Origin of the sequence: Mycolicibacterium mageritense, from assembly GCF_010727475.1 — a bacterium.
GTDB lineage: Bacteria > Actinomycetota > Actinomycetes > Mycobacteriales > Mycobacteriaceae > Mycobacterium > Mycobacterium mageritense.
The window spans coordinates 1,141,364-1,249,911 of sequence record NZ_AP022567.1; the positions used below are offsets into that span (position 1 = coordinate 1,141,364).

Annotated in this window: 124 protein-coding genes, 2 pseudogenes and 1 riboswitch (2 of these 127 running past the window's edge); of the genes and pseudogenes, 57 read left to right on the forward strand and 69 right to left on the reverse strand. The window is 67.9% G+C overall.

What is annotated here, in order from left to right:
* From G6N67_RS05485 to pdxH, 3 genes are all read right to left on the reverse strand, one after another.
* Positions 1-544: the 5' portion of a TetR family transcriptional regulator gene (locus G6N67_RS05485; protein WP_081812557.1), read on the reverse strand. Its footprint begins 38 nt before the window's first position; 544 of the gene's 582 nt are visible here — the first part of the coding sequence; the start codon lies at positions 542-544; its stop codon lies beyond the left edge, outside the window.
* Between the two features lie 144 nt (positions 545-688).
* Positions 689-1,993 carry an MFS transporter gene (locus tag G6N67_RS05490; RefSeq protein ID WP_036433680.1) on the reverse strand — a complete coding sequence of 435 codons (1,305 nt, stop codon included), beginning with the start codon at positions 1,991-1,993 and terminating at the stop codon, positions 689-691.
* Entirely contained in the window at positions 1,993-2,706 is a 714-nt protein-coding gene (pdxH, locus tag G6N67_RS05495) for a pyridoxamine 5'-phosphate oxidase (RefSeq protein ID WP_051578798.1), read from the reverse strand. Before pdxH ends, G6N67_RS05490 begins: the two co-directional genes overlap by 1 nt.
* On the opposite strand from pdxH, the gene G6N67_RS05500 reads away from it, so the two are divergent.
* A complete protein-coding gene (locus G6N67_RS05500; protein WP_036433679.1) occupies positions 2,705-3,823 on the forward strand; it encodes a citrate synthase 2 in 1,119 nt (372 codons plus the stop codon). The two genes, pdxH and G6N67_RS05500, sit on opposite strands and share 2 nt — an antisense overlap.
* A gap of 169 nt (positions 3,824-3,992) precedes the next feature.
* Positions 3,993-4,460: a VOC family protein gene (locus G6N67_RS05505; protein WP_036435783.1), complete on the forward strand. Its 468-nt coding sequence runs from the start codon at positions 3,993-3,995 to the stop codon at positions 4,458-4,460.
* A gap of 11 nt (positions 4,461-4,471) precedes the next feature.
* On the opposite strand, the gene G6N67_RS05510 is transcribed toward G6N67_RS05505, so the two are convergent.
* The 3 genes from G6N67_RS05510 to G6N67_RS05520 form a co-directional block, all read right to left on the reverse strand.
* Positions 4,472-4,864, reverse strand: a complete 393-nt coding sequence (locus G6N67_RS05510; RefSeq protein ID WP_036433678.1) for a GNAT family N-acetyltransferase — start codon at positions 4,862-4,864, stop codon at positions 4,472-4,474.
* 72 nt (positions 4,865-4,936) lie between these two features.
* On the reverse strand, positions 4,937-6,598 hold the full coding sequence (locus G6N67_RS05515; protein ID WP_036433677.1) for an FAD-dependent oxidoreductase: 1,662 nt from the start codon (positions 6,596-6,598) through the stop codon (positions 4,937-4,939).
* A 17-nt stretch (positions 6,599-6,615) separates the two neighbouring features.
* The gene (locus G6N67_RS05520; protein ID WP_036433676.1) at positions 6,616-7,632 is read right to left on the reverse strand and encodes an AurF N-oxygenase family protein; all 1,017 of its coding nucleotides are present in this window, start codon (positions 7,630-7,632) and stop codon (positions 6,616-6,618) included.
* Between the two features lie 107 nt (positions 7,633-7,739).
* Between G6N67_RS05520 and map the strand changes: the two genes are divergently transcribed.
* From map to G6N67_RS05540, 4 genes are all read left to right on the forward strand, one after another.
* Positions 7,740-8,504: a type I methionyl aminopeptidase gene (gene map, locus G6N67_RS05525; protein WP_036435782.1), complete on the forward strand. Its 765-nt coding sequence runs from the start codon at positions 7,740-7,742 to the stop codon at positions 8,502-8,504.
* A 92-nt stretch (positions 8,505-8,596) separates the two neighbouring features.
* Positions 8,597-9,709, forward strand: coding sequence for a phosphoserine transaminase (gene serC, locus G6N67_RS05530; RefSeq protein ID WP_036433675.1), 1,113 nt, complete (start codon positions 8,597-8,599; stop codon positions 9,707-9,709).
* A gap of 90 nt (positions 9,710-9,799) precedes the next feature.
* On the forward strand, positions 9,800-10,597 hold the full coding sequence (sepH, locus tag G6N67_RS05535) for a septation protein SepH (protein ID WP_036433674.1): 798 nt from the start codon (positions 9,800-9,802) through the stop codon (positions 10,595-10,597).
* 41 nt (positions 10,598-10,638) lie between these two features.
* A complete protein-coding gene (locus G6N67_RS05540; protein ID WP_036433673.1) occupies positions 10,639-11,445 on the forward strand; it encodes a TIGR03620 family F420-dependent LLM class oxidoreductase in 807 nt (268 codons plus the stop codon).
* A 7-nt stretch (positions 11,446-11,452) separates the two neighbouring features.
* Here G6N67_RS05540 and G6N67_RS05545 read toward each other — a convergent pair whose 3' ends face one another.
* Genes G6N67_RS05545 through G6N67_RS05555 form a run of 3 tightly spaced genes read right to left on the reverse strand, consistent with a single transcriptional unit; the run spans position 11,453 to position 13,005 of the window.
* Positions 11,453-11,725 (reverse strand): DUF2537 domain-containing protein, encoded by a 273-nt coding sequence (locus tag G6N67_RS05545; RefSeq protein WP_036433672.1) that lies wholly within the window; start codon positions 11,723-11,725, stop codon positions 11,453-11,455.
* Positions 11,726-11,734: 9 nt separating this feature from the next.
* Positions 11,735-12,556, reverse strand: a complete 822-nt coding sequence (locus G6N67_RS05550; RefSeq protein ID WP_036433671.1) for a TrmH family RNA methyltransferase — start codon at positions 12,554-12,556, stop codon at positions 11,735-11,737.
* Between the two features lie 5 nt (positions 12,557-12,561).
* On the reverse strand, positions 12,562-13,005 hold the full coding sequence (locus G6N67_RS05555) for an Rv0880 family HTH-type transcriptional regulator (protein WP_235749858.1): 444 nt from the start codon (positions 13,003-13,005) through the stop codon (positions 12,562-12,564).
* Between the two features lie 63 nt (positions 13,006-13,068).
* Here G6N67_RS05555 and G6N67_RS05560 point away from each other — a divergent pair, with 63 nt between their 5' ends.
* Both G6N67_RS05560 and G6N67_RS05565 read left to right on the forward strand, forming a co-directional pair.
* Complete coding sequence (locus tag G6N67_RS05560) at positions 13,069-13,323, forward strand: DUF2530 domain-containing protein (protein ID WP_036433669.1); 255 nt, start codon at positions 13,069-13,071, stop codon at positions 13,321-13,323.
* A gap of 9 nt (positions 13,324-13,332) precedes the next feature.
* Complete coding sequence (locus tag G6N67_RS05565) at positions 13,333-13,785, forward strand: SRPBCC family protein (RefSeq protein ID WP_036433668.1); 453 nt, start codon at positions 13,333-13,335, stop codon at positions 13,783-13,785.
* On the opposite strand, the gene G6N67_RS05570 is transcribed toward G6N67_RS05565, so the two are convergent.
* Positions 13,782-14,588 carry a DUF3027 domain-containing protein gene (locus G6N67_RS05570; RefSeq protein ID WP_081812556.1) on the reverse strand — a complete coding sequence of 269 codons (807 nt, stop codon included), beginning with the start codon at positions 14,586-14,588 and terminating at the stop codon, positions 13,782-13,784. The genes G6N67_RS05565 and G6N67_RS05570 overlap by 4 nt on opposite strands.
* A gap of 15 nt (positions 14,589-14,603) precedes the next feature.
* On the opposite strand from G6N67_RS05570, the gene G6N67_RS05575 reads away from it, so the two are divergent.
* Together G6N67_RS05575 and G6N67_RS05580 are read left to right on the forward strand one after the other, a co-directional pair.
* Positions 14,604-16,319, forward strand: a complete 1,716-nt coding sequence (locus tag G6N67_RS05575; protein ID WP_163642501.1) for an MFS transporter — start codon at positions 14,604-14,606, stop codon at positions 16,317-16,319.
* On the forward strand, positions 16,316-16,804 hold the full coding sequence (locus tag G6N67_RS05580; RefSeq protein ID WP_036433665.1) for a DUF2771 domain-containing protein: 489 nt from the start codon (positions 16,316-16,318) through the stop codon (positions 16,802-16,804). The genes G6N67_RS05575 and G6N67_RS05580 overlap by 4 nt, the downstream gene beginning before the upstream one ends.
* Here G6N67_RS05580 and G6N67_RS05585 read toward each other — a convergent pair.
* Together G6N67_RS05585 and G6N67_RS05590 are read right to left on the reverse strand one after the other, a co-directional pair.
* Positions 16,801-17,814 (reverse strand): glutathione S-transferase family protein, encoded by a 1,014-nt coding sequence (locus G6N67_RS05585; RefSeq protein ID WP_036433664.1) that lies wholly within the window; start codon positions 17,812-17,814, stop codon positions 16,801-16,803. The genes G6N67_RS05580 and G6N67_RS05585 overlap by 4 nt on opposite strands.
* Positions 17,815-17,864: 50 nt before the next feature.
* Positions 17,865-18,275: a cold-shock protein gene (locus G6N67_RS05590; protein ID WP_036433663.1), complete on the reverse strand. Its 411-nt coding sequence runs from the start codon at positions 18,273-18,275 to the stop codon at positions 17,865-17,867.
* A gap of 143 nt (positions 18,276-18,418) precedes the next feature.
* Here G6N67_RS05590 and G6N67_RS05595 point away from each other — a divergent pair, with 143 nt between their 5' ends.
* From G6N67_RS05595 to G6N67_RS05610, 4 genes are all read left to right on the forward strand, one after another.
* A complete protein-coding gene (locus tag G6N67_RS05595) occupies positions 18,419-18,820 on the forward strand; it encodes a YccF domain-containing protein (protein WP_036433662.1) in 402 nt (133 codons plus the stop codon).
* A complete protein-coding gene (gene moaA / locus G6N67_RS05600) occupies positions 18,817-19,881 on the forward strand; it encodes a GTP 3',8-cyclase MoaA (protein ID WP_036433661.1) in 1,065 nt (354 codons plus the stop codon). Before G6N67_RS05595 ends, moaA begins: the two co-directional genes overlap by 4 nt.
* A gap of 2 nt (positions 19,882-19,883) precedes the next feature.
* Positions 19,884-20,150, forward strand: coding sequence for a MoaD/ThiS family protein (locus tag G6N67_RS05605; RefSeq protein ID WP_036433660.1), 267 nt, complete (start codon positions 19,884-19,886; stop codon positions 20,148-20,150).
* Positions 20,151-20,397: 247 nt separating this feature from the next.
* A riboswitch (cyclic di-AMP (ydaO/yuaA leader) is annotated at positions 20,398-20,580 on the forward strand.
* A gap of 8 nt (positions 20,581-20,588) precedes the next feature.
* Positions 20,589-21,323 (forward strand): transglycosylase family protein, encoded by a 735-nt coding sequence (locus G6N67_RS05610; RefSeq protein WP_036433659.1) that lies wholly within the window; start codon positions 20,589-20,591, stop codon positions 21,321-21,323.
* A gap of 17 nt (positions 21,324-21,340) precedes the next feature.
* Here G6N67_RS05610 and G6N67_RS05615 read toward each other — a convergent pair whose 3' ends face one another.
* From G6N67_RS05615 to G6N67_RS05630, 4 genes are read right to left on the reverse strand one after another with little or no spacing between them, the layout of a single operon-like run.
* Positions 21,341-21,769 carry a molybdenum cofactor biosynthesis protein MoaE gene (locus tag G6N67_RS05615; RefSeq protein ID WP_036433658.1) on the reverse strand — a complete coding sequence of 143 codons (429 nt, stop codon included), beginning with the start codon at positions 21,767-21,769 and terminating at the stop codon, positions 21,341-21,343.
* Positions 21,766-22,245: a MogA/MoaB family molybdenum cofactor biosynthesis protein gene (locus G6N67_RS05620; RefSeq protein WP_036433657.1), complete on the reverse strand. Its 480-nt coding sequence runs from the start codon at positions 22,243-22,245 to the stop codon at positions 21,766-21,768. The genes G6N67_RS05615 and G6N67_RS05620 overlap by 4 nt, the downstream gene beginning before the upstream one ends.
* A complete protein-coding gene (gene moaC / locus G6N67_RS05625) occupies positions 22,242-22,715 on the reverse strand; it encodes a cyclic pyranopterin monophosphate synthase MoaC (RefSeq protein WP_036433656.1) in 474 nt (157 codons plus the stop codon). Before moaC ends, G6N67_RS05620 begins: the two co-directional genes overlap by 4 nt.
* Positions 22,716-22,717: 2 nt before the next feature.
* Positions 22,718-22,915: a hypothetical protein gene (locus G6N67_RS05630; protein WP_036433655.1), complete on the reverse strand. Its 198-nt coding sequence runs from the start codon at positions 22,913-22,915 to the stop codon at positions 22,718-22,720.
* A gap of 58 nt (positions 22,916-22,973) precedes the next feature.
* On the opposite strand from G6N67_RS05630, the gene G6N67_RS05635 reads away from it, so the two are divergent.
* From G6N67_RS05635 to G6N67_RS05645, 3 genes are all read left to right on the forward strand, one after another.
* Positions 22,974-25,229, forward strand: a complete 2,256-nt coding sequence (locus G6N67_RS05635) for a helicase-associated domain-containing protein (RefSeq protein WP_036435779.1) — start codon at positions 22,974-22,976, stop codon at positions 25,227-25,229.
* 139 nt (positions 25,230-25,368) lie between these two features.
* The gene (locus tag G6N67_RS05640) at positions 25,369-27,018 is read left to right on the forward strand and encodes a DNA repair helicase XPB (protein ID WP_036433654.1); all 1,650 of its coding nucleotides are present in this window, start codon (positions 25,369-25,371) and stop codon (positions 27,016-27,018) included.
* The gene (locus tag G6N67_RS05645; protein ID WP_036433653.1) at positions 27,015-27,362 is read left to right on the forward strand and encodes a VOC family protein; all 348 of its coding nucleotides are present in this window, start codon (positions 27,015-27,017) and stop codon (positions 27,360-27,362) included. Before G6N67_RS05640 ends, G6N67_RS05645 begins: the two co-directional genes overlap by 4 nt.
* On the opposite strand, the gene G6N67_RS05650 is transcribed toward G6N67_RS05645, so the two are convergent.
* The 10 genes from G6N67_RS05650 to G6N67_RS05695 form a co-directional block, all read right to left on the reverse strand.
* Entirely contained in the window at positions 27,359-27,703 is a 345-nt protein-coding gene (locus G6N67_RS05650; RefSeq protein WP_036433652.1) for a cupin domain-containing protein, read from the reverse strand. The genes G6N67_RS05645 and G6N67_RS05650 overlap by 4 nt on opposite strands.
* 54 nt (positions 27,704-27,757) lie before the next feature.
* The gene (locus G6N67_RS05655) at positions 27,758-32,401 is read right to left on the reverse strand and encodes an RHS repeat-associated core domain-containing protein (protein WP_163642120.1); all 4,644 of its coding nucleotides are present in this window, start codon (positions 32,399-32,401) and stop codon (positions 27,758-27,760) included.
* A gap of 218 nt (positions 32,402-32,619) precedes the next feature.
* Positions 32,620-32,928 (reverse strand): hypothetical protein, encoded by a 309-nt coding sequence (locus G6N67_RS05660; protein WP_036433650.1) that lies wholly within the window; start codon positions 32,926-32,928, stop codon positions 32,620-32,622.
* Between the two features lie 183 nt (positions 32,929-33,111).
* The gene (locus tag G6N67_RS05665; RefSeq protein ID WP_036435777.1) at positions 33,112-33,324 is read right to left on the reverse strand and encodes a CsbD family protein; all 213 of its coding nucleotides are present in this window, start codon (positions 33,322-33,324) and stop codon (positions 33,112-33,114) included.
* Between the two features lie 107 nt (positions 33,325-33,431).
* Positions 33,432-33,977 carry a hypothetical protein gene (locus G6N67_RS05670; protein WP_036433649.1) on the reverse strand — a complete coding sequence of 182 codons (546 nt, stop codon included), beginning with the start codon at positions 33,975-33,977 and terminating at the stop codon, positions 33,432-33,434.
* Positions 33,974-34,726: a hypothetical protein gene (locus G6N67_RS05675; protein WP_051578796.1), complete on the reverse strand. Its 753-nt coding sequence runs from the start codon at positions 34,724-34,726 to the stop codon at positions 33,974-33,976. The genes G6N67_RS05670 and G6N67_RS05675 overlap by 4 nt, the downstream gene beginning before the upstream one ends.
* 2 nt (positions 34,727-34,728) lie before the next feature.
* Entirely contained in the window at positions 34,729-34,911 is a 183-nt protein-coding gene (locus tag G6N67_RS05680) for a hypothetical protein (protein ID WP_036433648.1), read from the reverse strand.
* The gene (locus tag G6N67_RS05685; protein WP_036433647.1) at positions 34,908-35,132 is read right to left on the reverse strand and encodes a hypothetical protein; all 225 of its coding nucleotides are present in this window, start codon (positions 35,130-35,132) and stop codon (positions 34,908-34,910) included. The genes G6N67_RS05680 and G6N67_RS05685 overlap by 4 nt, the downstream gene beginning before the upstream one ends.
* Positions 35,129-35,434 carry a hypothetical protein gene (locus tag G6N67_RS05690; protein ID WP_073904035.1) on the reverse strand — a complete coding sequence of 102 codons (306 nt, stop codon included), beginning with the start codon at positions 35,432-35,434 and terminating at the stop codon, positions 35,129-35,131. Before G6N67_RS05690 ends, G6N67_RS05685 begins: the two co-directional genes overlap by 4 nt.
* A complete protein-coding gene (locus G6N67_RS05695) occupies positions 35,431-35,901 on the reverse strand; it encodes an Asp23/Gls24 family envelope stress response protein (protein ID WP_036433646.1) in 471 nt (156 codons plus the stop codon). The genes G6N67_RS05690 and G6N67_RS05695 overlap by 4 nt, the downstream gene beginning before the upstream one ends.
* A 117-nt stretch (positions 35,902-36,018) precedes the next feature.
* Here G6N67_RS05695 and G6N67_RS05700 point away from each other — a divergent pair, with 117 nt between their 5' ends.
* Both G6N67_RS05700 and G6N67_RS05705 read left to right on the forward strand, forming a co-directional pair.
* Positions 36,019-36,597, forward strand: coding sequence for an RNA polymerase sigma factor (locus tag G6N67_RS05700; protein ID WP_036433645.1), 579 nt, complete (start codon positions 36,019-36,021; stop codon positions 36,595-36,597).
* A 71-nt stretch (positions 36,598-36,668) separates the two neighbouring features.
* Positions 36,669-37,196 carry a hypothetical protein gene (locus G6N67_RS05705; RefSeq protein WP_036433644.1) on the forward strand — a complete coding sequence of 176 codons (528 nt, stop codon included), beginning with the start codon at positions 36,669-36,671 and terminating at the stop codon, positions 37,194-37,196.
* 50 nt (positions 37,197-37,246) lie between these two features.
* Here G6N67_RS05705 and G6N67_RS05710 read toward each other — a convergent pair whose 3' ends face one another.
* Complete coding sequence (locus tag G6N67_RS05710; protein WP_036433643.1) at positions 37,247-38,053, reverse strand: helix-turn-helix domain-containing protein; 807 nt, start codon at positions 38,051-38,053, stop codon at positions 37,247-37,249.
* Between the two features lie 83 nt (positions 38,054-38,136).
* Between G6N67_RS05710 and G6N67_RS05715 the strand changes: the two genes are divergently transcribed.
* From G6N67_RS05715 to G6N67_RS05745, 7 genes and pseudogenes are all read left to right on the forward strand, one after another.
* On the forward strand, positions 38,137-39,045 hold the full coding sequence (locus G6N67_RS05715) for an alpha/beta hydrolase (protein WP_036433642.1): 909 nt from the start codon (positions 38,137-38,139) through the stop codon (positions 39,043-39,045).
* Positions 39,046-39,056: 11 nt separating this feature from the next.
* On the forward strand, positions 39,057-39,896 hold the full coding sequence (locus tag G6N67_RS05720) for an MBL fold metallo-hydrolase (protein ID WP_179976805.1): 840 nt from the start codon (positions 39,057-39,059) through the stop codon (positions 39,894-39,896).
* Positions 39,897-39,908: 12 nt separating this feature from the next.
* Complete coding sequence (locus G6N67_RS05725; RefSeq protein ID WP_036433641.1) at positions 39,909-40,631, forward strand: flavin reductase family protein; 723 nt, start codon at positions 39,909-39,911, stop codon at positions 40,629-40,631.
* Positions 40,628-41,758: an alpha/beta fold hydrolase gene (locus tag G6N67_RS39075; RefSeq protein ID WP_229478047.1), complete on the forward strand. Its 1,131-nt coding sequence runs from the start codon at positions 40,628-40,630 to the stop codon at positions 41,756-41,758. Before G6N67_RS05725 ends, G6N67_RS39075 begins: the two co-directional genes overlap by 4 nt.
* Before the next feature lie 57 nt (positions 41,759-41,815).
* Positions 41,816-42,535, forward strand: coding sequence for a hypothetical protein (locus tag G6N67_RS05735; RefSeq protein ID WP_036433640.1), 720 nt, complete (start codon positions 41,816-41,818; stop codon positions 42,533-42,535).
* A 197-nt stretch (positions 42,536-42,732) separates the two neighbouring features.
* Positions 42,733-43,755 carry a nitronate monooxygenase gene (locus G6N67_RS05740; RefSeq protein ID WP_036435769.1) on the forward strand — a complete coding sequence of 341 codons (1,023 nt, stop codon included), beginning with the start codon at positions 42,733-42,735 and terminating at the stop codon, positions 43,753-43,755.
* Positions 43,756-43,834: 79 nt separating this feature from the next.
* A pseudogene (locus tag G6N67_RS05745) lies at positions 43,835-44,869 on the forward strand (YbfB/YjiJ family MFS transporter); the annotation flags it as partial.
* 42 nt (positions 44,870-44,911) lie between these two features.
* On the opposite strand, the gene G6N67_RS39080 reads toward G6N67_RS05745, so the two are convergent.
* Positions 44,912-45,844, reverse strand: a complete 933-nt coding sequence (locus G6N67_RS39080; protein ID WP_036435765.1) for a LysR family transcriptional regulator — start codon at positions 45,842-45,844, stop codon at positions 44,912-44,914.
* Positions 45,845-45,967: 123 nt separating this feature from the next.
* On the opposite strand from G6N67_RS39080, the gene G6N67_RS05755 reads away from it, so the two are divergent.
* Together G6N67_RS05755 and G6N67_RS05760 are read left to right on the forward strand one after the other, a co-directional pair.
* Positions 45,968-46,681: an SDR family NAD(P)-dependent oxidoreductase gene (locus G6N67_RS05755; RefSeq protein WP_036433639.1), complete on the forward strand. Its 714-nt coding sequence runs from the start codon at positions 45,968-45,970 to the stop codon at positions 46,679-46,681.
* On the forward strand, positions 46,668-47,042 hold the full coding sequence (locus G6N67_RS05760) for an SgcJ/EcaC family oxidoreductase (protein ID WP_036433638.1): 375 nt from the start codon (positions 46,668-46,670) through the stop codon (positions 47,040-47,042). Before G6N67_RS05755 ends, G6N67_RS05760 begins: the two co-directional genes overlap by 14 nt.
* Here G6N67_RS05760 and G6N67_RS05765 read toward each other — a convergent pair.
* Complete coding sequence (locus tag G6N67_RS05765) at positions 47,023-48,012, reverse strand: LLM class F420-dependent oxidoreductase (RefSeq protein ID WP_036433637.1); 990 nt, start codon at positions 48,010-48,012, stop codon at positions 47,023-47,025. The genes G6N67_RS05760 and G6N67_RS05765 overlap by 20 nt on opposite strands.
* A gap of 154 nt (positions 48,013-48,166) precedes the next feature.
* Here G6N67_RS05765 and G6N67_RS05770 point away from each other — a divergent pair, with 154 nt between their 5' ends.
* A complete protein-coding gene (locus G6N67_RS05770; protein WP_036433636.1) occupies positions 48,167-48,592 on the forward strand; it encodes a pyridoxamine 5'-phosphate oxidase family protein in 426 nt (141 codons plus the stop codon).
* A 4-nt stretch (positions 48,593-48,596) separates the two neighbouring features.
* Positions 48,597-49,199 (forward strand): class I SAM-dependent methyltransferase, encoded by a 603-nt coding sequence (locus tag G6N67_RS05775; protein ID WP_036433635.1) that lies wholly within the window; start codon positions 48,597-48,599, stop codon positions 49,197-49,199.
* Between the two features lie 55 nt (positions 49,200-49,254).
* On the opposite strand, the gene G6N67_RS05780 is transcribed toward G6N67_RS05775, so the two are convergent.
* Positions 49,255-49,428 (reverse strand): hypothetical protein, encoded by a 174-nt coding sequence (locus tag G6N67_RS05780; protein ID WP_163642122.1) that lies wholly within the window; start codon positions 49,426-49,428, stop codon positions 49,255-49,257.
* A gap of 174 nt (positions 49,429-49,602) precedes the next feature.
* On the opposite strand from G6N67_RS05780, the gene G6N67_RS05785 reads away from it, so the two are divergent.
* Genes G6N67_RS05785 through G6N67_RS05795 form a run of 3 tightly spaced genes read left to right on the forward strand, consistent with a single transcriptional unit; the run spans position 49,603 to position 50,734 of the window.
* Positions 49,603-49,815: a three-helix bundle dimerization domain-containing protein gene (locus tag G6N67_RS05785; RefSeq protein WP_036433634.1), complete on the forward strand. Its 213-nt coding sequence runs from the start codon at positions 49,603-49,605 to the stop codon at positions 49,813-49,815.
* 39 nt (positions 49,816-49,854) lie between these two features.
* The gene (locus G6N67_RS05790; RefSeq protein ID WP_036433633.1) at positions 49,855-50,277 is read left to right on the forward strand and encodes a PPOX class F420-dependent oxidoreductase; all 423 of its coding nucleotides are present in this window, start codon (positions 49,855-49,857) and stop codon (positions 50,275-50,277) included.
* A gap of 10 nt (positions 50,278-50,287) precedes the next feature.
* Positions 50,288-50,734, forward strand: a complete 447-nt coding sequence (locus G6N67_RS05795) for a TIGR03618 family F420-dependent PPOX class oxidoreductase (protein ID WP_036435763.1) — start codon at positions 50,288-50,290, stop codon at positions 50,732-50,734.
* 7 nt (positions 50,735-50,741) lie between these two features.
* Here the strand turns inward: G6N67_RS05795 and G6N67_RS05800 are convergent, their stop codons facing one another.
* On the reverse strand, positions 50,742-51,287 hold the full coding sequence (locus G6N67_RS05800; protein WP_036433632.1) for a TetR/AcrR family transcriptional regulator: 546 nt from the start codon (positions 51,285-51,287) through the stop codon (positions 50,742-50,744).
* A 78-nt stretch (positions 51,288-51,365) separates the two neighbouring features.
* On the opposite strand from G6N67_RS05800, the gene G6N67_RS05805 reads away from it, so the two are divergent.
* Complete coding sequence (locus tag G6N67_RS05805) at positions 51,366-52,550, forward strand: FAD-dependent monooxygenase (RefSeq protein WP_036433631.1); 1,185 nt, start codon at positions 51,366-51,368, stop codon at positions 52,548-52,550.
* A 71-nt stretch (positions 52,551-52,621) separates the two neighbouring features.
* Here the strand turns inward: G6N67_RS05805 and G6N67_RS05810 are convergent, their stop codons facing one another.
* The 4 genes from G6N67_RS05810 to G6N67_RS05825 all read right to left on the reverse strand — a co-directional run bounded on the left by G6N67_RS05810 (position 52,622) and on the right by G6N67_RS05825 (position 58,326).
* On the reverse strand, positions 52,622-54,769 hold the full coding sequence (locus G6N67_RS05810; protein WP_036433630.1) for a 3-hydroxyacyl-CoA dehydrogenase NAD-binding domain-containing protein: 2,148 nt from the start codon (positions 54,767-54,769) through the stop codon (positions 52,622-52,624).
* Positions 54,770-54,784: 15 nt separating this feature from the next.
* Positions 54,785-55,996: an acetyl-CoA C-acetyltransferase gene (locus G6N67_RS05815; RefSeq protein WP_036433629.1), complete on the reverse strand. Its 1,212-nt coding sequence runs from the start codon at positions 55,994-55,996 to the stop codon at positions 54,785-54,787.
* Positions 55,997-56,179: 183 nt separating this feature from the next.
* Positions 56,180-57,286 carry an alkene reductase gene (locus G6N67_RS05820; protein ID WP_036433628.1) on the reverse strand — a complete coding sequence of 369 codons (1,107 nt, stop codon included), beginning with the start codon at positions 57,284-57,286 and terminating at the stop codon, positions 56,180-56,182.
* Positions 57,287-57,315: 29 nt separating this feature from the next.
* The gene (locus tag G6N67_RS05825) at positions 57,316-58,326 is read right to left on the reverse strand and encodes a helix-turn-helix transcriptional regulator (protein ID WP_036433627.1); all 1,011 of its coding nucleotides are present in this window, start codon (positions 58,324-58,326) and stop codon (positions 57,316-57,318) included.
* Positions 58,327-58,518: 192 nt separating this feature from the next.
* Here G6N67_RS05825 and urtA point away from each other — a divergent pair, with 192 nt between their 5' ends.
* From urtA to G6N67_RS05860, 7 genes are read left to right on the forward strand one after another with little or no spacing between them, the layout of a single operon-like run.
* Positions 58,519-59,766, forward strand: coding sequence for an urea ABC transporter substrate-binding protein (gene urtA, locus G6N67_RS05830; protein ID WP_036433626.1), 1,248 nt, complete (start codon positions 58,519-58,521; stop codon positions 59,764-59,766).
* Between the two features lie 4 nt (positions 59,767-59,770).
* Entirely contained in the window at positions 59,771-60,472 is a 702-nt protein-coding gene (locus G6N67_RS05835; protein ID WP_051578792.1) for an urease subunit beta, read from the forward strand.
* A gap of 1 nt (position 60,473) precedes the next feature.
* The gene (gene ureC / locus G6N67_RS05840) at positions 60,474-62,189 is read left to right on the forward strand and encodes an urease subunit alpha (protein ID WP_036433625.1); all 1,716 of its coding nucleotides are present in this window, start codon (positions 60,474-60,476) and stop codon (positions 62,187-62,189) included.
* 12 nt (positions 62,190-62,201) lie between these two features.
* Positions 62,202-62,819, forward strand: coding sequence for an urease accessory protein UreG (ureG, locus tag G6N67_RS05845; RefSeq protein ID WP_036433624.1), 618 nt, complete (start codon positions 62,202-62,204; stop codon positions 62,817-62,819).
* Positions 62,816-63,619 (forward strand): urease accessory protein UreD, encoded by an 804-nt coding sequence (locus G6N67_RS05850; RefSeq protein ID WP_036433623.1) that lies wholly within the window; start codon positions 62,816-62,818, stop codon positions 63,617-63,619. Before ureG ends, G6N67_RS05850 begins: the two co-directional genes overlap by 4 nt.
* A 2-nt stretch (positions 63,620-63,621) precedes the next feature.
* On the forward strand, positions 63,622-64,101 hold the full coding sequence (locus G6N67_RS05855) for an urease accessory protein UreE (RefSeq protein WP_179976849.1): 480 nt from the start codon (positions 63,622-63,624) through the stop codon (positions 64,099-64,101).
* Positions 64,082-64,780, forward strand: coding sequence for an urease accessory protein UreF (locus G6N67_RS05860; RefSeq protein WP_036433621.1), 699 nt, complete (start codon positions 64,082-64,084; stop codon positions 64,778-64,780). The genes G6N67_RS05855 and G6N67_RS05860 overlap by 20 nt, the downstream gene beginning before the upstream one ends.
* A 13-nt stretch (positions 64,781-64,793) precedes the next feature.
* Here the strand turns inward: G6N67_RS05860 and G6N67_RS05865 are convergent, their stop codons facing one another.
* The gene (locus G6N67_RS05865; protein WP_036435759.1) at positions 64,794-65,210 is read right to left on the reverse strand and encodes a Rid family hydrolase; all 417 of its coding nucleotides are present in this window, start codon (positions 65,208-65,210) and stop codon (positions 64,794-64,796) included.
* Between the two features lie 94 nt (positions 65,211-65,304).
* Between G6N67_RS05865 and G6N67_RS05870 the strand changes: the two genes are divergently transcribed.
* From G6N67_RS05870 to G6N67_RS05880, 3 genes are read left to right on the forward strand one after another with little or no spacing between them, the layout of a single operon-like run.
* Positions 65,305-65,772: a MarR family winged helix-turn-helix transcriptional regulator gene (locus G6N67_RS05870; RefSeq protein WP_036433620.1), complete on the forward strand. Its 468-nt coding sequence runs from the start codon at positions 65,305-65,307 to the stop codon at positions 65,770-65,772.
* A 58-nt stretch (positions 65,773-65,830) separates the two neighbouring features.
* On the forward strand, positions 65,831-67,000 hold the full coding sequence (locus G6N67_RS05875; RefSeq protein WP_036433619.1) for a pyridoxal phosphate-dependent aminotransferase: 1,170 nt from the start codon (positions 65,831-65,833) through the stop codon (positions 66,998-67,000).
* A 20-nt stretch (positions 67,001-67,020) separates the two neighbouring features.
* Positions 67,021-68,232, forward strand: coding sequence for a DUF6986 family protein (locus G6N67_RS05880; RefSeq protein ID WP_036435758.1), 1,212 nt, complete (start codon positions 67,021-67,023; stop codon positions 68,230-68,232).
* Positions 68,233-68,306: 74 nt separating this feature from the next.
* Here G6N67_RS05880 and G6N67_RS05885 read toward each other — a convergent pair whose 3' ends face one another.
* From G6N67_RS05885 to G6N67_RS05940, 12 genes are all read right to left on the reverse strand, one after another.
* Positions 68,307-69,818 (reverse strand): NCS1 family nucleobase:cation symporter-1, encoded by a 1,512-nt coding sequence (locus tag G6N67_RS05885; RefSeq protein WP_036433618.1) that lies wholly within the window; start codon positions 69,816-69,818, stop codon positions 68,307-68,309.
* 78 nt (positions 69,819-69,896) lie between these two features.
* Positions 69,897-70,598 carry a GntR family transcriptional regulator gene (locus G6N67_RS05890; protein WP_036433617.1) on the reverse strand — a complete coding sequence of 234 codons (702 nt, stop codon included), beginning with the start codon at positions 70,596-70,598 and terminating at the stop codon, positions 69,897-69,899.
* Between the two features lie 58 nt (positions 70,599-70,656).
* Positions 70,657-71,565, reverse strand: a complete 909-nt coding sequence (locus tag G6N67_RS05895) for an LLM class F420-dependent oxidoreductase (protein ID WP_036433616.1) — start codon at positions 71,563-71,565, stop codon at positions 70,657-70,659.
* A gap of 39 nt (positions 71,566-71,604) precedes the next feature.
* A complete protein-coding gene (locus G6N67_RS05900; RefSeq protein ID WP_036433615.1) occupies positions 71,605-72,048 on the reverse strand; it encodes an SRPBCC family protein in 444 nt (147 codons plus the stop codon).
* Positions 72,049-72,077: 29 nt separating this feature from the next.
* Positions 72,078-72,971 carry a universal stress protein gene (locus tag G6N67_RS05905; protein WP_036433614.1) on the reverse strand — a complete coding sequence of 298 codons (894 nt, stop codon included), beginning with the start codon at positions 72,969-72,971 and terminating at the stop codon, positions 72,078-72,080.
* 25 nt (positions 72,972-72,996) lie between these two features.
* Positions 72,997-73,890: a universal stress protein gene (locus G6N67_RS05910; RefSeq protein ID WP_036433613.1), complete on the reverse strand. Its 894-nt coding sequence runs from the start codon at positions 73,888-73,890 to the stop codon at positions 72,997-72,999.
* A gap of 29 nt (positions 73,891-73,919) precedes the next feature.
* A complete protein-coding gene (locus G6N67_RS05915; protein WP_036433612.1) occupies positions 73,920-74,966 on the reverse strand; it encodes a zinc-dependent alcohol dehydrogenase family protein in 1,047 nt (348 codons plus the stop codon).
* Positions 74,967-75,308: 342 nt separating this feature from the next.
* Entirely contained in the window at positions 75,309-75,449 is a 141-nt protein-coding gene (locus tag G6N67_RS05920; RefSeq protein ID WP_163642124.1) for a hypothetical protein, read from the reverse strand.
* Between the two features lie 153 nt (positions 75,450-75,602).
* Positions 75,603-76,178 carry a hypothetical protein gene (locus G6N67_RS05925; RefSeq protein ID WP_083612763.1) on the reverse strand — a complete coding sequence of 192 codons (576 nt, stop codon included), beginning with the start codon at positions 76,176-76,178 and terminating at the stop codon, positions 75,603-75,605.
* Positions 76,175-78,007, reverse strand: a complete 1,833-nt coding sequence (locus tag G6N67_RS39085) for a hypothetical protein (RefSeq protein ID WP_063835124.1) — start codon at positions 78,005-78,007, stop codon at positions 76,175-76,177. The genes G6N67_RS05925 and G6N67_RS39085 overlap by 4 nt, the downstream gene beginning before the upstream one ends.
* The gene (locus tag G6N67_RS05935; protein ID WP_036433609.1) at positions 78,004-78,282 is read right to left on the reverse strand and encodes a hypothetical protein; all 279 of its coding nucleotides are present in this window, start codon (positions 78,280-78,282) and stop codon (positions 78,004-78,006) included. Before G6N67_RS05935 ends, G6N67_RS39085 begins: the two co-directional genes overlap by 4 nt.
* 218 nt (positions 78,283-78,500) lie before the next feature.
* Positions 78,501-79,583 (reverse strand): CaiB/BaiF CoA transferase family protein, encoded by a 1,083-nt coding sequence (locus tag G6N67_RS05940; protein ID WP_036433608.1) that lies wholly within the window; start codon positions 79,581-79,583, stop codon positions 78,501-78,503.
* 18 nt (positions 79,584-79,601) lie between these two features.
* Between G6N67_RS05940 and G6N67_RS05945 the strand changes: the two genes are divergently transcribed.
* Complete coding sequence (locus G6N67_RS05945) at positions 79,602-81,269, forward strand: alpha-keto acid decarboxylase family protein (RefSeq protein ID WP_036433607.1); 1,668 nt, start codon at positions 79,602-79,604, stop codon at positions 81,267-81,269.
* A 7-nt stretch (positions 81,270-81,276) separates the two neighbouring features.
* Here the strand turns inward: G6N67_RS05945 and G6N67_RS05950 are convergent, their stop codons facing one another.
* The 3 genes and pseudogenes from G6N67_RS05950 to G6N67_RS05960 all read right to left on the reverse strand — a co-directional run bounded on the left by G6N67_RS05950 (position 81,277) and on the right by G6N67_RS05960 (position 84,444).
* Positions 81,277-82,689, reverse strand: a complete 1,413-nt coding sequence (locus tag G6N67_RS05950; RefSeq protein ID WP_036433606.1) for an FAD-dependent oxidoreductase — start codon at positions 82,687-82,689, stop codon at positions 81,277-81,279.
* 64 nt (positions 82,690-82,753) lie between these two features.
* A pseudogene (locus G6N67_RS05955) lies at positions 82,754-83,842 on the reverse strand (IS630 family transposase).
* 158 nt (positions 83,843-84,000) lie between these two features.
* On the reverse strand, positions 84,001-84,444 hold the full coding sequence (locus G6N67_RS05960; protein ID WP_036433605.1) for an SRPBCC family protein: 444 nt from the start codon (positions 84,442-84,444) through the stop codon (positions 84,001-84,003).
* A 32-nt stretch (positions 84,445-84,476) separates the two neighbouring features.
* Between G6N67_RS05960 and G6N67_RS05965 the strand changes: the two genes are divergently transcribed.
* A complete protein-coding gene (locus tag G6N67_RS05965; protein WP_036433604.1) occupies positions 84,477-84,821 on the forward strand; it encodes a UBP-type zinc finger domain-containing protein in 345 nt (114 codons plus the stop codon).
* Here G6N67_RS05965 and G6N67_RS05970 read toward each other — a convergent pair.
* Both G6N67_RS05970 and G6N67_RS05975 read right to left on the reverse strand, forming a co-directional pair.
* Positions 84,818-86,374, reverse strand: coding sequence for a phytoene desaturase family protein (locus G6N67_RS05970; protein WP_036433603.1), 1,557 nt, complete (start codon positions 86,372-86,374; stop codon positions 84,818-84,820). The genes G6N67_RS05965 and G6N67_RS05970 overlap by 4 nt on opposite strands.
* Before the next feature lie 98 nt (positions 86,375-86,472).
* A complete protein-coding gene (locus G6N67_RS05975) occupies positions 86,473-87,078 on the reverse strand; it encodes a TetR/AcrR family transcriptional regulator (protein ID WP_036433602.1) in 606 nt (201 codons plus the stop codon).
* Positions 87,079-87,147: 69 nt separating this feature from the next.
* Here G6N67_RS05975 and G6N67_RS05980 point away from each other — a divergent pair, with 69 nt between their 5' ends.
* Positions 87,148-87,624: a DUF2834 domain-containing protein gene (locus tag G6N67_RS05980; RefSeq protein ID WP_036433601.1), complete on the forward strand. Its 477-nt coding sequence runs from the start codon at positions 87,148-87,150 to the stop codon at positions 87,622-87,624.
* Here the strand turns inward: G6N67_RS05980 and G6N67_RS05985 are convergent.
* The 4 genes from G6N67_RS05985 to G6N67_RS06000 all read right to left on the reverse strand — a co-directional run bounded on the left by G6N67_RS05985 (position 87,621) and on the right by G6N67_RS06000 (position 91,612).
* The gene (locus tag G6N67_RS05985) at positions 87,621-88,484 is read right to left on the reverse strand and encodes an SDR family NAD(P)-dependent oxidoreductase (protein ID WP_036433600.1); all 864 of its coding nucleotides are present in this window, start codon (positions 88,482-88,484) and stop codon (positions 87,621-87,623) included. The two genes, G6N67_RS05980 and G6N67_RS05985, sit on opposite strands and share 4 nt — an antisense overlap.
* Entirely contained in the window at positions 88,481-89,398 is a 918-nt protein-coding gene (locus G6N67_RS05990; protein WP_036433599.1) for an alpha/beta fold hydrolase, read from the reverse strand. The genes G6N67_RS05985 and G6N67_RS05990 overlap by 4 nt, the downstream gene beginning before the upstream one ends.
* Positions 89,395-90,753 (reverse strand): cytochrome P450, encoded by a 1,359-nt coding sequence (locus tag G6N67_RS05995; protein ID WP_036433598.1) that lies wholly within the window; start codon positions 90,751-90,753, stop codon positions 89,395-89,397. The genes G6N67_RS05990 and G6N67_RS05995 overlap by 4 nt, the downstream gene beginning before the upstream one ends.
* A gap of 73 nt (positions 90,754-90,826) precedes the next feature.
* Complete coding sequence (locus G6N67_RS06000) at positions 90,827-91,612, reverse strand: IclR family transcriptional regulator (RefSeq protein WP_036433597.1); 786 nt, start codon at positions 91,610-91,612, stop codon at positions 90,827-90,829.
* 155 nt (positions 91,613-91,767) lie between these two features.
* On the opposite strand from G6N67_RS06000, the gene G6N67_RS06005 reads away from it, so the two are divergent.
* Genes G6N67_RS06005 through hxlB form a run of 5 tightly spaced genes read left to right on the forward strand, consistent with a single transcriptional unit; the run spans position 91,768 to position 96,014 of the window.
* Complete coding sequence (locus tag G6N67_RS06005) at positions 91,768-93,075, forward strand: MFS transporter (RefSeq protein ID WP_051578791.1); 1,308 nt, start codon at positions 91,768-91,770, stop codon at positions 93,073-93,075.
* Complete coding sequence (locus G6N67_RS06010) at positions 93,072-93,842, forward strand: fumarylacetoacetate hydrolase family protein (RefSeq protein ID WP_036433596.1); 771 nt, start codon at positions 93,072-93,074, stop codon at positions 93,840-93,842. The genes G6N67_RS06005 and G6N67_RS06010 overlap by 4 nt, the downstream gene beginning before the upstream one ends.
* Positions 93,842-94,846: a sugar kinase gene (locus tag G6N67_RS06015; protein WP_036433595.1), complete on the forward strand. Its 1,005-nt coding sequence runs from the start codon at positions 93,842-93,844 to the stop codon at positions 94,844-94,846. Before G6N67_RS06010 ends, G6N67_RS06015 begins: the two co-directional genes overlap by 1 nt.
* Positions 94,831-95,460, forward strand: coding sequence for an orotidine 5'-phosphate decarboxylase / HUMPS family protein (locus G6N67_RS06020; RefSeq protein ID WP_036433594.1), 630 nt, complete (start codon positions 94,831-94,833; stop codon positions 95,458-95,460). Before G6N67_RS06015 ends, G6N67_RS06020 begins: the two co-directional genes overlap by 16 nt.
* Positions 95,457-96,014: a 6-phospho-3-hexuloisomerase gene (hxlB, locus tag G6N67_RS06025; protein ID WP_036433593.1), complete on the forward strand. Its 558-nt coding sequence runs from the start codon at positions 95,457-95,459 to the stop codon at positions 96,012-96,014. The genes G6N67_RS06020 and hxlB overlap by 4 nt, the downstream gene beginning before the upstream one ends.
* A gap of 4 nt (positions 96,015-96,018) precedes the next feature.
* Here hxlB and G6N67_RS06030 read toward each other — a convergent pair whose 3' ends face one another.
* The 8 genes from G6N67_RS06030 to G6N67_RS06065 form a co-directional block, all read right to left on the reverse strand.
* Complete coding sequence (locus G6N67_RS06030; protein WP_036433592.1) at positions 96,019-96,624, reverse strand: TetR/AcrR family transcriptional regulator; 606 nt, start codon at positions 96,622-96,624, stop codon at positions 96,019-96,021.
* Between the two features lie 19 nt (positions 96,625-96,643).
* Positions 96,644-96,898, reverse strand: coding sequence for a hypothetical protein (locus tag G6N67_RS06035; RefSeq protein WP_036433591.1), 255 nt, complete (start codon positions 96,896-96,898; stop codon positions 96,644-96,646).
* A gap of 48 nt (positions 96,899-96,946) precedes the next feature.
* A complete protein-coding gene (locus G6N67_RS06040; RefSeq protein ID WP_370466177.1) occupies positions 96,947-97,510 on the reverse strand; it encodes a YdcF family protein in 564 nt (187 codons plus the stop codon).
* A 94-nt stretch (positions 97,511-97,604) separates the two neighbouring features.
* A complete protein-coding gene (locus G6N67_RS06045) occupies positions 97,605-98,288 on the reverse strand; it encodes an NUDIX hydrolase (RefSeq protein ID WP_051578789.1) in 684 nt (227 codons plus the stop codon).
* Positions 98,289-98,300: 12 nt separating this feature from the next.
* Complete coding sequence (locus tag G6N67_RS06050) at positions 98,301-99,845, reverse strand: nicotinate phosphoribosyltransferase (RefSeq protein WP_081812552.1); 1,545 nt, start codon at positions 99,843-99,845, stop codon at positions 98,301-98,303.
* A 2-nt stretch (positions 99,846-99,847) separates the two neighbouring features.
* Positions 99,848-100,711, reverse strand: a complete 864-nt coding sequence (locus G6N67_RS06055) for a phosphoribosyltransferase family protein (protein ID WP_051578788.1) — start codon at positions 100,709-100,711, stop codon at positions 99,848-99,850.
* A gap of 95 nt (positions 100,712-100,806) precedes the next feature.
* Positions 100,807-101,241 carry a VOC family protein gene (locus G6N67_RS06060; RefSeq protein WP_036433590.1) on the reverse strand — a complete coding sequence of 145 codons (435 nt, stop codon included), beginning with the start codon at positions 101,239-101,241 and terminating at the stop codon, positions 100,807-100,809.
* A gap of 103 nt (positions 101,242-101,344) precedes the next feature.
* Positions 101,345-101,875: a hypothetical protein gene (locus G6N67_RS06065; RefSeq protein WP_230023694.1), complete on the reverse strand. Its 531-nt coding sequence runs from the start codon at positions 101,873-101,875 to the stop codon at positions 101,345-101,347.
* 316 nt (positions 101,876-102,191) lie between these two features.
* Here G6N67_RS06065 and G6N67_RS06070 point away from each other — a divergent pair, with 316 nt between their 5' ends.
* Positions 102,192-103,082, forward strand: coding sequence for a chymotrypsin family serine protease (locus tag G6N67_RS06070; protein WP_051578787.1), 891 nt, complete (start codon positions 102,192-102,194; stop codon positions 103,080-103,082).
* Positions 103,083-103,274: 192 nt separating this feature from the next.
* The gene (locus tag G6N67_RS06075) at positions 103,275-104,081 is read left to right on the forward strand and encodes a helix-turn-helix transcriptional regulator (protein ID WP_036433588.1); all 807 of its coding nucleotides are present in this window, start codon (positions 103,275-103,277) and stop codon (positions 104,079-104,081) included.
* Positions 104,082-104,157: 76 nt separating this feature from the next.
* On the opposite strand, the gene G6N67_RS06080 is transcribed toward G6N67_RS06075, so the two are convergent.
* Positions 104,158-104,424 (reverse strand): hypothetical protein, encoded by a 267-nt coding sequence (locus tag G6N67_RS06080; protein WP_036433587.1) that lies wholly within the window; start codon positions 104,422-104,424, stop codon positions 104,158-104,160.
* Positions 104,425-104,706: 282 nt separating this feature from the next.
* On the opposite strand from G6N67_RS06080, the gene G6N67_RS06085 reads away from it, so the two are divergent.
* Positions 104,707-105,039, forward strand: a complete 333-nt coding sequence (locus G6N67_RS06085; protein ID WP_131524708.1) for a hypothetical protein — start codon at positions 104,707-104,709, stop codon at positions 105,037-105,039.
* A 17-nt stretch (positions 105,040-105,056) separates the two neighbouring features.
* Here the strand turns inward: G6N67_RS06085 and G6N67_RS39470 are convergent, their stop codons facing one another.
* Together G6N67_RS39470 and G6N67_RS06090 are read right to left on the reverse strand one after the other, a co-directional pair.
* Positions 105,057-105,191: a hypothetical protein gene (locus G6N67_RS39470; protein WP_268951260.1), complete on the reverse strand. Its 135-nt coding sequence runs from the start codon at positions 105,189-105,191 to the stop codon at positions 105,057-105,059.
* Positions 105,192-105,460: 269 nt separating this feature from the next.
* On the reverse strand, positions 105,461-105,883 hold the full coding sequence (locus tag G6N67_RS06090; RefSeq protein ID WP_036433586.1) for a hypothetical protein: 423 nt from the start codon (positions 105,881-105,883) through the stop codon (positions 105,461-105,463).
* Positions 105,884-106,264: 381 nt separating this feature from the next.
* Between G6N67_RS06090 and G6N67_RS06095 the strand changes: the two genes are divergently transcribed.
* Together G6N67_RS06095 and G6N67_RS06100 are read left to right on the forward strand one after the other, a co-directional pair.
* The gene (locus G6N67_RS06095) at positions 106,265-107,236 is read left to right on the forward strand and encodes a toll/interleukin-1 receptor domain-containing protein (protein WP_131524706.1); all 972 of its coding nucleotides are present in this window, start codon (positions 106,265-106,267) and stop codon (positions 107,234-107,236) included.
* Between the two features lie 10 nt (positions 107,237-107,246).
* Positions 107,247-108,170 carry a hypothetical protein gene (locus G6N67_RS06100; protein WP_036433585.1) on the forward strand — a complete coding sequence of 308 codons (924 nt, stop codon included), beginning with the start codon at positions 107,247-107,249 and terminating at the stop codon, positions 108,168-108,170.
* Here G6N67_RS06100 and G6N67_RS06105 read toward each other — a convergent pair.
* On the reverse strand, positions 108,092-108,548 hold the end of the coding sequence (locus G6N67_RS06105; RefSeq protein ID WP_131524704.1) for a hypothetical protein. It continues 554 nt past the right edge of the window; 457 of the gene's 1,011 nt are visible here — the last part of the coding sequence; the start codon falls outside the window, past its right edge; it ends in the stop codon at positions 108,092-108,094. The two genes, G6N67_RS06100 and G6N67_RS06105, sit on opposite strands and share 79 nt — an antisense overlap.

Genomic DNA, 108,548 nt, shown 5'->3' on the forward strand with positions numbered 1-108,548 from the left:
ACTCGGCGTAGGTGGTGTCCACGGCGGCGATGATCTCGTCGACCGTCATGGTGTCCCAGTCGATCGACGACCCCAGCTGGGCCAGCGCCGTCATGATGATCGAACCCCACACCGCCGCGGTGAGCTTGAGCCGCGGATCGTCGCCGACCACACCCATGCGTTTTGCGAGCACCGCGTTGACGGCGTCCTGCCGGAATTCCGCAGCGGCGTGCATGAGCGTCGTGGACGACGTCAGGATGCGTGCCGACGCCAGCAGCCGGTCGGCCGTCAACCGGCTCGGCGGCGCGGTCTTGGTCTTGGCGAACGCCTGCACGTGTGCCCGGTACACCGCCTCGAGGTCACTGATGTCCGGCGGTTGCCCGGCGAGCTCGTCGGCCACCAACTCGACCACCTCGTCGATGAACGCCAGCACCACAGCGTCTTTCGTCGCGAAGTACCGGCTGAACGTCCGCGGCGACACGTCCGCCAACGCAGCAATCTGATCCACCGTCGTCTGCTCGAACCCCTGCCGGTCGCACAGCTCGATCGCGGCGTCTATCAACATCGCGCGGGTACGCTGCTTCTTTCGCTCACGCAAACCGGGTTCGATCTGATGACCCCCAACAGCCACGCCCGGATGCTATCGCCCCGAAGTTGATGATTTGGCAAATTTACAAATTCCGCAGATCTGTCTAGACATGACTGGCGCTCACACCTTGTCGGGCTCGGACTGATCGTCGCGCACGACCATGGGTGCGACGCGGTAGCGCACGAAGGCCGGGACCGCGAGCGCGGCGATCACGACACCGACGACCACCAGCAGACCGCCGCCCGCGGCCGCGACCGTGGTGCCCACCGCGGCGGCCGCGGCACCGTGCAGGGTGTCGGCGAGCCGCGGCCCACCCGCGACGACGACCGTGAAGACGCCCTGCAGTCGGCCACGCAATTCGTCGGACGCCGCCTGCTGCAGGATCGTCGAGCGGAACGCCGCCGAGATCATGTCGGCGGCGCCGCCGATTGCCAAGAACGCCAACGCAATCCACATCAACATGCCGGCCTGGCCATGAGCCAGGCCGCCGGCGATTCCGAAGCCGACCATCGCCACGCCCCACGCCAGGATCGCCACCACGACGGCCAGCCCCTGCCTGCGGATCCGCGGCAACCAGCCGGAGAACACTCCCCCGGCCACCGCGCCTGCCGACATCGCGGCAGCCAGCAGTGCCATCACCGTGCCGCCCTCGACCGGACCGCCGAAGCTCTCGTGCGCCATCTGCGGGAACAGCGCGCGCGGCATGCCGAAGATCATCGCGATCAGGTCGACCACGAACGACATCAGCACGACGCGGTTGCCGGCCAGGTACCGGAAGCCGTCGAGCACCGCGGCAAAACCCCACCGCGCCGAGCCCCGCTCGGTGCTGGTCGCCGGCATGGGTGTCAATCGGATCGTCGCCCAGATCGGGGCGAGGCAACACACGGCGTCGATGAGGTACAGCGTCGACAGGTCCACCCACCGCAACATCACCCCGGCGAGCAGGGGCCCGACGATCGCGCCGAACTGGAAGACCGTCATGTTGAGCGCGTTCGCGGCGGGCAACTGATCGCCCGGCAGCATGCGCGGGATGGCCGCCGACCGGGTGGGGCTGTTGATCGCGAAGAACGCCTGCTGCACCGACAGCAGGCACAGCACCACCCACACGTTGTCGAGGTGCAACGCGGCCTGCAGCCACAACAGCACCGAGGCCACGGCAAGCCCGATCGACGCGATGATCAGCAGCAGCCTGCGGTCCATCGCGTCGGCCCACGCGCCGCCCCACAGGCCGAACACGATCAGCGGAACCAACGCGAACAGACCCGACAGGCCGACGTAGAACGAGCTCTGGGTGAGCGCATACAGCTGCACGGGCACCGCGAAGATCGTCAGGTTGGCGCCGACGACGGTGACGATGCCGGCCAGCCACAACCGCCGGAAGTCGGGTGTTCGAAGCGGGGTGGTGTCGGCGAAGAGCCTGCGCACTACGGCTGGAGGCGTTCGACGACGCCGTTGTGCACGCGGATCCTGTTATGTACCCGGTTCTCCCGGCCCTGCCAGAACTCGACGGTCTGCGGGGCGATCAGGTACCCGCCCCAGTTGGGCGGCACGGGAACCGCATCCAGGTCGGCGAACCGCTCGGTGACCTCGGCGAGCTGATCGAGCAGGGCCGCGCGCGACGCGATGGGAAACGACTGGTGCGACGCCCAGGCGCCCAGCTGTGATCCACGTGGACGCTTGGCCCAGTAGTCGGCCGTCGCTTCGGCGGAGACCTTCGTGACCGGACCGCGGACGTGCACCTGCCGGCCCAGCGCGTACCACGGGAACGTCGCCGACGCGTGCGGGTTGGCCGCCAGCTGTTCGCCTTTGGCGGAGTCGTAATTGGTGAAGAACGTGATTCCGGTCTCGTCCACGCTCTTGCACAACACCGAACGGGTGACAGGCCTTCCCTGCGCGTCGACGGTCGCGACCACCATGGCGTTCGGCTCGGAGACCCCGGCCTGTTGTGCGTCGATCAACCAGGTCCGCAGCAGCGTGAGCCAACCGGTCGCCGGGTCGTCACCCAGCCAGTCGGCATCCAGGTCGCCGCAACCGTCCTTCTCGACGTACTCGACGCGCATCGCGGCCAGGTCATGGTTCTCGTGCGTTGCCACCGCGCCAACGCTACGCCCGCGGCCGAGTGCGAGAATCGGGCACATGGCAGCCGTACCCGAAGATTTCGTGGCCGGGTTGGAAGGCGTCGTCGCCTTCACCACCGAGATCGCTGAACCGGACAAGGACGGCGGCGCGCTGCGCTACCGAGGGGTCGACATCGAGGAGCTCGTCGATCGCCGGGTCACGTTCGGCGACGTGTGGGGGCTGCTGGTCGACGGACGCTTCGGTTCGGGTCTGCCGCCGGCCGAGCCGTTCCCGCTGCCGATCCACAGCGGCGACGTGCGCGTCGACGTCCAGGCCGGGCTCGCGATGCTCGCGCCGATCTGGGGTTACGCGCCGATGCTCGACATCGAGGACACCACTGCGCGCGACCAGCTGGCGCGGGCTTCGGTGATGGCGCTCTCCTACGTCGCACAGTCCGCGCGCGGCATCTACCAGCCCGCGGTGCCGCAACGCCGGATCGACGAATGCTCCACCGTCACAGCACGTTTCATGACCCGCTGGCAGGGTGATCCGGACCCCAGGCATGTCGAGGCCATCGACGCGTACTGGGTGACCGCGGCCGAGCACGGGATGAACGCGTCGACGTTCACCGCGCGGGTGATCGCCTCGACGGGCGCCGACGTGGCGGCCGCGCTGTCCGGCGCGGTCGGAGCGATGAGTGGGCCGCTGCACGGCGGCGCCCCGGCCCGGGTGCTGCCGATGATCGAAGAGGTCGAGAACACCGGCGACGCGCGAGCGGTGGTCAAGGGCATCCTGGACCGCGGCGACAAGCTGATGGGCTTCGGCCACCGCGTGTACCGGGCCGAGGATCCGCGGGCCCGGGTGCTGCGCGCGACGGCCAAGCGACTGGAGGCCCCGCGCTTCGAGGTCGCCGCCGCGCTCGAGCAGGCGGCGCTGGCCGAACTGCGGGAACGGCGCCCGGACCGGGCCATCGAGACCAATGTCGAGTTCTGGGCCGCGGTCATCCTGGACTTCGCGGGCGTACCCGCCAAGATGATGCCCGCGATGTTCACGTGTGGCCGGACCGCGGGCTGGTGCGCGCACATCCTGGAACAGAAGCGGCTGGGCAAGCTCGTCCGGCCGGCCGCCATCTACGTCGGCCCGGAACCCCGCAGCGTCGAATCGGTGCAGGGCTGGGATCAGATCGCGGCGCCGTAGCGGCGCCGAGCCGACGGTTTGTGGTGTAGTTCGGCCGCAATCTCGCCATGAATGGTCGTCTCGCGGCCGGGCTCTTGTCATACCGCGGTGGTTGCATGGGGGGGTGCGATGAGATCCGCGCGCCCCGCGGGTCTGCACTGTGTCCGCTCACCAATTCGAGGAGAACATCATGGCGATTGAAGTAACTCCCGCAGTACTGCCCCACCTCGTGGTCGACGACGCCGCGGCCGCCATCGACTTCTATGTCAAGGCGTTCGGCGCCACCGAACTCGGCCGGGTGCCCGGCCCCGACGGCAGGCTGATCCACGCCGCGCTGCAGATCAACGGCTCGACGGTGATGCTCAACGACGACTTCCCCGAGTACAGCGACGGCAAGTCGTCGACACCGAAATCGCTGGGCGGCACCCCGGTCACCATCCACCTGGTGGTGACCGACGTCGACGAGAAGTTCGCCCGCGCCGTCGACGCCGGCGCCGAGGTGGTCGCCGAACTCGACGATCAGTTCTGGGGCGACCGGTACGGCGTGGTGCGCGACCCGTTCGGGCACCAGTGGTCGCTGGGCCAGCCGGTGCGCGAGGTGAGCCCCGAGGAGATCGCGGCCGCGATGGCGAAGAACGGAGCGCCCTGCGAGGGCTGAGCCCAGGTGACCTAGAGGGCGATGAGTCCCGCGTCGGTGGGCCGGAAGCCGCAGGATTCGAAGTAGAAGGGCCGCAACTCCGGCTCGAAGTCGACGTGCAGCCAGGAGCACCCGGCATCGGCCGCACCCTCGGCAGCGCGGCGCACGAGTTCGGTGCCGATACCGCGGTGCTGCTGGTCCGGGTGCACCTTGGGATCCAGCAAGAATGCGTGGTCACCGCCGTCCCAGGCGACATTGGCGAATCCGACGAGGCTGCGGTCCACCGATCGCGCAGTCATCCAGCCGAGACTGTGCGGCAGGATGCGGTTCCACCACCCCGGTTCGGCCATGCCTCCGTGCGCACGCGTGAGTGCGACGAGTTCGGCGTCGGTAAGGCCCGCACGCCAGCGGTAGTCGATCTGCACGGCCTCATTATGAGACCCGCCACCGCGCGGCGGTCGAACGATTATTCGCAGGCGCCGCGCGGGTGAGCGGTCTCAGTGAGCGTGCAAGCTGGCCAGAAGCCGTTGCCGCACTGTCGGTTTGGGCGCAGCGGCGGCGACGCTCAGCATTTCGGCGACCGTGGCGAACTTGTCCCGCGGCCGGTCTTCGCCGCCGCGCGCAATCTCAGCCGCGTCGATCGCCTGCCACCCGGCAGCATCGACCACTTCGGGTTGGCGGCTGCGGACCAGCTTCTCCAGATCCGCCGGTTTACGCACCGGATCGGCGAGCTTGCCCGCGTTGTAGTCGGCCACGAGGTTGTGCACGGTCTCGCCCGCACACGACTTGTTGGTGCCGATGAATCCCGTCGGCCCCCGCTTGATCCAGCCGGCCACGTACGCGCCCGTCGTCCCACGGACCCGGCCACCGTCGTTGGGCACGACGGAGGCGTCGTCATCGAACGGCAGATCGGCGATGGCCTTGCCGCGGTAGCCGATTGACGTCAGCACCAGGCCCGCGTCGAGCGTCCGCGTCTCGTCGGTGCCGGTCACGCCGAACTCGATGCCCGTCACCCGGTCTACGCCGAGCACGCGCTGCGGCGTGAGGTGGTAGGCCAGCCGAATCCGCGGCCGGGTGATCGGCGCAGCGGCGTCGCCGAGCTTCGCCAGCACCTCCAGCTTGTTGCGGGTCAGCGGATCGGTTTCGGACGCGAGATCGGCGACCACGCGCGCATGGTCCGTCGCGTCGAGCACGACCTCGCCCGTCGAGGTCAGCCCGATCAGCTCGGGCAGGGTGAACGCCGAGGCCGCCGGGCCGCGTCGTGCTGCGACCACGACTTCCTGCACGCGAGACGCCCGCAGCGCGGCCAGCGCATGATCGGAGATGTCGGTGCGGGCCAACGCATCCGGATCGGTGGTCAGCACGCGGGCCACGTCGAATGCGACGTTGCCGTTGCCGACGATCACCACCCGTTCGTGGCTCAGGTCCACGGGCAGCTCGGTGAATTCGGGATGCCCGTTGATCCAAGCCACCATCTCGGTCGCGGTGCCCGTGCCCGGCAGGTCCATGCCGTCGATGTCGAGCCGACGGTCGTTGGGGGCGCCCACGGCGTACAGCACGGCGTGGTGGTGCTCAAGCAGGTCGGCGTGCGTCACGTGCTTGCCGACCTCGACGTTGAGGAAGAACCTGAAGCCCCGCTGCTGCGTCATCCGGTCGAACAACCGTGTCACGCGTTTGGTGCTCTGATGGTCCGGCGCGACACCGGCCCGCACCAGCCCGTAGGGCGTCGGCAGCTTCTCGAAGACGTTGACTCGCACGCCCCGCTGCGTCAGCAGCTCGTCGGCCGCGTACATGGCCGCCGGGCCGGAGCCGACGATCGCCACGGTCAGCGGGCCGCCGCGGCGCTCGATCTTGGGGGCCGCGATCACCGGCGCCAGCTTGGACGTCGGCGGCAGCTTGCCCTCGCGCTTGGGGTAGAACGCCGCGTTGAGCTCGATGAACGGCAGCTGCTTGGGCTCCAGCCGGGTATCGGGCCCGATGGCACCGACCGGGCACGCGCTCACGCACGCGCCGCAGTCGACACACGCATCCGGGTCGATGTAGAGCATCTCCGCCGTCGCGAAGCCCGGCTCATCCGGTGACGGATGGATGCAGTTGACCGGGCACGCGTAAACACAAGACCCGTCGCTGCAACACGACTGGGTTATGACATGGGGCATGAGAGCTCAGGCGTCCGTCAAGCGACCGACACCAGGTGCTCGCGCGCCGGTTCGCTGCGGTAGCGGCTCGGCGGGCCGTCGATCTTGCAGATCTTCCACATGATCTTGGCGAGCGGGTTCATCAGGCCCGTGTCGTAGCACAGCATCCGGACATCGCCGAACATGTCGCGCAGCATCTTCCGCGACTCGGGCGCGTCGAAGAACAACTCCTTGCGCACCGAGCGCGGGATGTCGAATTCCTTCCAGAACGCCCGCGGCGGCACGATGATGGCCGAGCACAGGATGCGCATGGTCAGCGGCACGAACAGCGACAGCAGCCATCGCTGACGACGACGCAGGTGCGGAACGCGCTTGTGCAGGTACTTGTGCGCGAACGAGATGTGCCGGGCTTCCTCGGCGACGTGGATGGCCATGACCCGCTCCATGATGGGGTGCAGGGCCTTGCCCTCGCGCAGCACGTTCTTCTGCGTGTGGTCGATGGGCTCCTCACCGGCGAGCACGCCGAAGAAGAACGGGATGGGCAGCGGGCCGGCGGCCAGCGGGATGAGCGGCTGCAGCCACTTGAGCAGGCGCGGCATGCCGGGCACGTCCTTGCCGATGCGGTTGACCATCTCCTGGAACATCAGGGTGTGGTTGCACTCTTCCACCGACTCGTGCAGGCAGTAGCGGTACTCCGGCGAGCCGTTGGGCACCCAGAACGAGTACTCCATGAGCCCGCGGATCAGGATGTTCTCGAAGTGCAGGCCGACCTTGGCGACGTTGGCCTGCCGCCACATGCCGATCTCGATCTGCCGCTCGACCGGCTGGGCCTGGTACCAGGGGTGACCACCCATCGGGTCGGTCGCAGGCAGGATCCAGCGCGGGTCATTCGGGACGACGGCAAACTCCGGCGAATCCCATTCGATGTCCTTGTACGGATTGAAGTTGCGCCGCACCGACCCCTCGGACAGTGTGGTGAGCATGTCGACGTACTCGGTGTCGTCGCTGACGTCCATGTTCTTGCGCCAACGCCTGACCATCTTGGTCCGAGCCATTTGAATCCTCCATGAGGTTTACATCTACAGGCTTGTTGTCTAAACGGTACCGCAGGTATCGAGTAAATGTCCACCCCGCTTCGCCTGTTTGCTGAAGGATACGTGTGTTGGTCGAGCTCAAGACAGAATCCGAGATAGAAGCGATGGCCGCGGCGGGTGCGGTGGTCGCGGAGGCATTGCGGGCCGTCGCCGCGCAGGCCGCACCGGGGATGACCACGGCCGATCTCGACCGGATCGCCGCCGACGTGCTGGCCGCTCACGGCGCCACGTCGCCGTTCCTCAACTACCACCCCCGCTGGGCGCCCAGCCCGTTCCCCGCGGTGCTGTGCGTGAGCGTCAACGACGCCGTCGTGCACGGCGTGCCCACCGACCAGGTGCTCGCCGACGGCGACCTGGTGTCGGTGGACTTCGGAGCAATCCTGAACGGCTGGTGCGGGGATGCGGCCCGCAGCTTCGTCGTCGGCGCCGCGCAGCCCGCCGACGCCGCCCTGATCGAGGCGGCCGACGCGGCCCTGGCCGCGGGCATCGCGGCCGTGCGCCCGGGCAACACCCTCGGCGACATCGGGCACGCGATCGCCACGACCGCACGCAACGCCGGCTACGGAATGCTCGCAGACCACGGTGGCCACGGCATCGGCCGCACCATGCACGAGGCACCGCACGTCCCGAACGAAGGGCGCCCCGGCAAAGGCATGCGGCTGCGGCCCGGCCTGGTGATCGCGATCGAACCGATGCTGATCGCCGACGGCACCGACGACTACGTGCACGACGCCGACGGCTGGACCCTGCGCACCGCGACCGGCGCCAGGGCCGCGCACAGCGAGCACACCGTGGCCGTGACGGCCGACGGGGCCAGAATTCTGACGCTTTAGCGGCGACCGTGGGGCCTGTGCACGAATCCCGGCCGGTTTGCGTGCACAGGGCCCACGCTCGGCCCGCCGACAGCCCCTTTAGGCTTGTCACCATGGCTGAACTGACGATCCCCGCCGACCTCAAGCCGAAAGACGGACGCTTCGGCTGCGGACCGTCCAAAGTGCGGCCCGAGCAGCTGGCCGGGCTGGCCACCGCAGGCGATCTGTTCGGCACGTCGCACCGCCAGGCGCCGGTGAAGAACCTGGTCGGCCGCGTGCGTGACGGGCTGCGCCAGCTGTTCTCCCTGCCCGACGGCTACGAGGTGATCCTGGGCAACGGCGGCTCGACCGCGTTCTGGGACGCCGCCGCCTTCGGGCTCATCGACAAGCGGTCGCTGCACCTCACCTACGGCGAGTTCAGCTCGAAGTTCGCGTCGTGTGTCGCCAAAAACCCGTTCATCGGCGATCCGATCGTCCTCAAGACCGATCCCGGCACCGCGCCGCAGCCCAAGGCCGATCCGTCGGTCGACGCGATCGCGTGGGCGCACAACGAAACCTCGACCGGTGTCGCCGTTCCGGTGCAGCGGCCCGAAGGCTCCGGTGACGCGCTGGTGCTCATCGATGCCACGTCGGCGGCAGGCGGGCTGCCCGTCGACATCACCGACGTCGACGCGTACTACTTTGCGCCGCAGAAGAACTTCGCGAGCGACGGCGGGCTGTGGCTGGCCCTGCTCAGCCCAGCGGCGCTGGCCCGCATCGAGGCGATCGCGGCGTCGGGCCGGTGGGTGCCCGACTTCCTGTCGCTGCCCATCGCGGTGGAGAACAGCCTCAAGAACCAGACCTACAACACCCCGGCGATCGCGACGCTGATCCTGCTCGCCGAGCAGCTCGACTGGCTGAACGGCAACGGCGGCCTGGACTGGGCCGTCAAGCGCACCGCGGACTCGTCGCAGCGGCTGTACTCGTGGGCCGAGGCCACGTCGTTCACGACGCCGTTCGTGAGCGATCCCGCGCTGCGCTCCCAGGTGGTCGGCACCGTCGACTTCAACGACGACGTCGACGCCGCGGCGGTGGCAAAGGTGTTGCGCGCCAACGGCATCGTCGACACCGAGCCGTACCGCAAGCTGGGCCGCAACCAGCTGCGCATCGGCATGTTCCCCGCGGTGGACCCCGACGACGTGAGCGCCCTGACGGCGTGCGTCGACTGGGTCGTCGAGAACCTCTGAGCAGGATCCGGACGATCGCTTGCGCCGAACCCCGCGTGTCAGCACGGTAACGGGCGGATAACGCAGTAGGGTGCGGCGCAGGAGGTCGGTATGCGAGAACTAAGGGTCGTCGGTCTCGACGTCGACGGCAGGCGCATCATCTGCGAGACCGACGACTCCAAAGAGTTGTTCAGTTTGCGTAACGACGATCGGCTGCGCGCGGCCGTCCGCGGCGACAAGGTTGCCTCGAATCAAACCCAAATCGACCTAGAGGTACAAAGCGTGCTGCGGCCCAAGGAGATTCAAGCAAAGATTCGCGCCGGCGCATCGGTCGAGCAGGTGGCCGCGGCCGCGGGCGTGCCGATCGAGCGGGTCGAGCGCTTCGCCCATCCCGTGCTGCTGGAGCGGGCCCGCGCCGCCGAGCTCGCGACAGCCGCCCACCCGGTGCTGGCCGACGGCCCCGCGGTGCTGACCCTGCTGGAGTCGGTCACGACGGCACTCGTGTCGCGCGGCCTTGACCCGGATGCGACGACGTGGGACGCGTGGCGCAACGAGGACATGCGGTGGACCGTGCAGCTGGCCTGGAAGGCCGGGCGCTCGGACAACGTCGCGCATTTCCGGTTCACCCCGGGCGCACACGGCGGCACCGTCACAGCGGTCGACAACACCGCACAAGAACTGATCAACCCGGACTTCGCGCGGACGCTGCGCCCGGTCGCACCGCTCGCCCAGCTGGACTTCGAAACGCCCGAGCCGGTGGACACCGCGCCTGCGCCCGAGCCCGAGCCGGCTCCCGAACCCACGCCTGCCCCCGCACCCAAGACGGCCCGCTCCCGCAAGGCCAGGCCCGCGGTACCGGCCTGGGAGGACGTGCTGCTGGGCGTGCGGTCGTCGGGCACCCAGCGGTAAACGCTTGACCTGAACCATCATTGAGGTCCTAGCGTCAGGCCATGATCTCTTTCGGCCCCATCGGCCTGGCCAGCAGTCACCCCTTCACCGACGACACCGCCCTGGTGGCCGACGAGGCGCGCGACGCCGAACGCCTCGGCTACGCGACACTGTGGCGCTCCGGAAACCTGCCGATGCTCACCGCGGCGGTGCGTGCCACCACGACGATCCCGGTCGCCACCGGCATCATCCCCGTGTCCTCGGTGCCCCCGGCCGACGTCATCGCGACCTATCGTGAACTGAACCAGGACCACCCCGGGCGGTTCGTGGTCGGCCTGGGCGGCGCGCACAACGCCCGCCCGCTGGACACCTTGAACACCTACCTCGACGAGCTCGACGCCGCCGGGGTCGAGGCAGGCTCGCGCATCCTGGCCGCCCTCGGCCCGCAGATGCTGGCCCTCGCCCGCGACCGGGCCGCGGGCGCCTATCCCTACCTCGTCACGCCGTCCTACGTCGAGGAGGCCCGCGCGACGCTCGGCCCGGACCGCAGGCTCGCGGTGCTGCTGATGGTCATGCCGACCACCGACCGCGAAACCGCCCGCCGGGCCGCCGCGACGCCGCTGGATTTCCTCGCCAAACAGGGTGGCTACCGGCGCAACCTGCTGCGGCAGGGTTTCGGCGAGGCCGACATCGACGCAGTGAGCGACCGGTTGCTCGACGGCATCGCGGCATGGGGGTCGCCGGAACGCATCGCCGCGCGCATCGACGAGTACCTGGCAGCCGGTGCCGATCAGGTGGTGCTGCGCATCCTCGGGGTCGACGACCTCGCACTGTGGCGCACGCGACTTGCCGACAGTCTGCTCGGTTAGTCGACCCCTACTGCGCGAGAGTCACCGCCAGCAGCGTCACCCAGCCCACGGCCACGCCGACACCCGCGCCCAGCACGAACCAGCGCCACACCGGCTTCTTCCGCCAGCCCCACACCGTGGGAGCGAGCCCGCCGACCGCGACCATGTTGAGCCCGATGGCCAGCAGCGGGTGCACCCGGACCAGACCCATGCCCAGCACCACGATCGCGGCGGCCAGCACCGCCGCCACGAAGCCGGCCACCGTGAGCCCCGTGCCCCATGGCGTGGAATCGTCGGTCACGGTCTCAACTTAGCGTTGATTGCGCGCGCGTTCGTAAAACGCGAGCGCCGCGGCTGTCGCCACGTTGAGTGAGTCGGTGCCCCGCGACATCGGGATGCGCACCCGCACGTCGCTGGCGCGCATCGTGTGCTCGGCAAGACCGGGGCCCTCAGCCCCGACCAGGATCGCGACGCGTTCTTCCCCGAGATCCGCCATGGCGTCCGGCAGCGCCGCCGCGGCCGCGTCCGGAGTCATCGCCAGCAAACGAAACCCGTTGTCCCGCAGCAACTCCAGATCCGCCGGCCAGGCCTGTGCGCGGGCGAACGGCACCAACAGCGCGTGGCCCATCGAAACCCGCACCGCGCGGCGGTACAGCGGGTCGGCACAGCCAGCACCGAACACCACCGCGTCGACCGCCAAACCGGCCGCGTTGCGGAAGATCGAACCGAGATTCTCGTGGTCGTTGACGCCCTCCAGCACCGCGATGGTGCGCGCCTGCGAAATCACCTGCGCCACGGTCAACTCCGAAGGCCGCGAGGCCGACGCGAGCACGCCACGGTTGAGGTGGAAGCCGACCACCTCGGCCATCACCTCGGGGCTCGCGCGATAGTACGGCGCCTCGACGCCGTCGAGGTCCGCGCCCAGTTCCCGCAGGCGGCGATCGGTGCCGAGGAACGCCCGCGGGGTGAACCGCGAGGCGATCATCCGCTGCGCGACCAGCACCCCCTCGGCGATCACCAGCCCCTTGCCGCTGGGCAGATCGGGACGGCGATCGACACTGTTGAGGTCACGGAAATCGTCGAGCCGCGCATCGTCGGGATCGTCGACGTCGATTACCAGCGGCGCAGACACGCGCCTCAGTCAACCATGGCCGAGATGAGATCGGCCGCGGCCACCAGGGTCTGCCGCTCGTCGGGTTCCAGGCGGTCGAGCCGGGACCGCAGCCAGGCCTGGCTCGCGCGGCGCTCGGTGTCCACCAGATGCAGGCCCGCCGGCGAAACCGACACGACGACCTGCCGGCCGTCGTCGGGATGCGCGGTGCGCAGCACCAGACCCTGCTCCGTCAGCGACGAGATGACCCGCGTCATGGACGGCGGACGCACGCGTTCGCGTACGGCAAGTTCACCCGGAGTCATCGCGCCTTCCTTCGCCAACGTCACGAGGGCCGACAACTGGGTCAGCGAAACCGAGGATTCCGAATGGCGGAAACGCAATTGGCGCGCGAGCCGGACAACTGCCAAGGCGAGATCACTGGCGAGCTTGGTGTCCGGATCCTTCACAAGGCAAATAATACTGAGCATCGGCTGCCAATGGGCTAATTTCAGGACCATTCCCGGCGCCGTCATCGACTACGTTGATCAACGATGACCGGTGAACCCGAAACTCCCCAGCCGCCCCCGCTGCCCGCTGCCCTGCTCGAGCCGTGGCCCGTGATCCTGGTGATCGCCGCGGGGTGGCTCGTCGCCACCGTCCTGACATTCACGGTCGCGGACCTGCACAGCTTCAGGCCGTACGCGGTCGCGGGCTTGGGCGTGGGAGTGCTTGGCACATCGATATTCCTGTGGCAACGTCACGCCGTGCGCCGCGGATCCCGCGGCGCCCAAAGCGGATTGACCTGAGGAGGCACCATGGCCGCACCGCTGCTACAAGCACAGATCGACATCGACGCCCCGGTTTCGAAAGTCTGGGGACTGATCTCCGACCTCCGCCGCATGCCGGAGTGGAGCCCGCAGTGCCGCCTGATGAAGACTGTGGGCCCGCTGCGCGCGGGTGCCCGCACCATCAACCTCAACCGGCGCAAGTTCATGTTCTGGCCGACGACGTCACGGATCGTCGAGGTGATCCCCCAGCAGAAGCTCGCGTTCCGGGTCGACGCCAACAACACCATCTGGAGCTATGAGCTCGAGCCCACCGAAACCGGCACCCGCGTGACCGAGAGCAGGCACGCCGAGAACGGCGTGACGGCCGTGTCCAACGCGCTCGTCAACACGTTCTTCGGCGGCGTGCCGAGCTTCGAGGACGAACTCGTCGAGGGGATGAACGCGTCACTGGCCCGCATCAAGGCCGCGGCCGAACGCTAATCGGCGAGGTCGAGGACGCCGTCGTCGTAGGGCTCGTACATGGGTGAGCCCGTCCCCGGTGGCTGCGGGGTGTCCGAATGCGCGCCACAGCCGTATTCGGCGTCGACGACGCGGCCGTCGGCCGACAACTCGTTGGCGCACACGCCGAACATCAGGCCGAGTGCCCCGCCGAGCGGAAGGTAGAAGCCGCAGTCGCGGCACACCCTGCGGGTCGCGCGGGCCATCGCCGAGCCAGGACCGAACTCGCCGTCGTGCCAGCGCTGCGCGGCGTCGTACCGGCCCCACTGGCTGAGCACCTGCCTGCGGCCCAACCCGAGCTCCACCGCGGTGTCGTCGATCAGCGGATCCCCGGTGGCCTGGTAGCCCGGCACCAACCGCGGGTCATCCGGAGGCGGGGCCAGCAGATCGCCCGGCCCGAGATCCCCCGGCCGGACCCGGTCCTGCCACGGCACCCAGCCCGGCGCGAGCAGCGCCGTGGGCCCCGGCACCAGGACCAGCTCACTGATGGTGGCGCGCTCGGCGCCCGGATAGGCCGCGACCACGACGGCCCACTGCCAGCCGCGGTAACCGGGCAGGTTGGCCAGGAACCGATGGGTGGCCGAGCTGGGATCCTCGAAGCTGGCGCCGAGGTATTCACCGACCGTGGCCTCGCCGCTGAACTCGGCCAACGCCTCGCGGGCCTGTTCCACGGCACCCAACAACACCGACTCCAGACCGTGCGGTTCGGGCGGCACGCCGGGTGTCAGGCCGGTCGCATCGGGTGCGTCAGCGGCCTGCTCAGCAGATTCGGTCACACTTTCCATCACCGTCCATAGTGCCTGACCGGCGCAACCGAAGACCACACCGGTCGCCTATGCGCTCCGCGCGCCCCGATAAGAGAGAATTGGGCGGTGACCTACTACCCGCCGCGGCCGCCGGCCGATCGTGGCGCGGAACACCCCGGAATGGCGAACTACCCCAGCGACGAGACGTACCGCAAGCCGCGCAGGCAGGCGGGCCCGAGTTCGAATCGCTGGCTTCCGCCGCTCGATGAGCAACAGGCGACCGGGTTCGGTTCCGAACGACCGTCCGGCGCGTCCCGCGGTGTCGGCTCGGGGGCCGGTGAGCGGGTCACGGTCACGCGCGCCGCGGCGCAGCGCAGCCGTGAAATGGGCTCGCGGATGTACGGATTCGTGCACCGGGCGGCCACCGCCGACGGCGCCGACAAATCCGGCCTGACCGCGCTGACGTGGCCTGTGGTCGCCAACTTCGCGGTCGACGCGGCCATGGCCGTGGCACTGGCCAACACGTTGTTCTTCGCCGCGGCCAGCGGCGAGTCGAAGAGCAAGGTCGCGCTGTACCTGTTGATCACCATCGCGCCGTTCGCGGTGATCGCACCGCTGATCGGCCCCGCGCTGGACCGGCTGCAGCACGGCCGCCGCGTCGCGCTCGCGGCGTCGTTCGCGCTGCGCACCGTGCTGATCGTGGTGCTCATCGCCAACTACGACAGCGCAACGGGCAACTTCCCGTCGTGGGTGCTCTACCCGTGTGCGCTCGGCATGATGGTGCTCTCGAAATCGTTCTCGGTGCTGCGCAGCGCCGTGACGCCGCGCGTGCTCCCGCCGTCCATCGACCTGGTCCGGGTCAATTCGCGGCTGACCACGTTCGGCCTGCTCGGCGGGACCGTGGTGGGCGGCGGCATCGCGGCGGGCGCCGAGTACCTGCTCAACATGGTGCATCTGCCCGGTGCGCTGTACGTCGTCGTCGCGGTCTCCACCGCGGGCGCGGTCCTGTCCATGCGGATCCCCAAGTGGGTCGAGGTCACCGAGGGTGAGGTGCCGACGACCCTGAGCTACCACGGCTATTCGGACGGCGGCCCCGGTGAACTGCGCCGCCATCCCGACAAACCCAAGGCCGAGCGTCAGCCCATGGGCCGCAACACCATCACCGCGCTGTGGGGCAACTGCACGATCAAGGTGATGGTCGGCTTCCTGTTCCTCTACCCCGCGTTCGTCGCCAAATCGCACGACGCCACCGGCTGGGAACAGCTGCTGATCCTCGGCCTGATCGGTGCGGCCGCGGGCATCGGCAACTTCGCCGGCAACGTCACCGCCGCCCGGCTCAAACTCGGACATCCCGCGCAGATGGTGGTGCGCCTGGCCGTCGCGGTCACCGCGGTCGCGCTGGCCACCGCGCTGACCGGCAACCTGTTCGTCGCGGCCGGCGCCACGCTGGTGACGTCGGCGGCCAGTGCGATCGCCAAGGCCTCGCTGGACGCCTCGCTGCAGGACGATCTGCCAGAGGCGTCGCGGGCCTCGGCATTCGGCCGGTCGGAATCGGTGTTGCAGCTGGCCTGGGTGGCCGGCGGCGCCACGGGCGTGCTGATCTACACCGACCTCACGGTCGGGTTCACTACGATCACGGCCGTGCTGATACTCGGCCTTGCGCAGACCATCGTGAGCTATCGCGGCGAATCCCTGATCCCCGGCCTCGGCGGTAACCGCCCCGTGCTGGCCGCACGTGAGGGCGGCAGCGCCCCGCTGGCGGCGCAGTGAAACGCGCGCTGGCGATCCTCGCGGCAGTCGCCGTGCTGGCGATCGCGGGCACCGCGTTCGGGGTGTGGCGGCTGAGCCGGTCACACGGTGAGGAGCTGCCCCAGATCAGCGCCTTCTCGCACGGTCATCTGACCCGGGTGGGCCCGTTCCGGTACTGCCCGGTGCTCGACCTCGACAACTGCCAGGAGTCGGGCGTGGCCGGCGAGCTGCCGGTCACCGAGGACAACCCGATCCAGCTGTCGGTGCCCACCGCGATCGGCCGGGCGCCCTGGCGGCTGCTGCGGGTGTACGAGAACCCGATCGACACGACGGTGTCGATGTTCGCGCCCAACACGACGCTCGCCGTGACCATCCCGACCGTCGAACCGCAACGCGGACGGCTGACAGGCCTCGCGGTGCAGTTGCTCACGCTCGTGCAGGATCAGAACGGCGAGGTGTTCGAGCTGCCGCACGCCGAGTGGTCGATCAGCACGGTCTGGTCCTAAGCCGAGTGCCCGGGGAGCACCCGCTCGCCCTCTCGCGTCGGCCCCGGTGGGGTGCCGTCGCCGAAAGGTCTGCCGCCCAAGGCTTCCCGCCCGTGTGGACTCAACCAGTCGGCCAGGTCGGGGCCCTTCGGCACGATCTGGGTCGGGTTGATGTCCGAATGCACGATGTAGTAGTGCTGCTTGATCTGGACGAAGTCGATGGTGTCGCCGAATCCGGGTGTCTGGAAGAGATCCCGCGCGTACGCCCACAGCACCGGCATCTCGCTGAGCTTGGCGCGGTTGCACTTGAAGTGCCCGTGATAGACGGGGTCGAACCGGGCCAGCGTGGTGAACAGCCGGACGTCGGCCTCGGTGATGGTGTCGCCGACCAGGAATCGCTGTGTCGCCAACCGCTCGGACAGCCAGTCGAGTGCCGTGAACAGCCGGTCGTAGGCGGCGTCGTAGGCCTCCTGTGACCCGGCGAACCCGCACCGGTACACGCCGTTGTTGACCTCGGTGTAGATGCGCTTGGCGACGCTGTCGATCTCGTCGCGCAACGGCTCCGGGTAGAGCTGCGGCGCTCCCTCGCGGTGATACTCGGTCCATTCGGTGGAGAAGTCGAGTGTCATCTGCGCGAAATCGTTGGTCACCACCGCACCCGTGGCGATCTCGACGAGCGCGGGCACCGTGATGCCCTTGGGGTAGTCCGGGTCGCGTTTGAAGTAAGCGTCCTGCAGGCGCGGTATGCGCAGCACCGGATCGAGCCCGTCGGGGTCGAGGTCGAACGTCCAGCTGCGCGCGTCGTGCGTGGGGCCGCAAAATCCAATGGACAGCGCATCTTCCAGGCCGAGCAGGCGCCGCACGATGATGGTGCGGTTGGCCCACGGGCACGCGCGCGCGACGATCAGCCGGTAGCGCCCCGGCTCCACGGGATAACCGTCACGGCCGTCGCGCGTGATGCGGGTCGTGATGTAGTTGGTGTCACGCTTGAATTCGCCGCTGCCGGCGGCCACATAGGTGCCCTGAGCCATGGCCCCAGTGTCCCCGCCGAAGGTGAACTCGCGGGTCGGAACACCACGAACTAGGCGTCGAGCTCCCGCGCGACGGCCTTGACCACCTCGGACACGCGGCGCGCGACCTTGCGGTCGGGGTAGCGCCCCTTGCGCAGCTCGGGCTGCACAGTGTCCTCCAGCAGCGTGATCATGTCCGAGACCATGCCGTGCAATTCGTCGGGCGTGTGCTTGTGCTCGGGACGCTCGGCCTCACGCCGGGACTTGGCCAGGCTCGGCGGCGGATCGATCAGCTTGAGGCTCAACGCCTGCGGGCCGCGGCGGCCTGCGGCCACCCCGAACTCGACGCGCTGACCGGCCTTGAGCCCCTCGACACCCGACGGCAACGCCGAGGACCGGACATAGACGTCCTCGCCCTCTTCCTGCGACAAAAAGCCGAAGCCCTTTTCGGCGTCGTACCACTTAACCCTGCCGGTCGGCACTGGTGCTCACCCGCTCGTCATCTAGCTCTTACACAAAGGAAGCGCCCCGCATGCGCCGGGACGCGATGTGCAGATCCTACTCGGCCCTCGCCACATCGTTCATCCCCATTACTCGGTAGGCTTGAAGTTCCGCTGGAGGAGAGATGCGCCTGGTACTCAATATCATCTGGTTGATCTTCGGCGGCCTGTGGTTGGCGCTGGGTTACCTGCTGGCCGCATTGATCTGCTTCGTCCTGATCATCACCATCCCGTTCGGGTTCGCGTCGCTGCGCATCGCGTCGTATGCGCTGTGGCCGTTCGGCCGCACGATCGTCGACAAGCCGGGCACCCGGCCCGGCGCCCTGGTGGGCAACATCATCTGGGTGATCCTGTTCGGGATCTGGCTGGCCATCGGTCACGTGGTGAGCGCCTTCGCCATGGCCGTCACGATCATCGGGATCCCGCTGGCGCTGGCCAACCTCAAGATGATCCCGGTGTCGCTGGTGCCGCTGGGCAAGGAGATCGTTCCGGTGGACGCCTTGAATCCGCAGCGAGCGGCCGTATGACGGTCACCGCACTCGGGCTGCCCACGGTGAGCCGGCCCGCAACCCCGGCTCCGGCCGACGGCCCCCTGATCGACACCTACGGCCGGGCGGCCACCGACCTTCGGGTGTCGCTGACCGACAAGTGCAATCTGCGCTGCACGTACTGCATGCCCGCAGAGGGCCTGAACTGGCTGCCGGGTGAGGCGCTGCTGAGCGCCGACGAGCTGGCGCGGCTGCTGCGCATCGCCGTGACGCGGCTCGGCATCAGGAGCGTCCGGTTCACGGGCGGTGAGCCGCTGGTGACACGTCACCTTGAGGAGGTGGTGGCCGCGGCCGCCGCGCTGACGCCGCGCCCCGAGATCACGCTGACCACCAACGGCATCGGCCTGGCGCGCCGCGCGGCCGGCCTGAAAGAGGCTGGGCTGGACCGCATCAACGTGTCCCTGGACAGTGTCGACGCCGCGCACTTCGCGCGCATCACGCGCCGCGACCGGCTGACCGACGTGCTCGACGGCCTCGCGGCGGCCAAGGACGCCGGGCTGGCTCCCGTGAAGGTCAACGCGGTGCTCGACCCGGTGTCCGGGCTCGACGACGCCGTCGGCCTGCTGCGCTACTGCCTCGAACACGGATACCAGCTGCGGTTCATCGAGCAGATGCCCCTGGACGCAGGCCACAGCTGGCGCCGCGGCGACGTCATCGACGCCGACCGCATCCTGCAGACCCTGCAGAGCCACTTCGAACTGCGGCCGGACAGCAAGCCACGCGGCTCGGCGCCCGCCGAGCTGTGGCAGGTGGCCGCGGGCCCGACGCATGCCGCGGGAACCGTCGGCATCATCGCGTCGGTGTCACACGCGTTCTGCTCGGACTGCGACCGCACGCGCCTGACCGCCGACGGTCAGATCCGCAGCTGCCTGTTCTCGACCGAAGAGACGGACCTGCGGGGGCTGCTGCGCGGCGGCGGGAGCGACGACGCGATCGAAGCCGCGTGGCGGGCCGCGATGTGGGCCAAGCCGGCCGGCCACGGCATCAACGACCCGAACTTCGTGCAGCCGACGCGGCCCATGAGCGCGATAGGCGGGTGACGATGACAGCGCAGACGACGGTCCAGGTGACCGTCCGCTATTTCGCCGCGGCGGCTGCCGCTGCGGGCGTCGAGACCGAAACGTTAGATCTCAGTTCGGGAACGACGGTCGCCGAGCTCGTCGAGCAACTCGGCAGGGGCAACGCGGCGTTGGCTCGAGTGCTTCTACGCTGCTCGTTTCTGTGCGACGGGATCGCGGTACGCGACGTGTCGAAGGTGATTGCAACGCCTCAGACCGTCGATGTGTTACCACCGTTCGCTGGCGGTTAAGGTGATTTGTGTCACATAACGAAATGGTCACAAGCTGGCTACGGCGCGGTGGACCGCGCGTCCGACCTGCGGAAACGCATCAGCAACCTGCACCTTTAATGCTCTTTTAAGTTTTGCCCGACACGAAAATTCCTAAACATCGAAAAGATGACGTGACCGCGGCGACCCGTTACCGTTCATTCCCAAGTCAACTGACCCTCATCGGCTGACCTGCCTCCCCCGATAGCGCCGAGCTCCATCCATCGGGCGGTGGTTAACGACGAACAACACGGATGGAGGCGGGGGACCCACCGGTCCACCGAAGTAATAAGGACCAGGAGCCGCTTGCGGCCCCTTGGGGTGAAGCCGTCTTCGTTTCGACGTCGACGGCCGGGCTACCTCTCCAGCCCGAACCCGACAGCTGACCTCGTGGGCGCATACGAGAGGATCTTCACGCTTATGAGTGGACGGCATCGCAAGCCCACCACGTCTTCATCAGCCAAGAATGTCGCCAAGATCGCCGTGACCGGCGCTGCGCTCGCGGGCAGCGGCCTCGCTTTGGCCAGCCAGGCGACGGCCGCGACAGACGGCGAATGGGACACCGTCGCCCGCTGCGAATCGGGCGGCAACTGGGCCATCAACACCGGCAACGGCTACCACGGTGGCCTGCAGTTCTCCCCCAGCACGTGGTCGTCCCACGGTGGCGGCGAGTACGCACCGGCCGCCTACATGGCCACCAAGGAACAGCAGATCGCGGTCGCCGAGCGCGTGCTCGCCAGCCAGGGCAAGGGCGCATGGCCGGTCTGTGGTCGCGGCCTGTCGGGCGCCACCCCGCGCAACGTCGTCGAAGAGCCGCAGCCGCTCGACGCTCCCGCCGTCAACGGCGAGCTGCCGCCGCCGGATCCGTTCGCCCCGCCGCCTCCGCCGGAGGCCGCCCCGTTCGACGCTCTTGCCGCGCCGCTGCTGGACGCTCCGCCGCCTGCTCCCGAGGCCCCGGCTCCCGACGCGCCTCCTGCCCCCGAGAACTGGGATCAGGGCCCGGCTCCCGCACCGGCAGATCAATGGGCTGCCCATGACGCCGCCCCGGCTCCGCAGGCAGCGCCCGTCAGCTACGTGGACCAGATCCAGCAGGCCATCGAGAACCACGGCCTCGACGGCAACGTCGACCTGCAGGCTGTGCTCGCACAGGGCTGATCCTCGGCTCCGTCGTTCTAGGCGGAGTTGACCCACTCATCGGTGCCGTCGGCGAAGTGCTGGTGTTTCCACACCGGTAACCGGTCCTTGACGGTGTCGATGAGACGGGCACAGGTTTCGAACGCCGCCCTGCGATGGTCCGCCGATACGGCGGCCACCAGGGCGGCGTCTCCTATGTGCAGGGTGCCGATGCGGTGACTGACCGCGATCGCCCGCACACCCTCGCTCGTCGCGGCGATCTCTGCGGCGACCTCTTCGAGGGTCTGCTGTGCCGTGGGATGCGCCGAGTACTCGAGCCTGGTGACGGAGCGCCCGCCGTCGTGGTCACGGACCACCCCGGCGAACCCCACGACCGCTCCGGCGGCCTCGTGGGCCACCAGCGCCTCGTACTCGGTCAGTTCGATGGTTTCCAGGGTGAGTTCCACCCGCACGACGACAGCGCTCATCGGTTGTGGTCCTTGCCGCTCAGCTGATCCAACGCGTGCTCCAGCACATGGTCGAGCACGCCGAGTCCATCTTTCACGCCGCCGGTCGAGCCCGGCAGATTGACCACAAGGGTGCGTCCGGCGACGCCGCACACACCGCGCGACAGCACCGAGGTCGGTACCTTGTGGCCGCCCGACCGCCGGATGGCGTCCGCCAGTCCGGGAATCTGGTAATCGAGCACCGACATCGTGGCCTCCGGCGTGCGGTCGGTCGGTGAGATGCCGGTGCCGCCCGAGGTGATGATCAGGTCGACGTGTTCGGCCAACGCAGAGCGCAGCGCCGACGCGACGGCATTGCCGTCGGGCACGACCACCTGTTCGGTGACGTCATAGCCGCGGTCGGCGAGCCAGCCGACGATGAGAGGGCCGGTGCGGTCGTCGTAGATACCTGCGGCGGCCCGGGTGGACGCGATCACAACCCGGGCCGAATGAGTCACTCCGTTGGTCTTTCCCACAACCCCGTTTTACCGCCTTCCTTGCGCACGACCTGGATCTGATCGATGCGCGCGGCGGGGTCAACGGCCTTGATCATGTCGTAGAGCGTCAGCGCCGCGACGCTGACGGCGGTCAACGCTTCCATCTCGACGCCTGTGCGGTCGGTGCTGCGCACGGTCGCGGTGATGCCCACCGCGGCGTCGCGCACGTCGAAGTCCACGTCGACACCGGTGAGGGCCAACTGGTGGCACAGCGGAATCAGGTCGGGAGTCCGCTTGGCCGCCAGGATGCCGGCGACCCGCGCGGTCGCAAGGGCGTCGCCCTTGGGCAGCCCACCGGACGCGATCAGCGCGACCACGTCCGGACGGGTCAGCAGGGTGCCTTCAGCGACGGCGGTGCGTTTGGTGACGTCTTTGGCGGTGACGTCGACCATGTGCGCCGCCCCGGACTCGTCGAGATGCGACAGTCCCACCGTTACCGGTTGACGACGGTGACCGGCTGGATGTAGGGCAGCTCGTCGGCCGGCAGCGGGAACGTCAGGTCTCCGAACGGAGACAGGGCACCGGTGCGGTCGGTCGCGAGCTCGCTGACGGCGTGATCGTCGCCGTCGCTCAGGACCGGCCAGCCGTTGTCGACGTAGTGCTTCTTGTTGTTGTCAGCCACGCCCCACATTGTGGCAGGCCGGTTGCGCGGTGGCGAGACCGGCGGGCTGCTTTACGCTGGTCAGCATATGACCGCCACCTCATCCGGCGTGCCGTTGGGCGCTTGGCTGGCCGACCTGGACGACGACGCGCTGATCCGTCTGCTCCAGTTGCGGCCGGACCTGAGCCAGCCGCCGCCGGGCACCATCGCCGCGCTGGCCGCCCGGGCCACGTCGCGGCAGTCGGTCAAGGCCGCCACCGACAGCCTGGACTTCCTGCACCTGGCGGTGCTGGACGCCCTGCTGGTGCTGCACGCCGACACCGGCGAGGTTCCGGTGACCGAGGTGACGACCCTGCTCGGCGACCGGGTGGACGAGACGCCCGTGCTCGCGGCGCTCGACGACCTGCGCGAGCGGGCCCTGGTGTGGGGTGACAGCGCGGTGCGGGTCGTGCCGGAGGCCGCCGCGGGCCTGCCGTGGTTTCCCGGCCAAGCCGTGGTCGAGGCGACCAACCACAGCGCCGACGAGATCGCCTCGCTGCTCGAAGGACTCGATCAGGCGCAGGGCGATCTGCTGGCGCGGCTGCTCGACGGATCACCGGTGGGCCGCACGCGCGATGCCGCACCCGACACCCCGCCCGACCGGCCCGTGCGCCGGCTGCTGGAGGCCGGGCTGCTGCGTCAGCTCGACAACGAGACCGTCATCCTGCCGCGCGTGGTCGGCCAGGCGATGCGGGGCGAGGTGCCCGGGCCGGTCGAGCTGACACCGCCCGAACTGAACCTCACCACCACGACGCCCGCCGACGTCGACGCGGTGGCCGCGGGCGCGGCCATCGACCTGCTGCGCGAGGTCGAACTCGTCATCGAAACCCTCGGCGGCACACCGGTTCCCGAGTTGCGCAACGGCGGTCTCGGGGTGCGCGACGTGAAACGGCTGGCCAAGACCACCGGCATCGACGAGCCCCGGCTCGGATTGCTCCTGGAGCTGGCCGCGGGCGCCGGCCTGATCGCGGCGGGCATGCCCGACCCCGATCCGGGCGAGGGCACCGGGCCGTACTGGGCGCCCACGGTCGCGGCCGACCGGTTCGTCGAATCCGCCACAGCCGCCCGCTGGTACCTGCTGGCGTCGACCTGGCTGGAGCTGCCGGCTCGGCCGGCGCTGATCGGCAGCCGCGGGCCGGACGGCAAACCCTTTGCCGCGCTCTCGGATTCGCTCTACTCGACGGCGGCACCGCTGGACCGCCGGCTGCTGCTCACGGTGCTCGCCGAGTTGCCGACGGGATCCGGCGTGGACGCCGCGGATGCGTCCCGGGCGATGATCTGGCGCCGGCCGCGGTGGTCGGCGCGGCTGCAGCCCGGCACGGTCGCCGACCTGCTGGCCGAGGCCCACACGCTCGGCATGGTGGGCCGCGGCGCGATCAGCACACCGGGACGGGCCCTGCTGGCCGGCGAACCCGACGAGGCCGTGGTGACGGCGATGTCGAAGGCGCTGCCCAAGCCGCTCGACCATTTCCTGCTGCAGGCCGACCTCACCGTGATCGTGCCCGGACCACTGGAACGTGAGCTGGCCGAGCAGTTGGCCGAGGTCGCCACGGTGGAATCCGCGGGCGCGGCGATGGTGTACCGCATCAGCGAGGCGTCGATCCGGCGCGCGCTCGACACCGGAAGCACCGCGAGCCAGCTGCACGCGTTCTTCGAGAAACACTCCAAAACCCCGGTACCGCAAGGCCTCACGTATCTCATCGACGACGTCGCACGCCGCCACGGGCAGCTGCGGGTCGGCATGGCGTCGTCGTTCGTGCGGTGTGAGGATCCGGCGCTGCTCGCGCAGGCCGTCGGCTCCCCTGCCGCCGAGCGGCTCGACCTGCGCCTGCTGGCGCCGACCGTCGCAGTGTCGCAGGCCCCGATCGGCGACGTGCTGGCGGCGCTGCGGGAGGCGGGCCTCGCGCCTGCCGCCGAAGATTCGACCGGCACCATCGTCGACATCCGGGCCCGCGGCGCCCGCGTCACGGCGCCGACCCGGCGCCGCGTGTACCGGCCCGCCACGCCGCCCACCGAGCAGACGCTCGGCGCGATCGTGGCGGTGCTGCGCAAGGTCGCGGCGGGCCCGTTCGCGAATGTCCGGCTGGATCCGGCGATGGCCATCACACAGCTGCAGGAGGCGGCCCTCGAGCAGACCTCGGTGGTGATCGGCTACGTGGATCCCGCCGGCGTCGCGACACAGCGCGTGGTGGCTCCCATCAACGTCCGCGGCGGTCAGCTCACGGCCTACGACCCGGCGTCCGGGCGCGTGCGGGAATTCGCGATCCACCGCGTCACGTCGGTCGTGTCCGCCGACAGCGATTAGCGCGCACCGAGACTGCCCTCAGGGACACGATGACCACGGACTTTGTCCCTCACTTCAGTTTCGGTGAGCAGTGCTGCCAGCGGCCGGCCACACCGATTCGGAATAATGGACGGGATGACTTGCCTGCGAGGAGCCCGGGATGACTGACGGCCCTCTGATCGTCCAGTCCGACAAGACGGTCCTGCTCGAAATCGACCACGAGCAGGCCGGGGCGGCGCGCGCCGCCATCGCGCCGTTCGCCGAGTTGGAGCGCGCGCCCGAACACGTTCACACCTACCGCATCACACCCCTGGCGTTGTGGAACGCGCGCGCCGCCGGTCACGACGCCGAGCAGGTGGTCGACGCGCTGGTGAGCTTCTCGCGCTATCCCGTGCCGCAGCCGCTGCTGGTCGACATCGTCGACACCATGGCGCGCTACGGGCGGCTACAGCTGATCAAGCACCCCGCCCACGGTTTGACCCTGGTCAGCTTCGACCGTGCGGTGCTCGAGGAGGTGCTGCGCAACAAGAAGATCGCCCCGATGCTGGGGGCGCGGATAGACGACGACACCGTGATCGTGCACGGCAGCGAGCGTGGGCGGGTCAAGCAGATGCTGCTCAAGATCGGCTGGCCTGCCGAGGATCTGGCCGGCTATGTCGACGGCGAGGCGCATCCGATCGAACTGGACCAGAACGGCTGGGCGCTGCGCGACTACCAGGAGATGGCCGCGGACTCGTTCTGGGCCGGCGGCTCGGGTGTGGTGGTGCTGCCGTGTGGCGCGGGCAAGACGCTGGTGGGGGCGGCCGCGATGGCCAAGGCCGGGGCGACGACGCTGATCCTGGTCACCAACACCGTCGCGGGCCGGCAGTGGAAGCGCGAGCTGGTGGCGCGCACCTCGCTGACCGAGAACGAGATCGGCGAGTACTCGGGCGAGAAGAAGGAGATCCGTCCCGTCACCATTGCGACGTATCAGGTGATCACGCGCCGCACCAAGGGCGAGTACAAGCACCTGGAGCTGTTCGACAGCCGCGACTGGGGCTTGATCATCTACGACGAGGTGCACCTGCTGCCCGCGCCGGTGTTCCGGATGACCGCCGACCTGCAGTCGCGGCGCAGGCTCGGCCTGACCGCGACGTTGATCCGCGAGGACGGCCGTGAGGGCGATGTGTTCTCGTTGATCGGGCCCAAGCGCTACGACGCTCCGTGGAAGGACATCGAGGCCCAGGGCTGGATCGCGCCCGCCGAGTGCGTCGAGGTCCGGGTGACCATGACCGACAACGAGCGCATGATCTATGCCACGGCCGAGCCCGACGAACGCTACAAGCTGTGCTCGACGGTGCACACCAAGATCGCTGTGGTGCGCTCGATCCTGGAGCGCCACCCCGGCGAACAGACCCTGGTCATCGGCGCCTACCTGGACCAGTTGGAGGAGCTCGGGCAGGAACTCGACGCCCCGGTGATCCAGGGGTCGACCAAGAACGCCGAGCGCGAAGCGCTGTTCGACGCGTTCCGGCGCGGCGAGATCTCCACGCTGGTGGTCAGCAAGGTCGCCAACTTCTCCATCGACCTGCCGGAAGCGTCTGTGGCCGTTCAGGTTTCGGGAACCTTCGGATCCCGCCAGGAGGAAGCGCAGCGGCTGGGCCGGCTGCTGCGGCCCAAGCACGACGGCGGCGGCGCGGTGTTCTACTCGGTGGTGTCGCGCGATTCGCTGGACGCCGAGTACGCGGCGCACCGGCAGCGGTTCCTGGCCGAGCAGGGCTACGGCTACATCATCAAGGACGCCGACGATCTGCTGGGGCCGGCGATATGACGGTGCAGCGCGTGATGCCGGTCCTCACGGTGTCCGACTTGTCTGTGGCCGAGGCATACGCCGAGACGCTGGGCCTGACGGAAGTGATGAACCACGGCTGGATCGTCACCCTGGCCGATGCGGAGCTTCGTCACCAGGTCAGCCTGATGACGAAGGACGCGACGGCACCGGTGAATCCGTCGGTCTCGATCGAGGTCGACGATGTCGACGCCGCGTATGCGGCCGCGGTCGAGGCCGGGCTGGAGATCGTGCATCCTCTCAGCGACGAGGAATGGGGGGTGCGGCGGTTCTTCTTCGCCGATCAGGCCGGCAACGTGGTCAACGTGCTGACCCACCGCACCTAGGCGTGCGGGCCCACCGTCTTCACGACGGTCAACAGCACCACGGAGTCCTCCAGCGCGTGCAGGCTGTGCCTGCTGCGCGGGATCACGATGTGGTCCCCCGGTGAACCTTCCCAACTGGCCTCGGAGTTCGCGAGCTTCACTCGGCCCTCGATCACCTGGAGCGTGGCTTCACCGGGGCTCTCGTGCTCGTCGAGATCATTGCCCGCGGTGAGGGCGATCAACGTCTGGCGAAGAGAATGTTCGTGGCCGCCGTAGACGGTGTGTGCACTGCGCCCGCTGCTGGCCGACCGGGCTGAGGCCAACTGCTGACGCGCGACCGCGGTAAGCGAGATCTTCTCCATACCTTGGATCGTGCCACCTTGCGCGCTCGAATTTCGGTGAGCCGGCACTTTGGCTCAGGGCATGAAGAAGTTCTGTGTGAACATCCGGTAGTTGTCCGCGTTCTCCCGCAACGTCGGGGTTTCGATCCACGAGTTGTACGGCTGATTGCTCATGCCGTTGAGGTAGTAGAAGTGGTCGGCGGTGTCGTTGTACGCGTGGGTCAACTCGTGGACGAGCACCCCCGTCTGCGCGTTCACCGACCATCCGCTGTTGAAGTAGCTGTCGCACAGGTTGATGTCATCGCCCCACGGGCCGACGACGTAGGCGGCGGCCTCGGTGCAGTGCCCGTCGCTGCCTTCGCAGTCGATGTCGAAGTCATCGGAGGTGATGGCGTCGAACACGTCCTCCAGCGTGGTCCAGATCTCCTCCTTGGAGCCCAGACTCGTCGAGTTGTCCGGCCCGCCGAACCAGAACTTGACCTGATTGCGGGTGGTCCCGATGCCGGGCAGCGTGGTCCCGGTGTAGTCGCAGGCCCACAGCATGAACACCTTGTCGCTGGCCTGCCCCGACGCCCGGAACGCGCGGCAGACGCGCATGCCCATGAGGTCGCGGCGCCCCTTCGAGCAATCCTCGTACTGCACCTTGACCGTTCTCGGGCCCGGCCAGGGGCCGCCACAGGTGTGATAGCGATTCACCGACGACAGGCCCGTTGGGTCGACGAACATGGTCGGGTTGTTGCCGGCATACGTGTACGCGTTGCCTCTGCTGCGCCCGTCCTCCCACGCCCCGGTCGGGTCCGCGGTGGTGAACCGGCCGGTCGCCGGCTCGAGGTAGCGGTTGCGCACGTAGTACAGGCCAGACTCGGTGTCGTAGCCGTAGCCCGCGAATGACACTGGCAGGGTGTCCTTCTGGGCCGTTTCGCCGAAGTCCCCGTACTCGTGGCCGCGCAGCACACCCGAGCCGTCGAACTCGGCGACCACGCTGCCCAGCACATCCGAGACGAACCACCGCTCGACCGAGCCGCTGACCACGCCGTAGACCGACGAGTCGTGCCGCACCAGGCTGTGCGTGCCCGCAGCGTCCCGGTACTCGACGATGTCGTCGCCGTCGAAGACGTAGCGGACCGCGGGCCCGTCGTTGACGGTCTTCACGAGCCGACGGCCCAGGCAGTCGTAGCCATACGTCGCCAGCGTGCCGGTGGCGTCGTCGCGATACTCGACCATCCGGTTGCGGTAGTCGTAACGCATCGACGTGGTGTGACCGTCGGCGGTGGCGATCGTGACCAGGTTGCCGTTGGCGTCGTAACCCCGCCGGTCCGCCGGCGTCGACACGTAGCGGTTGCAGGCCGTCGTGTAGCGCTGCTCCTCGCCGTCGACGCGGATCGCGGTCCGATTGCCTGCGGGATCGAGTTCGTATTCGCGCAATGAGCCGTCGCTGCGCGCCGACGACCGTAACCGGCCCATCGCGTCGAGGCCATAGGTCACCGTGCGCGTGCCCTGCGCGTCGGTGGTCTCGACGCCGGTCAGGCGGCCCGCCGCGTCCCAGCGGTAGTGCCGCTCGTCGAGGACCGCCGTCGGCGTCGCGGTGACAAGCCGGTCGGGCAGCCCGGCGGGATCCCACGTGGCCGTGGTGGTCACCGCGGTCCGGGCGAATCGGATGACGCCACCCGGATCCACGTCGATCGCGCTTCCGCGCCGGTCGCGGATCTGGCTCAATTGTGAAGTACCATAGCTGAATTCGAGCCGATAGCCCGACGGATAGGTGACCGACGTGCGTCGCCCGGCCGCGTCCTGGGTGGCCGTGACCGTGTGGCCGTCCTGCACCTGTTGGACCGACAGGCCGTCATGACGCCATTCGACGGCGTGCCGGTTGTTGGCCGCCCGGATCAACCGGCCCAGTTCGTCATAGGCGTAGGTCTCTGACGTGGTGTCGTCGGCGACCCCGGCGCCCGGCGTGATGTCGCGCCGCACGAGGCGGTCCATCGCGTCGTACGTGTTGACCACCCGCGTGCCGTTGGCGTCGGTCCAGCCGACGCAGTTTCCTCTGCCGTCGAAGGAGAAGCGCTCGGTGGTCGCGTCGGGATGCTCGATCTCGACGATGTTGTCCGCGGCGTCGCGCACGTAACGGGTGGTGTTGCCGTCCGGGTCAGTCCGGGACACCACGCGGGAGCCGTCGTTCCAGGCCTGGCCGATGTGCGCGATGGGCGTGTCACCGCGGTCCGACCACTCGACCCGCGTCGGCCGGCCCAGGCCGTCGTATGCCAGCCCGACCTGCCGTTCGCCGGGCAGCCCGATGATCGCGGGGCGGTCGTACGCGCCGTAGCCGAACGTGTGGGACAACCCTTGCGGAGCAACCGTTTCCAGGATCCGGCCGCGGACGTCGCGCGTGTAGCGCGTGTGCAGGCGCCGGCCGGTCGCGCGGTGTGCACTCACCTTATCGGCGACGTTGGAGTTGGCGTCGTAGGTGTAGGTGGTGATCCAGCCGGTGCCGTCGTTCTCCTCGACAGGCCGGTCCAGCGCGTCGTACCGGGTGCGCCATTCCCGCCCGGCGGGATCGGTGTGGCGAACCAACCGCGAGCGGGAGTCGAATTCCGAACTCTCGACCGCGGTTTCCCCGTTCGCCCTGGTCGTGACCCGTCGGGTGAGCCGGTCGGCCGCATCGAAGGTCTGATCGATCTTCGTGCCTGAGATCCTCTGGCACAGCACATTTCCGTTCGCGTCGCGCGTGAAGCTCACGGTCGTCCCGTTGGGCGCCGTGATCCCGACCACGCGGCCGTAGCCGTCGTAGGCCGTGCGGATCGTGCTCGCTTCGTCACCCGCACCGCGCGTCACGCCGACCACTCGTCCGACCGCGTCGTGCTCGTAGGTCACCTCGCGCTGAGATCCCCAGGTCTGCCGTACCGCCCGGCCGAGCGCGTCGAACTCGAGGCGCACGACGCGTTCGCCACCGCGCCGGGTCGCGACACGATTTCCGCCGGCGTCGTATTGATGCGACACCACGACGTCGTGCCCGTCCCCGGCCGGTCGCGAAACCGTCAGCAACCTGCCGAGCCGGTCGTACGTTCGGGTCTGCACGCGCTCTCGACCGGCCTCGGTGACCACGCGGGCGACCGGGTTCAGGTTCGCGTCGTAGCGCGTGTCTTCGGTGGACCCGTCGGGAAGAGTGCGGCGCACCATCAGATCCCAGGCGTTCCAGGTATGCCGATGTTCGTCTCCGGACGGATCTTTGAGCACCATCAGGCGGCCCAGGGCGTCGTGTTGATAGGTGGTCCGCAGGGCCAATCCGTCGGCGTCGAGTGTCTCGGTGGACAGCTGCCCATGGCTGCGGGAATATGAGAAGGTGTCCCGGCGGCCGGCCTGTTGCTGCGCTATGACGTCACCGAAGTCGTTGTAGGTCAACTCGGTTCGGGTTCCGTCGCGATCGACGATCAGTACCGGATTGCCCCGCTCGTCGTACTCGGTCGAGCTCACAGCGCCACGTGGGTCCGTCTCACGCGTGACGAAGGCCTGCCCGCAGGTGCAGCCGAAGCCGGTGAGATAGTCGTAGGTGCGCACCAGCTCCGTCTGGTCACCGCCGGAATCGCCTGGGAGATAACGGATCGAACGCAGATTGCCGCGTTCGATCGGCCCGGCGTCAGCCCTACGCGAGATTTCGAACTCCTTGACCACAGTACTGCCGTCCGCGCGCACGATCCGGGTCAGCAGGCCGTCGGGATTGTCGTAGTCGTACCGGGTCTCGTAGCAGGACGGTTTTCCCGCCGCGGCAGGCTCGGGGTACTGGCGGACCGCGATGCACGCGTCGAGCTTGTCGAACAGCAGCTCGCGAACATGTCCGTCGGCGTCGGTGACACTCGCGAGGACGGCGGCCTCGTCGGTCGTCTGGTAGCCGATCCGCACCGGACGGTCTGAACCCGCCCAGCGCAGTGAGCTGACCCGTTCGTGGTCGAACGACTCGGCGTACCCGACGTCGAGGAGCGGCTCGCCGCCCCGGTCGGTGATGCCGGCCAGCCGGTGAGATGCCGAGTAGGTGTAGTGAATCGTTGCCCCGGCGGGGAAGTCGTTGCCCGTCGGTGTTCCCGTGACGGCCGGGTAGGTCACCGAGGCGAGGTCGCCGTCGGCGGTGTAGCGGTACGACACTCGACGGCCCGTGAAGTCGGTCAGCGTGGTCAGGTGACCGGCCCGGTCATGGCTGAAAACGGTGTTGCGGCCCAGGGTGTCGGTGACGACTTCCAGCAGGCCGGTCTTGTCGTACCCGAAGCGCAGTGCGTTGCCGTTGCGGTCGACGATGCGTTCGATGCATCCGGCCGCCGGCCTGCCGTCGAGCGGCCGGAACTCCCACGCTCCGCCGCCCGAGAACCGCAGCCGGAACTGGTCGGCCCGGCCGATCCGGCCCTCGGCGAAAACTCCACGTGCGGTGTAGATCCCGTGTTCATCTGGTCGGTAGAGGTCGGCGCCGCCGGTGCCGGTCCACAGCCGGATGCCGCCCCGGGTGGCCTCGGCTCGCAATGCGTAGGTGTGGTCCCAGTACCGGTCGGGCGACTCCGGGCGGGATCGGTACGTGCGGGTCCAGACGAAGTCCTGGCCGCGCCCGGCAATGCGGATGTCCTCCTGTTGCCACACGAACTCGCCCGTGGCGAGTCGGACATTGCGGGGCAGGTTCGGGCCTCCGGAGCAACCGGTGCAGTCGGCGGGTTCCGCGGGTGGGTGATCAGTAGACATTTTCATTCGAGGCGCGAAACGCCCGGTGCGTACCGCTGCCCCATCCCCCTTTCGATCACTGTGGGCGAAAGCTCCCGGGCGCCGGTCAGAAGAACTGACCGGCACCGGGTTTCAGCTTCGCCTTTGCGATTGCCAGACCGTACGTCCGCGATGACCGGTTTGGCTGGGGTAGTGCACTACCTGATTTCCGCGACACCGAGGCGTCCCGGTGGGGTATTTCAAATCACGCGGAGCGAATCCCCGTCACAGGGGAACCTGCGCCGCAGTTCCACGAGCATGCGTTCGACCTCTGCGATCCGCCCGCGCACCCGCAGCAGGCCCTCCGGTGGTTGATCATCGCCGTCGCCGCTGCGGTCGATGCGGCGGCGCCACATCCTTTCGGCCTTCGCTGCGAGCACCTTGAGCTCGTCGATCTCACCGCGCAGCATCAGGTCGAACAGCTGCGATTGCGCGATGTCAGCCGGATGCGGCGTGCCGGTCCAGCCATCGGAAGCTCCAGGGCCGAATCCGCGCGGTGGGGAGAACACACCTGGATCATGTCGAAGTTTGCCCGATCCAGCGACCTCACAGGTTTAACCGCCGGTACGCCGTCCCGTCACTTACCGGCCACGGGCGATTTGCCGGCGTTCTCGTGGGCGATGTCGACGCTGTAGTCCGCCGGGTGTTGTCCCGCCCGAAACCGAGAATGCGGGCGGGACAACATGGTTCGGTTATCCGTTGCCGGTCAGCCGGTCCTTGACGGCTTCCACTCCGTCTTTCACCTTCTCGGCGGCGTCGGCGATCTTCTGCTTGGCCGCCGCGATCCCCTGATCGGCCTGCCCTTCGGCTTTGAGATCCTCGTTGCCGGTCGCCGCCCCGGTCGCCTCCTTGGCCCGGCCCTTGAGATCGTCGACCTTGTTGCGTGCATCGTCTGCGATTCCCATGTCCTGCACTCCCCTTCCGTGACAGGGTGACGCATTTGCGGTCACCCACTGTTTCCCGATCCAGCGCATTCCCCTCGTTCTTGCTGCACTGGACGTCTCTTGCCCGGTCAGATCACCTGCGGGCGAACCTTTTCCGGTCGAACCTGCTCGACCAGCAACTGAAACTCGAAGTCGGCACCTGCAGCCCGCCGGGCATCGGCAGCGCATCTGCGGGCCAACCGGCGCACCTCGGCGGTTGGCGTGTCCGGAGCCACCTCAACGGTGACGCGCATGACCGGCCTGCCGCGTTCGATACGGGTGCGGGCCTTGGCGCCCTGTACTGCGGGGTGCCGCCCCACATCGCCGGCGACGGCATCGGCGATCCGGTCGAGATTCGCCGCGCCGGCGTCGCCGCCCACCCCTGCGGGACGCAGATGCAACAGCAGTAACCACAACCCGAGCAGCACCGCGGTGACGCCCGCGCCACCAACCGCTGCCGGCCACCAGGGCCATTCAGCGGTGTGCGTCAACACCACCGGCTGGAGGCGCTCGGCGGATTCGCGGGCCGCACGGAGGTTCACGCGGTATCCGATCAGCCAGCCGCCCGCCACCAGCAATGCCAGAGCCACCCCTGCGGTCACGAGTCGATCCACCATGCGGACCACCGACGTCATTGTTCGTCTCCTTCGCAGCGCCAGGCCTCGACTGCGTGCCGTTGTACCCACACCCCGTCGCCGACAGGGTGATACGCCAGTCGACGCGGCTTGACCGCGACGACCAGCAATGCCGCACCCACGAGCACCGCGGCGACCGCACCGGGCCACGTCCACCAGTGCCACTGAGCGCGGCCGGCCCAGCCGAGCACTGTCGAGATCCACGCGCCGCCACCGATCCAGCCGAATCCGATGAGCGCGTCGCGTACGGCGACCACGCCGATCGCGATCACCATCAGCGCGATGAGCACACCCGTGATCGTGGAGGCCGCGGTACGTCGCGGCGCGAATCGTGCGCGCCCACCGTCGGCTACGACTCTCGGTTCGGCATCCTCCGCGTACGCGTCGGCTACCTGCGCAGGCGTCCGGTCGCTGACGATCCGGCTGATCCGCACCCCGATGCGACGCGGCTGCTCACCGAGGCACAGCGACATTTCTCGTGACACCGCGGATTCGACGTCGCTGCGGATCGCCTTACCGTCGATGGGCCAATTCACCGCGATCTCCACGTCGATCGCCGGCGACTGCGGTCCACCGTTGACGCGTACCGCGGGCAATGTCCGGCCCGGCACGACCGCGCGGCGGCGTACGACACCTGGCACCGAGAGCGCCGCGTGCTCGATCAGCCGATGCCGCACCCGTTCGCTGATCACCGTCTGACCGCGTTTGGGTTGCGCCACAAGCGGTGCCACGGCCGGTTCGGTTGTCACTCTCAGCTCCTGGGACGGCGCCCGAGGGCTGTCAGGTCGATGGTCCCGTCGAAGTGGGCCCCGATCGCTGCACCGGAACCACCGAGGACCAGGGCCAGCAGAAAACCGATCAGACCGCCGGTAGCCGCGGCAATTGCCAGCAGCAGGCCGACGAAAAGGCCTACCACCACGTACTTTTGATTCATCGTTGAGCCTTCTTGGAAAGATTGGCGCGGCGGGTGCGCCTGCGTTTGGTGAGGTATGCCGCGAGCCGTCCTCGGCAGGTGCGCCGGATCCGGATCGCGGACCGCGGTGTGCCGCGATCGAATGCGGCGAGCGCCTCGATCAAGGCCTCGGCCGAGCCGCCGACGTCGGGATGGTGTCGCCGGACCGCGGCACGGCGGGCACGACGGTGGTACTCAGTCACTGCATCTGGTCGTGTGCCGGGGCCACCGCGACGTCACCGACCACCACGTCGACCGGAAATCCGGCGGCAGCGTTCGCCGCGAGCCGCACCTCCTCGGCGATGCCGAGCAGGTGCGGCCGCAGCTGCAGCACGACGTGGACTTCGCCTCTGTCGGTGCCGAGCCGAATCCCCCGAACGGTACGGCCGGGCAGATGCGTCTCCGGGACGCCCGGGCCGAAGTGCAGCCCGACCACGCCGTCGACGGCGGTTACGGCCTGCACCACGCGGTCGACGAGGTCCGCGGTGGACGACGTCTGGCTCATACGACGCGGGGCTCGCCAGTGGTGCTGCCATCGGTGACATCGTCGTCGTCGAAGTGGACGTCGTGCACGGTGATGTTGACCTCGGTCACCTCGAGTCCGGTCATGTTCTCGACCGCGGCGATGACGTTGCTGCGGATGCCGTCGGCCAGGTCGTGGATGGCGATCCCGTACTCCGCCACGATCCCGATGTCCACGGCGGCCTGCCGCTCACCGACCTCGACGCTGACCCCCTGGGTCAGGCTCGGCGAACCCGGAAGGGTTTCCCGCAGCTTGCCGACAACGCGTGCCGCCTGACCTCCGAGGTCGTACACGCCGTCGATCTCGCGGGTCGCGATACCGGCGATCTTGGAGACGACGATGTCGGCGATGGTCGTGGCACCGTGACCGGACGCCTTCTCGACGTCCTTGCCGACCCGGTCGGCGGCTACGCTTGAGCTAACTTCCCGGGGCTGGGTTGCTGCGGTCATCAACTTCTCCTTCTAGCCTGATTCCCCGAACATTTCGTTCGGCACAATCGGTTAGTCGGTGGGAGGTGCATGGCGCGCACGCTAATGAGACGTAGACCACACTGACGGCAGGACGCGATGGGGGTGGCGGTGGTACCGAGCAGGGGTGGCCTGTTGGAGTTGCTCTCCGACGATGCGCTCGCCCGTCGCGCTCAGCGTGGCGACGCGGACGCCTTCGACACATTGGTGGTGCGTCACGCGCCTGCGCTGCACCGGTTCGTCGCAAACACCCACCCGGACCGCGACGAGTGCGACGACATCGTCCAGGAGACGTTCATCACGGCGTGGAAGGCATTGCCCACATTCGCCTTCCGGTCGCAGTTTCGCACCTGGCTGTATTCGCTGGCATCCCGCAGAACCATCGACGCCCTTCGGCGCCGCCGCCCGCACAGCGCGCTCGACTCGACCGCTGACACGCCCGACCTCACGCCGGGGCCGGGCCAGCGCGCACTCGCCGGCGACTTCATGGCGGCACTCAATCGCGAACTGGCCCTGCTGCCGTATCCCGCGCGGGCGGCGTGGTGGCTGCGGGAGGTGTACGACCTGCCGCTCTCGGAGATCGCCACGGTATTGCACACCACCGAGGGATCGGTGCGCGGCCACCTGCAGCGCACCCGAAAGCGGCTCGCCACGGCGCTCGAGGAGTTCCGCCCATGACGGCGTCGCAGCATTCGATTCGGCCCGGTGGCTGTGCATCGGGCGCCGTGTCACGTAAGACTGGAGGTTCGATGCGCAGCAAAGCCACGGACGACTACGACGCCGTCGCACAGTCGACGGCGTGGATCGCCGATGCCACACGCAAGCTGGCCGGGCTGCACGCATCACCCGACGAAGCCACCCGCCATGTGGTCGATCCACGCTGGGGCGAAGGCAGCGCAGCCCTCGACCGGCTCCGCGCCAGCATCGCTCATCACATTGCGCGGCTACCGCGCCAAGGGCGGCCGATTCACAGCGTGCACGCCGGCATCAGCATCACCCACCTGGCTCTGGCGAAGTTCCTGGCCTGGCAACTGGCCGAATCGGCCGCGGCCGCCACCGCGGCAGTCGCCGACGTCGAGGTTCGGGTCGACGGGTACACCGTGTCGGACGTGCACATCCACCTGGTGGCCGTCGGAGCCGATCCGCGCGACCACACCTACCTGCACGACGGCGACCGCCTGCGGGCGCGCGCAGCAGCCCTCCTTGCCGAGATGGTCGACACCGCACCGCACATCACGCTCACCTGGGAGGACATCGCCTTACCACCCGACCCGTAGCGGCAGCTTGGCGGTCACCTGACGGTCTCGGGTGTGGGCCAGGGACAGACTCAGCCGCCGGACCGAAGGGTTTCGAGCGCCCGAGCCGAGGCGCTGCCCGGGTCGGCGCGAAAGATGATCAGATGCTGGCCGCCGGAGTGCGGCACATGCAGCCGGTTGCGGTGCAGGTACAGCTCCCCGACGCGGGGATGGCGCACATGGGTGATGCCCGGGCGGTACCCGACGTCGGCGCGGGCCCATAGTTCGCGGAATCGTTCACTGGCAGAAGACAATTCCTCGATCATCCGATGCAGTCGCCGGTCGTCCGGTGAGCTGCCGGCGACTTCCCGCAGACCGCTCACGGCGATATCGGTCGCCTCGTCCCAGTCGACGAAGAAGTCCCGGGCGGCGGGTTCCAGCAACCGCCAGCGCAGGAAGTTCACCCCGGGCTGAAACGCAGGGGCCAACGCACGGGCAACCGGGTTGGCCGCCAGCACATCCTGGTAGCGATTGGCGACGATCGCCGGCATGGGGAACTGCTCGATCAATTCGTCGAGCCCGTCCGCGACATCCTCCAGATCACCTTGATCCCAACGGATTCCGGTCTGACCGGCGAGCTGGTGCAGATACTCGGTGCCCTTGATGTCCAGCTGCAGCGCCCGCGCGAGCGCGTCGAGCACCTGTGCCGACGGATTCTTGTCACGGCCCTGTTCGAGCCGCAGGTAGTAGTCGGAGCTGATGCCGGCAAGCAGCGCGAGCTCCTCGCGCCGCAGCCCGGCAACCCGCCGGCGTGCGCCGCCCACCAGGCCGACGTCCTCGGGCCGCACCTGCTCGCGCCGCGACCGCAGATAGTCACCCAGCGCATTGCTCTTCACCACCCGTCGAGCGTAAGCCTGGCCCTGCCGATACCAGGATTGACGCGGCGTTCCCACTCCTTCAGCCGCGGTCCGATGGTGGACGCATGGTCGAACGACACGACATCGAGTTCCCCGGCGAAGGGGATGTGACCCTGCACGGCTGGTTGTTCCAGCCCGCCGGACCGGGACCGCATCCGGGTATCACCATGGCGCACGGGTTCGCCGGCGTGAAGGAGCACGGGCTGGACCGATTCGCGCGCTTCTTCGCCGGCGCGGGGTTCGTGGTGCTGGTGCACGATCACCGCGGCTTCGGCGCCAGCGGCGGCTCGCCCCGCTACGACGTCGACCCATGGGCGCAGATCGCGGACTGGCGCCGGGCCATCTCATTCCTCGAGAGCCGGCCGGACGTCGACGCCGAACGGATCGGACTGTGGGGCACGAGCTACGCGGGCGGGCACGCCATCGTGCTCGGCGCGACCGATCGGCGGCTGCGGGCCGTCGTCGCACAGGAACCCACCATCAGCGGCTACCAGCAGAGCCTGCGCCGGGTGCCGCCCGATCAGGTCGCGAACCTCCAGGCCCAGTTCATCGAGGACGACAGGGCCCGGTTCCGTGGCGAACCCGCGGCCCTGCAGGCCGTGGTGAGCAGCGATCCCGCGGTTCCGGCCGCCTACCGGGCCGCCGACGCCGTCGCGTTCTACACGCAGCCCACGACGCCCGCGAACGTATGGCACAACAGCATGACGGTCCGCTCGTCGCGGGCGGCGCGGATGTACGAGCCGGGCAGCTGGATCGACCGGGTGTCCCCCACGCCGCTGCTGATGGTCGTCGCACTGCAGGACACCGTCACGGTCACCGATCTGGCGCTGCAGGCCTACGAGCGGGCCCTCGAACCCAAGAAGCTCGTGACGGTCGCAGGTGGGCACTTCGACCCGTACCTCGGCCGGTTCGACCAGGCCGCGGGTGCCGCACGCGACTGGTTCACGCAGCACCTCACCCGATCCGAACCCTGAAGGGAGTCATCATGACCGCATTGCACTACGAGGTTCTGGTCCACGACGGCCTGCCTCGGCACCGTGAGCAACGGTTGCCCGACGGCAGTCCCATCGTGTCCTCTCCGGTGGCGTCGACCCTCGTCGTCGGTGAGCACGACGCCGTGCTCGTGGACCCGCCGTTCACCTACGATCAGGTGCGCCGCACTGCCGACTGGATCGAGAAATCCGGTAGGACACTGAAATACGTCTACGCCACACACGGTCACGGCGACCACTGGTTCGGCACTGACCTGCTGCTGCAGCAGTTCCCCGGCACGGTCGCCTACGCCACCGAGGGCACCATCGCGAAGATGCACGAGCAGGCCGTCGATGGCCGCGCGCAGATGTGGGATGTCGACTTCCCCGGCCAGATTCCGCCGAGCCCCGTTGTCTACCAACCTGTCCCCGCGGACGGCCTGCTGCTGGAGGGCGAGCGCCTGGTGGCTGTCGAGGTCGGCCACACCGACACCGACGACACCACGGTGTTGCACGTGCCGTCGATCGGGCTCGTGGTGGCCGGTGACGTCGCCTACAACGGCGTGCACCAGTACCTGCTGGAGAGTGCCCACGGCGGGATCAAGGCCTGGCTGCAGGCGCTCACCCAGGTCGCGGCGCTGCAGCCCCGCGCGGTGGTGGCCGGGCACAAGAACAAGGCACTCCCCGACAACCCGGTGATCCTCGCCGAGACCCGCGACTATCTGCTCGACGCGCAACGGCTGCTCTCCGGAAATCCCACTCCCCGTGAATTTTTCGACTACATGATCCGGCTCTACCCGGACCGCCTCAACGTCGGCCCGGTCTGGTACAGCGCCGTCGCCCTCCTGTCCTGAAAGGAAAAGCCCATGATCATCGATGCCGACGATCTCGATCCCACGTCCAGCTACAAGCTTCTCATCGGAAGTGTCCTCCCCCGGGCGATCGCCTGGGTCAGCACCAGTTCGACGGCCGGAGTGGGCAACATCGCGCCGGTCTCGTTCTTCACCGTCGTCGGCCGGATGCCACCGATCCTGTCCATCTCGCTGCAGCCACGTTCCGACGGTGTCACGCTCAAGGACACGTTCGTCAACATCCGTGACACCGGTGAGTTCGTGGTCAACATCACCACGATCGACCAGGCCGACGCCGTGCACCGGTCGGCATTCGAATTCGATTCCGGGGTAGACGAATTCGAGGCCCTTGGTCTGACCAAGGCGGCCTCCGAGACCATCTCGGCGCCCCGTATCGCGGAGTCGCCGATCTCGTTCGAATGCGTGGTGGACCGCATCATCCCGATGCCGCCACTGCCCGACCATGTGGTGTGGGGCCGCGTGAAGCGGATCCATGTGCGCGACGACCTGTATCTGTCACGGGGCCGCATCGACGTCGGCGCGCTCAACGCCTTCGGCCGGCTCGCGGGCGAGTACACCATGGTCGACAACATCTTCACCACGCCGCTGCCCGAAGGCCTCGCCGAGACGCTGGCCGCGCAGCGGGCCGAACGGCTCGACGGCAAGGTGGCGAGCTATTCCCCGATCGACACCGCCGACTGGTCACCGTCCGGCGCGACGAAGGCAGTTGCGAAATGAAGACTTTGCTGCTCATCCACGGCTTTCTCGACGACGTCAACGTCTGGGACGACCTGGTGTCGGCGCTACCGGCCGATGTACCCGTCATCCGCTATCAACTGCCGGGCTTCGGTACCCGGGCCGACGATGTGCCCGCTGAGCTGACCCTGGAATCACTGGCGGACCAAGCGGGCGGGCTGCTCGACGACATCGACTCCGACGTCATCGTCGTCGGGCAGAGCCTGGGCACCCAGGTCGCCGAGCTGGTGGCCGCAGGCCACGCCGGGAAGGTGACCGGGCTCGTGCTGATCACCCCGGTCCCGTTGGGCGGCACCCGGCTTCCGGCAGAGGCCCTGGCGCCGTTCCGGAACTTGAGCGGCGATCCGGGTGCGCAGCGCGCGGCCCGGGCCGGCCTGTCCCCGGCCCTGACCGACGCGCAGCTCGACCGCCTAGTGCGGGCGGGCGAGTCAGCGCGGCCGGACGTGGTGAGCCGCTACGCCGACCTGTGGAACGACGGGGTGCCGGACGCGCCGCCGATCAGCGATTACACCGGACCGGTGCTGGTGGTTCGGGGCGGTGCGGACTCGTTCGTCACCGATGAACTGATCTCGACGATCACCCCGCGGTTCCCGCGAGCCAAGCAGCTGGTCATCGACGGCGGCGGGCACTGGTCACACGTCGAGTACGCCGACCAGGTGGCCGCGGCCATCGTGGCGTTCAGCGACGAGATCGCGGGCGGAGCCGCGGCCGCGAGCTGGCGCCGCGCGTTCGCCGAGCAGTCCCAGGCCGCCTTCGCCGAAGCCTTCGTCGATGACGTGGTGCTCGACGCCACCACCCTGATGCGCCCGGTCGTCGGCCGCGAAGCTGTCGCCACCGTGCTCGGCGTCGCAAGCTCGATCTACGAGTCGCTGGAGTTCACCGCCGAGACCACCGACGGGTCGACGAGTTACGTCCAATGGCGGGCAACGGCTTTCGGCGGCATGTCGATCCGGGGCATCACGATCCTGGACCGCGACGCCGAGGGACGCGTGGTGTCCGCCGCGATCCACCACCGGCCGCTGGCCGCGGTGCTGCGGTTCTCGGCCGAGATCCGGGACCGGCTCGCCGGCACCATCCCGGCCGAGCACTTCATCCAGGAGACGCGATGAGCGCGTTGCGGCACCGGGTTTTCGTCACCCTGTTCCCACCCGATCGACGAGGTTGACATGACCGATCTGCTCGCGGAAGTGCTGGAAGCCCATGGCGGCGTGGCGCGCTGGAACGCGTTCTCACGCGTCGAGGCGACGATCGTGACCGGGGGGAAACTCTGGGATCTCAAAGGACAGCCGCAAGACGCCACGCCCCGTCGCATGGCCGTGAACCTGCACCGGCAATGGGCCTCGGTGCAGCCCTTCGGCGCGCCCGATCAGAAGACCGACTTCACGCCCGATCGCATCGCGATCGAGAAGCTCGACGGGCGGGTGGTCGCCGAGTTGTCCAGCCCGCGCGAGTCTTTCGCCGGCCACGAGCTCGAAACGCCATGGACTCCGTTGCAGCGCGCGTACTTCAACGGCTATGCGCTGTGGAACTATCTGACCGCGCCGTTTCTGATGTCGCTTCCCGGTTTCACGGTCGACGAGATCGACCCGGTGACCGACCGCGGCGAGACGTGGCGCGGCCTGCGGGTGCACTACCCGTCGAACATTGCCAGCCACAGCCGGGTGGAGGAGTTCTATTTCGGATCCGACCACCTGGTCCGGCGTCACGACTACCGCGTGGATGTGGCCGGCGGGTTCGCGACCATGCACTACACCGCCGACCTTGTCGAATTCGACGGCATCAAGGTGCCCACCAAGCGTCGCGCGTACCGGTGCGATTCGGCTGGGCGGATCCTGCCTGACGAGCTCATGGTGGCGATCGACCTGACCGACATCCGGTTCAGCTGACCCTTTTCTTCACCTTCTTCGCCGAGCAGACGTGCCGGTACCCGGGAAAGCGCGTTCCTGGGTACCGGAGTGTCTGCTCGGCAGTGGGAGGATCGGGCTCGCAGCAGTGAGTGGACTGGTCCTAGCGGCCGGGCAGCTTCCGACGGCACCATGGGTTGACACCGGACGACGGCAGCAACGAACACGGAGAGGCGATCATGACAACGCTGTTTTCAGACCTGGGCCTGTCCATCCCGGTGATAGCGGCACCCATGGCAGGCGGCCCGACCACCCCGGCCATGGTGATCGCCGCGCACGACGCCGGCGCACTGGGCTTTCTGGCCACCGGGTACAAGACGCCCGAAGCCGTCGAAGCCGAGTTGCGCACGGTACACGATGCGTCGATCCCGTTCGGGGTCAACGTGTTCGCACCCAATCCGGTGCCCATCGCGCCCGAGCGCTACCGGCAGTACGCCGCGTTGATGCAGGCCGAAGCCGACCGCTTCGGCCTCACGCTGCCGCCCGACCCGGTCGACAGCGACGACGAGTTCGACGCCAAGATCGCGCTGCTGCTCGAACGGCCGGTGCCCGTCGTGAGTTTCACGTTCGGCATCCCGCCGCAGACCGTGATCCGCGACCTGCAGAAGGCAGGCACCACAGTCGTCCAGACCGTGACATCACCGGCCGAGGCCAAGGAGGCCGCCGCGGCCGGAGTCGATGCCCTTGCGGTACAGGCGAACACCGCAGGCGGGCATTCGGGCACCCTGCATCCCGATCGCCCCGCCGAGCCGTTGCCGATCGGCGAGCTCGTCACGGCGGTCGCCGCGGCCGCGCCGCTGCCGATCATCGCGGCGGGCGGCCTGGCCACGGCCACCGACATCGCCGGCGTACTGCAGGCGGGCGCGTCGGCTGCCGCGGTGGGCACGGTGCTACTGCTCGCCGACGAGAGCGGCGCATCGGCGACACATCAGGGTGCGCTGGAGGATCCGGCCCGCGCCGAAACCGTCGTCACCCGCGCGTTCACGGGACGGCCGGCACGCGGGCTGCGCAACCGGTTCATCGACACCTACGAGGACAACGCGCCACTGGGCTATCCGGCCCTCCACTTCCTCACGAGTCCGCTGCGGAAGGCAGCTGCGGCGGCGGGTGAGCCCGAACTGGTGCACCTGTGGGCGGGTACGGGATTCAGGAACGCCCGCCGGGCACCGACCGCGCAGATTCTCGCCGGCCTCGCACCGTAGGAACCTGCGAGGCAACGCCTCACAGCTGCAAGGCATCTGGTCGTGGCGACGGCGGTCGGGAGCGGCACACCATGGAGGCATGCGCACTCACCCCTGGCTGCACGTCGCCCGAACGGCCGCAGTCCTGGCCGCCGCGATGGGGATCGGGCGGTTCGCCTACACCCCCATCCTGCCGCTGATGACCGCGCACGCGGGCCTCAGTGCGTCGGCCGCGGGCCACTTGGCCACCGCCAACTATGTCGGTTACCTGGCAGGTGCGGTGGCCGGTGCATGCTCGTCGCGGCTGTCGCGGTCGATGACCGCGTGCCGGGTGTCGCTCGTCGTACTGGTGGTCAGCCTCGCGGCCATGGCGTTGACCGGCAACGTCTTGGGCTGGCTGGCGCTGCGGGTGATCGCAGGCGTGGCCAGCGCGCTGGTGTTCGTCATCGCCATCAACACCGTGCTGGATCATCTGCACGGCCACCCGCCACACCTGCCCGGGTGGGCGTTCGGCGGAGTCGGCGTCGGCATCGCGGTGTCTGCCGCGCTGGTGTTCGGCCTGCCTACGCGCAGCGGGTGGCAGGCCGCGTGGTGGCTGGCCGCCGGGGTGACGGCAGTGCTGGGTGCCGCGGCCTGGTTCATGCACCCCGCCACACCGGCCGATGGCACGAAAGCACCTGAGGCGCAACGGAACCCCACCCGTCGGCCGTTTGCGTTGTTGTTCGGCAGCTACACCCTGGAGGGCATCGGTTACATCATCGCGGGCACCTTCCTGGTGGCGGCCATCGCACAGCACTCGCCGGGGCGACTGGGTACCGGCGCATGGTTCGTGGTCGGGCTGGCGGCGATCCCGTCGGCCGCCCTGTGGGCGCGGCTCAGCTCGCGGTTCTCCCACCCCGTCCTGCTCGCCGGGGCCCTGTTGCTCCAGGCCGTGGGTATCGGGCTCGCGTGCAGCGGAAACGGGCTCGCGGCGCTGACCGGCGCGGTCCTGTTCGGCGGCACCTTCATCGGGATCAGCACACTGACACTGGCGGCAGGCCGGCTCCTGCAGTTCCCGGGCGCCGTCGCGTTGCTGACCGCGGGCTACTCCGCGGGCCAGATCATCGGACCACTGGCGGTTGCACCGTTCGTGCACAACGGATTTCGTACGGCGCTGGCAGCCGGGGCGCTCGTGGTGCTACTCGCCGCGGTCGCCGCGATCGCGATACGGGTCGTCGGCGGGCAACCACGCCCCGGTGTCACGGACACCGAGGTCGCCGACACCACGCGTGAACGCGTCGATGACACCCCGCACGGCCGCACTGTCCTCATCCCTGCGCCAGACCAATGACCATGTCCACAGCGGTACAGGTGCCACCACCGGGCGCCTGACCAGATCCTTGGGCAGCGGCACGTCCTGGCCCTTGGGGTTGTTGAGCACGGGCCGCCGCAGTTCCCGCACGTGCTCGAAGAACGTCGGCCCGGTCACACCGCCGTCGTCGGTGCGCATCACGCGCGCCCCCGTGTCGGCCGCGAACTGCTCGCCGTAGCGGTTCCACGAGGACCAGCTGGCGGCGTCGGCATCCACCAGCACGAGCACGTCGGCAGCCTTGACGGGGGTGTCGTCGGGCCCGGCGGACAGCGCGTACAACCGGTCGACGCCCATCAGCCGCGCGTCGAGCCCAAGGGCGTCCAGGTCGCTGGTCTGCACCCAGCAGATCGCGAGGTCGAGGCTTCCGTCGGCGACGCGGGCCGCCTGGGTGTGCGACGGCATCACCCAGGTGTCCACCCGCAGCTGCGCCGCCCCGGCCGCGCGCTCCGCGAGATCACCCGGACACCAGTTCACATAGCCGACGCGGACCGGCTCCGTCGCCGCCATACCCGTTGCGCTCCTGCGTAATTCGTCGGCCTGCTGGATCAGGTTCCGGGCGCCCGGCAGCAGGGCGGCACCGGCCGCGGTGAGCGCGACGGACCGCCGGTCGCGGTCGAACAGCTGCACCTTGAGATCGCGCTCCAACGCCTTGATCTGCTGGGACAGCGAGGGCCCGGCGATCCGCAGGCGCTCAGCTGCGCGGCCGAAGTTCAGCTCCTCGGCGACGGTGACGAAATAGCGCAGCTGGCGTAGCTCCACCGTTGCAGCGTAGTAGGCGCAGTCTCTCAGCAGAGAGCCGACAGGTTCCGTCGGGCGGACATCACCAAGCGCCGCGACCACGTTGAGCACGACATCAAGCCAGACCGAGAAAGGACCACCCCCATGAGCACCACACCACACGTCGCAGTGATCACCGGCGCATCCCAGGGCATCGGCGAAGCCCTGGTAGCCGGCTACCGCAAGCTGGGCTACGCCGTCGTCGCCAACTCCCGCAGCATCGGCGAAAGCCACGATCCCATGGTGCTCGCGGTGGCGGGCGACATCGGGCAGCCCGGCGTCGGCAAGCAGGTGATCGATGCCGCGATCGAACGCTTCGGCCGCGTCGACACGATCGTCAACAACGCGGGCATCTTCATCGCAAAGCCGTTCACCGAGTACACCGACGAGGACTACGACGCCGTCACGGGCGTCAACCAGCGCGGCTTCTTCGAATTGACCCGCGCCGGGATCGCCGCGATCGAGTCGCACGGCGAAGGTGGCCACGTCGTCACGATCTCCACGAGCCTCGTCGACCACGCCAACTCGCAGGTGCCCTCGGTACTGGCATCGCTGACCAAGGGCGGGCTCAACGCCGCGACCAAGGCACTTGCGATCGAATACGCGTCGCGCGGCATCCGGTCCAACGCCGTTGCGCTGGGCACCATTCGCACGCCCATGCACTCACCCGAAACCCATGAGTTCCTCTCAGCGCTGCACCCGGTCGGGCACATGGGCGACATCGACGATGTCGTGCAGGCGGTGCTGTACTTGGAGCAGGCCGGGTTCGTCACCGGGGAAATCCTGCATGTCGACGGAGGTCAAAGTGCCGGACATTGAGGACACCGCGCGGATCCTGCGCGGTGTGCTGGACGAGTGGCGGGCGGGCATCGGTGACCACGATCCCCAGCGGGTAGCCGCGGTGTTCACAGAGGACGCGATCTTCCAGGGCCTACACCCCTACAGCGTGGGCAGGCAGGGCGTGGTCGACTACTACGAGTCGCAGCCCGTCGGCCTGACCGTCGACTACCGCATCAACGAGACCCGCAGACCCGCGGACAACGTCGTGCTCGGATACCTCCGCGCAGACTTCCGGCGCCCCGAGGGCACCGTGATCCCGCTGAACCTCGGCGTCGTAGTCACCCGAGCCGACGCGGGCTGGCGCATCGCGCACTATCAGGTCAGCCCAGTGCAGGGATGACCTCACGCTCGAACAACTCGACACCGGACCGGTCGTACGCGGCCTCGGGGAAGTACAGGATGGCGTACTCGCAGCCGAGGTCGCGTAGCCGCGTCAACTTATCGATGACCTGATCGGTTGTCCCGGAGGCAGATTCGGGTGCGGTGATGGTCGACAGCATGGCATCGACGGCCGCCGGATCAGCGACCTTGCTCTGCCGTTCCCTGATCCGCTCCACGCGCGCCCTGACGTCGGCGTCGGACTCGCCGATGACGGCGTTGAAGTTGGCCGAGCGGACGATCGCGTCGTAGTCGGTGCCGACGTCCTTGCAGTGCCCCGCGAGGATCTGCGACTTGTGGGCAAAACCCTCGGGCTCGGACGTGAAGTTGGTGTACTGCGCGTACTCGGCGGCGATGCGCAACGTCACCTTCTCGCCACCGCCCGCGATCCACAGCGGGATCCCGTTGTCCTGCAGTGGCTTCGGTGCGACGATGGCGCCGTCGACCTGATAGTGCTTGCCGTCGAAGCTGACCCGGCCGTCGCGCCAGGCGTCGCGCATGATCTGCACGCCCTCGTCGAGCCGGCCCAGCCGCACCCCGGCGGACGGGAACCCGTAGCCGTAGGCCCGCCACTCGTGCTCGTACCAGCCGCCGCCGATACCCATCTGCACGCGTCCGCCCGAGATCACGTCCGTGGTGGCGGCGACCTTCGCGAGATAGACGGGGTTCCGGTAGCTCATGGCCGTACACATCTGGCCGAGCTTGATGCGCGTCGTCGTCGCGGCATACGCGGCCATCAGTGACCACGCCTCGTGGGTGGCCTCGCCAGTCGGAACCGGCACGGTGTGGAAGTGGTCGTACACCCACAGCGAGTCCCAGGCGCCGCCGTCGGCGTACGTCGCCAGGTCACGCATCACCGACCAGTGATTTTCGGTGGGAATGTCTACGAGATCGAGTCGCCAGCCCTGCGGAATGAACAGTCCAAAGCGCATGACCTCTGACTCTAGGCCCATGAGATGGCTTTCGGTCAAGCACTCGGCGAGTCGCTTTCGCGCCGCACCATCAGCCCAAGCCGCCGTCGGCGTGAGGGCACCGCAACAAGGATTGTGCTGCAAGGTTTTTCAAAAGTCGTTCTAGGCTGTGACCATGGCACTCTCCAAGGAAGAACGCGAACAGTTTCTAGCCGAGCCGCACATCGCGGCGCTGTCGGTGTACGCCGGCGACAAGCGCGGCCCGCTGACCGTGCCCATCTGGTACCAGTACACCCCCGGCGGCGAGCCGTGGCTATTGACCGGGACGGGTTCTCGCAAGCACCGGCTCATCGAGGCCGCCGGGCACTTCTCGCTGATGGTGGAGCGCCTCGAGCCGACGGTGCGCTACGTCGCGGTCGACGGCGCGGTTACCCGGATCGAACCCGGCACCGACGAGCAGCTCGTCGAGATGACCAAGCGGTACCTGGCCCCGGACAAGGTCGAGCCGTATCTGGAATTCGCCCGCCGCGAGCACGGGGAGAGCGTGGCCGTCTATCTCAAGCCGGAGCACTGGCTGTCGGCGGACCTGGGATCGTTGTGACGCCATGTCGTCGCGGCATCAGTTGTTCCGGGTGTTCTACGGCGTGGGCTTCACGCCGTGGGACGGGCATCCGCTGGCCCAGAGCCTGCGGCGACTGATCGAAGGCGAACCCGCGCTGACGCCCGGCACTGCGCTGGATGTCGGCTGCGGCACCGGTGACAATTCGATCTACCTGGCTCAGCAGGGCTGGCGGGTCACCGGGGTCGATTACGTCGCCAAGGCCGTTGACAAGGCGCGGGCCAAGGCGGCAGCGCGAGCCGTCGACGTGCGGTTCGTACAGGTCGACGCCACCCGGTTGAGCACTTCGGGCATCGGTGACGGTTTCGATCTGATCGTCGACAGCGGCTGTCTGCACGGGATGAGCGCCGAGGATCGCGACGCATACGTGCGGGAGGTGACCGCGGTCGCGGCACCCAACGCGCGGTTGTCGATCGTGGCGTTCATCCCGGGCGGATCGTTCGGGGTGCCCGGCATCTCCGAATCCGAGGTGGAAAGCCGGTTCGCCGGCGCGTGGACCCTGCTGTCGAGTGGCAGCGAGCCCGCGATGGACCACAACGGCAAGGATCCGGCGCGGTTCTACCTGTTCGAGCGCACCGGCTCTGCGTAGCAGTTCGACTGCCGAGCAATAGCGTACGTACCCCGAATCACTGGTATTCGGGTACCTAGGCGTCTGCTCGCGTGGTTTCGGGGAACCTGCGGTGGATCTGCGCGATGAGGAACTGCGCATTGCCGATGTCGCGGCGCAGCTCGGCGGCTTGTTGGCGCATGGCACGACTCCGAGCCGTGTGGCTGCCGCAGACCGCCTTGCGCTCGACCCGCGCCAGTCTCGGGGTCATCTCGCGAACCTACTCCCGCAACGCAGTCAGCAGAACCCTCGCTTGCGCACCGTCGGGATCTGTCATGTGGCTCATCTTGTCATCGGTGTGCTGACATTGCCGACTGAGCGGATCATCGGCTGTCAGAAAGCTGACGGTTGACTGTGAAGGGTCGCTGGCACATGCTGATGAGCGATGATCGAAGTCAGCGAGCAAGCGGCCATGACCGAGATCGGGCGCAGGTTGACGTTGGAGTTCCCGCAAGCGACGCCCGAGGATGTCGACGCGGCCGTCAACCTGGCCTATTCGAGGTTTGCCTCCAGCACCATCCGCGATTTCGTTCCGCTGTTCGTGGAAAAGCATGCCCGCCAAGACCTTTCCCGTCCGTCCCTGGCCACCAATTCCTGATACCCCGGTTCTGTCAGTACCCAGGCGTAGCGTGGCCGCATGGCCGAACTCTCCGATGACGTGATCGCGTTCCTGTCCGAAGGCACCCGCACGGCGGTCCTGGGCTGGGTGGCGGCAGACGGCCGTCCCTTGGCCGCGCCCGTGTGGTTCGTGGTGGACGGCGGCGAGCTGGTGTTCAACACCGGCAAGGACACGGCGAAGGGCCGGGCGCTGGCCCGCGACCCGCGGGTGGTGCTGTGTGTCGACGATTCCACGCCGCCGTTTGCGTTCGTCCAGGTGCAGGGCGTGGCATCACTGAGCGAAGATCCCGACGAGCTCCTCGACATCGCGACCCGCACGGGCGGGCGCTACATGGGCGCCGACCGCGCCGAGGAGTTCGGCCGCCGCAACGGGGTGCCCGGAGAACTCGTGGTGCGCGTCAAACCGACGAAAGTTCATGCCGCGTTCGACGTGGCGGATTGAGGTGGCCATCATGACCGACGTTTCCGCGTTCGCCGACATGTTGTCCCGCGACCACGGGCTGTGTGTGCTGAGTACGCTGCGCCGCGACGGCAGCATCCAGTCCTCGGTGGTGAACGCCGGCGTGATGGCTCATCCGCGCACCGGCGAATCTGTCGTCGCGCTCGTGGCGGTCGGAGGTGCGCGCAAGCTGCAGTACCTGCGTGCAGATCCGCGGGCCACCGTCGTCGCACGCGCAGGCTGGCAGTGGGTGACGGTCGAGGGCACCACCGAGATCATCGGTCCCGACGATCCGACCCCCGATACCGACGCCGAGGGGCTACGCCTGTTGCTGCGCGCCATTTTCGAGGCGGCCGGAGGCACCCATGACGACTGGGACACCTACGACCGCGTCATGCGCGAGGAGCGTCGCGCCGCGGTGCTGATCTCCCCCACGCGGGTGTACTCCAACCCGGGCTGATCTCGGTTCACAGCCCGAGCGCCGCCATGGCTGCGTCGACGGTGGCGCGGCGGAGATCGTCGTACGGGGCGTCCGGGAATTGCAGGCAGCAGTCCTGCAAACCGCCGAACGCGACCACGGCCCGCGTGGACTGCGTCAGCGTCGGGCGACGCCCGAACACCAACGCACCCAGCCTCGCGCGCCACGCCAGCATGCTGTCGACCAGGCCGAGATCGGCCAGCGTTGTCAACTCCGACACGACCAACACCAGATCGGCGCGATGCCGGTAATGGAAGTCGAAATAGCCCTCCAGTAGCTCGCGCGGCGTGGCACGCGAGGATCCCCGGCGGCGCTCGTGGCCCACGACGAACTCCTCACCCTCGTCGATCAGCGGAGTGAGAATGCTGCGGACAAGCTCGTCCCGTGAACGAAAGTGGTAGTACAGCGCGGGTTTGGTGATGCCGAGCCGGTCGGCGATGTCCTGCAGGCTGGTGCGCTGCACACCCTTCTCGGCGAACAGTTCGCGTGCGACGTCCTGGATGCGGTTGCGCGTGTCCGAACCGGGCCTCGTCACGTAGCCACCCTAGCTTACTTAACGGACGGTAAGCTGTCCCAAATACACTTACCGACCGTTAAGTAAGCAGGAGGAGCCATGCACGTCCTCATCTCAGGCGCCAGCATCGCCGGTCCCGTACTGGCTTACTGGTTGACCCGGCACGGCATCGAGGTCACCGTCGTGGAGCGTGCCCCCGCGCTGCGCAAGACCGGCGGCCATGCCGTCGACCTGTTCCGGCCGGCGATGGAGATCTCCGAACGCATGGGGGTGCTGCCCCGCATCCAGGAGCACGCAACCGGCACCACGCTGCTCACCGTCGCCCGCCCATGGGCATCCCGCCCGGCCCGCATCGACTATCTCAAGCTCATCGGGGCCATGTCGGACCGCCACGTCGAGATCATGCGCGACGACCTCAGCGAGGTCTACTACGACGCGAGCCGCGACAGTGCCGAGTACGTCTTCGGCGACCACATCGTCGAGATCGCCGACGATGGCGAGGTGACGTTCGCCCACGGCGCTCGGCGTCGGTTCGATGTGATCGTCGGCGCCGATGGCCTGCACTCCGGCGTGCGGCAACTCGTCTTCGGCGACGTTCCCGAACGCTTTCTCGGCGGCTACCTCTCGGTGGTGTCCGTTCCGAAATCCTTTGCCCGCGAAGGAGAGATGACCGGCTTTTACGATGGCGGCAGGGTCGCCATGGTCTACACGGCCGATCACCTCGACGACGCCAGGGCGGTGTTCATCTTCCGGCCGCGGCAGCGGCTGGATTACGACTACCGGGATGTCGCGCGCCAGAAGGAGCACCTGCGCGCGATGTTCACCGGGATGAGCGACCAGGTCGGCTCCTGGCTCGACGAGCTGGAGCGGACGCCGGCCTTCTACTTCGATGCCATCACGCAACTGGAAATGGCCGGCTGGTCACGCGGACGGGTCACCCTGGTGGGCGACGCGGGGTACTGCCCCGGGCCTGCCGTCGGCGGCAGCACGAGCCTTGCGGTGTACGGTGCGTATGTCCTGGCGGACGAAATGGCCCGCGCGGGTGGGGATTACGCTGCCGCATTCGCGTCCTACGAGCGCGCGATGATGCCGGCCGTGGTCGGCAGCCGGTCCCTGGCCAGGTTCAACGCGAAGTCCATCGTGCCCCGAACCCGTTGGGGCGTACGGGCATTGGTCGCCACCGCGCAAGTGATATCCACGTTGCCCTCGGGGGTGACACAGTCGCTGGCCCGGCTCAACACGAAGGGGGTCCGGCTCTACGACACCATGCCGCTGCCGGACTGAGACTGCCGAACACGCACAGGCCCCCGAAACCGGGCGGTTTCGGGGGCCTTTGCGTCTGCTCGCGCTGAGGGTTAGCCCTCCAGCGACGCCGGCGGCAGGAAGCGGTCGCCGTAGCGGGCGGCCAGCTCCTTGGCCCGGGCCACGAAGGCTTCCTTGCCAACCCCGCCGGGGCCCTGGTAGCCGACGATGAACTGGGCAGAGCCACCGGTGTAAGGCGGGTAGCCGATGCCGAAGATCGAGCCGATGTTCGCGTCAGCCGTCGACGTCAAAACGCCTTCGTCAAGGCACTTCTGGGTCTCCAGAGCCTCGGCGAACAGCATGCGGTCGATCGCGTCCTGCAGCGGGATCTCGGTCGAGCCCGAGTTGAACGTCTCGCGCAAGCCCGGCCACAGCTGGGTGCGCTTGCCGTCGACGTACTCGTAGAAGCCCGCGCCCTTGAGCCGCGACGGGCGGCCGAGCTCGATCATCTTCTCCACGACGGCCTCGGCCGGGTGCGGCGTGTAGGTGCCGCCCTCGTCCTCGACACCCTTACGCGACGCGACGGCGATCTTGTGCATGAGCTCAAGGTTCAGCTCATCCGAGAGCTGCAGCGGCGCCGCCGGGTAACCGGCCTGCGAACCCGCCTGCTCGATGGTGGCGGGCTCCACGCCCTCACCCAGCATGGCCAGCGCCTCGTTGACGAAGGTGCCGATCACGCGGCTGGTGAAGAAGCCACGGCTGTCGTTGACCACGATCGGGGTCTTCTTGATGGCCAGCGTGTAGTCGAACACCCGGGCCAGCGCCTCGTCAGAGGTCTTCTCGCCCTTGATGATCTCCACCAGCGGCATCTTGTCGACCGGCGAGAAGAAGTGGATACCGATGAAGTCCTCCTGGCGCTTCACACCGGCGGCCAGACCGGTGATCGGCAGCGTGGAGGTGTTCGAGCCGAGCAGCGCGTTGGGCTCGACGATGTCCTCGATCTCCTGGAACACCTTGTGCTTGAGTTCCTGGTTCTCGAACACGGCCTCGATCACGAAGTCGACGCCCTTGAGATCCTGCGGATCGGCCGTCGGGGTGATGCGAGCGAGCAGCGCCGCGGACTTCTCCTCGGTGGTCTTGCCCCGCTTGAGCGCCTTGGCCTCCAGGCCCTCCGAGTACGCCTTGCCCTTCTCGGCGGCCTCGATGGTGACGTCCTTGAGGACGACGTCGTAGCCGGCCTTGGCCGACACGTAGGCGATACCGGCGCCCATCATGCCCGCGCCCAGCACACCGATCTTCTTGATCTCCTGCTTGGCGATGCCCTCGGGCCGCGACGCGCCGCCGTTGATGGCCTGCAGGTCCAGGAAGAACGCCTGAATCATGTTCTTGGCGGTCTGGCCGGTGACGAGCGAGACGAAGTAACGGCTCTCGATGCGGCTCGCGGTGTCGAAGTCGACCTGCGCACCCTCGACGGCGGCGTCCAGGATCGCCCGGGGTGCCGGCATCGGGGCGCCCTTGAGCTGCTTCTTGAGCAGCGCCGGGAAGGACGGCAGGATCGCGGCGAGTGCCGGGGTGGACGGGGTGCCACCGGGGATCTTGTAGCCCTTGACGTCCCACGGCTGGGTGTGGGCCTCGGGGTTGGCCTTGATCCACGCCTTGGCGGCAGGAACCAGCTCGTCGACCGAACCGACCAGCTCGTCGACCAGACCGGTCTCCTTGGCCTTGGTCGGGTTGAACCGGGTGCCCTGGCTCAGCACCTCCATGAAGGCCTTCTGGATGCCGAACATGCGCACGGTGCGGGCCACGCCACCACCGCCGGGCAGCAGGCCCAGCGTGACCTCGGGCAGGCCGATCTGGCTGCCCTTGACGTCGGCGGCGATGCGGTGGTTGGTGGCCAGCGCGATCTCCAGGCCACCGCCGAGCGCGGCGCCGTTGATGGCGGCCACGACGGGCTTGGGCAGGGTCTCCAGCTTGCGCAGGTCGGCCTTGATGTCCTCGACCATCTTGAACGCCTCAGCAGCGTCGTCCGGGCCGATGTTCATCATGCCCTTGAGATCGCCGCCGGCGAAGAAGGTCTTCTTCGCGCTGGTGATCACCACACCGGTGATCGAATCCTGCTCAGCAACAAGGCGTTCCACGGCATTGTGCATGGATTCCTTGTAGTGCTCGTTCATCACGTTGGCCGAACCGGTCGGGTCGTCCAGCGTCAGGGTGACGATGCCGTCGGCATCCTTGTCCCACTGAATGGTGTTCTCAGCCATTGGTTTTCAGCCCTCTCAGACGCGCTCGATGATGGTGGCCACGCCCATGCCGCCGCCGATACACAGCGTGATCAGGGCACGCCGAGCGCCACGACGCTCGAGCTCGTCGACCATGGTTCCGGTGATCATGGCGCCGGTGGCGCCCAGCGGGTGACCCATCGCGATGGCGCCACCGTTGACGTTGAGCTTCTCGTCGGGGATGTTGAGATCCTTCTGGAACTTCAGCACCACCGAGGCGAAGGCCTCGTTGAGCTCGAACAGGTCGATGTCATCGACGGTCAGGCCGGCCCGGTCCAGCACCTTCTTGGTCGCCGGGGTGGGGCCGGTCAGCATGATGACCGGATCGGCACCGCTGGTGGCCGTGGCCACGATGCGCGCCCGCGGGGTCAGACCCTGGCTCTGGCCGGCTTTCTCGCTACCGATGAGCAGCAGACCCGCACCGTCGACGATGCCCGAGCTGTTGCCACCAGTGTGGACGTGGTTGATCTTCTCGACGTAGTGGTACTTCTGCAGCGCCACGTCGTCGAAGCCGCCCATCGCGCCCAGACCCTCGAACGCGGACTTGAGCTTGCCCAAGTCGGCCACGGTGGTTCCGGGACGCATGTGCTCGTCGTGGTCGAGGATGACGAGCCCGTTCTGGTCCTTGACCGGGACGACGGACTTCGCGAAGTAGCCACCCGACCAGGCCGCGGCAGCCCGTTCCTGCGAGCGCGCCGCGTAGGCGTCGACATCTTCACGCGAGAAGCCCTCGATGGTGGCGATCAGGTCGGCGCCGATGCCCTGCGGCACGAAGCCGATGCGGTAGTTGGTCTCAGGGTCGGACGCCCAGGCGCCACCGTCGGAGCCCATCGGGACACGGCTCATCGACTCGACGCCGCCGGCCAGCACCAGGTCGTCCCAGCCGGAACGAACCTTCTGGGCGGCCAGGTTCACGGCCTCCAGGCCCGACGCGCAGAAGCGGTTCAGCTGGAAACCACCGGTGGTCTCAGGCAGCTTGGCCACCAGACCGGCGGTACGGGCGATGTCACCGCCCTGGTCGCCGACCGGGGACACCACGCCCAGGATGACGTCGCTGATCAGCGTCTCGTCCAGGTCGGGGTACCGGCTGCGGATCTCCTCGATCAGGCCGACCACCAGGTTGACGGGCTTGACCTCGTTGAGGGCGCCACCACGCTGCTTGCCACGCGGCGTACGGATCGCCTCGTAGATGAAGGCTTCTTCGGACATGTGTTTGCTCCAGGTCCTGTTCAGGTTTGGGTTGTGGAACCGCGTGAAGGCAGTTCTCTACCGGAGAGTAACAGGATTGCAAACCAACCTGTTGGTTGGGAGATGGACGCCATAGTGCGACTGGCCACCCTTTACACGCTTTCAGCTGATCAGCGTGCAAAAAGTGGCCAGTCGGCGGGGAGATCAGGCGGAGCGGGGTTCGGCAACCTCGCTCAGCGTCGGATAGTCGATGTAACCCACCGGGCCGGGGGCATAGAAGGTCGACACGTCGGGCTCGTTGAGTTCGGCGCCCAGGACCAGGCGGTCGATCAGGTCGGGGTTGGCCAGGAAGGTACGCCCGACCGCGGCCGCGCTGATCGCACCCCACTCGGCGTAGCCCTCCAGCTGGGAGAAATCGGTGCCGGTATCGCGGCCGGTGTTGAGCACGAACGTGCCCGACCACAGCGCGCGCAGCACCCCGAACGTGTGGGCGCCGGGATCGATCAGCACGTGCAGATAGGCGATGCCCAGCGGCGCGATGCGGTTCAGCAGGGCCTCGTACACGCTCACGGTGTCGTTCTCGTGCATGTCGCCGGCGTGGTTTCCCGGCGAGATCCGCAGGCCAACGCGTCCCGGCCCGATCTCGTCGACGACGGCCTCGACCACCTCGGCGGTCAACCGGGCCCGGTTCTCGGCGGAGCCGCCGTAGGCGTCGGTGCGCTGGTTGACGACGTCGGAGGCGAACTGGTGCAGCAGGTAACCGTTGGCGCCGTGGATCTCCACGCCGTCCATGCCTGCGTCGACCGCCCGGCGCGCGGCGGCCCGGAAGTCCGCGACGATCGCCGGGATCTCGTCGACGCCCAGGGCGCGTGGCACGGGCAGCGGCTTCTTGCCCGTGGGCGTGTGCGTGACCGTGTCCGCCGCGATCGCCGACGGCGCGACCGACTCGACACCGCTGATCTCGGGGTGCGCCATCCGGCCGACGTGCCACAACTGGACGAACATCTTGCCGCCCTCGGCGTGCACGGCCTGCGCGATCTCGGCCCACCTGCGTTCGTGGCCGTCGGTGTACATGCCCGGCGTGTTCAGGTAGGCGCCGTTGGCGGTCCGCGACACCGCGGTGGCCTCGGAGATGATGATGCCCGCGCCGGCTCGCTGCGAGTAGTACTCGGCCGCCAGGCCTGACGGGGTTCCGTCGGCGTCGGCGCGCGAACGCGTCAGCGGCGCCATGAACAGACGGTTGGTGGCAAGCGTGTCGCCGACCTGGATGGGCTTGAGCAGCGCGGCGTCGGCGGGGAGGGCGTAGGTCACGCCTGCAGTAAGCATCCTGGGCACCCAGATCATTCCCACGCTCGCCCGACGGGCGTGGTATTCGGATCGAGCTCACGCAGCATCCGCCCGGACAACAGCCCCCACGACACCGCCTGCGACACACATGACGCCCGGTTGCTGGCGCCCAGTTTGACGGTCGCACTCTCGAGGTGGTGGCCGGCGGTCCGGACGCTGATAAACAGTTGCGCCGCAATCTCGTTGTTGGTCAGGCCCTTGGCGGCAAGGGTCAACGCATCGAGCTCTCGCGGGGTGATGCCGAACGGCAGCGGGGCACGGGAGATCAGCATCACTGCGTTCAGGCTGTCCCGACGAAACCGCGGGGCGGTCGCGAGATGCCGGACATGCAGCCAACCGGCCCCGTCATGCCACCGCGTTGCTTCGACCGTGCCGGGACAGGACAGTGCCATGTCGGCGACGAGATTGTCGTCCACCGCCGCGTCGAACGAGTCTCCGAGCCGCAGCAAGTGCGCACGGCCAGCCCCATCCACGGCCCAGGCCTGCGCTTCCGGCGACATGAGTTCGGCCACCATCCGGGGCCGCATCGTGAAGTCCAGGTGTTCGGCCATCTGCAGCCGCAGCGTGTTGATCTCGTCGACGTCGCCATCGCTCGGATGGCGCGGATCATCACAATTGACATGGATGGTGCCGGCATAGGTGCCATCGGCGGTCACCAACCGCGCGGACAGGCCTTCGTCGAACCCGGCGGGCACGAAGACCTCCGTCACCGAGTACGTGGTGCGGTAGTTCGGGAAATCGCGCCACCGCAGCGCCCCCAGCCCACGTTGGCGCATCGTGTCGAAGAGCGGGTCGTGGTCGATGAACCAGGTGTTGAGGTGGTCGATGACCGTTTCGGGGTAGCCGTGGTTGGCGACGGCCACGTGGCATCGCTGGATCGGATCCCACAGGCATATCGCCGACGCCGAGGACGCCGCCCGCCCACCGAGCGCCTCGAGCATGTCGTGTGCGCGGGTCTCGATGCTGGTGGCGCTGCCCAGCACCGCGGCGTACGTACCTGCCATCGCGGGGATCCTTTGCTGCGGTTGTCTAGCCCGAAACCATCATTGGCAGGCCGTGTTTCGTGAGTGTTTCAAAGCCGATGCGTCAGCGAAAACGGAACGGGCAAATGGGAGATTCCTCCCATAGCCCGACCACCCCGACCGTTCCTACGCTTTTCGGCAACTCACCGTCACACTCGACAAGGGCCACCGCACATGCCGAAGCACAACCGCTACCTTCGCCCCGCCGTCGCGCTGCTGGCGGCGGCAACCCTACTCACCGCGGGCTGCGGCAGCCGGGCAGGTGACACCACCGCGGCGACCCAGAGTTGCGCCGACACCTCGGGCCCTACTGTCAAGGTCGGTGCGGTCAACTCGCTTTCGGGCGGGCTGGCCGTCAGCGAATCGGTCATCCACGACGCGATCGTGATGGCCGTCGACGAGATCAACCGCGGCGGCGGGGTGCTCGGCAAACAGCTGCAGCTGATCTCCGAAGACGGCGCATCCGAGCCGACGATATTCGCCGAGAAGGCCCAGAAATTGGTCAGCAATGACTGTGTCGCAGTGGTTTTCGGTGGCTACACGTCGGCGAGCCGCAAGGCCATGCTGCCCGTGTTCGAGGACGCCAACGCGCTGCTGTACTACGGCCAGCAGTACGAAGGCCTGGAATCGTCGCCCAACATCTTCTACTCGGGTGCCACCACCAACCAGCAGATCATCCCCGCGCTCGACTATCTCAAGTCTCAAGGCGTGAAATCGCTGTACCTGGTGGGCAGTGACTACGTGTTCCCACGTACCTCCAATGCCATCGTCAAGGCCTACGCGCAGGCCAACGGCATCGAGATCAAGGGCGAGGACTACGTGCCGCTGGACAGCACCAACTTCGCCACCATCGTCAACAAGATCCGCACCGCGGGCGCTGACGCCATCTTCAACGTCGTCGTCGGCGGCTCACTGACCTCGTTCTTCCGCGAGTACAACAGCGCGGGGCTGACCCCGCAGGTCATGCCGGTGATGTCGATGTGTGTCGGGGAAGAAGAGGTCCGCAGCATCGGCGCCGACACGCTGACCGGGCAGCTGTCCTCGTGGAACTACTACCAGACCCTCGACACCCCGGCCAACGTCAAGTTCGTCGCGGATTTCAAGGCCCGGTACGGCGCCGACCGCGTGACCTCGGATCCGATGGAATCCGCTTACGCCGCAGTGCATCTGTGGAAAGCGACCGTCGAGAAGGCGAACTCCTTCGGGGTTCCCGACATCCAGCGGGCCGCGGGCGGGGTCAGCGTCGACGCCCCTGAAGGCACCGTCACGATCGACGGGGAAAACCACCATGTCACGAAGACGGCCCGAATCGGCAGGGTGACCGACGACGGGTTGATCCACCAGGTGTGGGCCTCGCCCCAGCCCATCGAACCGGACCCGTTCCTGCACGCCTATCCGTGGGCCAAGGGAATCACGGGCTGACACCATGCATCTGACTCCCAAGGACGAGGACCGGCTCCTGCTGTTCCTGGCCGCCGAACTGGCCCGCAAGCGCCGCGCGGCCGGTCTGGCCCTGACCTACGCCGAAGCCCGGGCGCTGATCGCCGACGAGGTGCTGGAGGCGGCTCGCGCCGGTGCCACGGTCGCCGACGCCGCCGCGCGCGGAGCACAGATCCTGACCGATGACGATGTGCTGCCCGGGGTTCGCACACTACTGGGCTCAGTGCAGGTTGAGGCGTTCTTCGAAGACGGTCAGAAGCTCGTGACCGTGCACGACGCCATCGGTCCGGGCCACCGTTGCGCGGCCGATCTCGCGGTCGTGCCAGGTGAGATCCTCACCGCCGAAGGCGATCTGGAACTCAACGCCGGGCGCGCCACCGCGACGGTGACCGTCGAGAACACGGGCGACCGGCCGGTCCAGGTGGGCTCCCATTTCCATTTCTTCGAGACCAACCGGGCCTTGCGGTTCGACCGTGCCGCGGCTTACGGAATGCGGCTCGACATCCCGTCGGGCACCGCGGTGCGGTTCGAACCGGGTGAGGCCCAAGTTGTTTCATTGACCAGCTACGGCGGGCAGCGGATCGTCATCGGCCAGAACGATGTCACCAACGGCCCCACCGACGCACCACCGAGCGCGGAGCTCATGACGACGATGCGCGGCGGCGGCTTCCTCGATACGGAGTCCTGAGATGGCATATCGCATCAGCCGCGCACGCTACGCCGAACTGTACGGTCCCACCACCGGTGACCGGGTCCGGCTGGCAGACACCGAACTGCTGGCCCGCGTCGAACACGATGCCACGGTTTACGGCGATGAAGCCGTCTTCGGTGGCGGCAAGACCATGCGAGAGGGCATGGCGGTACACGGCGATGTCACCAATGCCGATGGCGCACTGGATTTCGTCATCACCAATGCGCTCATCATCGACGCGGTGCTGGGTATCCGCAAGGCCGACATCGGGATTCGCAACGGCCGCATCGCCGGAATCGGCAAGGCGGGCAATCCGCGCACCATGGATGGAGTCGACCCGGAACTCGTCATCGGTGCGGGCACCGACATCCGGTCCGGGGAGGGCATGATCGCCACCGCCGGAGCCATCGACGTCCACGTGCATTTCGACAGCGCCGGTCTGGTCGAGGAAGCGATCTCCAGTGGGATCACCACCATGATCGGCGGCGGCCTGGGCCCCGTCACGGTCGGCATCACGTCATCGGGGCCCACCAACCTGGCTCGGATGCTGCGCGCGGCCGAGGCGTTCCCGATGAACTTCGGCTTCATCGGCAACGGCAGCGCGTCGAGCACCGCACCGCTGATCGAGCAGGGCCTTGCGGGCGCGATCGGGTACAAGATCCACGAGGACTGGGGTGCCACACCGGCCGCCATCCGGGCATCACTGGACGCCGGGGATGAACTCGACCTGCAGGTGCAGATCCACACCGACACCCTCAATGAGTCCGGGTTCTACGAGGACACCATGGCCGCCATCGGCGGACGCCCCATCCACACCTACCACGCCGAGGGCGCCGGCGGCGGGCACGCGCCCGACATCATGCGAGTGGTGGGCGAGCCGTACTGTCTCCCGTCCTCGACCAATCCGACGAATCCCTACACGCTCAACACGTTCGACGAACACCTCGACATGGTGATGGTGTGCCATCACCTCAATCCGCGCATCCCCGAGGACGTCGCGTTCGCCGAATCGCGAATCCGCCGCGAGACCATCGCCGCCGAGGATGTGCTGCACGACATGGGCGCGATCTCGGCGATGGGATCGGATTCGCAGGGCATGGGCCGGATCGGCGAAACCATCGCGCGGACATGGCAACTGGCGTCGCACATGAAGGTCACCCGCGGGCCCCTGCCTGAGGATGCCGGCACCGGCGCGGACAATACGCGCATCCTGCGCTACATCGCCAAACTCACCGTCAACCCGGCGAGACTGTTCGGTATCGATCACGAGGTCGGTTCGCTGGAGCCGGGCAAGCTCGCCGACATCGTGCTGTGGGAGCCGAAGTTCTTCGGTATCCGGCCCGAGGTGGTGTTCAAGGGCGGGTTCCCGGCGTGGTCGGTGATGGGTGAGGCCAACGCGTCGCTGATGACGTGCGAACCGCTGAAGTACCGGCCACAGTGGGCCGCCTACGGGCGCACCCCGGCCGATGTGTCGGTGAACTTCGTGGCCGGCGCCGCGATCGAATCGGGTCTTCGTGTGCAGCTGGGACTGGAGACGCCGCTGGTGGCTTGCCGCGGCGCTCGGGCATTGACGAAAACCGATCTGCTGCACAACGACTACCTGCCGGACATCATCATCGAACCGGACACGTATCGAGTCCTCATCGACGGAGAACTGTGTCGCAGCACGCCCATGACCACGGTGCCGCTGGGCCGGCGCTACACCTTGAAATAGCCGGAGGAGCATATGCGCGACGTCATTCGGATCGGCATCGGCGGACCGGTCGGTTCCGGGAAGACCCGCCTGGTGGAGATGCTGGTTCCCGAGCTCGCCGCCGCGGGTCTCGGCGTCGCGGTGATCACCAACGATCTGGTCACCGATGAGGATGCGCGGCGGGTCCGGCGAAGCGGTGTGATCGATCCGCGCCGCGTGCTGGCGGTGGAGACCGGGGCGTGCCCGCACACCGCGATCCGGGAGGATCCGTCGGCCAATCTGGCCGCCGCGCGGCGGCTGGCCGCCGAATTCGACGATCTGGACCTGATTCTCATCGAATCCGGTGGGGACAACCTGGCCGCCACGTTTACCTCAGACCTGGTCGACTACTGGATCTTCGTGATCGACACCGCGGGCGGGGACGACATCCCACGCAAGAAGGGCATCGGGTTGCTGCAGGCGGATCTGTTGGTGGTCAACAAGATCGACCTGGCCGGCCTGGTCGGCGCCGATCTCGAGGGGATGCGCCGCGACTGCGCGATCGCCCGCCCGGCCAAACCGACCGTGTTCACCGATCTGCGTTCGGGGCTCGGCCTGCCGGAGCTGACCGCCGAGCTGTTGCGCGGTGCGATGCTCACGGTGAGCCGGTGATCGCCCCCGGTGAGCTGACCGTGCATGTCGGTGTCGACGCCACCGGCCGCACCCGCGTGACGACACTGTGCCAGCGCTACCCACAGCGCGTCACCACCGCACTGCATTCCGACGAGCGGTATCCGCGGGCGGCGGTGCTGTGTGTGCAGAGCCCCAGCGGAGGAACATTCTCCGACGACAGCCTGTGCACCACCGTCGTCTGCGAACCCGGCTCCCATCTGGTGCTCACCACCCAGGCCGCGACCCAGGTGTTCGCCGGCGAGGGCCCGGGGGCGCGGCATCGGCTCCGGTTCACGGTGCATCCCGGAGCGACGCTGGAGTATCTGCCGAAAACACTTATCCCACAGTCAGGTTCACTGTTCACCCAGACACTCGACGTCGACATCGCCGACGGCGGGTGTTATATCGGGTGGGACGCCGTCGCGGCGGGGCGCATCGCGCACGGTGAGCGGTTCCGCTACACGGGAGTCGACACCGCGGTCACGGTGCGCGCGCAGGGACGGGTGGTCGCCCGGGATCGGCAACGGTTCACCCCGGCCACTGCGCCGCTGCTCGACGGCGACTACGTCGCCACCCAATGGGTGGTCGCACCGGGCCGGCCGCCGGCGATCGATGCGGTGCGCACGGCGCTCGCCGGACTGCCGGGCATCCGTGGCGGTGCCGGTGAACTCCCCTGTCGATCAGGGCTTCTCAGCCGACTGACCGCTGACTGTGCACCCGAACTGCGGTATGCCCGCCACACCGTGCACACCGCCGTGCGCGACAGCGTACTGACCACGCCCCTGAGGAGAAGCGCATGACCATGGACGCCGACACCATCCTGGGCGCTGCCACCGATCCGGCGTTCACCGGACGCACGGTCCACCACGTCGACATCGGCTGGGGTGACGCGGGCAAACACCGCCAGTTGGTCACCACCGACACCGGGATCGAGGTGCGGATCATGCTGCCGCGCTCGACATTTCTGCACGACGACGCGGTGATCGCCGACGACGGAACCAATGTGGTGGTGGTGCGCCGTCCCCCCGAGCCGGCGATCCGGATCCGCTTCGCCGACAACACCGCGCGATCACTGCTGCTGCTGGGCCATCTGCTCGGCAATCAGCACGCCCCGATCGACATCGACGACGAGTCGGTGACAGTGCCGTTGTTCACCAGCGCGGATGCAGCCCGCCAGATGCTCGCCGAGCTCGGCGTCGTCGGCGAGGTCCGCGACGCCGCCATGGCCGCCACCGGCTGGTTCCGCACCTCCGCCGATCACCATGCCGGCCACCACCACTGACCCCGACGTCGCGCTGTCGCTGTGGCTGCAACTGCACGACAGCGCCTTTCCGGCCGGACGTCTGGTGCACAGCCACGGTCTGGAGGAGTGGCTGGCAGCCCGCCCCGCCGCGGACGCCGTGGACCTGGAGGCCGCGGTGTGCGGGTATCTCACCCACGGCTACGCGCCGCTGGATGCCACCGTCACCGCCCATGCGTGGAACGCCGTGGACTGCCCGGGCAGCCTGGCCGAACTGGACGAGCTGACCGGCACCTACAAGCTGTTCGGCAACGCCCGGACCGCCTCGACGTCGACCGGCCAGCAGCTCGCGGCCACGGCCCTCGACATCGGCATCGCCGATGGCCACACCTACCTGGTGGCGGTACGCGATGGCAATGCCGCGGGCCATGCCGCGGTAGTCGACGGCGTGGTGCAGGCACGTCTCGGGGTGCCACAGCGACTGGCCGTTCTCGGCAGCCTGCGGTCGATGCTGGCGTCCCTGCTCAGCGCCGCCGTTCGGCTGGGCCGGCTGGGGCCGCTGCAGAGCCAACGCATCCAGTTGCGCAGTACCGAATTGGCCGTCCGACTGGCCCGCGAGGCATGTCTGCGCTCGCTACCCGACCTGTCGGGCACCGCACCCGCACTGGAGATCAGCGGCATGCGTCACGAGGAGCGGACGTCGAGGCTCTTCGCGACGTGATCCCCGCTGCTGGTCAGGCGTCCACGATCGCGGTCACGCGGATCTCGACCCGCATCTTCGGCGCTCCGAGCGCCGTCACACCGGTTTCGGTCCAGATCGGCGCCCGGTCCCCCAGCCGCTTGCGGAACTGCTCGACGATGGTCGCGTTGTGCGCGCCGAAGGTCGAGTCCGGTTCCGAGATGACGTGGTAGGTATTCACGTGGACCACGTCGCGCCAGGACGCACCGGCGGTGGCCAGCGTGCGTTCCACGTTGTCGAAGGCGCGGACGATCTCGTCTTCGAGGGATTCGGGAAAGTTGAGGTCGTCATCCCAGCCGCCCTGGCCGGAGATCTCGACCCTGTTGCCGATCCGCACGGCCTGGCTGTAGCGGAGCTCCTCCCGAAACATCTCGCCGTAGCCGGGGGTCACGAAGAACTCGACGTCCTGCATCGTCATCTTCCTATCGTTATAACTTCACGGTTGAACTGACGACACACTCAATGACTTCATGCGTGAAGTTATTCCGGTTGGCTAAGGTGCGTCCATGACGCGGGACGAGGAGCCGGAATGGCTCTCGCAACAGGAAAAGGAGACATGGACGGGCCTGGCGGCCCTGATGCTGTTACTCCCGGGGAAGCTCGATGCGGCCATGCGCCCGGTCGACCTGACCCTGTTCGAGTACCTGACGCTCAGCCATCTCTCCGAGGCCGCGGAGCATCGGATACGCATGAGCGATTTGGCATTTCTGGCCAACGGCTCACTGTCCCGGCTGTCCAACGTCGTCAAGCGCTTCGAACAGCGCGGCTGGGTGACCCGCTCCCCCGATCCCGACGACGGGCGCTACACCATCGCCGAACTCACCGAAGCCGGCTACCGGTTGGTCGTCGAGGCGGCGCCGATCCACGTTCGCTCGGTGCGCGAGCTGGTGCTGGACCGGCTCACCGTGACCGACCAGAAGACGCTGGCCCGGATCGCCGGCAAGCTGCGAGTGGTGCACCCCAGCATGGGCTAGCTCGTCCGCAGAACGTCGCCGACCGGCACGAGCCCGGCACCGCCTACGCTCGTCAGCTATGACCGTCACAAGGCTGCAGCCTTTCGCCGTCACGGTGTTCGCAGAGATGTCTGCGCTGGCCACCCGCCTCGGCGCGGTCAATCTGGGCCAGGGCTTTCCCGACGAGGACGGCCCGGCCGCGATGCTGAAAGTCGCGCAGGACGCGATCGCCGCGGGCGTCAACCAGTACCCGCCCGGCCTCGGCATCCCCGAGCTCCGGCAGGCCGTCGCCACGCAGCGCAAGCGCCACTACGGCATCGACTACGACCCGGACACCGAGGTGCTGGTCACCGTCGGCGCCACCGAGGCGATCGCGGCCGCCCTGATCGGCCTCGTCGAACCCGGCTCCGAGGTCATAGTGATCGAGCCGTTCTACGACTCCTACTCCCCCGTGATCGCCATGGCAGGCTGCGTCCGCCGGGCCGTGCCGTTGGTGGCCGCGGGCGCCGGGTTCGCGATCGACGTCGAGGCGTTGCGACGCGTCGTCACCCCGAAAACCCGGGCGCTGATCCTCAACTCGCCGCACAACCCGACCGGAGCGGTGGCGTCGGACGCCGAGCTGCGGGCCATCGCCGCGCTGGCCGTCGAACACAACCTGCTGGTGATCGCAGACGAGGTCTACGAACAGCTGGTGTTCGACGGACGCAAGCACCTGCCGGTGGCCGGCTATCCCGGGATGGCCGGGCGCACGGTCACGATCTCGAGCGCGGCCAAGATGTTCAATGCCACCGGCTGGAAGATCGGCTGGGCGTGCGGTGCACCCGACCTGATCGCCGGCGTGCGGGCCGCCAAGCAGTACCTGACTTATGTCGGCGGCGCACCGTTCCAGCCCGCGGTGGCCCACGCGCTGGACAACGAGGACGGCTGGGTGGCCGACCTGCGGGCGGCGTTCCAGACCAAGCGGGACCGGCTGGGATCGGCGCTGACCGATATCGGGTTCGAGGTCCACGACAGTGCGGGCACCTACTTTCTGTGTGCCGACCCGCGGCCGCTGGGTTACGACGACAGCGCTGCGTTCTGCGCCGAGCTGCCCCACAAGACGGGGGTAGCGGCAATCCCGATGTCGGCGTTCTGTGACGCCGAGGCGCCCCACGCCGACCTGTGGAACCACATCGTGCGGTTTGCGTTCTGCAAGCGTGACGACACCCTGGACGAGGCAATCCGGCGACTAAGGGTGCTCAGCGCGTGATGACACGCAACGATGGGGACATGCCCGCATCCCCGCACCGCATCGACCAGGACACCCTGACCCGCGTCGACGCCCTGCTGCACGACGTCGACGCACGACTGGCACGTGAGTTCCCCGGTGATCGCGACGCCGTCCAGCCGGTACACACCGTGTACGTGAGTGCTGCGGACGCGACGCCGGACACCCCGACACAATGGGGTGCGGCCGCACTCGAACTCCTGGACCGCCAGGCCGAGGTGTTCGCCGAACTCGGCGACGCCGCCACTTTGACCCTGGTGCGCAATCAGCTGACCGAGGCGCCGATCGCCGATCTGCGGCTCGACTTCGAAGACGGCTACGGCCGGCGTCCCGACGACGTCGAGGATGCCGACGCGCTGCGGGCGGGTGAGACGCTGCACGCGCTCAAGCTGGGCAGTGCGGGCATCCGCTTCAAGGGGCTGACGGTCGCGGACCGGCCGCGCGCGGTCCGCACGCTGGAACTGGTGCTCGACGGCGGCATGCCGGACGGCTTCGTCTTCACGATCCCCAAAATCCGTGCGGCCGAACAGGTCACCGCGGCCGTGTGGCTGTGCGAGGCGCTGGAATCCGCGCACGGTCTCCCGGAGCGCAGCCTGCGTTTCGAGCTGCAGATCGAGAGCCCGCAGGCCGTGCTCGGCTCTGACGGCACCGCCACCGTGGCCAGTGCGATCCAGCGCGCCGACGGCCGCTGCACCGCACTGCACTACGGCACCTACGACTACAGCGCGGCGTGCGGCATCGCGCCGCAGCACCAATCCCTCGACCATCCGGTGGCCGACCACGCAAAGGCCGTCATGCAGGTCGCCGCGGCGCAGACCGGGGTGTGGGTGTGCGACGGCTCGACCCAGGTCTCCCCGGTCGGGTCCGATGATCAAGTGGCACAAGCCATCCAGCGACATCACCGGCTGGTGACCCGATCGCTGGCGCGCGGCTTCTACCAGGGGTGGGACATGCACCCCGGCCACCTGGTGACGCGGTGGCTGGCCACGTTCACGTTCTTCCGGGCCGCGATGGCTGCCGCGGCACCCCGGTTGCAGGCCTACCTGGACCGCCGGGGCGGCGCCATCGTCGATGAACCCGCGACCGCCGAGGCGCTGGCCGCGGTGGTGCTGCGCGGGCTGGACTGCGGCGCCTTCACGGCCGACGACGTGACCGCTGTCGCGCCCAGCGCCACGGTCGAGGTGCTGCGGAACCTCAAGAACCGCATCGCATGACGCCAGGTGCGTTGAAACTGCGCTCAGGGCTGTGATTTTCGAGAATTCCCGACCCTGAGCGCAGACTCATCGCACTACACCGACGCGGCGACCAACGCGTCGCGCTTGGCCAGCTGGTGGTAGAGCACGAACGCGACGCCGCAGCCGATGAACCAGCTGTACTGTGCGGCGGTGTGCATGCCGGCGACCGACCCGCCGAGCAGCACCGGCACGACGGCCAGCACCGCGCCGACGACGGTCGCGATCACCGCCACCCGGTTGTAACCGTTGCGGTACCAGTACTTTCCGGTCTCCGCCATGGTGAACAGGTCGTCGACGACCACCTTCTGCCTGCGCACCAGGTAGTAGTCGGCGATCAGCACCCCGAACAGCGGGCCGATGAACGCGCCGAGGGTTTCCAGCGTGTAGTGGATGACCTCGGGGTTGTTGTACAGGTTCCACGGTGTGATCAGCACCGAACCGACCGCCGCGATCATGCCGCCGGCCCGCCAGCTGATGCGTTGCGGACTCACATTGGAGAAGTCGAACGCGGGACTGATGAAGTTCGCGACGATGTTGATGCCGATCGTGGCGATCGTGAACGTCAACGCGCCCAGCACGATTGCGAACGTCGAGTCGATCCGGGCGACGGTCTCGACCGGATCGGTGATGAGTTCCCCGAACACCGGCAGCGTCAACGATGCCGTCACGACCACCAGCACCGAGAACACCAGGAAGTTCACCGGCAAGCCGAGGAAGTTGCCCTTCTTCACCGCGGCGAACGACTTGCCGTAGCGCGAGAAGTCACCGAAGTTCAGCATCGGACCGGAGAAGTAGGACACCACGAGTGCGATCGCGCCCAGCATGACCGGCACCGAACCCCAACCGGTGTAGGTCACCTCGCCGAGGTTGAGATCGATTGCACCCCAACCAGCTTTGTGGATCAGGTACCCGCACAGCACGAACATCACCACATAGACCGCGGGCCCGCAGAAGTCGATGAACTTGCGGATCGACTCCATGCCGCGCCAGAACACGCACGCCTGAAGCACCCACAACACCAGGAAGCTGCCCCAGCCCAGCAGCGACAGGCCCGCGAAACCGTAGTCGGAGACCACCGCGTACGGCGCGAGCGCCGGGAACAGTTTGATCAGCACGATGTCAAGGGCAGCCGAGGCCAGGAATGTCTGGATGCCGTACCAGGCCACGGCGATGAGGCCGCGGATGATGGCCGGGATGTTGGCGCCGAGCACACCGAACACCGTCCGGCAGATCACCGGATACGGCACGCCGGCGGCCTGACTGGGCTTGGCGACCAGGTTGCACAGGAAGTAGACGATGGTGATGCCGATCAGCAGTGCCACGAGCACCTGCCAACTCGCCAAGCCCAGCGCGAAAAGGCTGCCAGCGGTCACGTAGCCGCCGACGCTGTGCACGTCGGACATCCAGAACGCAAAGATGTTGTAGGAACCCCAGGTCTGCTTGCGCAGAGGAGCGAGATCCTCGTTGGTCAGCCGTGGGTCATAGCCGGGCTTGACGTCGCCGCTGCCGACCGGATGGCCGGCCGCCTCGACGAGATCCCCGGCGCCCACCACAGTTTCTGTCATGTCCCGACGTTAGGAACGAACTGTTTCCCAGCCGTTTCCGCTGGGCTATGCCGCAATTGCGGAAAAGATATATTCGGCTCAGGCCAGCAGGCCCGTATCGGTCGGCAAGGTCGCGATGACGGCGTTGAGCCGAGCGGCGTGCGCCTCGGAGGCGGCCACCAGCCGTTCGGGGTCGCCGACCAGAAAAGCGTCGAGCATCGCGCGGTGGTCGGCGTGCAGCTGCGCGCGGTCGGCCGCACTGACGTGCACCATGGACTGCACGGGTTCGGTGACATTCCAGGCGGTTTCGAGCATGTGCAGCAGCCGGTGCATGCGGGACGGCCGGGTCAGGGCGGCGTGGAACTGCCGGCTCTGCCGGTGGTAGGCGGCCGCGTCGTCATCGGCGATGGCCTGCTCCAGCAGGTGGTTCACGGCGACGGCCGCCGCCCGGTCGGTGTCGGTCGCATTCGCCACAGCCGCCAGCAGCGATGCCGATTCCAACGTCTCGCGCACAATGTACATTTCGCGCAGCTCCTGGGCCGTCAGCAGAGCCACGGTGTATCCGGAGTTCCGCTTGTGCGTGACGAGGCCCTCTCCCATCAGGGTTTTCAGCGCCTCCCGCACCGGGATCTGGCTGACCCGGAACACGTCGGCCACCTCGGCCAGCGGAATCGACGTGCCCGGCGGGACACCACCGGCGAGGATCGCGCGGCGCAGCTCGTCGAGCACAGCCTGCTGCGACGGACCGTCCGCTGCGGCCACCAACTGTTCGAGCAGGGCCGAACGCCGTCGAGGCCGCATGGCAGGCGACGCTAGCGCGCGAATGTTGCGCGGCGTGGTCGGTGAGGTTTCCGGCCGATTAGAGCCCTGCCGCGACTTCCCACAGCGCCCGCAGGTCACCGGGTTCGGTGCGCAACGGGCTCAGCGCGACGTCGGTGGCACCGGCGTCGAGGTAGACCTGCAACTGGGCCCGCACCTGCGCAACGGATCCGATCGCCGCGAGTTCAGCCACGCTCGATACTCCCTCGCGCGCAATGACTTTCTGATACGACGGGATGGTCTCGTAGAACGACAGCCGCTGTGCGGCCACCTCGCGGGCCGCGGCGACATCGTCGGTGACGAGCGCCGGGACCATGGCGACGACGCGTGGCGCGAGCCGGCCCGCGGCCGCGTCGGTGATGGTCGGCACGATGAATTCGCCCACGGTGCGCGGACCCGCGAGGAACGGCAGCGTCCCGTCGGCGAGTTCGCCGGTGACCCGCAACGCCTTGGGGCCCATCGCCGCCACGTACACCGGCACCGGAGTCCCGCCCGGCACCCGGACCGGCCACTCGGGGCTCGCGGTGAACTGGGCCCCGTGGTAGTCGACCGCGCCGTCGTCGAAGGTCGCCCGCAGCACCTCGAGATGCTCACGCAACCGGCCGACGGGATCGGTCCACACCGTGCCAAACGCCTGATGTTCCGGGGCGTGTGAGCCCAGGCCGAGCCCCAGCGTGAAGTTGCCGTGCGTCGCGGCCTGCGCGGTCTGCGCCGCCGATGCGACCAGCAGCGGATGGCGCGGGTTGATCGGCACCACCGACGTGCCGACGCCGAGGCCGGGCACCGCGGCCCCGATCAGGCCGGCCAGCGTGATGGCGTCGACGTCGAACTGCTGCGCGAGCCAGATCTGTCTGACACCCGCGGTAAAGGCGTTGCGCGCCTGGTTGATCGCGTCGTCGACGACGTTGGCGGCGGATGGATTCAGGGGAAGCACTACTCCGGTCGGCATACTCGCACCAACCGGACCGGCGCGGCGCGCTATTCCGTTCTATTCACGGTGCGCGTTAACCATGACACGCTGCCGCAGCTGCTCGATCGCGACGTCGAGCACGGTCCGTTTGGCGCGATTGATCAGGAACTCGGGGATCGGCATGGCCAGGTCGACGAGGATGTCGAACCGCACCCGGGTCTTGTCGATCTCCGGGGTCAGGTTGTACTCGATGTGCTGGCCGCGCTGCTGCAGGTTGGGCTCGGCGTCCCACACCATCCAGTACTCGCCCCAGTGGTACTCCAGTAACTCTTTGTCGGTGATGCCCAGCAATCGCATGGTGGCCTTGACGTGGTGAGGCCGGCCATCTGGGTAGCGATCGATGACCTCGACGTGACGGTGCACCGAAGACCAGGATGGCAGGGCATCGACGTCGGCGAGCACCGCCATGATCGCCTCCGGCGAGGCGTCGAAGACGACTTCCCGCGATGCCCTGACTGCCACACCGGCAAATGTAGTGACTACCCCGCCGGCTAACTACCGGTTTCGGCCGATCGGCGTGCCACGATCACGGGCGTCTGCACCGATTCGACGACCGTGGCGCTGACCGAGCCGAGCAGCATGCCGGTGAATCCGCCGCGGCCGCGGCTGCCGACGACCACCAGCTGGGCACCGTCCGACTGCTCGACCAGCTGATAGGCCGGACGGTCGCGTTGCACCACGCGCCGCACCGGCACATCCGGGTAGCGCTCGCACCAGCCGGCCAGCTGCTCGGACACCACGCGATCCTCCCGCGGTTTCAGCTCGGCCCACTTGACGTCGGGAAAGTCGTAGTCCAGGTCGTTCCAGGTGTGCACCACGACGAGTTCGACGCCGCGCCGGGACGCCTCGTCGAACGCGATCTCGGTGGCCAGCTCGGACGCCTGCGAGCCGTCGACACCGACGACCACGGGTGCGTCGTCGGCATGCTGCGGGCCGTCGTGGATCACCGCGACCGGGCAATGGGCGTGCCGGACCAGGCTGGCGCTGACCGAACCGAGCAGCCGCCTGCCCCACTTACCGAGCCCACGGCAGCCGACCACCAAGAGGTCGGCGTTGTGGGAGTAGTCGATCAGCGTGCTGACCGAATGCCCGGACACCACCTCTGCGGCGAACTGCAGGGGTTCGCCGCCGGCCGTCACCTTGTTCGCGAGGTCGCGGGCCTGCGCCACGATCTCCTGACCGCGCTTCTTCTGCCACGCCCAGTAGTCGTCGGGAAGGCCCATGTCGAGCCACGCAGGCGCGGCCGCGATGGGCAGGGCGTGGACAAAGGTCAGTGGCACCCGGCGCAGCGCCGCGTCCCGCGCGGCCCATGCCACGGCCGCATCGGACGGCGGCGAGCCGTCGACTCCGACGACGATGCCGTGGCGAACCGGCTCTGCAGACATGTGAATCTCCTTTGCTGGTAGGTGTTTACGATTCGGGATCGCGGCAGATCAACACCGGCACCGGGCTGTGGTGCAGCATGTTGAGGCTCGTGGATCCGAGCAGCGTGCCGGCCAGGGCGTTACGGCCCCTGGTGCCCACCACGACCAGTTGCGCGTCCTCGGCGTGGCGCAGCAGCGCCTTGCCCGGGGATACGGGTTCGACGAAGCACTTGGCCTCGACCGACGGATGCTTGGTGTTTGCACCGTCGACGGACTCGGTCAGCGCGACCAGTTCGGCCGCCTCCAGGCCTTCCCAGTCGATGAGGAACGGGATGGTGACACCGGCCTCGGGCGGCGCGGTGAACGACAGCGACCGCACCGCGGCCAGGCCCGCGCCGAAGCGCTCGGCGAATTCGAACGCCGCCGCCAGTGCTGCCGCGGCTGCAGGGCTGTCGTCGACGCCCACGACGATCGGACCGTCCCCCGGTTCGAACCGATCCCCACGGAACGCCACCACGGGACATGCGGCCCGGGTCGCCACCGACAGCGATATCGAGCCGAGCAGCAGCGCCGCGGCCGGCGTCACCGACTTGCCGCCCAGCACCACGAGCCGCGCCTCCCGGCTGGCTTCGATCAGTGCTTCATCGGCGGGTTCGTTCACCGAAGCCGTCGTCACCGTCAGGTCGGGCCGACCGGATCGGACCGCGTCGGCCGCGGCTTTGAGGTAGAGCTCGGCACAGTCCTGCTGGTAGGACATCATCGCCGCGGTCATGGCGGCGGCGGTCTGAGTCAGGTTGCGGCCGAGGACCGGCAGCGCGTACACGATGTGCAGCGGCGCACCGAACCTGTCGGCAACGGCGCCTGCCCAACGCGCGGCGTCGATCGCCGAGTCACTGCCGTCGATTCCGACCACGACCGGTTTGGTGGCGGGATTCGTCATGTTGTCGTTCTCCCTTACTTCGATGCGGATCAGTGGGTAGCGGTCAGCAGAACTTTCAGCGCACCGGTCTCACCAGCGCGGCCGAACACGTCGTAGGCGGATTCGAAATCGCCGATCCCGAACCGGTGGGTGATCATCCGAGCCGTGTCGAGCTGACCGCTCACCACCAGCCCGATCAGCGTCGGCGTCGAACACGTGTCGACGAGGCCTGTGGTGATCGTGAGGTCTTTGCCCCAGATGCGCTCGAGGTGCAGCGTGGCAGGGGCGCCGTGGACACCGATGTTCGCGAGGTGTCCACCGGGGCGCACCAGTTCGACTGCCTGCTCGAAGGTTTCGGGCAGGCCGACGGCCTCCATCACGACGTCGGCACCGAGACCCGCGGTCAGCTCGTCGATCACGGCGCGGGGATTGTCCCGGCTCGGATTCACCACCACATCGGCGCCGAACTTGCGCGCCGACTCCAGGCGGGAGTCCGCAATGTCGATGGCGACGATGTGGCTGGGACTCACCAGCCCGGCCGTCATGATCGCCGCAAGACCGATCGGTCCGGCGCCGACGATCGCGACGACGTCGGCGGGCCGCACCGCGCCTGCCAACACCCCCACTTCGTAGGACGTCGGCAGGATGTCGGCGAGCATGACCATCTGCTCGTCGGTGACGCCGTCGGGAATCTTGTAGGTGGATCGGTCGGCGAATGGAACACGTACATACTCGGCCTGCGTGCCGTCGATCATGTGGCCAAGAATCCAGCCGCCACCGCCGAGGCATTGCCCGTAACGCCCTTCGCGGCAGAACCGGCAATTGCCGCAGGCGCTCACACACGACACCAGTACGCGGTCCCCGACGGCGAGAGTCTGCACGGCCGCACCGACAGCGGTCACCGTGCCCACGGCTTCGTGACCGAGAATGCGACCGGGTACCACCTCCGGCACATCACCTTTGAGGATGTGCAGGTCGGTGCCACAGATGGTGACCGCATCGACCTGCACGATGGCGTCGGTCGCGAACTGAATCGACGGGTCCGGAACCTCAGTCCAGGCGCGGTCGTGCGGGCCCTGGTAGACGAGCGCTTTCATGATCGCCTTGACCTCTCGCGGCAGGTGGGAGCAGCCATGTCCCCATGCTCGTCCCGACGCAGCGACCACACCAGCGGTCAATGGGCCCTATCCGAGGGTCTAAATGCCCTACCGGGCTGTTCTCAGTTCGATCCACTTCGTCACGAACTTGTCGATTCCGGAGGCCGGTGCCGCATTCATCCCGGTTCGCTCACGCGACCGCGAGCACCCGGAGGGTCTCGTCGTCAGGCGACGGTCACCGCTGACCTCCTTGGCCTCCTTGGCCGTCACGTGTGGTCGGGCGGTAGGGCGATCCAACGTCCTCGCCGTGATCGCACTGCTCGGCCACTTGCTCCCGGAGCACTAGGGACACCAGTCGTCGTCTTCGTCCCCGAGCGGCGGGCGCGGCTCGCGCATCACCCGCACCGCCCAGATCACGCCGCAGATCACCGCGCCGACGATCGCCCAGAAGAGCAGCTGTCCCGCCAGTGCGGCCATCGTCATACCTCCTCGGAGTCGTTCAATACGGCACTTCGCCTTAACAGTTCATCCGCAAGGGGTGTGCGCCACAGCAGTGGTGACACACTCGAAGGGCCAGTCGTCGGGCGCCGTGATCAAACGTGCCACCGCCGAGTTCCATCAGCCTGTAGCACCGCATCAGGTCCACACCATCGATGCGGCCAGAAACAGACCCCATCCGAATCCCGCGCCGTATCGTCTTCCGCCCCATTCGAATTCATGCAGTTCTTGCGCAGGAAGATATTCATCGAACAGAGCTGACGTGGAGGTCACGGTAACCGGCCCGAAGTGTTGTGCGAAGTCAGCCGTGTCCATGCTCCACGGCGGCTGGTCGGTCGGAGCCTCGGCGACTCTCACCTGCCCTCGGACGCGCCTGTACCCGGCAGCCCGAATCGATCCGTCGCGGTCGGCGGTAGCGGTGAAATCGAAGTCCGGCCACAGGATTCCCGGAAACGTCAGCGAGCCAATCTCGGGCGTTTCTGCCCCGACGAGTGCCCGGAGGTTCTCGAACTGAGTCGTCTCGTCATTCAGCAGGTCGGCTACCCGCCGATGGATGCGTTCTGCATCGCTCAACGACAGGCCGTGCTCGACGAGCTTCGCCTCGCGCACGGCGTCTCGGTTGATCAGGCCGTACTTCATGGTCACCAACAGGTACACCTCGAAATCAAGCGCACCAACGAGGGGGGCCGCGTTCATCACTGTCTCCTCTGTCATCCCAGATACGGTAGAAATTGGCTCAGATCGCCCCGAAACACTGTTACTGCTCCGTCGGGGGACACCTGCATCGCAACCCCCAGCTGAGGTAGCGTCGGCAAGACCATTTTCGTTCCATCAGGCAGCGTGGCGATCCCCGCCGTCGCGCCGAAAGCCCTTTGCGAAGCTATGTTCGCGACCTGCGCCGCATCCGCCTGACCGAGGTTCAGCGCAGTTACCCGATCGGCCAGTGTCTGAGTTTGAGAAGGTCCGCCGGCCGGAAGCGAAGCGACTTCTTCACCGATCTGGGTGCCGATCGCGTCGGGAGCGTGGTGCTCGACGGTCACGTCTGGCAGCGGCGCATGATGCTCGACGACCGGGGCCGGATGGTGTGGGGCGGGGGTGTCGACGACGTCATGCGGGATACGTGCGTCGGCGACGTCGTCGAGGGCGCCGCGGGCGAGGGCTCCTTCTCCGCCGAACGGGAGGGTCGCGGCGCCTGCGGTGGCATCGAATGCCCTCTGCCCAGCCCAGTAGGCAGGGTTGTCGGTCGCGGCCTTGAACTCGTCCGCGATGCCTCTGACCAAGGTGCCGTACGGATCCTTGATGACGTCTTCGGCGGTTCCGACGACACCGGTACCCAAGTCCTTCCAGGCGTCCTTGAAGTTGTCGAATCCGTCTTGGCCCGTCAGTCGGTGGACGGAGTCCTCCAAGCCGCGCCACGCATCGCCGAACCCGTCGCCGAAGCCCGGTTTGGGCATCGCTTCCGGCGTGGGCGGGGTGTAGGGCGCCACAGGCTGCTGAGCCTTGGCCACCATCTCGTTGAGCCGCTGCTCGATCTGGTCAGGCGGAACCCCCTGCTGCTGCAAGAGCGGTCGCGTCGCGGACTTGAACTCTTCGACACGAGCGGGATCCAGCTTCGGCGCTGCGGCGGGCGCCGGTTGAGGGCGTTCCTGCGGTCCGACAGGCGGCTGCACATTGCCGAGCACCTCCGGCAGCCCGCCCGGCGTTGCCTCGCCCGGCTTGGCCGGCTGACCGTCCGCCGGCTTCCCCTCCGGGGGAGGATCGTTGGCGCCCCGCAGGTCTCCAAGGTCACCGCCGGCGTCGCCTGTGACCGTCGGCTTCCCGTCGGATTTCTTCGCGGCGTCCTCGACCGACTTCGGGACCGCGAACGGGCCGATCTGACCCGTCGCCTGTTCTGCAGGGGGCTGGGGCTTGTCCTTTGCGTCTTCGGGCGGCTTGTCCTGCACCTTGTTGTCGACAAGCTGGATCGTGCCCTCGCCGTCTCGTCCTTCGCCCTCGCCTTCGAACTTGATCCCTTCAAGCTCACCGGCTTTCGCCTGCAGGCGCTGGCCGACGTGGGCGTCCGCGGCGACGAGCCGCTCGGCGTTCCATCGGATGTCTTCGGCGTGCTCGGCCGCGGCCGCCTGCCGCGCACCCGCGGTGGACTCGTCGCTCTCACGGGTGTCGGTGACCGAGAGGTCTTCGCCGACGCTGAACCCGTCCTCCTCAGTCTCGGCGATGGCCGCGAGCACGTCGCGCTTAGCCGCGTTGATGTCCGTGACGCCATTCTCGGCGATGCCGGCGGCCTCACGCAGCACCGTGCCGTGACTGCCGACGACACCGATGTCGGCGGTGACTCGGCTAAGGGCGGCGTCCTTCGCGTCGCCCTCCCACGTCGTGCCGCCGGGCGACGAGATGTTCTGGCGGTGCTGGTCGAACAGATCCTCGGACGCGGTGGCGGCGCTACGCCAGCCGGTAGCGGCGTTGGCCAGGTCCGAGGTGTCCCACTCCTCGACCTCCGACCGGGTGGGTAGAACACCACCCGAGCCGGAAGGAGCAGCGCTCACACACTCACCGTCGTGATGGCTTCGCCACCGTCCTCGTCGGTGGTGTCGTACCGCGCGCTGCTCACTGACATATCACCGGCCTGGCCGGTGACACGTTGTGCGTGCCGTGCCTGCACGGCAGTCAGGGCGGCGTTCACCGCAGCCACACCGGCACTACTCGGTCTCGACCCGGATGCGCCGCCGGACTCGACGCCCAGCAATGCCGAGGTGGCGAATTCACTGTCAGCGGCAGCTGTCCGCAGACCCACCGAATCGACTTCAAGGTCGTTTGCCATCGCCAATCCCTCAATCGACGAACACCTGGTCGTGAGACTGTCTCACGATTTGCCCTCTCATTGACACACGTTTTGGTGCGGGGTCGGTGAGCGGTGAGTCATGGCCCGTACTTGATCCCGCAGGGCAACTCCAGCGCCGCGTCCATGTCTGTGCACGACTGACTACTACCTTGGCCGTCGGTTCAACGGGCGGACCGGGCGCGACCTTCAGAGGTCATCTAGACCCAGCCGATGTCCTCGATTGCAGTGGTGCCCTGCGGCGGCGTGCCCGGCGCGCCGGCCGGGGTGCGGGAGAACCGCGGCGCGGGCGCCGCCTGGTCGACCCCGCCGACCTCGATCAGGGTCGAGCGGGCCCGCAGGTGTTCGTTCTCGGCGGCCTCGCCCCAGGTCAGGACGGGCGTGACGCACGCGTCGGTGCCCGCGAAGATCTTGGTCCACTCGTCGCGGGTCTTGGTCGCGAAGCGTTCGGTGAGGATCTCACGCATCTCGTCGTAGCGCGCCAGCTCGAACTGGCCGGGAATCTCGTCGGCGTTCAGCCCGAGGCCGGTCAGCAGTTGCGCGAAGAACTGCGGCTCGATCGACCCGACCGCCATATAACCGCCGTCGGAGGTCTCGTAGGTCCGGTAGTACGGCGCACCGCCGTCGAGCAGGAAGGATTCGCGTTCGTCGCGCAGCGACCCGGTGGCCCGCATGGTCCACATCATCTGCGACAGCATGCTGACGCCGTCGACCATCGCGGCATCGATCACCTGCCCCTTGCCGGAACGTTCCCGCTCGTACAGCGCCGTGACGATGCCGATGACCACGAGCATCGAGCCGCCACCGAAATCGGCGACCAGGTTCAGCGGGGCCACCGGCGGCCGGTCGCGGTAGCCGATCGCGGAGAGCGCGCCGGTCTGCGACAGGTAGTTGATGTCGTGGCCCGCGGTGCTCGCGAGCGGGCCGTCCTGACCCCAGCCCGTGATGCGCGCGAAGACCAGCCGCGGATTGACGGCCTCGCACTCGGCCGGCCCGATGCCGAGACGCTCACACGTACCCGGGCGGAAACAGTCCAGCAGCACATCGGCTTTGGCGGCCAGCTCCAGCAGCTTCTCCGGTTCTGCCTTGACGTCGAGATCCACGATGCGCTTGCCGCGGTGCAGCAGGTCGACGTTCTCGGCGGGCATGGTCAGCCCGCCCGGGCGGCGCACCCGGACCACGTCGGCCCCCAGATCGGCCAGCATCATCGCGGCGTGCGGGCCGGGACCGATGCCACCGAGTTCGACAACTCTCACCCCATCCAAAGGGCCTCTGTCAGTCATGCCAGGCAGACTAGCGGGATGACCGATCACGGCTACACCGTCGGTGACTATCTGCTGGACCGCCTCGCCGAACTCGGCGTGACCGAGATCTTCGGCGTACCCGGTGATTATCAGCTGGAATTCCTCGACCACATCCTGGCCCATCCGACCCTGCGCTGGGTGGGCGGCGCCAACGAGCTCAACGCCGGCTACGCCGCCGACGGCTACGGCCGGCTGCGTGGCATGGCCGCGTTGGTGACGACGTTCGGCGTCGGCGAGCTTTCCGCGGCCAACGCCGTGGCAGGCAGCTTCGCCGAGCACGTCCCCGTGGTACACATCGTGGGCGCGCCGTCGAAGGACTCGCAGGGCGCCCGACGCATCGTGCACCACACCCTCGGCGACGGCGACTTCGAGCACTTCCTGCGGATCAGCCGCGAGATCACCTGTGCCCAAGCGAATCTGGCGCCGGCGACGGCCACCCGGGAAATCGACCGGGTGCTTTCGGAGGTGCGCGAGCAGAAGCGGCCCGGCTACCTGCTGATCGCCACCGACGTGGCGCGCTTCCCCACCGAGCCGCCTGTCGCGCCGCTGCCCCGCTACACCGGCGGCACGAGCCCGCGGGCGTTGTCGCTGTTCACCGAAGCAGCCGCGAAGCTCATCGACGACCACCAGCTGACCGTCCTCGCCGATTTCCTGGTGCACCGGATGGGCTGCGTCGACCAGCTCAACGCGCTGCTCGCGGCCGACACCGTGCCACACGCCACGCTCATGTGGGGCAAGAGCCTGGTCGACGAGAGCTCGCCCAACTACGTGGGTATCTATGCCGGTGCGGCCAGCGAGAATTCGGTGCGTGAGGTGATCGAGGACGCGCCCGTGCTGGTGACCGCGGGGGTGCTGTTCACCGACATGGTCAGCGGCTTCTTCAGCCAGCACATCGACCCGGCCCGCACCATCGACATCGGCGTCAACCAGAGTGTGGTCGCCGGGCAGGTGTACGCACCGCTGGACATGGGCGCGGCGTTGGATGCGGTGACGGCGATCCTGTCCGAACGTGGCATCACCTCACCGGCATTGCCAGCATTACCCCGCCCGCAGGCCGCCGAGCCGCCCGCCCGTGATGCCGCTCTGACCCAGAAGGCGTTGTGGGACAGGCTCTCTGAGGCCTTGACGCCCGGCAATGTGGTGCTCGCCGATCAGGGCACGTCGTTCTACGGCATGGCCGGGCACCGGCTGCCGTCCGGTGTCACGTTCATCGGGCAGCCGCTGTGGGGTTCGATCGGCTACACGCTGCCGGCCGCCCTGGGCGCCGGGCTCGCCGACCGCGAACGCCGCACGGTGTTGCTGATCGGCGACGGCGCCGCCCAGCTGACCGTCCAGGAACTCGGCGCGTTCGGCCGTGAAGGGCTGGCCCCGGTCGTGGTGGTGGTCAACAACGACGGCTACACGGTCGAACGGGCGATCCACGGTGTGACCGCCGACTACAACGACATCACCGGGTGGCGCTGGACCGAACTACCCACGGCGTTGGGCGTTCCGGGTGCGCTGACGTTCCAGGTGAGCACGTACGGCGAACTCGACGACGCGCTCACCGCGGCGGCCGCGACCCGCGATCGCATGGTGTTCATCGAGGCCGTGGTGGCCCGCATGGACATCCCGCCGCTGCTGACCGAGCTGGCGCAGTCCGCGTCGGCGGCGAATGCGGGTTGACGTCCGATCACGAGGTGCCGGGTGCTCTTGCGAGTTCGGTGTGCCGCGGTCGCGAACCACGTTGCCGACGGCGAAGATTGGCCCTAGCAACCCGGTACAGGATCGCCGGGTGGAACAACCGGGCCGGCCCGTCCACCAAGCCGGTCACCTTGAAGAACTGGGCGTGCACCTCCGCATCGGTCTCGCAAGCGGTCAGCACCCGGTCGACAAAGCGATTGGTCATCCGCATCGTCGGCGTGCGGTGCCCTTCCACCTCCGGGAACGCCAGGTCGGAGCCCGCGGCCAGGGCCCATGCCACGCCGATCGATTTGGCCGCGGCCTGGAAGTAGCGTCGGGACAGGTTGGCGGTGCCGCCGGTCAATGCGTCCCGCAAGGCCACCGCGTCCATCGCGGCCACCGACATGCCCTGTCCGTAGATCGGATTGAAGCTGCACATCGCGTCGCCGCACACCAGCAGGCCGGCGGGGAATCGTCGCATCTTGTCGTATCGCCGCCACTGGCTGGACGGCAGCCGGTGCTGCACCACCGGCGCGAGGGGTTCGCCGGCCCGCACGGCGTCAAGCAGATGAGGCGGCGCGAATTCCTCGACGAAGGACAGCATGCCGGGCAGATCCCGGGGCGGTTCGTGCCCCACCATTCCGTAGGTCGTGAAGATCCACACGTCGTTCTCGTAGCCGAACAGAAACATCCCGGTCGGGCGGCCCGGCACGGAGCTGATGATGACCAGCATCTCCTCGAGGGTGCCTGGAGGGATCCGCAGTTGCTGACTGACGTACGTGGTGCGCATGACCACGTGGTCCTCGGTCGGTCGACCGTAGCCGAGCCTTTCCAGGCACACGGGGGTATTCGCGCCGCGCCCCCGGGCGTCCACGACCAGATCGGCCGCCAACTGCCGCTCGCCCGCACCGTCACGACCGACGACTCGCGCTCCGGTGACGCGGTTGCGGTCCGCCGTGGCGGTCAGTTCGGCGACGTCGTGGCCGTCCAGGATCGTGACGTTGCCGATGGCCTGCAGGCGACGCCGGACGTGGCATTCGAGTAGCGGCCTGCTCGGCTGGTACAGCGCCATTTCCCGGTGATCGGCAGCAGTGCCTGCGGCTTTACCTGATCGCCGCATGAGGTGACCGCCGTAGGAAATGTGGAACCGCGACATCTCGCCGTCGTCCCAGACCGGGGCACCGGCGGCCACCACCTCGTCGAGGATCCCCGGAAAGAACTCCCGCACCGTCAGGGCACCTCGCGCGAGCAGCGCATGGACATGCCGCCCCTGGGGCACGCCGCGGCGATTGACGGGATCCTCGGGCAGCACATCCCGCTCGACGACCGTGACCGTGTCATAGAAGTCGGTAAGGACGCGGGCCGCCAGCAAGCCCGCCATGCTGCCGCCGAGAACCAGTGCGTGATCGCCGAGTTTCTGCATCGCAACCCCTAGCGGTCCGGACGAATGGGCCGCTGGAATTGTCCGGCGCCGACGAAACGGCGACCTAGTGTCCTGCGCCGGGAATTCGTTGAAGATATGAACCGAGTCGTTCGAAGATCTCGTCGGCGGTCTTGGTCCAGTTGAACGGGCGGGGGTTGTCGTTCCAGTCTGCGATCCACTCGCGAATGTCCTTCTCGAGGGCCTGAATTGAGCGGTGAACGCCGCGGCGCAGTTTCTGGTCGGTGAGTAACCCGAACCACCGCTCGACCTGGTTGAGCCACGACGAGTAGGTCGGGGTGAAGTGCATGTGGAATCGGGGATGGGCGGCAAGCCATTTGGTTACTGTCGGCGATTTGTGCGTCGAGTAGTTGTCGCAGATCAGATGGACGTCCAGGTCAGCGGGCACGGTGTTGTCCAACTTGGTCAAGAACTTCTTGAACTCGATCGCGCGGTGCCGGCGGTGAATCGAGCCGTAGACCTCGCCGGTGGCCACATCCAGGGCGGCGAACAAGGTGGTGATTCCGTGCCGCACGTAGTCATGGGTGCGGCGCTCGGGCATGCCGGGCATCATCGGCAGGACCGGCGCGCTGCGATCCAAGGCCTGGATCTGCGATTTTCATCGACGCAGAGCACCAGTGCCTTCTCCGGCGGGTCCAGATACAACCCACGACGTCACGGACCTTGTCGACGAACTGCGGGTCGTTGCTGATCTTGAAGGTGTCCACCTGATGCGGCTTGAGGCCGAACGACTTCCAGATCCGTCCGACCGTTGACTTCGACAACCCGGTCTCAGCCGCCATCGAAGACCGCGACCAGTGCGTGGCGCCTTTGGGTTGACGCTCCAACGTGGCCACGATCAGCTGCTCGACCGCCTCGTCGGTGATCTTGCGCGGCGCACCAGGACGCGGCTCATCGGCCAGACCTCCAGTCGCGCCTCCAGGAACCGTCCACGCCATTTGCCGACCGTTTGCGGCCACACACCTTCATCAGCGGCGACTTCCTTGTTGGATTTCCCTGCCGCGCAACCCAACACGATCCGACAACGTTGGGCCAACGCCTGCGAGGACTTCGATCGACGGGCCCACCGCTGCAACGTCTCACGTTCGTCGTCGGTCAACACCAACTCGACTACCGGCCTACCCCTGGTTCCCACCCGCCAATTCTACAATTAATCAACTAATTTACGGCGCAGGACACTAGAGTAGGCCACTACCCCAATTGGTCGACCGGTCGTCGACGGTTCACCGAATCCGACGAAAATGTCGTGCCATCAACGGATATACGACATTTTCGTAGAACTCGGCGCGGGCGCTAGCCGCCCTTCTTGACCTTGAGTACCTGCTTGCGCAGGCCGTCGGTCGCGGTTTCGACGCCACCTTTCATGGTGCGCTTGAGAATGAACCCGGGCAGCGGGACCGCCAGGTCGATCGTGATGTCGAACCGCACCCGCGTCTTGTCGCCCTCGGGCGTCAAGGTGTAGCTGGCATCCTGCGCCTTGAGCTGTCCGGCCCGGATCAGCGTCCAGCTCACCTTGTTCTCGCTCCAGGTGTACTCGACCACCTGCTCGTCGGTCAGCCCCGCGGCCTTGATCCGCATCTTGACCCGATGCGGCCTGCCGTCGTCGTGCGTGTCGAGGATCTCGGCGCTCTGGTACTGCGGGGACCAGGTCGGTGTCGCCTCGACGTCGGCGACGACGTCGAGGATCTCCTGCGGCGTCGCCTCGATCACTACTTCCCGGGAATCGCTGGTTGCCATGCGCGAAGAGTACTCGGGCTACGCTCGGCGACATGACCAAAGTCGACCCGGCAGCTCCGCCCAGCGGCACCGGTTGTGTGGAATGCGAAGCTGACGGCGGCTGGTGGATCCACCTGCGGCGCTGCGCGGCGTGCGGGCACATCGGCTGCTGTGACGATTCGCTCGCCAAACATGCTTCGGCGCACTGGCGCGAAACCGGGCATCCCATCATCCGCTCGTTCGAGCCGGGCGAGGACTGGTTCTGGGACTTCGAAACCAACGAGTACTACGACGGTCCCGAACTCGCGCCGCCGCAGAACCATCCGACAGACCAACCGGTACCGGGCCCGGAGGGCCGCGTGCCTGCGAACTGGGTCTCGCAGCTGCGCGAACGCTAGCCGTCCAGCACGGCCTTGGCGGCGTTGTAGCCGGGGATGAACGTGATGCCGGGCCCACCGTGGCAGCCCGCACTGCCGAGATACAAACCGGCAACCGGAAGCGGTTGGTCGGCATAGCCTTTGGGGCCGGGACGGTTGGGGCCCAGCTGTTCGGGATGGACGAGGCCGTGACAGTAGTCGCCGCCGGGCGCGCCGAACATCGTCGCCATGTGCCGCGGCGTGAACGTGGTGTGGCGGATGATGCGTCGTTCGAAATCCGGTGCCAGCCTGGTGATCTTCTCGATGACCCGCCGGCCCATCTCGGTTTTGAGTTCGCCGTAGCTCGACGCGGACTCCTCGACCGGGAACCACAGGGAGAACGCCGAGGCCGCGTGCTTGCCCTCGGGCGCGAGGCTTCGGTCGTGCGCCGAGGGAATCTGGAACGCGATGGCCGGGTCGGCGGGCACGATCCCGCGCCGCGCGTCCTGCCACTGCTGCTGCAGTTCTTCTGGTGTGCTGAAAATGCCGATGGCAGCCTGCATCTCAGGGTCGTTGAGCAGTTCGTAAGGCTCGCCGAATGTCGGCGCGCCGTCGAGCGCGAAGTGCATCTGCAGGTAGCTGCCGCGGTGGTCGACGTGGCCGAACCGGTCCCGGACCTCGGCGGGGAGCGCCGCGGGGTCCACGAGTTCGGTCACCGTGAGATCAGGCGCGACGGCCGAGACGACCACGGGCGCGGTAACTGTCTCACCACCGGCCAGCCGCACGCCGGTGACATGGCCGGCGTCGACCAGGATCCGTTCGACCACGCTGCGTAGCCGCAGCTCACCGCCGTTGTCGGCGAGCAGGCCGGCCAGGTGCTCGGTGAGCGCGCCGATGCCGCCCGCCAGCTTCTTCATCAGCATGGCGTTCTCGTCGGGGACCGCGAGCCCATAAGCCAAGGCGGCCGCGCTACCGGGCGTATCCGGGCCGCGGTAGGTGGTGTTGACCGCGAGGAAGGCCAGCATGCCGCGCAGCGCACCGTGCTTCTCGCGATCGGGCAGGTGGCGGTCGAGCACATCGCTGACCGAGCCGAACAGCACATCGCTGATGGCTGATCGTTCGGATTCCGTGGTGGCACAGGCATACATCTCATCGAGCGTGCGGGGCGGGCGGCCCGCGTCGAACCGGCCCAGCGCCCGGATGGGGGCCTGGCTCCACGCCATCAAACCCGCCATACCGGTCACGGCGTCGGCGCCGTGCACCTCGGCGAGATGCGTGAGCATCTTCATGGGGTCGGCGTAGTACACCACCGGCGCATCGCCGACCCCGCGCAGCGATACCGACATGACCTCGAGGTCGATGGTGGGCAGCGCGTCGAGGCCCAGTTCGCGGCTGACCACGGCCGAGGTGGGGAACTGCAGCGACCCGGCGATCTCGAAGCGGTAGCCGTCGAAAAGCTCGACCGTGGACGCCATCCCGCCGGCGTACCGCTTGGCTTCCAGGCACACCGTACGCAACCCGGCGCGTTGCAGCAGGGCGGCCGCGGTCAGCCCGTTGTGGCCCGCGCCGATCACGATCGCGTCGAAGTCCGCCATCGGCTGAGACTCACACGCGACGCAAAGTTTTGTCAATAGTGACGAAACTTTCGCGGTCGGCTCGGCGCTGAGTCAGCGGCGAGTGTCAGCGGCGGACGTCAGGCCAGGCCCGCACGCAGGGAATCCAGCGCGGCCCGGCACAACCGCGCGAGTTCCGGCAGCGACCGTTCGCCCGCGTCGTTGCCGACCATCCAGACCTCCATCGCCCCGAACACCGCGGCCGCGACACACCGGGCCGTGACGGCGATGCGCAGCCGTTCGTCACCGACGGGCGGCGCTGGTGCGCGCCGGGTCAGATGGTCGGCGACGGCGTCGGCGAAGTCGGTCTCGACCTGGCGGATGTGGCGCACGATGCGGCCCGGGTCGAGCTCGGCGGACCGCATCGACGCGATCTTGGTGACGGCGTCGACGTCGTACGGAAAAGCCAGGATCGCCGACGACACCGAATCGAGGATCGACTCGCCCACCGGACGCTCGGCCAGCGCGGCCCGAAACCAGTGCAGGCCCGCGTCGTAGTCGGCGAACAGCAGGTCGTGTTTCGACGTGAAATGGCGGTAGAACGTGCGCAGCGAAACCCCGGCGTCCGCCGCGATCTGTTCTGCCGAGGTGTCCTCGACCCCCTGCGCGAGAAAGCGCACCAATGCGGCCTGGCGCAGCGCTTCACGCGTGCGTTCGCTGCGTGCGGTCTGTGCAGGCCGAGCCATGCCGGTAAGTTACCGCACCCTCGCAATGTCAATATTGACAAAACTTCGATTGGCGAGTGTGCTCACGAAATGGTGTCTCTCCTCGTTCACGCGATCCTGGGTATCGCCGTCGTCGCGCTCATCGTCCGGCTCAATCCGCAGATCTTCTCCCGCCCACCCGGTCCGGCGTTCTCGCCGATGGAGGTGGCGTTCTACGCCGTGGGCATCGCGTCGATCCCGCTGTGCTGGTACTTCAACGCGCAGTTCGTCGCGCAGTACGCGGTCGCGGGCGGCAACCCGATCTGGGGACCGGGCAGCTGGGCCGAGTTCATCGAGCTCGGCTACACCAACCCGGCCGCGAGTTCCGCGAGCGCTGACTACACGATCGCCAACGTCATTCTGCTGCCGCTGTTTTCGATCGTCGACGGGTTGCGCCGCGGTATCCGGCACCCGTGGCTGTTCTTCGTGTCCAGCCTGTTCACAAGCTTCGCGTTCGCGTTCGCGTTCTACTTCGCGACCATCGAACGCCAGCGCAGGCACCAACAGACCGGGGTGCCGGTCGGTTAACCCGCCGTGACGGCCGGGCTCTTGCGTGATCGGCTCCGCAGCCGGGACTGCGCGAACCCGATCACGTCGTAGTACCGCGACGGCGCGATGCGGGCGAGCGCGTCGAGCACGTAGGCGTCCGGGCCGACCAGGATGCGCGCCTTGCCGGCCTCGACCCCGCGGTGGATGATCTCGGCCGCCTTGTCGGGCTGGGTCAGCGTGATGGCGGCAAACTCGTCGGCCATCTGCTCCTTCGAGCGTCCAAGCCCCTCGGGATCCTGGTGGAACCGCGCATTGCGCACGATGTTGGTGTTGATGCCGCCGGGGTGCACGTTGATCGCCGTCACCCCGGTGCCACGCAGCTCCTGGCGCAGCGAGTCGGTGAACCCGCGCACTGCGAATTTGGCGGAGCAGTACGCGCTCTGGTTCGGCATGCCGACGAGCCCGAACACGCTTGAGGTGTTGACGATCGCACCCTCGTCCTGCGCGACGAGCAGCGGAAGAAACGCCCGCGTGCCGTTGACCACACCGTGAAAGTTGATGTCCCACAGCCAGTTGTCGTCTTCGACGACTGCCTCGAGGACTTTCGTGGCGACCGCGACCCCGGCGTTGTTGAACACCGCGCCGATGGGTTGCGGCGCCCAGTCGTGCACCTCGCCGGCGAAGTCGCGCTGTGCGTCGGCGTCGCGTACGTCGAGCACCCGGGTCAGTGTGGGCCCATGCAAGCTGGCCTCGGTCTCCTTGAGGCCGCGCTCGTCGACGTCGGCGATGGCCACCGGGCACGAGTGCGCCGAGAGCCGCTGCGCGAGCGCACGCCCGATGCCCGAGGCCGCCCCGGTGATGACGACCGTGCGGCCACTGATGGTGCGACGCTTGCTCACTGCTGCTCCTTGAGGTCGGTGTGGGTGACGGGCGCCCAGGTGGTGTGGTCGGCGATGAGGTCGAGCAGCCGGGTCCAGGCGCCCGCGGGAAGATCATGGCCCATACCGACGATGGTCTCCAACCGGGCACCGGGGATCGCCCGCGCGGTGGCGGCGCCGCCGGTGGGATGGACCATGCGGTCCCGGTCGCCGTGGATCACGAGTGTCGGCACGTCGATCTGCCCCAGTTCGGCGGTGCGGTCACCGGACGCGAAGATCCCTGCCAGTTGCCGGGCCACCCCCGCCTGGCTCTGATCGCGATCCCAGTCGGTGCCCGCCTTCTCCCGCACCCACGCCTCATCGAACGGGAACCCGTGAGAGCCGATGTGCCGGAACATCTTGACCGCACCTTCTACGGCCTCTTCGCGGTTGCGCGGCGGGCGCCGGGTGGCCATCCGCAGCCACGTCGACAGTGCGGGCCTGCCGATGCGCGGAGCCCCGGTGTTGGACATGATCGACGTGAGCGTGCGCACCCGGCCCGGATGGTGCGCGGCGACGGTGTGGGCGATCATGCCGCCCATCGAGACTCCGACCAAATGGGCATCGGGGTAGCCGAGCGCGTCGAGCAGGCCCACGGTGTCGCGGGCCATGTCGCCCAGATGATACTGCCGGGAATCGTTGCCGCCGCGCAGGATCGCCACCGGATGCGGCGCGCGGAACGTCATGTGGCTGGACCTGCCGACGTCGCGATTGTCGAACCGGGTGACCCGGTACCCGCGATCCGCCAGCGCGGTGACAAACCCCAGCGGCCACGAGTGCAGCTGCTGGCCCAGCCCCGCGATCAGCACGATCGGCGGGTCAGCCGGATCCCCGAACTGCTCGTAGCACAACCGGATTCCGCGTCCGGCGTCGACGATGCGCTGATCCGCGGTCATGCCGACACCTGCTCGGCGTCGCTCCGGGCGGGCGACACCGACGCGACCCTCCTGCGGTACACCACGGCCCGCCCGCCCTGGGCCGGGGCGGTCGCGATGCCGCGGGAGTGGCGCCGCTCCCCGGCCGAATACGTGGTGCCGAACTCGAATTCGCGCAACAGCGTACGCAGGGTCACATTCATCTCCATGTTCGCGAAGGACGCCCCGATACAACGCCGGATACCGCCGCCGTAGGGAATCCAGGTGTAGGTGTCGGGATTCGTGCCGAGGAACCGGTCGGGGTTGAACCGGGCCGCATCGGTGAAACTCTGCTCCGATTCATGTGCGGCGGCGATGTTGACGATCACCGTGCGGTCATCGGGTACAACCCACTCCCCCAGCCTGATTCGAGCCCGGGTGAACCGCAGCGTGGCCTCCACGACGGGGCGCGTGCGCTGCACCTCCCATATCGTGGCCTGCCGCAGCTCCGAGCCGCCGGCGTCGGCCTCCGCGGCCAGCCGCGCCAGCAGCCGGGGATGTCTGCGCAGTCGCTCGATCGCCCACGACAATGTGGTGGCCGTCGTCTCGTGCCCCGCGGCCAACAAGGTGAGCAGTTCGTCGGCGATGTGCGCGTCGGCGATCGGGGAGCCGTCGTCGTACCGAGCATGCAGCATCAGCGCCAGCACGTCGGCGCGCTCTTCGAATGCCGGGTCGGACCTGGCCTCGGCGATCAGCTCCGCGATGATCTCGTCGTACCGGCGACGGCCCCGGACGACTCGGCCCCACGGGCTCCACGGACCGAGATCGCGCCGCAGCGCCGAGGGCAACACCGCCATGCGCGAAGCTAGCGGCACGAGCGGCGGCAGCAGCTTGCGCAGCTCGTCGAACGCGGTGCCCTGCGCGCCGAACACCGTCCGCAGGCTCGCGTTGAGGGTTATGCGCATCATGGGTTCGAGCGTCGGGAACTCCCTGCCCTCGGGCCAGGTCGCGATCTCGCGCAGCACCTCGTCTTCGACGATCTCCTCGTAGCCGACCATGCGCTTGCCGTGAAACGGCGGCACGAGCAGCTTGCGGCGCTCCCGATGCTCGTCGCCGTCAAGGCTGAACGACGAACCCGGGCCGAGCACGGCACCGAGATTGGAGGCCCGGTGCACCAGATCGCCGCCCGTGCTGAACAGCTCCTTGACCAGGGCGCGATCACTGATCACCACGGTCTCGCCGAACACCGGCAGATCGACCGTGAACACGCCGCCGTAGCGTCGGCCCACGGCCGCGAGCGCGCGATGCCGCGCGGTGAGGAATGCCGCCCCGATGAGCACCTTCGGCACGCGCGGTCCGGGCGGCAGTCGGACCGGGTCGGTCGTCGCTTGCGCCATGGCGCCCCCTGTCTTGGTACTGCAAAGTACCGGCAACGGTACGCGCGGGTACCGGGTTGCGCAAGGAGCGGGGCTACCGCGCGGGCAGCTTGAGGGCCAGTTCGTGCGCTGCCGCGGTCAGCTCGGGCACCATCGCGGCCAGGTCGTCGCGCGAGAGCCGGAACGACGGCCCGGCCACCGAGATCGAGGCGATCGCGGTTCCGTCCGCACCGAGCACCGGGACGCCGACCGCTCCGATGCCCTGCTCATGCTCCTCGTCGGCGATGGCGTAGCCGGTGGCGTGCACGCGGGCGATCTCGGCCGCGAAGGCGTCCCGCTCAGTGATGGTGTTGGGCCCGAGCTTCGGCAACTCCAGCGTCGCGACCAGCTCCGCCGACTGCGCACGCGGCGCATAGGCCACCAGCACCTTGCCCATGGCCGTGCAGTGCAGCGGCCCGCGGGTACCCGGTTCGCCGATCACGTTGATCTGGCGTGGCCCGTGGATGTGGTGCAGGTACAGCTGATTGCTCCCGTCGAGCACCGACATCAAGGTCGATTCCCTGGTCTCGGCGGCCAGCCGCCGCAGCACGGGCAGCGCCACGCCGTCATAGCCACGCGCCTCTGAAACACGTTGTGCGAGAGCGAAGACCGTCAAGCCGATGCGGTATCTCTTGGACTGCTCGTCGCATTCGACATAGCCTTCCCGTGCCAACGTCGCCACCAGGCGGTGCACCGTCGACAACGGAAAGCCGGTCTCCCGGGCCAGCTCCGTCAGCGTTCTGCCGTCGAGGGGGCCGGCGCCGATGGCCTGCATCACGCGCAGCGCCTTGCCCACCATGTCGGTGCGGCTGACAGGCTGATCCTTCGCGGCGCTGGTCACGTCGCCACTCTAACCCACTGCTTCCGCTATATGGAAGCCAGATCCGCACTTCGGAAGAAGCACTTGACGTGGGTCACACGTCTCTGCCAGTGTGTTCTATGTTATGGAAGCTGCTTCCATATAGCGGAAGTCAAAACTCTTGAAAGGAGTCCTCGGTGGCCGAAACCTCCAGCACGCCCGCCTCCAGCGGAGAAGTCATCGGCACGCAGCGCTGGGCGCGTCTGCTGCCGATCGTGTTCATCACCTACTCGCTGGCGTACCTCGACCGATCGAACTTCTCCGTCGGCGTCGCCGGCGGCATGAAGGAAGACCTCGCCATCTCCAGCGGCATCTCGGCCCTCATCGGCGCCGCGTTCTTCCTCGGCTACTTCATGTTCCAGATCCCCGGCGCGATCTACGCCGAACGCCGCAGCGTCAAGAACCTCATCTTCTGGTCGCTGATCCTGTGGGGCGCACTCGCCACCGTGCAGGGCCTGTTGCACAGCGCGACCCTGCTGATCATCGTGCGGTTCCTGATCGGCGTCGTCGAGGCCGCGGTGTTGCCCGCGATGGTGATCTTCCTGTCCCACTGGTTCACCAAAGCCGAACGCGGACGCGCCAACACCTACCTGATCCTGGGCAACCCGGTGACCGTGCTGTGGCTCACGGCGGTGTCGGGCTACCTGATCGAGGCCACGTCGTGGCGTGGCATGTTCATCATCGAAGGTCTGCCTGCGATCCTGTGGGCCTTCATCTTCCGCAAGCTCGTGCAAGACCGCCCCGAACAGGCCCGCTGGCTCAATGACACCGAGAAGCGCACGCTCCTCGACACTCTCGATGCCGAGCAGCGGGGATTCCAGAAGTCGACCGGAAGCTATCTGCAGGCCCTGCGCTCACGCAACGTGGTGCTGCTGAGCATCCAGTATTTCCTGTGGAGCCTCGGCATCTACGGTTTCGTGTTCTGGCTGCCGTCGATCGTCAAGAACGGCACGGGGCAGGGCATCGGCTCGACCGGCCTGATCGCCGCCATCCCGTATGCATTCGCGGTGATCGCGATGCTGATCAACGGACGGGTCTCGGACAAGACCGGACGACGCGCGCGCTGCGTGTGGCCGTGGCTGCTGGTCGGTGGGCTCGCCTTCTACGGCTCCTACGTTGCCGGCGATCACTTCTTGGTGGCCTTCGCCCTGCTGGTCGTGGCGGGCGCGTGCATGTACGCCCCGTACGGGCCCTACTTCGCCCACATCCCCGAACTGCTCCCCCGTGATCAGGCCGCGCCGTCCATCGCGCTGGTCAACTCGCTCGGCGCGGTCGGCGGCTTCGCGGGCAGCTACCTGGTCGGCTGGCTCAACGGTCTCACCAACTCCACCGACGCCTCGTTCCTGCTGATGGCGGCCTGTCTGCTCGCTGCCGCGGCCATCATGTTCCTGGTCAAGGCGCCCAAGCCGACCTCGGCCGCGGCCAACCATCCGGTCGCCGCGTGACCGCCCGCAGGATCGCCCGGATCGCCCATCCGGGCGGTGTCCACCACGCCACGGTCGACGCCGACGGCTACGCGCTGATCGACAACCCGTTCGCACACCGCTTGCGCCACACCGGAATCGTGGTGCCGGCGCACCAGGCTCGGCTGCTCGCCCCGGTTACGCCGCGCACCGTGGTCGGCATGGCACACAACACCGGATCGGCCGATCGGCGACTGCCACCGCAGGGGTTTCTCAAGCCGGCCACCACGGTCACCGGGCCCGGTGCTTCGATCCCGCTGCCGGCCGGGATCGGCCGGGTCGACGCCGAGGCCGAGCTGGCAGTCGTGATCGGCCGCAGCGCAACCCGATTGACCACAGCCGACGCCGCCGACCACATCCTCGGTGTCACGGTCGCCAACGACGTGACGGCCCGCGACCTGCAGCAGAGCGACCCACTATGGTTCGCCGCCAAGGGTTTTGACGGCTGGACCCCACTCGGACCGTGGATCGCCACGGGCCTCGACACCGCCGACCTGGCGGTCGGTCTCCGGGTGGACGGCATCGAGCTGGCCCCGGCGGGCACCGCCGACCTGGCCCGCTCGGTGATCGAATGCCTGATCTACGTCACGAGCGTGCTGACCCTTCATCCCGGCGACGTGGTCCTCACCGGAGCCCCGGGCGGCACCGGCGCCATCACCGCAGGGTCGACGGTCACCGCCACCATCGCCGGTGTGGGCGAGCTCCACAACCCCGTCGCCGCGGCCGACGATCAGCGGGAGGTCGCGTGATGAGCCCACATGCACTCGACGCGGTCACCTTCGGCGAGATGATGGGCATGTTCATGGCCACCTCACCCGGGCCGTTGCACCGGGTCCGCGGCTACGAGCTGGCGCTGGCCGGCGCGGAAGCCAATGTCGTGACCGGGCTGGCCCGGCTCGGACACCGCGTGGGCTGGGTCGGCAAGGTCGGGGCCGATCCCATCGGGCAGTTCGCCGTCGAACAACTCGCCGCCGAAGGGGTCGACGTGTCACTGGTCGGCGTCGACGACACCGCTCCGACCGGATTTCAACTGAAAAGCATGGCCCAGGGCGGTGATCCGGAAGTCGTCTACTTCCGCAAGAACTCGGCCGGCAGCCGGTTGGCGCCGACCGAGGCCGCCGACACCTATCTGGCCGGCGCCCGGCACCTGCACCTCACCGGCATTCCGTTGGCCCTGTCCGAGACCACCCGCACGTTCGCGTTCCACGCCGTCGAGGTGGCCCGCAGCGCCGGAGCCACCATCTCGTTCGACCCGAATCTGCGTCCGGCACTGTGGCATTCAGAGGCGGAGATGACGGCAGTGATCAACGACATGGCGCACCGCTGCGACTGGGTCATGCCGGGTCTGGCCGAAGGAGTGCTGCTGACGGGCGCCGCCACCGAGTCCGGAGTCGCTGAACACTATCTACAGCAAGGTGTTTCGCGCGTCGTCATCAAGGACGGGTGCCGCGGTTCAGCCCTCCACACCGCCGACGGTGTGTGGCGGCGCCCCGTCTTTCCCGTCACCGTCGTCGACACGGTCGGTGCCGGTGACGGATTCGCGGCCGGCCTGATCAGCGCACACCTCGACGGCCTGGCACCCGACGCCGCGCTGGCCCGGGCCAGCGCCGTCGGCGCCCTGGCCACCACCTCCCCCGGAGACAAGGACGGATTGCCGACCCGCACCGCACTTGAGGCGTTTCTCGCCGCCGCCCGACCACACTGCGAACCCACCCGACGGAAAGGAACCGTTTCCGCATGGAACTCCAGATAGCCCTGGACCGCATGCCCGCAGCGACCGCACTCGACATCGTCGCCGCCGTGGCACCGCACGTCGACTGGATCGAAGTCGGCACCTCGATGATCAAGCGCGACGGCGCGGCGTTTCTGGCCGCAGTGGCCGACGCCGCGGGGGACACCCCGGTGCTGGCGGATCTCAAGACCGCCGACGATGCGCGCTGGGAGCTGACGATGGCCTACGACGCCGGCGCCCGGTCCGCGACCGTGCTTGGGCTGGCCCCGGCCGCGACCATCGACACCGCCGTCCAGGTCGCCCGCGCGCGCGACCGCGAACTCGTCGTCGACCTCATGGGCCTCGACGCGGCGGGGCGCGCCGCGTTGGCCGGGCGGCTGCCCGCCGACGTGGTGCTGGCCGCACACGTCAGCAAGGACGTGCAGGCCGCGGGCGCCAGCCCGCTCGCGCAGTTGGGACCGTGGGCGCAAGGGCGACGGATCGCTGTGGCAGGCGGTCTCGGCGTTGCCGACATGCCCGCGTTGGCGGGCACCGACATCCGCGTCATCGTCGGCTCGGCGGTGACGTCCAGACCTGATCCACTGGCCGCCGTGCAGGAACTGCGCGCGGCCGCCGGAGCGGAGGTGCTGCGATGAACAGCCCGGAATTGGTGTCCACGATTCTCGGCGAAATACAGGGCGTGCTGGACACTTTCGACTACGCCTCGCTCGACATCGTTGCCGGCGAGCTCAACGCGGCCCGTCATGTCGTGGTGGCGGGTGAAGGCCGCTCAGGCTTCATGGCCAAGGCCTTCGCGATGCGGCTCATGCACCTCGGCGTGCCCGTCCACGTCGTCGGCGAGACCACCACCCCCGCCCTGGGCAGCGCGGATCTGCTCGTCGCGGTGTCCGGGTCGGGCACCACCGCGAGCACCGTGCGGGCGGCCCAGCAGGCCAACGCGGTCGGGGGGCGGGTGATCGCGGTGACCACCGATCCTGATTCGCCGCTGGCGGCCGCCGCGGCGACCGTCGTTCATGTGCCCGCTGCCACGAAATACCGGAAACCCGGTGAGGCCGCGACCATCCAGCCGCTGTCGAGCTTGTTCGATCAGGTCTGCCACATCGTCTTCGACGCGGTATGCCTGCGGCTGGCCATGCTGCGCGACGTCGACAACGCGGCTGCCCGCGCGGCCCACGCCAACACCGAATAGCGCGCTAACGGGGAACTTGCGGTTCGAGCAGCGCGAGCGAGGCGGCCACCGCCTCCTCGGTGATGTCACTCATCCGGCCCCCGTTCTCGACCGTGATCGCCGTCAACTCACGTAATCCGCCGAGCAGCATGATGACGCGGGGTCGCGAGATCGCGATGCCCGCCGTGTGGAATTCGTCGGTGTCGCTCATCGCCCGGACCATGGTGATGAAGTTCTCCATGGCCTCGCGCTGCAGCGCCCGCGCCGTCTTCCCGAGCGCGGGCACATCGCGGATCCAGCTCAACATCAACTCGGGATGCGCCTCCCCCGACGCGATCCACGCCTCGATGGCCTGGCGCACCTGGCTGCGCCACGGTGCGTGCGGGTCGACCGCGGCCGCGATCTGACGCACCTGCTCGGCGTTCGCCGCGGTCAGCAAGGCCACGAAGCATTCCTCGCGACTGGCGAAATGCTCGTAGAAGGTCCGCCGGGAGGTGCGCGCGCGGCGCACGATGTCGGCGACTGTGGTCTTCTGATAGCCGTCCTCGACGATGGATTGCTCCAACGCGTCGAGCAGGCGTTCCCGGAAGTCGCTCTTATCGGCCTCGACGGCCGGCGCGGCACTAGTCATAACGGCCTGCCATGCTAGCTCAGCGGCGCACGGTGGGACTGTGTCCGATACCGGTGCGCGGCGCCGGATCGGCGTCGGGCTGGTTCTGCAGGAAACCCAGGCAGGTGCCGAGGTGACCGGCCACGCACGGCACGCCGTTGACCGTGGGGACAGGCCCGCCCGAGCGCACGCCCGTCGGATCGCTGTCGGCCGGCTCGGCGACCGCTGCGGGCGCGGCGACCGTCGCAAGGGCCCAGCAGCATATGACGACGCGCCATATCACCTGACCGGCCATGTCCGTCACGCTTTCTCAGGCCCCGTCTTCGCAGCGTAGACCTGTTTTTCAGCCGATTGGCGTCAACGGGCTGAGAACATCGCGCACGAATTGGGCGATGTTCACCGACGGATTGCCGTCCGGGAAGCTGACCGTGGCCAGGATGTTGCCGCCTGCGTCGGCGAAGTTCTGGTCGGCGCGGCCCTGATGCGTCGACGAGGTCACCAGGATGATGCCCGACGTGCCCGCCTTCTTGGCCAACGGGACCGAGAACTGGGCGTTCTGGACAGTACTGTTGGCCCGGTCCTCGACGATGATGCGATTGGCCGGAAAGCCAAGCATGAGAAGCAGATTGCGCATCTGCGCAGCCTCGGTCTGACCGTTCTGGGGGTTGCCGCCGGTGACGATGATGGGCGACTGCGGGAACGCCTGTGCGATGGTGAGCCCGGTCAGCACGCGGTGGTAGAGGATCGTGCGCATCGAGCCGTCGGGTTTGAGGCCGTAACCCAGGATGACGATGGCCGGCTTGGTGAAGTCCTTGGACGCGACGGGCGGCGCCGCGTAAGCGATCGGCGTGGTCACGCCGCACACCAGAGCCACCGCGAGTGCCGTTGCCGCGAGCACTCTCCGCACGATCTCACCCCCAGAAGATTGCGACACGCGTGATTATCGATGCCGCTGAGGGCGATGTTACAGATAGGGTGCGTGAGGCGCAGTGTGCCTTCTGTTAACTTTCGGCCAGACCTGCGCTCACGAACACCGTCTCGGGCCGCGTCACCGCAGCCACCTTCCGGCCCGCAACCAGCACCGTCGTCCGGGATCGGCGCCGACGCACCGCCTCCGGCGTCGGCGCCTCCTCCGGATCGCCGCCGGCCAGATGGTGCAGCAGCCGCAGGGTCGACCACAGCCCGGTGACCGTGGTGCCGTGCGCAGCGTCGGCGGACACGAGGGCGTGAGCCACGGCGGGGTCGGTGAACAGCCCGTCGAATGCGCGCCGCGCCGCCGCGGCGAGCATCGGAGTGTGCCCGAACGGCATCGCGTCAGGAATCCGGTCCTGGGCCCCCACCAGCACGGCGCGCGGGTCCGGCGTATGCACCCGGGTCAGACACACCAACGACACCGTGTGGCCGCGCTCGTCGCGGCCCGGGTCGGACACCACGCTGATCGGAAACGGCTCCGTACCGCTGACCACCTGGGCGTGCGCGCGCTCGGCGGCGATCCACGTCGCCGTCTGCGCGACCGTCTGCCCCTTGGCGGTGTCCATCACCGCGCCCGGCAGTGACAGCTCGCCGGCATGCGGGGCACGCTCGCGGCGATAGAGCACCAGGGCCGGGTCGTCCGGGTCGTCGGTGATCGCCACGAGGTCCACCGAAAGCCAGGTGCGGCGATCGTCTTCGGGTTGCGTGGGCACGCACCAACTCTGTCATGCCGCGTGCTCCTCGCGGGGCAGCGTGGCGCGCATCCACGCCCAGCTTGCGCGCAACTCGGCGCGCACACCGGCGAATGTCACAGGGACACTGAGGAATACGCCGTCCTCGAAGACAGTGCGCAAGCGCGAATTGGCCTCCTGGTCGGCCGTAGCCTGCTGCACCAGCGCCAGCGAGCCGTCCATACCGCCCAGCACCGCGAGCCTGCCACGCGCCGAGCGCTTGGTGCCCGAATCGGTGACCGGATCCTTGAATATGTCGCGGCCTTGGCCGTCCACCTGCACCCAGGTCGCCTTGACCGCGAGCGAGAACGTATCCCGGGTGACGAATTGGTATGTGTAGGAGCCGAATCCGAACACCGGCGTCGTCGAAACGTAGCCCTGGCGCATGAGGCTCGCGGTGATCGCGTCAGCCCGCTCGAAGTTGATCGAGTCGCCGTAGATCACGCCGACGTGCGGGTCGAGCTCCCGGAAACCTGCGGCGTTCACGGTGGTGCCGAACGTCTCCGCCAGCAGGTTCACCACGCCCTTGCGCTGCGGGCTGCCCGCCGGCGCAGCCGGGTCGCCGCACAGGATCAGCTCGGGATCGCCCGAGTCCGGGCGGATCACGAGCTTGCCGTCACGCGCCATGATCTTCTGCCTGAGCGCAGGCAGAAACTCGGTCATCACCTGCCACAGATCCCAGCTGTCACTGACCACCGAGACGATGCCCGCCGGATACAGGTCCAGCAGCCGCTCGAACGTCGCCAGTTCACCGTCGGGCCCGTTCGCGGTCATCACCGAGTGCTCGGTCGCCGGAACCGATCCGCCGAGCACGGTTCCGGCGGGCGACCCCGGATAGCACCGATCGATCCAGCCGAGCGCCGACAGGGAATCGGTGCCGGTGAAGCTCAGCAGGTGCGCGGCGCCGCTGACCGACGCCGCAGCCATGCCTGCCATGCCGCGCGCCGAGAAATCGTGACCCTGCCAGTCGACGGCGGCCGGGTCGACGCCGGAAGCCGCGGCACGCGCGTCGAGCAGGCACCGGTTGCGCCACGCCGTGGTGGCCGACGTGATGGGCTGCCACAACGCGGCCGACAGGTCGGTCTCGATGTAGTTGGTCAGCCAGAAGAACCGCGGGTCGGTGTTCTCGACCGTGAGGTACGGGATGCCGAGCGGCGTGACAGTTCCCTCGGGCAACGCCCGGAACCGCAGCGGCAGCCGGCCGTAGCCGTGTAGCTCGCGAATGTGCTCGGAGCCAACGCCGTTGGGGCCGAGGATGTCGGTGACGCGTTCCTCGTAGGCGCGGCACACCTCATCGGCATCGGCGTCGAAGAAGGTCTGCCAACGCGCCGCGAGGTCGGTCAGGTAGGCCTGCAGGCCGAAGAACACCGTCCAGTCGACGCCTGCTACGCGGCTGCCACGCGCGGTGAGGTTGGAATAGACGAACTCGGTGCGGTCCGGGTACTGCCTGCGGTGGTCCAACTTGTACGCGTCGGTCTCCATCAGCACGGCGAGCGCATCAAGCGTGCCCTGGCTGTAGTTGCGGGGATTGAAGCTCATGATCAGCGCTCCATTTCGGTGAGTATGGACACGACGTGTTCGATCAGGGGCACCTGCCGGACTTCGGCCGGCAAGGCGTCGGGGTCGACTACGGGGGTGGTGTTCGCGGCCGTGATCGACGCGAAGTTGGGCAAGAGGTTCTGGCGCCACCGCCCGGTGAACAGCCCGTGTGTCACCCACAGGTGCAGTTCGGCGGCGGGCTCCGAATTGCAGATTGCGTGTGCCAGGCCGGCGAAAGTGCCTCCGCCGTCACAGATGTCGTCGACGAGCAGGTACCGGCCCGGTGTAAGGCCGCCCGGTGCGGTGAAGCCCGACAGCGCGCCCGTCTTCGGGTCGCGCACCTTGCCCGCGGTCAGCAGGGGTACGCCGAACCAGCGCGCGACCGCACCGGCGCGGTCGACTGCGCCTTTGTCGGGAGCGATGACGGCGTCCCAGGTCATGGCGGCCAGGGGCGACGCGGCGATGAGCTGGGTGGCGCCGACGGCGTGCACCGTGGTGCCGTGGTCCGCAGCCACTGAAGACCAGGCGTCGGAGTGCGGATCGACCGCGATCACGTCACGAATCCCGGTGGCGGCAGTCAGCCGCGCGACCCCCTGCGCGTCGTAGGTCGCGTCGTGATCGCCACGCGCGGACGGCAGGTACGGCATGACCAGGACCGGGTGCGAGCCTTCGTGGAACGCGACCCACTGCGCGAGCGCGGCGAAGTCGAGCGCCCCGCCGGTGTTCCAGGCGACCGGACGCCGGCCCGCGGGCGCCGGTTGGAGGTGGCGCACGGCGACGTCACCGCCGGGGTAGGCCTCGACGGCTCCGTTCGCGGGGGCGAGCCGCCGGGTGGCGGGATCGAAGGTGTGGAAGCTCAGGCTCATGCCTGAAGCCTAACAGAGATACGGGCATATCTGCCCATATCTTTTCCTGGCTGGTTGACCAGGAACTTTTGGCATGGGCCGGTACTGGCGGGGCGTTATCCTCGGCTGCTCACGTCCAACTCCTCGCGGTCCGCGGCCGCGGCGACAGGGTCCACCCAGAAGATCTGCCAGGAGTGTCCGTCCGGGTCATTGAAGCTGCGGCCGTACATGTCGCCGTGATCCTCGCTGTCTCCCGCCGTGCCACCCGCGGCGAGGGCACGGTCCACCAAAGCGTCCACGTCCTCACGGCTGTCGACGCCGAGGCAGACGACACACTCCTTCACCTTCGAGGCGTCCGCGGTCTCGACGGGGTGCAGCGCATCGAAAGCGTCGCGCTGGACCAGCATCGCGTACCGGTTCTCGCCGAGCACCACTGTCACCGCGGCTGGCCCCGAGAACGTCTCGTTGAAGCTGTACCCGAGGTCGCTGAAGAACTTCCGCGAGCGCTCGATGTCGGCGACGGGCAGGTTCACGAGAATCGTGGTGTGCATCGGTTTCTCCTACGGTCCGCGGCGTCCGAGACCGAGCGCCGTCGAAGGGGCAGACCGCCGGCGTCACGTGAACTCATCGGGCCGGGGTCATGACGCTCATCGACTACTCCGCGGTGGTGCCGGGATCCGCAGCGAGCAGCCGCGGCGCGATCGCCCGGCTCCACACCTCGCGGACCGCGACGCCGAACAGCACCAGTACGAACACGACGAGCGGCGGAAGATCGAGGTGACCACCGCCCAGGAACCCCGACCTTTCGTACAGCGCGGTCAAGATGATCGCCGCACCGATCACCGGCGCGAGCACCGTCGCGGCTCCTACCCGCCACCGTCGCCCGAGTATCGCCTCGACCAGCGCCGCGATCACAGTCGCGGCCAGGGCGATCAGCATCACGGTCGTGATGATGTTCGCGGCGAAGAACGGATCGGCGAACGCCGACGGCGTCCGGGTGGTCAGCGGCTCGTAGGCGGTCCAGCCGTAGTCGGCACTTCCCAGACCGGAACCGAACAGTGATCCGTCGCTGTAATCCGCGTAGCGCCACGGCATCCCGCCCATCGTCCATCCCGGCTCCGACATCAACCGGGCGACGACGAAGAGCCACCAGCTCACATGCCCGACGGCCCTGGCAACACGCATGCGGCGGATTCTATCCATCGCGCAGCTGGACTCGAGTGCGCAGCAAACTGCTCTTGTCGGCTGCCGCCGGGCTCGATACCGCCGCGTCAGCGAACGAACACGATCAGGACGAGTGTTGCTTTTCGAAGGACCGGCCATTTTCTGAAAGCCGGCCGTGAGCAATTCGGATACGGTGCGGCGTAGCCATCTGCGGGCTGGCCTGCGCAGCCGCCAGCACGGGCATGAGGCGCAGCCGGGACCACCGCCGTCAAAACCCGTACGTAAACGAGCCATGACCAATGCGTAGTCGCGACGCATCTGCATCAGTGGAGGACACGTGACCGGGAACTACCGTTCTGCCCCGCAGGGATACGAGGCATCAGCACGTGCGGAGCCGCGCCGCCGGGTGCTACGCCGGACCCTCTACGCCGGGTGCGGCATCGTGGCGGTGATCGGCGTGACGTTCGTGGCAGTGGTGCTGTGGCCGAATCCGACTGTGCCAGCAGACCAGCCGAACATGACGCCGGTGATGACTGGCACGAACAACGACTGGTTGTCGTTCGATGACTTCGTGCCTGGTACGGCCATCGCCGCCGACGGTCCCGACAACGACGAGTACGAATGCACGCTGGCGTTTCTCGGTCGCGACGGCTCGGGCGCACCGATCGGGTACACCGCCGGTCACTGCGATCGCGCAAATGACAACGGACGCCCGCACTTCACCCGCAAGTCCGACGAGGAAACACCGATCGACCTAGGCCAGTTCACGACTGTCCAAACGGCCGACACGCCGGACAAGGTCGTCGAGACAGGTTCGGATGGCTGGTCGGATTTCGCGGTGATCGACATCGACCCGGCGCTGGCCGACTCTGTCGAAGGCAACGCGCGGATCGCCGGGGTGTATCAGGTGACCAAGGTGCTCGACCACGAATACCTGCTGAACAACGATGTGACGCTGTGCAAGTTCGGCTTCGTCAGCGGCGAAACGTGCGGCAAGGTACTCGAACACAATTCGGTGAGCATTGAGGCTGAACTGTATTCCGCCGCAGGCGATTCGGGATCTCCGGCATATGTGAAACTCGGCAACGACCAAGTCGCCGCGGTCGGCATACTGCGAGGTTCACCGGAGGGTGAAGACAACCACACCGAGTTCTCTTTGTTCGCACCGATTCTGAAGGCGACTGGCGCCTCTCTGTTCTGCAGCGATCCCACGTGTCGCGGGAACTGACGTTGACGGTGCCGAGACCGGCAGCGGCACAGCTAGAGCTGGACTTGACCCGCAGCGCCCGTCGACACGAGGCCATCACTGGGCGGCAGCGATACACTCCCCTATGTGTTAGCTGAGCACGCCGGCGGATCAGCAGCTGCGGACCGAGACCGCCCGACCGCAGCGTTTCAATCGCCGACGACTCCGCGCGACATGCGCCTGACGCTGGGCTCTGCGGACTCCGGAATCGACCTCCGGTTCATCAGCCACACGTTCGCTGGACCTGCCGACTGGTCGGTCTTCGGGCCGGAACATGAGGTGCGCGTGTGGCGCCGGGGCACCGCGAGGCACAAGGAGGTTGTGTTCGACCGCGGTCCCAACGGGTACGTCACCCCACGCGCGAGCGACGTGTGGGTCATCCCCGCGGGATCCAAGTCCGCAGCGCTGGCCCGGGATGCCGCCTGCGAGTTCGTCCGGCTGACGCTGTCGCCTGCCCTCATCGGCGCCCCCACGCTGCGTCCGGTCGTCGGCCGGCGAGACCCGCTGCTGCACCACATGATCGAGCGGATCGCCGGCACCGCCGGCCGAACCGACCCCGTGTCGCGGCTGCTGCGGGAGTCGCTGACCGACGCACTGCGCCTGCACATCCTCGACATCTACGGTGAGCGGCCGACACCGGTGCAGCAACCTGGTCGCGCGTTCGACCAGGCCGCCAGGCAGCGCCTCGTCGACTTCCTCCGTGATGGCCTCGATCGCGAGATCGACCATCCCACACTGGCGAATGTCGCCGGCATGCCGGTGGCCGGGTTCCGCCGCGCCTTCGCACGCACGTTCAACACCACGCCCTACCAGTACGTGCTGGACCAGCGAATCGAGAAGGCCAAGACGCTCTTGTCGACGACAAGGATGACGATGACCGAGATCAGCGTGGCGGCGGGGTTTTCCAGCCCAAGCCACTTCGCGACGACGTTCAAGCAACGCGTCGGGATCACGCCCTCCGCGTACCGCAGCGAGCTGTGAACCCTAGACCGGGCGGCGGGCGCCCCCGTGGCCGTGTGGAGGACGGCCACGGGGACGAGTCTTCGCGGGCATTGCCCTAATTCGGAGTGTCCGAGTTCCAGAGATACCAATGCACGGTGTCGCCGCGGTCATCACCGATGCGGCAATACCAGTACGGGTACGCGCGGTCGTTGATCTCCAGGTGGACGTTCGGCCCATCCGCGCGGCATTCCGCTTCGGTGTTGTAGTACTCCTCGACGCCGTCGTAGCCGACGACCAAGATGTCATCGGCGTGCGCGATGCCGGTGGCAGACACCAAGGCGCCCAGCGCAAGCGCGCCGGCCGCGGCAAACCTCTTCAGCACGGGATCTCCTCAAACACTGGACCAGGACCGAGGCGGCCTCGAACAAACCACGTGCAACGTATCGAGCGAACGTCACGCTCGCTTCCAGAAAACTCCCAGCCTTGCAACAAACCGAGAGGTCAGAGCTGTCGGGTGTGTCACGTCCCGCGATTCGAACATTCCGCGTAGTGGGGCATGCCAAACCTCAAGTTGTCACCTCTGGTGTACGCCCGAGTGCCGTCCGCGCCGGACCGGATGCTGTTCGACGTACGCATGTAGTTTGCTGAAGTTACGATTTACGTTATGGCATGTGTGAATGAATCCGACTGGCCCTTTGCTACGCCGGTCAACATCGCGGCCTTCACCACCCGTCAGGTTCTCGAGGATGGTCTACCGGTCCTGACCGTGTTCCACGATCACCAAGGTGAATGGCAGTTCGTGTGTGAGACTCCGGACCCGATCCGGGAGATCAAGCTCGCGTGCATGGGGTGCGTGGTCGGTGCCGACCCCTCGCTGCGCGCGTTGGCGGATCTCCCAGTGGGCTGGATGGCGTTCCGATCGTCTCCGGAGCACGAGTGGTCCCGCGAGGAAATGCCCCCCGACGAGGTCGAGGACGACTCAACCCTTCATCGGTGACCGTACCCAGAACCGGGTCACCATTCTTCGTCCTCGTCGTCGGATTCAAGCGGTGGACGCGGCTTGCGCATCACCACCACCGCCCAGATCGCACCGCCGATCAGCGCCGCGATGACCGCCATGAAGACCAGCTGTCCCGCTATGTATGCCATGGCACCCCCGTCGTAGCAGATCAGTGCGGTACTTCGTCGAGACCGTTCGCAGCGAGCGTCTCCGTCATCGCCACGAGGACCTGCTCGGCCGACCAGTCGTCTGGCGCCGAGACTAACGTTCCACCAGACAGTTCCGCGGCCGACAGACCGTCCGAGATCCGGCCGATCACGCCGACCCCGTGACCGTGTCCGTATAGATGAGGCGAGCACGGTGCTGGATGCGGTGAGTGTTGCGCGGCGGTGGGCAGGGCGCCATGAATCGCGGTATCTCAACCCAGTCCGAGGCAGCGACGGACCACAGCGATGTCGCGTGGGCGGTCACCTGCGATCCGCCTCGAACTCACGGTGAAGATGGACTTCTCGATCACAACGAGCCGCAGCCCGTGCTCAGGGATCAAGATGCGCTTGCGCTCGTCGTACAGACGCCGCTGCTCGCCCCGGCCGACCCCGGACACCGTCTGACGCCGGTCGAAAAATGGAGACGGCTGCGTGTGCTGTTCCTCTTGGAACTCAACGACCAGTCGGAGATCCGGCCAGTACCCGTCCACGGGGAGCGTCGACCCGCGGGGCCGTGTTGGTGATGGATCTCCGCGCAGCCAGTCGAACCTCTCCTGGCGACGTGCCGGGATTCCGAGGATTTCGTCACACAGGTCGAGGACATAGTGCTCGTCAGAGTCGGCTCGGCTGGCCATCGCGCGATCGTCTCACCGGTGTCGTCGCAGATGCTGCGAAACGAGAGAACGCTCGGCCAGACCGCGTGCGGAGAACGAGAATGAGAACGCGCCGATGTGTCACACCGTGCCACATCCGACCCTGCTCAGACACAGAAAAACCCACCGTCACCAGTGGGTTCTCTCAGTGGCCAGGGCCGGGATCGAACCTGCGACCTTCCGCTTTTCAGAACGACGGCGGACAGTTTCCCCAGCTCAGCCCGCAAGCCTCAACGCGGTGACCTGGGTGTTCTCTGCGTCGGTCGCGGGCCGGTGCGCAGGGAATCGGTCAACGGTGGGTCATCGAGACCCTTAATCGAACAGGAGCGCGAGAGAGTCGGGCGCCGCCTGCAGAATGTCCGTGTGATCACCGAACCGCCCCAAGTCTTTATGTCGTACTCGCACGACGACGAAGAGCACCGAGATTGGGTTCTGCAACTGTCACACCGACTGCGCAGCAACGGCGTCGACGTCTACTTGGACCGCTGGAACGTCAGCCTCGGCGGCAACCTGGCCCACTACATGGAGCGCGCCGCTGACCAGAAGTACCGCGTGATCGCGGTCGTGTCCGAGAACTACAGCCGTAAGTGCAACGAGCGAGAAGGCGGTGCCGGCGTAGAGAGCCAGATGCTCTCCGCTCGCTTGTTCGCGGACTTGGACTCCGACGCGGTGATCCCGATCATCCGGAACAACCCGAACAACCCGCCGGTGCTGCCGGCGTTCCTCGCCGGGCGGATGTACGAGGATTTCCGCGACGACGCCTCGCAGGAGGCCGCGTACGAGCGCCTGCTCCGCGAGATCCACGGAGCCCCAGTCGACGTCGCGCCACCGTTGGGCCCGATCCCCCTGGAAGGCCGCACAGCCGTCGAAGCAAGTCTGGCGATCAGAAACTCACCGGAGCGGTGGCACAACCCGGCAGACCACGGTGACGTCGAATTCGTCTACTCCCAGAACAGCGGCAAGTACAGGCTCGGAAGCGGCACCGCGCAGTTCACGCTGGACGTCGGACAACGCGGGCTCGGGACCGTCTACGTGCTCAACGATCCCGGTGACATCGCCAACGTCGCGGTGATCAACCGTGCGCTAGAACGTGCGCACCTACTCGCCGACGTGTCCCAGTTCGACCTGAGCAGTCGAATCGTGGATGCGCGGGCCGGCGATGCCATCGCGCTACACAATCGGTACGGCTTCTGGGCTCTCGTGTACATCACCAAGGTCCACGCGCGCGAGGCGTTGAACCGCGAGCTCGTGATCGACTTCCGGTTCCAGATACAACTCGACCGGACTCCGAACTTCAGCGGATTCAAGTTCCCCGACGCCGAGGCAACGGGTTAGGGACGCGCGGATGGTCGCTCACCCCAAGCAGGACGAACACGTTCTGCGCCGCCTCAACGAACTCGCAGATCTCGCCGAAGCGTGCCGCGACGCATTCCTCAGCACCGCGGAGACATCACACTGGCACCCCGCCGACCGCTCCCCCGCCGCGAAGCTCGCGGCAGACCTTGAGCGACTCGATCCCGCTGGCTTCACCCTGATCTCCGAGGTGGTGGTCACCTATCTGGAGATCGCCGCCGGCCACCTCGGAGGGATCGCGGCGCTGTACCGCAGCGGTGAAGCGATGTTTCCGCCTCTGCCGCTCACTCGGTCCGTCCTCGAGGTGACTGCCCACGCGATGTGGGTGCTCGGCAAGCCTCCACTCGCAGCCGAGGACATTCTCGCCAGGGCGTACCTGGAGGAGCTCACCAGCAGCGAGACGGCAAAGCAGGCGGCTGGCCGCATGGGCGCGAAGACATCCGAGCCCCACCAGAGGGCCAAGCGAGAGTGGGCCGAGTTTCGCGACCGGATCCGCACCGTGTTCCGGCAGACCAGGACCGAAGACCTCGGCGGGAATCCGGTGGGACGGAAGATCGGCAGCCAGGAGTTCCCCGGACCCGAAGACTGCGTGGAGGGTATGTTCGATCACCTGCACGCGATGGTCGGGGGCATCACCAAGCGTCAGGCTTCCGGGGTGTACGGCTTTCTCTGCGCTGGCACACACCCGTCGCTGTACCAGGCCAGGCAGTGGCGACGGTACGTCGACCACGGTGACCACGTCGGCACGGTCCTGACCGTTGACGTCCGGGATCTTGAACGACTCCTATTCGTTCCGGTCGCCGCGTACTACAACGCGCTCTCGTACACGACCAGCTTCTACGGCTTGGACCCCGCCGCCCACGACGAACTCACGCGGAAGATCGACGAGATCATGCCGGGAAAGCTGAGCGACTGACCCGGACCGCCGTTCGTCGCGGTTGACCGCGAGCATGAAACAGCCCCGCCTCCCTCGACGAGACGGGGCTGTTCCCTCTCTGCGACTACCGCGCACACTCCACGGCTTCGCGGTTCACGTCCGCTGGCTCGATGCGGCGCAGCGCACCGTCGCGGGATCCGGGCGGGAGTGCCCAGAGTGCGCCGCCCCTCGCCGCGATCACGGTGACGCAGAAGCCGCCGACCTTCGCCGTGGTGACCTCCGACGGCGACCCCGCCGCCTCGCCGTGCGGCGGGGAGATCAGCAACGACCGCCCCCGCCGCGGTCGAGATCAGCACGGCGGCAGCCCACGTGAACGGCGAGCGGGTCCAGGCGTACAGCGCGGCGATCATCGGTTTG

Bases quoted from the DNA above. Each gene is read 5' to 3' on its own strand.
- G6N67_RS05500 (WP_036433679.1), top strand. From the start codon at position 2,705: ATGGCAGCCGTACCCGAAGATTTCGTGGCCGGGTTGGAAGGCGTCGTC.
- pdxH (WP_051578798.1), bottom strand. From the start codon at position 2,706: ATGTGCCCGATTCTCGCACTCGGCCGCGGGCGTAGCGTTGGCGCGGTG.
- G6N67_RS05505 (WP_036435783.1), top strand. From the start codon at position 3,993: ATGGCGATTGAAGTAACTCCCGCAGTACTGCCCCACCTCGTGGTCGAC.
- G6N67_RS05515 (WP_036433677.1), bottom strand. From the start codon at position 6,598: ATGCCCCATGTCATAACCCAGTCGTGTTGCAGCGACGGGTCTTGTGTT.
- G6N67_RS05520 (WP_036433676.1), bottom strand. From the start codon at position 7,632: ATGGCTCGGACCAAGATGGTCAGGCGTTGGCGCAAGAACATGGACGTC.
- serC (WP_036433675.1), top strand. From the start codon at position 8,597: ATGGCTGAACTGACGATCCCCGCCGACCTCAAGCCGAAAGACGGACGC.
- sepH (WP_036433674.1), top strand. From the start codon at position 9,800: ATGCGAGAACTAAGGGTCGTCGGTCTCGACGTCGACGGCAGGCGCATC.
- G6N67_RS05540 (WP_036433673.1), top strand. From the start codon at position 10,639: ATGATCTCTTTCGGCCCCATCGGCCTGGCCAGCAGTCACCCCTTCACC.
- G6N67_RS05555 (WP_235749858.1), bottom strand. From the start codon at position 13,005: ATGCTCAGTATTATTTGCCTTGTGAAGGATCCGGACACCAAGCTCGCC.
- G6N67_RS05560 (WP_036433669.1), top strand. From the start codon at position 13,069: ATGACCGGTGAACCCGAAACTCCCCAGCCGCCCCCGCTGCCCGCTGCC.
- G6N67_RS05565 (WP_036433668.1), top strand. From the start codon at position 13,333: ATGGCCGCACCGCTGCTACAAGCACAGATCGACATCGACGCCCCGGTT.
- G6N67_RS05570 (WP_081812556.1), bottom strand. From the start codon at position 14,588: ATGGAAAGTGTGACCGAATCTGCTGAGCAGGCCGCTGACGCACCCGAT.
- G6N67_RS05585 (WP_036433664.1), bottom strand. From the start codon at position 17,814: ATGGCTCAGGGCACCTATGTGGCCGCCGGCAGCGGCGAATTCAAGCGT.
- G6N67_RS05595 (WP_036433662.1), top strand. From the start codon at position 18,419: ATGCGCCTGGTACTCAATATCATCTGGTTGATCTTCGGCGGCCTGTGG.
- moaA (WP_036433661.1), top strand. From the start codon at position 18,817: ATGACGGTCACCGCACTCGGGCTGCCCACGGTGAGCCGGCCCGCAACC.
- G6N67_RS05605 (WP_036433660.1), top strand. From the start codon at position 19,884: ATGACAGCGCAGACGACGGTCCAGGTGACCGTCCGCTATTTCGCCGCG.
- G6N67_RS05610 (WP_036433659.1), top strand. From the start codon at position 20,589: ATGAGTGGACGGCATCGCAAGCCCACCACGTCTTCATCAGCCAAGAAT.
- G6N67_RS05615 (WP_036433658.1), bottom strand. From the start codon at position 21,769: ATGAGCGCTGTCGTCGTGCGGGTGGAACTCACCCTGGAAACCATCGAA.
- G6N67_RS05630 (WP_036433655.1), bottom strand. From the start codon at position 22,915: ATGTGGGGCGTGGCTGACAACAACAAGAAGCACTACGTCGACAACGGC.
- G6N67_RS05635 (WP_036435779.1), top strand. From the start codon at position 22,974: ATGACCGCCACCTCATCCGGCGTGCCGTTGGGCGCTTGGCTGGCCGAC.
- G6N67_RS05640 (WP_036433654.1), top strand. From the start codon at position 25,369: ATGACTGACGGCCCTCTGATCGTCCAGTCCGACAAGACGGTCCTGCTC.
- G6N67_RS05645 (WP_036433653.1), top strand. From the start codon at position 27,015: ATGACGGTGCAGCGCGTGATGCCGGTCCTCACGGTGTCCGACTTGTCT.
- G6N67_RS05650 (WP_036433652.1), bottom strand. From the start codon at position 27,703: ATGGAGAAGATCTCGCTTACCGCGGTCGCGCGTCAGCAGTTGGCCTCA.
- G6N67_RS05655 (WP_163642120.1), bottom strand. From the start codon at position 32,401: ATGTCTACTGATCACCCACCCGCGGAACCCGCCGACTGCACCGGTTGC.
- G6N67_RS05665 (WP_036435777.1), bottom strand. From the start codon at position 33,324: ATGGGAATCGCAGACGATGCACGCAACAAGGTCGACGATCTCAAGGGC.
- G6N67_RS05670 (WP_036433649.1), bottom strand. From the start codon at position 33,977: ATGACGTCGGTGGTCCGCATGGTGGATCGACTCGTGACCGCAGGGGTG.
- G6N67_RS05680 (WP_036433648.1), bottom strand. From the start codon at position 34,911: ATGAATCAAAAGTACGTGGTGGTAGGCCTTTTCGTCGGCCTGCTGCTG.
- G6N67_RS05690 (WP_073904035.1), bottom strand. From the start codon at position 35,434: ATGAGCCAGACGTCGTCCACCGCGGACCTCGTCGACCGCGTGGTGCAG.
- G6N67_RS05695 (WP_036433646.1), bottom strand. From the start codon at position 35,901: ATGACCGCAGCAACCCAGCCCCGGGAAGTTAGCTCAAGCGTAGCCGCC.
- G6N67_RS05700 (WP_036433645.1), top strand. From the start codon at position 36,019: ATGGGGGTGGCGGTGGTACCGAGCAGGGGTGGCCTGTTGGAGTTGCTC.
- G6N67_RS05705 (WP_036433644.1), top strand. From the start codon at position 36,669: ATGCGCAGCAAAGCCACGGACGACTACGACGCCGTCGCACAGTCGACG.
- G6N67_RS05715 (WP_036433642.1), top strand. From the start codon at position 38,137: ATGGTCGAACGACACGACATCGAGTTCCCCGGCGAAGGGGATGTGACC.
- G6N67_RS05720 (WP_179976805.1), top strand. From the start codon at position 39,057: ATGACCGCATTGCACTACGAGGTTCTGGTCCACGACGGCCTGCCTCGG.
- G6N67_RS05725 (WP_036433641.1), top strand. From the start codon at position 39,909: ATGATCATCGATGCCGACGATCTCGATCCCACGTCCAGCTACAAGCTT.
- G6N67_RS39075 (WP_229478047.1), top strand. From the start codon at position 40,628: ATGAAGACTTTGCTGCTCATCCACGGCTTTCTCGACGACGTCAACGTC.
- G6N67_RS05735 (WP_036433640.1), top strand. From the start codon at position 41,816: ATGACCGATCTGCTCGCGGAAGTGCTGGAAGCCCATGGCGGCGTGGCG.
- G6N67_RS05740 (WP_036435769.1), top strand. From the start codon at position 42,733: ATGACAACGCTGTTTTCAGACCTGGGCCTGTCCATCCCGGTGATAGCG.
- G6N67_RS05755 (WP_036433639.1), top strand. From the start codon at position 45,968: ATGAGCACCACACCACACGTCGCAGTGATCACCGGCGCATCCCAGGGC.
- G6N67_RS05765 (WP_036433637.1), bottom strand. From the start codon at position 48,012: ATGCGCTTTGGACTGTTCATTCCGCAGGGCTGGCGACTCGATCTCGTA.
- G6N67_RS05770 (WP_036433636.1), top strand. From the start codon at position 48,167: ATGGCACTCTCCAAGGAAGAACGCGAACAGTTTCTAGCCGAGCCGCAC.
- G6N67_RS05775 (WP_036433635.1), top strand. From the start codon at position 48,597: ATGTCGTCGCGGCATCAGTTGTTCCGGGTGTTCTACGGCGTGGGCTTC.
- G6N67_RS05780 (WP_163642122.1), bottom strand. From the start codon at position 49,428: ATGACCCCGAGACTGGCGCGGGTCGAGCGCAAGGCGGTCTGCGGCAGC.
- G6N67_RS05785 (WP_036433634.1), top strand. From the start codon at position 49,603: ATGATCGAAGTCAGCGAGCAAGCGGCCATGACCGAGATCGGGCGCAGG.
- G6N67_RS05790 (WP_036433633.1), top strand. From the start codon at position 49,855: ATGGCCGAACTCTCCGATGACGTGATCGCGTTCCTGTCCGAAGGCACC.
- G6N67_RS05795 (WP_036435763.1), top strand. From the start codon at position 50,288: ATGACCGACGTTTCCGCGTTCGCCGACATGTTGTCCCGCGACCACGGG.
- G6N67_RS05805 (WP_036433631.1), top strand. From the start codon at position 51,366: ATGCACGTCCTCATCTCAGGCGCCAGCATCGCCGGTCCCGTACTGGCT.
- G6N67_RS05810 (WP_036433630.1), bottom strand. From the start codon at position 54,769: ATGGCTGAGAACACCATTCAGTGGGACAAGGATGCCGACGGCATCGTC.
- G6N67_RS05815 (WP_036433629.1), bottom strand. From the start codon at position 55,996: ATGTCCGAAGAAGCCTTCATCTACGAGGCGATCCGTACGCCGCGTGGC.
- G6N67_RS05825 (WP_036433627.1), bottom strand. From the start codon at position 58,326: ATGGCAGGTACGTACGCCGCGGTGCTGGGCAGCGCCACCAGCATCGAG.
- urtA (WP_036433626.1), top strand. From the start codon at position 58,519: ATGCCGAAGCACAACCGCTACCTTCGCCCCGCCGTCGCGCTGCTGGCG.
- G6N67_RS05835 (WP_051578792.1), top strand. From the start codon at position 59,771: ATGCATCTGACTCCCAAGGACGAGGACCGGCTCCTGCTGTTCCTGGCC.
- ureC (WP_036433625.1), top strand. From the start codon at position 60,474: ATGGCATATCGCATCAGCCGCGCACGCTACGCCGAACTGTACGGTCCC.
- ureG (WP_036433624.1), top strand. From the start codon at position 62,202: ATGCGCGACGTCATTCGGATCGGCATCGGCGGACCGGTCGGTTCCGGG.
- G6N67_RS05855 (WP_179976849.1), top strand. From the start codon at position 63,622: ATGGACGCCGACACCATCCTGGGCGCTGCCACCGATCCGGCGTTCACC.
- G6N67_RS05860 (WP_036433621.1), top strand. From the start codon at position 64,082: ATGCCGGCCACCACCACTGACCCCGACGTCGCGCTGTCGCTGTGGCTG.
- G6N67_RS05865 (WP_036435759.1), bottom strand. From the start codon at position 65,210: ATGCAGGACGTCGAGTTCTTCGTGACCCCCGGCTACGGCGAGATGTTT.
- G6N67_RS05870 (WP_036433620.1), top strand. From the start codon at position 65,305: ATGACGCGGGACGAGGAGCCGGAATGGCTCTCGCAACAGGAAAAGGAG.
- G6N67_RS05875 (WP_036433619.1), top strand. From the start codon at position 65,831: ATGACCGTCACAAGGCTGCAGCCTTTCGCCGTCACGGTGTTCGCAGAG.
- G6N67_RS05880 (WP_036435758.1), top strand. From the start codon at position 67,021: ATGCCCGCATCCCCGCACCGCATCGACCAGGACACCCTGACCCGCGTC.
- G6N67_RS05885 (WP_036433618.1), bottom strand. From the start codon at position 69,818: ATGACAGAAACTGTGGTGGGCGCCGGGGATCTCGTCGAGGCGGCCGGC.
- G6N67_RS05890 (WP_036433617.1), bottom strand. From the start codon at position 70,598: ATGCGGCCTCGACGGCGTTCGGCCCTGCTCGAACAGTTGGTGGCCGCA.
- G6N67_RS05895 (WP_036433616.1), bottom strand. From the start codon at position 71,565: ATGCCGACCGGAGTAGTGCTTCCCCTGAATCCATCCGCCGCCAACGTC.
- G6N67_RS05905 (WP_036433614.1), bottom strand. From the start codon at position 72,971: ATGTCTGCAGAGCCGGTTCGCCACGGCATCGTCGTCGGAGTCGACGGC.
- G6N67_RS05910 (WP_036433613.1), bottom strand. From the start codon at position 73,890: ATGACGAATCCCGCCACCAAACCGGTCGTGGTCGGAATCGACGGCAGT.
- G6N67_RS05915 (WP_036433612.1), bottom strand. From the start codon at position 74,966: ATGAAAGCGCTCGTCTACCAGGGCCCGCACGACCGCGCCTGGACTGAG.
- G6N67_RS05920 (WP_163642124.1), bottom strand. From the start codon at position 75,449: ATGACGATGGCCGCACTGGCGGGACAGCTGCTCTTCTGGGCGATCGTC.
- G6N67_RS05925 (WP_083612763.1), bottom strand. From the start codon at position 76,178: ATGACAGAGGAGACAGTGATGAACGCGGCCCCCCTCGTTGGTGCGCTT.
- G6N67_RS05935 (WP_036433609.1), bottom strand. From the start codon at position 78,282: ATGGCAAACGACCTTGAAGTCGATTCGGTGGGTCTGCGGACAGCTGCC.
- G6N67_RS05940 (WP_036433608.1), bottom strand. From the start codon at position 79,583: ATGACTGACAGAGGCCCTTTGGATGGGGTGAGAGTTGTCGAACTCGGT.
- G6N67_RS05945 (WP_036433607.1), top strand. From the start codon at position 79,602: ATGACCGATCACGGCTACACCGTCGGTGACTATCTGCTGGACCGCCTC.
- G6N67_RS05950 (WP_036433606.1), bottom strand. From the start codon at position 82,689: ATGCAGAAACTCGGCGATCACGCACTGGTTCTCGGCGGCAGCATGGCG.
- G6N67_RS05960 (WP_036433605.1), bottom strand. From the start codon at position 84,444: ATGGCAACCAGCGATTCCCGGGAAGTAGTGATCGAGGCGACGCCGCAG.
- G6N67_RS05965 (WP_036433604.1), top strand. From the start codon at position 84,477: ATGACCAAAGTCGACCCGGCAGCTCCGCCCAGCGGCACCGGTTGTGTG.
- G6N67_RS05970 (WP_036433603.1), bottom strand. From the start codon at position 86,374: ATGGCGGACTTCGACGCGATCGTGATCGGCGCGGGCCACAACGGGCTG.
- G6N67_RS05975 (WP_036433602.1), bottom strand. From the start codon at position 87,078: ATGGCTCGGCCTGCACAGACCGCACGCAGCGAACGCACGCGTGAAGCG.
- G6N67_RS05980 (WP_036433601.1), top strand. From the start codon at position 87,148: ATGGTGTCTCTCCTCGTTCACGCGATCCTGGGTATCGCCGTCGTCGCG.
- G6N67_RS05990 (WP_036433599.1), bottom strand. From the start codon at position 89,398: ATGACCGCGGATCAGCGCATCGTCGACGCCGGACGCGGAATCCGGTTG.
- G6N67_RS05995 (WP_036433598.1), bottom strand. From the start codon at position 90,753: ATGGCGCAAGCGACGACCGACCCGGTCCGACTGCCGCCCGGACCGCGC.
- G6N67_RS06015 (WP_036433595.1), top strand. From the start codon at position 93,842: ATGAGCCCACATGCACTCGACGCGGTCACCTTCGGCGAGATGATGGGC.
- G6N67_RS06020 (WP_036433594.1), top strand. From the start codon at position 94,831: ATGGAACTCCAGATAGCCCTGGACCGCATGCCCGCAGCGACCGCACTC.
- hxlB (WP_036433593.1), top strand. From the start codon at position 95,457: ATGAACAGCCCGGAATTGGTGTCCACGATTCTCGGCGAAATACAGGGC.
- G6N67_RS06030 (WP_036433592.1), bottom strand. From the start codon at position 96,624: ATGACTAGTGCCGCGCCGGCCGTCGAGGCCGATAAGAGCGACTTCCGG.
- G6N67_RS06035 (WP_036433591.1), bottom strand. From the start codon at position 96,898: ATGGCCGGTCAGGTGATATGGCGCGTCGTCATATGCTGCTGGGCCCTT.
- G6N67_RS06050 (WP_081812552.1), bottom strand. From the start codon at position 99,845: ATGAGCTTCAATCCCCGCAACTACAGCCAGGGCACGCTTGATGCGCTC.
- G6N67_RS06055 (WP_051578788.1), bottom strand. From the start codon at position 100,711: ATGAGCCTGAGCTTCCACACCTTCGATCCCGCCACCCGGCGGCTCGCC.
- G6N67_RS06060 (WP_036433590.1), bottom strand. From the start codon at position 101,241: ATGCACACCACGATTCTCGTGAACCTGCCCGTCGCCGACATCGAGCGC.
- G6N67_RS06065 (WP_230023694.1), bottom strand. From the start codon at position 101,875: ATGCGTGTTGCCAGGGCCGTCGGGCATGTGAGCTGGTGGCTCTTCGTC.
- G6N67_RS06075 (WP_036433588.1), top strand. From the start codon at position 103,275: ATGCGCCTGACGCTGGGCTCTGCGGACTCCGGAATCGACCTCCGGTTC.
- G6N67_RS06085 (WP_131524708.1), top strand. From the start codon at position 104,707: ATGGCATGTGTGAATGAATCCGACTGGCCCTTTGCTACGCCGGTCAAC.
- G6N67_RS39470 (WP_268951260.1), bottom strand. From the start codon at position 105,191: ATGGCATACATAGCGGGACAGCTGGTCTTCATGGCGGTCATCGCGGCG.
- G6N67_RS06090 (WP_036433586.1), bottom strand. From the start codon at position 105,883: ATGGCCAGCCGAGCCGACTCTGACGAGCACTATGTCCTCGACCTGTGT.
- G6N67_RS06100 (WP_036433585.1), top strand. From the start codon at position 107,247: ATGGTCGCTCACCCCAAGCAGGACGAACACGTTCTGCGCCGCCTCAAC.